This window comes from Paenibacillus piri (genome assembly GCF_004354045.1).
In the GTDB taxonomy this organism is placed as follows: Bacteria; Bacillota; Bacilli; order Paenibacillales; family NBRC-103111; genus Paenibacillus_S; species Paenibacillus_S piri.
On record NZ_SMRT01000004.1, the window covers coordinates 115,343 to 230,685 of the forward strand.

A 115,343-nucleotide genomic window follows, 5' to 3' on the forward strand; every position below is an offset into this window, starting at 1 on the left:
GATCGTGACATAATAGCGGACGATCGGCATCGTTCCCGACGAATCGTCCGTCTGCGGCGACGGATCGCGCAGCGCGTAGTCCGCATACATATCCAGCGGCGCCGCCGAGCGTGCGCGGTGCTCCCATTCTCTCGGCATGGACCCGCTCAATTTGAACGCCTGCACATCGGTAACTTTCAACAACAATCCCTCCCCGTCCGGATGAATGCGGCTTAGACCGCTCCGCGCACGTTAAGTTTAAGGCTGTACAACGACGATGTGGCCGTTATAAACAGCGTGTTGCCCAAAGGCGACTCCGGCGGTGTGCCGAAGCATAAGTTGGCGGCGACTTCCGGCAGCTCAATCCGGCCGAGCCGTTCGCCCGACGGCGCAAAAATCCAAATGCCTCCGGGGCCGGTAACGTAAACGTTGCCTCGCTCGTCGACTTTCATCCCGTCCGCAGCGCCGGGGCCCGCGGCGGTGTCCAACTCCGCAAACGGCCTGCCGTTGCACAGGCTTCCGTCCGGCGCCACTTCGTATACCTTCACGTTCTGCTCATTCGTATCGTCAATGTAAAGCAGCGATTCATCCGGCGAAAAAGCCAGCCCGTTGGGACGGTTGAAATCTTCCACGACGGCAGCCAGCGTATCCGTCTTCGGATCATACCGGTACACGCCGTTAAACGATAAATCTCTGGGGGCTCCCAAGGCTGTGCTGTACGGATCGGAGAAATAGATCGTTCCGTCTTTTTTCACAATTACATCGTTTGTATTATTGATCCGGCTTCCTTGATAGTGCGTAACCAATACGGTTACGGTTCCATCCTGTTCCGTACGCGAAATTCGTCGCGGCTCAGTCTCGCAGGACAGCAGCCGCCCCTCCGCATCCACGGCGAGGCCTACCGCACGGCCGCTCGGCTCGCGGAACAGCCGCAAGCCGTCTTCATGGCTCCAGGTGTAAATCCGGTAATTCATGAAATCGGTCAAATACAGCCGGTTCGTATGCGGGCACCAAGCGGGACCTTCGGCAAAGCCGAAGCCGGACGCCAGCTTCTGCGCCGTTTCGCCGGGTGAAATCAGTTCATCCAAGCGATCCGAATAGCGAATGATGTTCATCGTTCAAAGCCTCCTTCGGTTATATGCGGAGAATAATACGCCTTCGCCCTGATCGTGCCTTTGCTATGCTTGCCCATAATCTTCACCCGCTTCACCTCCCTGGGCAGCAGATCGAAGTAATTATCCTCGAACAGCCAGCCGAACTCATCACCCTCATGATCGCCGGAGAGCTCGATGCTTCTAGCAAAAGTATCGGTGGTCAGCGTCACGATATCCCCATTAATGTCCATATGCAATCTCGCTTCCGGAAAGCGCAGCTTTTTCTCGATATCGACAAAATCATTCGTTCTGGCAATTACGCCGCCTTCGCTGTCGATCAGGCAGGCGAACAAAATATATTCTCTTGAAAACTGCTTGAATGCGTTCAGATCGGTAACAAGCCGGGACTCGCCCGGCGCTGCGCGGACATCAGTTCTGATTTCCTGAACAAATTCATTTTTAACCGGGTTGAACAGCTTGATGAACAAGGTCCCCTCCACCTCGGAGGCGCTGTCGTTGACGATCCACATATAAATAAAGTTTTGCACTTCGAAAGAAAGCAGGACCGGCTCGTAGGCCCGTTTTACAGCGTAGTAAGGAATATACGGTTCAAAATAATAGTCAATCATGCTTCCATAAATAACCGGCCAAGTATCGTTCCAGCGGCAAACGAAATGCCCTTTGCAAATTCGTTCCCCGTCCGGGTCGCTTGCCGGTTTGCCCCGCCTGTTGTTCTCGAGAATTTTCCGCAAATAATAACCGTGGGCGGCGCCAAATTTATAGATGGCGGACTCCAGGCTGTCGGCGTCATAGAACAGCTCGATAGGCGGGATTTTTTTCCAGCCCATGGCAGAAGTTTGCTCAGTCCATGTGTCCGGCCACGGGTACGGGGACCGGCTCGTGATCATTCCCGAGTAGTCTGCCGGCCACGCTCTTGCTTCGCCCATATATTTGACAAAGCTTTTCATCGAAGGCGGCGAGGTCCTGATTTCCTCCGCAATCATGACGGGATAATCGGCTCCCGGCACGTACCACGTATTCGTATAGCTGTGCGTATCCCCTTCCAGCGGGTCATTGCAATATGCTCCGCCATACGGGGAATTGATATGATAATAGCGGTCGGGATCCAACGTTTCGCAGACGCTTTTATAATCCTCCAGAAATATTTCGCCGCCGATATACGGCACCACCGGCAGCTCGAATTCCGCTCCCATAAAGCATTCATTGCCCCCGCACCAAAACAATAGAGACGGATGATGCTTCAGCCGCTTCACCTGGTATTCGGCCTCTCGCCTGCACAATTCGCGGTATTCCTTCGTATCCGGGTACATCCCGTAATCGTGAAAAAATTCCTGCCAAATCAAAATTCCCCGTTTGTCCGCTTCTTCGTAAAACGAGTCGCCGTACCGGTCGGCGCCGCCCCAAATCCGCTGCGCGTTCATGTTGCCGTTTTCCAGCAAATCGAGCAGACGGTTCGATTTCTCATCATCCCAGCAATGCGTGATGCCTTGAATTTGAACCGATTGGGCTCCCCACAGCTTCACCTGTTTTTGGTTAATCCAAAAATCGAACGGCTGCACCATTTGCACATCCCGGAAGCCAATTCGTTTCACTACGCTGTCTTTCGTTTCATCGTTTGCAACCAGGCTTACGGAAATTTCATAAAGCGGCTGCTCCCCATAGCCTCTCGGCCACCACAACTGCGGACGATTGACAGCCAATTCGGCATTGTGGCTCCAGGCTTCCGCGGAATCGCTATGAACAAAGCCGATGTACTGCGCCGCAGTTTGCCTATCGGGACCTGCGACGGTAATGAGTACAGACGCTCCTGCAACAAGTCCTGAGCCGTGCACATTCACTGTCACGCTTCCCTGCCCGTATCCATCGGACAGCCGGGACGCAATATCGGTTTCTGTAATTTCCATTCCATCCACGATTTCGAGGCACACGCGGTCGTAGATACCGATGCGCGTCAAGTAAGGCTTGGCGCCCAAATAATCGGTGAAATCCTGATCATTTTTGCGAATCAGCCGGCTTCGTCTAATTTTACCGGTCCATTCCTCCGGATATTCCGCATGCTTCATAAATTCGTAAGGCGAATGGAAATGGAGCAGCAGCAGGTTCGTTTCCTGCAGCAGCTCTGTTACTTCCACCCTGAGCGGCAAATACATATCGTTATGGTAGGCCAAATGCTGCCCGTTCAAGTAAATATCAACCAGCGTATCCAATCCTCTAAAATGGAGATACGTCCTGTCCCCCTGCTTCCGTCCGGAAAGTCCGGAAAATTCCAGCTTATATAGCCAATCATGCTCCGCCACCCATAAGCATTCCTTGCCTTTTCCGTACAAAGCGGGGTCCTCAATCAGACCTTCCTTCAGCAATATCTCATGCACTTGGGCCGGAACGGCGGTTTTAATCCAGCCGTGCTCCCCGTTAAGTTCGCCCGTTTGCGGATTTAAGCTTTCGGAGGGGACGCATTGTCTGATCTCCCAGCCCTCGTTTAACTCTGTAATGAGCTTCATTGTTTTAAGTCTCCTTGTTTTATTTCAGTTGCCAGAAATCGAGATGACCGTTATCCCTTGATGCTGCCTCCGACAAGTCCTCGGATCAAATGCTTGGAGCCGAAGCCGAACAAAATGAGGATCGGAATCGTCGAAAGCGCGAGCGCCAAGATGCGGGCTGCATAATCGGTGCGGTATTCGCTGCTTAACAATGAAACGGCAAGCGGAATCGTATACAAGCTTTCCTTATTAATGAGCACAAGCGGAGTCAAGTAGTTGTTCCACGACCAGAGAAAAAACAGCAGGGACAATGTAATGAGCGCAGGCCGGATCACCGGCAAAATAATGCGGGCGAAAATTCCGATATCGCTGCACCCGTCCATCCTGCCGCTTTCTATAATTTCATTGGGTACGGCGGATGAAATATATTGGGTCATCCAGAACACGCCGAAAGCGTTCGCGATCCCCCCTATAATTAAAGGGTACAGCGTATTGACCAAGCCTAAATAGCGCATTTCCACGACAAAACCGACAAGGCCCAGCTGCGGAGGAATCATCAGCGTCGCGATGATGAACATATATAATGTTTTTTTGCCTTTAAACTGATATTTGGCGAAAGCGAAGCCCGTGACAGCGCTGACCAGCACGGCCAAAGTCGTGTTAACTACGGCCACAACCAGACTGTTTAAATAAAATTTGAAAAAATTTTGCGCCAGCACCGACTTTAAATTTTCGAGTACGTAAGTGCCTGGCCATATTTTGAGACCCGTATACAGATCCTCGCTTACGTAAGTGCCCATTATGATCATCGTATAAAACGGAATCAACGCGAACAAAGATAAAGCCGTCACGAAGAAATATACCGGCAATTTTCCAATAGCTCTGCTCAAGGTTACGATTCCTCCCCGCGGTTCATCATTTTCATGGAGAAAAAGGAAAAGATGGATATGACAATAAACAAGCTGTAGGCGATCGCCGAGCCGTAGCCGAATTCAAAGTTGTGGAACGCCACATCGTAATATCTCATGACCACCGTCAAAACGGCATGCTCGGGGCCGCCGATCGGCTGCGATGCGGATTGGAACAGGAGCTGGGGCTCGTCAAACAACCGGAACCCGTTAATGATGCTTGTCGTGACGACAAATAGCATAATAGGCCGCAGCATCGGCAGCGTAATGTGAATAAAGCTGTCTATCCATTTAGCCCCGTCGATCTTCGCGGATTCGTACAGCTCCTCGGGAATCGTCGACAAACCGGACAAGAATAGCACCATTTTATAGCCGTAAGCCGTCCAGCTTTGCATAATGATGACGACCAGCCTCGCCGCCCACGGGACGCCAAGCCAATATACGGCATCGATGCCCATTTTACCGAGTACAGCGTTCACCGAGCCGTTCTTCCAGTCGAATAAAATCTGGAATATGATCCCAATAGCGACCGGGGTCGTTATATACGGCAGGAAGTTAATCAGTTGAAGCGCATTTCGCGATTTGCGGAAAAAATCTTTCAAAAATACGGCAAGTAAAAGTCCTAGCGCAATTTCGATAGGAATCGTGATCATAATGATCAGAAAGGTGTTGAACAATGATTCGTAAAACAAACTGTCGTTCGTAAAAATGCGGATATAATTGCTGAAGCCGACAAAAGTCATATCGGTAATGCCGTCCCATTTCGTAAAGCTGATGACAAGCGAGAACAGGATCGGAAACAAACCGAACGCCAAGTACAATAAAAAATACGGTGTCAACAGCAAATAAGGTGTCGCTCTTCTTCCCATCCTTTGCAAACCACTCACCTTCTATCTCCATGTTGGAATGAAGAGGGAGCTTGCGCCTGAAACCAAGCTCCCTTGTTCTTTGTTGATTAGAAGTCCGGTGAATAACTGCCCGCTTCATGATTTTTTCACCGGACTTGTTGGAAATAATGCGCAGCAAATTTCTGTGAATAATTGGGGGGTTTTGTTCGATTACTGCACCTTCAAATCAGGCTGTTTGTTCTTCAAATCATCTTCCATCTTCTTCACCAGCTGTACGGCATCGATATTCCCGTCCTTCGACGCGTTGATCGTTTTCATCGCCACGTTGATGGAGTCGTCGATATCCTGGTCGTATTTGCTTGGCAAGCGCACCGATTTAATTTTCGGGAAGACGTCCTGCGCGATCGCCTTCTGCACGTCCTGGCCGGCGAAATGTTCTTCTTTCTTGGAATAGAAATCCGGCTTGGAATAAATCGGTTTGAACGGCGAGAAGTTGCCTTTATAGTCGCGGGCGACCTCGGAGCCTTTTTCGGACAAGAACAGGAATTTGATCAATTCGGCGGCGCCGACTTTATTTTTCGCTTTTTGTGGAACCGCTTGCACCGTTCCGCCTAGAGGGAAAGGTCCGCCCGGAGGAATCATAAAACCCCAGCGTCCGATGCCGTTTTTATCGTTCGCTTTGATCGTAAATTCGACCGACCAGTTCGCGCACGGATAAAAAATATGAGTCTCATCCGTATAAGAAGCGTTGGCCGCAGGCGAGTTGGTGTCCAGCACATCCACAATGCCCGCTTTTTTCATTTGAATAAGCTTATCCATCAGCGGTGTCGCGCCTTCCTTCAAATTCAGCGTGTTGCCTTGAATAAACGGCGTGCTCGTTTGGCCTTTCAGGAAAGCATACGCGTCGCCCAAGCTTGCGAACATAAACACCTTGCCGTTCGATTTTTCTTTCACTTCGATGCCTTTTTTGATGAATGTATCCCAATCCGTAAATATTTTTTCCAATTCCGCTCGGTCATCCGTACCGAAATATTGTTTCGTCAGCGCCCGTTTATAAGCCATTCCCGCTACGGAAGGAGCTTCGGGACCTACATAGACGCCGCTTTCCGTCGTTTCAAGGGGAATCAAATAATCAAGCACCTGGGATTTATCGAGATTGTAAGGCGCCTTGCTCAGATCTTCCCAAATATTCAGCGACAGCAGTTTGCCTCTATAGGTTTGCTCCAGCCAGGCAATATCAGGCAAATCGGCTCCCGATGCGAGAGCGGTTTGCAATTTTTGCGCCATATCCTTGCTTTCGACTGCCGTCATTACGATGTTGTACTGCGGATACAGTTTGGTGAATTCCTCATACATTTTGGCGCGGGAATCGGTTTTATCCCATAACCAAATGTTGATATCCGTCTTTTTGCCGGTGCTGCTCGCCGTTTCCTGCTTGCCGTCCGCACCCGCGCTTGGGGCTGCGCCTTGCTGCGCGCCTCCGCTGCATCCGGCCAACCCCAACATTGCCGTCAGCAGCATAATTGGCATCGCTTTCAGTAATCTTTTCCGCATAAGCCATCCTCCTCATTGATATATGTGTGTGTCTCTTTTACTTACACGGATAACTATATCAGGCGTCGTTTTCGGTTCATACATGTCAAAATTATTAAAAATTATACAATTTTATGATCTGCGTCATCCGGCAGGCTGTCAGGAATGGAGAATCTTATGCGTGTGCCGTTGTTCTCAACGCTCTCGATATGTAAAATCGCAGCCTCATCAAACATCAGCTTTAACCGGTTATTCACATTCAGCATACCGATATGATCCAAGTCTTCCTGCAAAAACGGCGAGTTCATTAGGGAGCGAAGCTTCTCCAGCTTGCCGGCTGCCATTCCTACACCGTTGTCTTCCACGGATACGGTAAGCAGATTGTCGGCCGACGTGACGCCGATCCGAATCCATCCTGGCCGCTGCGACGGAAGGATGCCGTGATAAATGCTGTTTTCCACCAGCGGATATAAAATCATGCGGGGAATTTTCTTCTCCCGGCAGTCCGCGTCGACATGCCATTCCAGTTCCATCCGCCCGTTGTACCTGTACTGCAAAATTTTCGCATAGTCCTCGATATAGATCATTTCTTCGCTAATAGACGATAGCATTTCCGGCTTATTTTTGATCGTACGCTGCAAAAACGAAATAAACGCCTTGGTCAATGTAGCGATATCCGGCGCATTTGCCTTGCGCGCCAAATAGATGACCGAATTTAACGTGTTGTAAATAAAGTGGGGATTGATCTGATACATGAACATCTGCAGCTCCAGCTCTCGCTTTTTCTTCTCCATGAGCACCGACTCGTCCACCAGATCTTTAATGTCCCTAACCATTTTATTAAACACTTTAGCCACTTCTTCAATTTCGTCGCCGCTTGTTACGATGAGGTTTGTAGTCAACTCCCCCTTGGATACTTGCCTCATTCCCCGGATCAGCTTCATCAGAGGCTTCGTCACGTTGGAAACGACAGGGTAGATGAAGACGGACATCATAAGCAGGCAAATGACCATAATGGACAGCAGTACGTAGTTGGTATATTTCATGTTGGCGTTTATTTTATTTTCCGACAAGATTCCCATGACCTTCCATTCGGACAAAGGGATCGATTCGATGAAATAATATTGTCCGTCCCTCAAAACCGACTTTTCCGGAAACAGCATAGAAACAAGCGCTTCATCGGGACTTACTCTGAACGGCTGGTCGGGGGCGTAAACAATACGTTCGTTTTTATCCATCGTTTGAATACGGATGCCAAGCACCGGGTCGGTGAGCATAGGCTTGACCAGCACATCGTAATTCATATGGATCAACAGCTTGCCCAAGTAAACGTTGGGCGTCTGTTTGTCGTAAATATTCATCACATACGTAATAACCATAATCCGGGATAACGTATTCACATTATTGGTGACGATATGTTTTTTGGAAAAGCCGTTATACATCGGGCTTGCGCGAAAGTCGTCATACCAATCTTCGCTGATCGAGCTGGAATACACATCGTTCATTTCCAATACTTTATTGTTATTGTCCACGATGATCATATCGACAATGATGTTGTCCCTCAGCAGGCTGTATTCCTTCAGCATCGTTTCCAACTGCAAATTGTTGACGTAATAATCATAGCCTTCGATCGTCGACATTTTTTTGAGCAGCAATTGCAATTGATCGTTGACCACGATCCCTCTGGCGTAATTGACGGCATCTTCGATCTGATATGATATCTGCTGCGCGATTTTGGCGACGATCGCTTGGTTGTCCCTCACAATTTGCTTGCTCAAAATCGGATTGACGTATAAATAAATCGAAAATCCGCTTAAACCGACGGACAGCAAAATGGAAATAAACGCTACGGCGGTAATTTTCGTCTTAATCCGCATCGACTTTAATAAAACGGGCATCCAATCAGGTCTCCTCAAGTTGATCCTTCTGCTTTTACAGGTCGCCCGGATTGTGGCCGGTCACCTTTTTAAATGTTTTGCAAAAATATTGCACCGTTTGGTAGCCTACCATCGCGCTAACCTCGTATACTTTGTACCGGCCCGTTTCCAACAGCTCTTTCGCTTTCTCCATCCGGTATTTGGTGAGATAGGTAACGAATGAAACGCCGACCTCTTTTTTAAACAGCTGACTCGTGTAGATCAGACTGAATCCGAGCCGGTCCGCGAGCTCGTTTAATGAAATATCCTTCTGGTAATTGTCGTGAATAAATTGAAGCAGCTCCCTTATTTTTTTACTGTATTTGGAGTTGGTTTCTGCTTCCAAAAGGTTCAGGATGTGCTTGAACCAGCCGGCAATTTGATATACATTGGCCAACTGCTGAATCTCCGTCAAAGCCTCGAACGTCTCAATCATCGGGGTGCCTTGCCTGGCTAGCCCTTTCTGGTTAATCGAACGAATCAGCTCCAATATGCAGCTTCGCAGAACGGCCGTATCCTGCAGCTCAATAAGAAGACGCGTAAACAGCTCATCCAGCTCGCCATGGACCTGCGCATATTGTTCGGAAGCTACATAATTGTGAATTTCCGTTAATTTCAATTCGACGGCGGCCTGCAGCGCCTCCTTGTTGGACGGCTCCTGCGCATGGGTCAGGATACAATTTCCTTTTTTAAAAATACGTTTCGAAAACAGCTCTCTTGTTTTTTTCAGGCTGTTCCGGAGCTCGCGGTAATGTCCGAACACCGGTCCCACGGCTATGGACAGCGGCGTATCCGGAAATGCCCCGGAAACGGCAGCCTGCAGCTGGTTGGCAAATGCAGCGCCGAATTCAAATAAGGACCGTTCACTGCTGCGCTCGGGAATCCGGTAAAAAATAATGTATTCGTTATTGTTCAGATCAACCGCTTCCGCTTCGATGTCTTGAAACGAACGGGTATATAAAAAATCGACGAATTCCTTCTTGTCGATTCCTTTATTGAGAAAGGACTGTGGCTCCTGATCGGACGGCAAAGGCTCAAAACCCAATACAAGAACACCCGTTCTTCCTTGCCAACGGAAAAGATGATCTGTGCCGGCCGGTTCGACATCGCCGCTCTGCGACTCGATCCGCTTTAGAAACATGCGCAGCTGCTCTTTTCTGGCCAAGTCCCCGACGCTTTCTTCCTCCTCCATTTGATGCTTCAGTTTGTTCAGCTCCTGTATCAGCATGGAGCCGTCCAGCTCATGCTTCAACACATAGGAATGGATCCCCAGCTTGATCGCTTCACGGGCAAAATCAAAATCGCCGTAGGCGGTGAGCAAAATAATTTTTTTGCTTTTGCGCACCTGCATGATGCTGCTGATCATTTCCAGACCGCCCATCACCGGCATTTTGATGTCCGTAATAATAATGTCGGGATTGTGGTCATGGAAAAACCGCAAGCCCTCCCCTCCGTTTCTTGCTTCGGCGATGATATTGAAACCGTTCTCTTTCCAATCGATCAAATGCTTGATATCGTCTCTTACAATGTCCTCATCCTCAACGATCATTACCTTCAACATGTACCGTCACCCCCGTACTATTCAATGTTAAACATGGCTGAAGGATAACAATAATTTAAACCGCAATATAATGCAGATATTACCAACTACGATTTGCCGCTACAATAGACAATACTTGTCATCCTATAGGATTTATAGGACAAAAAAATGAAAAACCCGCGCCGAGCGCGGGTTTGCCATTCACGAAAAAGTATGGCTTGATCTGCAAGAAGAAACATAGGGTCGTTAACAGGCGCATATGCATCAATTTTCGTTTAACGTACGACCAGCGTATCTCCAATCGTCAGCGAATGCAGATGCGCATAGCCTTCCTCCATCAGCTCGGTGCGAAGGACATCCGCAGACGGCTTGCGCGCGTGGACAAGCATCGCCTCCTTGGCCGGCAGCGCATCCAGCATCGCGCTGACATCAGGCTTGCCCTGGTGTACCTTGTAGCGGACAAAGCTGACGCGAGGCGCGTCTGTGCCGTGACCCGCCTGCTCCGCGAGCAGGCGCTGCCCGAGGCTGCCCCGGGCCAGATGTCCGGTCAAGATGACGCGGCAGTTTCCACGCTGGCGCAGCTGATCGTAATACCATCGGCAGCGGGCCGACTGCATCATGCCGTCAGGCGTCAAGACGATGGCCGCTGTCGATGTATCGTTCAGCTCCCGTTCCCGCCCGGCATCGTCTTCCACAACGGCCATGTTCGTATACCGCAGCCCGCGGGCGATACGCCCTGCGGCATCCTCCCGCAGCCATTGCTTCCAATCCAGCATGTCGCCCATCGCATCGACGAGATCCTTCTCCACGATGATGCGGGTGCCGGAGAATGTCCCTTGCGCCCACAGCAGCAGCTCCTGCCCTCTTCCGAATACCGGTACAGGCAGCAGCACCGTCTCGCCGCGCTCCAAAGCTTCGCCGACAGCCTGCTTCAGCTGCTCCAGCTTTTGCGCCTGGGAATCGGGATCGGCCGCATAAGCCGCATCGATTATCGCCAAATCGACGACAGTCGCGCCCGGAACGTATGCCGCTTGGACATCCGCCTGCGCACTGCCCTCGCCTGAAGGCAGCTTCAGCCGCTCCTCCGCAGCGGGCAGCGCAGGACGATCGGCGGCGAGCAGCGCCGATTCCGCCGTATAATCGCCGGAGAAGAAAACAATGCGATCCTCGAGCTTCAGCAGCAGCCAGACCGAGCCGGGCAGATGGCCGCTGCGGCCCCAGCATACGCTCAGCCTTGGCGAGATAGCAAGCCACTCTCCGGGAGCAACCGCTTCTTCCAGATAAGCATATTGAATCGCTTCGATATGACACGCTTCATACGGCAGCCGGGCTCCACGGGACTCTACATATTGCTGCCACGCGCGGAAATAGACGGGCAGCTGCCGGGCCGTAGCCCGCGTCGTCCATACGGGACCGCGGTAGCCTAATTTATACAGCAGCGGCAGCGCCATGGAATGATCCTCATGGGCATGAGACAAAAACACCGCGTCCAACGAGGCCACGGTTTGCCCGCATAAGGAAGGATACGCTCCGGAGCCTTCCTTCTTCACCCCGCAATCGAGCAGCACGCGGGTTTGACGATGTTCGATCAGGTAGCTGGAGCGCCCGTGCTCTCCTGCTCCTCCCCACACGGTTGCTTGCATTATTTCACACTCCACTTTTGGTTCGCGCTCAAGATGTTGATGCCGAGCAGCAGCAGCGTGGTCAGCCCGACGGATACGACGGCCATCGCCATACCGAGAGACACCTTGCCCTGCTCGAACTGCGAGAAAATATAGGTCGCCGACGTTTCCATCGACGGCGGTAAAATCATCAGCGATGCGACCAGCTCGCGAACCGAGATGGTGAATGTCATCATCCATCCGGCCAGCATTCCCGGAATGATCAGCGGCACCAAAATGCGCCGGAAAATATAGGCCGGGTTCCCTCCGAATACGCGCCCCGCCTGAAACAGCGATTCGTCCAGCTGAGCGAAATTCGCTTTGACATACTGAACCGTGTACGGCAAAAAGAAGACGATATACGTCAGAACCACCATGCCGTAAGTATTGTACAGCGGAACGGGGTTCCACGGTGCGTTCCACAGCAAAATCAAGCCTACGACGATGACGATCCCCGGCACCGTATTCGGCAGCAGGCTGAACAAGTCCGTTATGCGCTGCGGCCATGATTTGGCGCGCCCGATCATTAGGGCGAAGTAGGTGCCGAGAATGACCGATATCGTCGCCGCCGCCAGCGACAAGCTCAAGCTGTTCATAAGCGCCTGCATGCTTTTCGAGCCCCAGGCAAGCAGCTCCGCGTAATGCTGCAGCGTCAAATTGCCCCATGCAAGGCCTGCGCCGCGCAGCTTCATCATCGATGCGGCGATGATCGAGAAATACGGCACGCCGATGGACAGCAGAAGCAAGCCGATCACATACAGCCAGGCCAGCATGCGCGTCCAGCCGGTCAGCCGGTACAGCTTGCCGCGCGAGCCTTTGCCGCCGACCAGTGAATAAGAGAACCGCTGGCTGACGACCGACTGGATGTACCAGACAAGCAAGCAGGTGCTGAGCAGAATCGAAGCGAGAGCCGTTGCCTTGCCGAAATCGATCGGCCAGCTCGAAATGTACTTGTGTATTTCCGAAGTGAGCACATAGAATCCGATTTTACGCCCGAAGGTAGCCGGAGTGCCGAATTCGGCAATCGTTTTGACGAAGATCAGCAGCGCCCCCATCGCATAGCTGGACAGCAGCAGCGGCAGCACGATGCGGCGGAAGCTGTAGAGAAACCGGCCGCCGTGTACGCTCGCCGCTTCTTCCTTGCTGCCGCCGATCTGCACCATCGCATTGCGGAGAATCAAATACAGAAACGGGAATAAATGAAAGCTCATGATCGCGATCATCCCGAATGAGCTGAAAAATACCGGCGTCACCGCCGCTGCGGCAGGCAGCAGCTGCTCCAGATAGCCGTTCGTCTGCATGAACAAAATCCAGCCCATCGACCCGATATAAGGCGGCGTCATGAACGGGATTAACAGAACGATATCGAGCCAACTATGCTTCTTCAGTTCCGTACGGGACAAAATCCACGCCAGCGGCAAAGCCAGCACGGTCGCCCCGGCAACGACCCACAGCCCGAGCCAGATTGAATTCCAGAATACTTCGCCCAGCTCATTCTCCATAATCGTACGCAGAGGCGCAAGGAAATCCAGCTTGTCTCCCGAATGCACGCTGGTCATTAATATGAAAAAAAGCGGGACGACTACGAGCATCGCCAAGAGCAGCAAGGCTAGCGTCATCCCCAATTGTTTATACGAAACCGTCTTTGTCCAGTACATGTCCGCCTCTACTTAAACAGCTGGGTAAATTTCTTCGTTACTGCGTCGCCGTTAGTGTCCATCCAGGACCAGTCTACTTTCATTTGCGGAATTTGATCGGCGCCCGGACGATCCTTGGCTGCGACGTCTTTGCGGCCTGGCAGCAAATAGGTTTCGGCAACCATTTTTTGCGCTTCGTCCGACAGCAAATAATCGATGTACGCTTTGGCGTTATCCACATTTTTGCTCGATTTGACAATGGCGGCCGGACGGGGGCTGATCACGGTACCGCTGGCGGGATAGATCATATCGATCGGCTCGCCCTTGGACTTGGCTTGGTAAGTCATGTAGTCGACCCCGGCGGCGACGATGCTCTTGGAGCCGGTAATGACCGGATCCAGCGCTTCCTGGTTGGCGCCGGCCATCGCTACGCCGTTTTTCTTGTATTGCTCCAGCAGCTCCCATCCCGAATCGCCCCTGGTGCTGAGATAGCCGGTAACGAAATCGAGCGCGGAGCCGGATAAGGCAGGATCGGGAATATTGACTTTGCCCTTCCACTCGTCTTTCGTCAGATCGGCCCACTCCTTGGGCGGATTTTTCACCAGCTTGGTATTGTAGCCGATCCCGAGCGCGGATGCGCTGTAACCGAAGAAGTTGCCGTCTTTATCGGACCATTCCGGGATCAACTTGTCCGCGTTTTTCGCATCCTTATATTCGAGCGTAAGCCCGCTCTTTTTGAGTCCTTGTGCGGATGGCAGCGAAGCGAGTACGACGACGTCCACCACCGGATTAGCCTTCTCCGCTTCCATACGGGACAAAATTTTCCCGGTCGTGCCTTGGAACATCTCGATTTTCACACCGGTTTTGGCTTCATAGCCTTTTTGGATGCTTTCCGCCAGCTCCTTCGGACCCGCGCTGTAGACGACCAGCTTCCCGCTCAGCTTCTTCTCGTCTTTTTGCTCATCGGGCTTGGCATCCTTGGCAGGCTGTGCGGACACTTGCTCCGCCTTTGGCGCCGCTCCGTTCGTTGTCGATGCTTGCGGCGAAGTTCCGCAGCCTGCGATACCGAAGCCTACCATTGCCGTTAGCATCAGCAGCGCCCCGTTTTTCAATCCTGTAGTCATGTTCATTGTAATAAACCTCCCCTTCAATTATAAAATACGATGAATATGTTGCGCAGCCACATACAAGTCCGCTTGTTCTCCGATCGGCATTCTCATCTGAGAATATGCCGTCCAGCTTCCCAAGCCGCCCATGTCCAGCTGCACCTCGTAGCGGTCGCCCAAATAGCTGACGCTGCGAATTGTGCCCGTATACCGTTCGTCCCCTGCCGCCTGCTGCCAGCTGATGTGCTCCGGCCGCACCATGCTCCGGTCCTTCTCCAGCCAGTTCGACTTGCCGATAAACTGGGCGACAAACGGATGCACCGGTGCGCCGTAAATATGCTCCGGCTGTCCGACCTGCAAAATCCGGCCTTCCTTCATGACGACAATCTCGTCGGACATCGACATCGCTTCGGTCTGATCATGCGTGACATACAATGCGGTCAAGCCGATATCCCGTACCAGACTGATCAGCTCGAGGCGCATTTCGTCCCGCAGCATCGCGTCGAGCGCGCTTAGCGGCTCGTCGAACAGAACCAGCTGCGGCTTTGTCACGACCGCCCGGGCAAAAGCGACCCGCTGCTGCTGTCCCCCTGACAGCTGGTGAGGATACCGGCTCTCCATCCCGCCCAGTCTGACCGTATCAACCGCTTCCTGCACTTGACGCTTCAGGTCCTTGGTCTTTCCTGATGCCCGCAAGCCGAAAGCGATATTCTCGAATACCGTCATATGAGGCCACAGCGCAAAGTCCTGAAAGACCATCCCGAAGCTGCGGCGATGCGCCGGCTTGTCAATGCTGCGGGCGCTTGAAAATATGCGCTCGTCTCCGACGGAGATTTCGCCGCGGTCGGGTGTCTCGAGCCCGGCAATCATCCGCAGCAGCGTCGTCTTACCGCAGCCCGAGGGGCCCAGAAGCGTAGTGAAGCGGCCTTGACGAATGCGCAGATCCGTCGGGTGCAGCGCCTTCACTTGATCGAACGACTTTTGCAAACCTTGAATTACGACATCCATGAACTTCCCTTCCTATCTGCCAATCTACACTCAGTGTACAGTCCCAAATGCAGGGAAATATTATCGCCACGTAAAGATTTTGTTAAACATATCAATGGTATCTATTCAATTCCATAGATTTTTTCTATACTGATTCCGTCAAGGTTGTGCGAGAGAAGGAACAGGAGGTTCTACGCCATGAATTTATTAAAGCTGCAAATCGTTGTGCTGCTGGAAAAATACAAGAAAATTACGGCGGTCGCCGATGAGCTCGGGTTGAAGCAGCCGACAGTGACGTTCCATATGAAAAGCCTGGAGCAGGAGCTGGGCGTTCAATTGTTCGAAACCCGCTCGGGGAAAGTGCATTTGACGGAGGCGGGCAAGTCGCTGTTTCATTATTCGGTGAAAATCAATTCACTCGCCCAGGAAGCCGAAAGAGTGGTGAAGGAGTTCGACCAGCTCGGCAGAGGCTCCCTGAAAATCGGGGCAAGCTATGTACCGGGGACTTACATTTTGCCGCGTATTTTAAGCGGGTTCGCCAAGAGCTACCCTAGAATAAGCTTATCGCTGATGGTCAGGACCGCGCCGGTCGTCAAGGAGCTGCTCCTCAACCATGAGATCGATCTGGGGATCGTATCCTGCGAGCCGTTCCAGCTGCCGCCGCTGCTGGCCGAGACGTTGTGCGAGGACGAGCTGGTGCTTATTATGTCCCCGCAGCACTGGCTGGCCGGACATTCGCAGCTGTACCCCGATCAGCTCGAGCAGGTTCCGTTCCTTCTGCACAGTCCCGAGTCCAGCACGCGCCAGTTGACCTCCAAGTGGGCGCAGAGCAATCGGATCGAGCTCAATGCCCATATGGAGCTCGATTCGCTGGAGGCGATCAAGCAGACGGTAATGCTGGGCGAAGGCGTATCCTTCGTATCCCGTATTGCCGTTCGCAAAGAATTGGAAAACGGAGAACTGCTGATCCGGCAAATTCCGCAAAATGCGTACAATCGCTATGTCTTCTTCGCCTATAATCTGGATCGCCGTCAATCGGCCGTTATGGATGAATTTATCGCCCATTTGCGTCTGGCGGTGTCGGGGTAAACGGCCGCATCCCCGGGCTTCATTTACAATAACAACACGCCGCGTTGACATCAGGATTACAATCGCTCTCTATAGTCTATTTTGTAAGTCCATCCAACTTATGAAGGAGATGTTATGATGAGTAAACGAAGTCCATGGATCGGAGCAGTGGCCTCCACTCTATGCTTGGCGCTGCTGGCGGTCACCTTGAGCGCGCCCGTACCGGCCAAGGCGGCAAGCAATATGGTTCCTGATTACGAGGTGAAGCTGCTGCTTGATTCCGCCGTGGTGCTGGGCTCCGACAACAAGCTGAACGGCACCGTCCGCGATGCGTTCGGCATGCCGGAAACCGTCACCAAAATGAACGTGCAGTTTATGGACACGGACAACAAAGACATCTACGACAACGGCTGGGTCGCCCGTATCCGTAAAACGGAGGGCGAAAAAGATTTTGAGCTGACTTACAAAAAGCGCTATCCTATCACGAACGGGAATATCGACGCCGCACTGACCAAAGCCAACCAGGAAGGCTTCGATTCCAGCGATACCAACTATGAGGCGCAGGTCGAGTGGGGTTACCAAAACCAGACGCTCAGCTTGTCCCGGGTGAAAAGCGACAGCAAAGCCGGCTACAGCGGCATGGATCTCCCGTCCGCAAGCGATTCCCGCAAGCTGCTCGTCAATAACGTTCCGGTCAAAATGGATAAATGGCTGTACAGCGGCTGGGGGACGGATATGCTGAATAATTCGCGTATATACGGTCCGGTCTTAGCAAAACGATATATCGGAACATGGAGCGGTATCAAAACCTACATAGAAATTTGGCCGATACAAAATGCCGCCGGGACCGGCATCGAGTATGTCGTCGAGGCCTCCTTCAAGACGACCAGCCGCACAACCGCGCAGCAAAAGCATGACGAGTTGATCGTTTACCTGCAAAGCAAAGGATGGTTCCTGCCCCAGGATTCACTCAAAACCCAGCTTATTATGGACCGTTATTAATCCTTAAATGCGAAAAAAAGCGCCTTCCCTTGTTTCCGTACAAGCCTCGAAGCTTGTTGCGGGAATACGGGGAACGGCGCTTTTATGCACTGTTGATATTGATGAATGATTTACTGCCCGGAACGTGAGAGTCCCAAAATCATCAGCTGCCATACCATGGCGAAGTCACGGCCGATAGATATGGATGTCCATTCATAGGAATGGGAACTCCTTCCAAGAAAAGGGCCCGATTGAATTTTTAATTTTTGTAACTTACAGCGGTTCCGGCAATAAAGTCATATACGGTTTGTTTATTTTTGCTGATCAAGGCGCATAGCAAGTAAACGAAAACAAGTCCATAGACCGTCGCGAATAAGCTATAGATCATATATTCGGGATACCCGGACGGAATGACCGTATGCCAAATGGTGAAATGGGCCAGCTCCCAAGGGATGAATTTAAGAGCGGAGCGGAAAAGAGAACGCCCCAGCCCGAGCGATTGTCCGTGTATGCCAACCACTACTATCCCCATTTTTCGTTTTCCCCATGTCGCATGCGATTTTGATCCCTCGCATATGGCAAAATAAAGATAAACAGGCAGCGTGATTAGAAAAAAACCGGTGATCTCCGCCGACCATGCATTTGTTGTGAACAATGGAATCAGGAGCGGTTTTGCAAGAAAAGATAGTCCGATCAGCAGGATGATGTAACAGGATATGATAACATAATCCAACAAAAAAGAAATGATTCGGGTACCAAACGATGCGAATTTAAGATTTCCATGACCATGCACCATTCTTCCCTCCTATTTTATTCCACGGAATCCTCTTCTTTTGTGGCATGATTCAGCTCAACTAATAAATCGGTTTCTACACTGGCCAGATGCTCGATCATGCAGGATCGGGCCGAATCCATGTTGTTTTCCTTTAACATTCGGGCAATCATCATATGTTCTTTCAACGATTGCTCCACCCTTCCGGGAATTTTCATGGACTGCATGCGACTTAGCTTGAGCAGATCAATCAGATTCATCATGATTCTCACGACTACTTCATTGCCTGCTGCCTCTGCAATCATAATGTGGAACCTTTGATCGGATTCGGACAAAAATGTCTCCCGTTCTTCCTGCGTCGCAAATTGCGGATTCACGATAACCTTATTGTAACTATCCGAAGTCATTTGATAAATTTCTTCCAGAAACTCGGCAGTTCCGCATATGGCGGCTTTAGCCGCGCTTTCGGCTTCAATCATCTTGCGCACCTCAAACAGCTCATGGATCGAGTCGCTCTGCATGAAGAGAATCGAAGCCAAATTATCAAGCCGCATGCTCTGAGCCGCAACATAAACGCCGCTGCCTTGCTTAATATCGAGCAGCCCGACCGCTGACAATATTTTGAACGCCTCGCGGATCGTCGGACGGCTGACATCCATCTTTTCCGCCAATTCACGTTCGGCCGGAAGCTTATCCCCCGGTTTAAGCTGACCCGAGACAATAAGCTCCTTGATATGCTCCACAACTTTGCGTGAGAACGTCTTTCGCTCTTCGTTGATCGATTTAAACATGCCGGCTCCCTACCTTTTAACGTTTACTCTGCATAAGGATATCCGTCCCTCAAGCTCGTTGGCCACCTCAGCGGAAACCAATTCGGCCGTACGGATTTGAGATTCCTCCGTGAGTCCTGCGATATGCGGGGTAATGATGCAATTTTCTCTTTGCAGCAGCGGATGACCGGCTGGCGGCGGCTCTTGATCCAGCACATCCAGCACGGCTCCTGCAATGATGCCGCTTTTCAGAGCCAGTTCCAAATCGGTTTCGTTCACAACCCCGCCGCGTGCGCTGTTGATGACAATAGACGTTTTTTTCATTTTTCTAAATATGTCGATATTCATTAAATTCCGTGTTTGGGGCGTTAGCGGCACGTGCAGACTTATAAAATCAGACTCCGCAATAACTTGCTCATAGCCGACCAGCTCAATACCGGTTTCCATTACCGGGAAATCGTAAGGAGCGACAAAAGGATCGTATCCGACGACCTTCAAACCCAAGCTTTTTGCCCGCACTGCCACCCGATGGCCGATTTCACCTACACCGATAAGACCTAATGTTTTACCGGATATTTCAGTTCCCGAAAATTTTTTTCGGTTCCAGTCGCCCGATCTTACAGACTCGGTTGCCTCTATCAGCAATCGACTGAATGCAAATATGCCGGAAATCACATATTCGGCGACTGACGTCGCATTCGCATTTTTCCCGAAAATAACCTGGATATTTTTCTCAGCGGCAGCCTGAAGATCGATATTATCCAATCCGACTCCAAGACGGCCGATGACCTTCAAACGATGATTCCAGCCAAGCAATTCAGCGTCAACCATCGTCTGATTTCGAACGATGACGGCATCGGCGGATACTAACTCCTCCCGCAGACGATCCCGATTTTTCCAGAGGTCCGGATCGTATACGACTTCCCAGCCTTTCGATTGCAAAAGCTCGATCCCGTTCGGCCAATTCAATTCCGTCACGACGATTTTCATACTGATGGTTCCCCTTTCGGAAAGACGACTTTCAAGTCTTCGCCCAGTTGTGTCAGTTCATTGACCACTTCCTGTGAAATATGTATTCCGGCAACCGATCTTGCCGCATATTTCGCGTGGCGCCGTTCTCCAGGATAATGAATTTCATCTACCCCGGCTGCTTTCGGAACGTCCTTTACCTCTCGAAGAAACTCTTCCATTATATCAAAATAATGTTCGACTGCCATCCACCTGGATATGTCGAGTAAAATAAAGCTGTGTCCTACATTAGCCGCAGAATCCCCATCCTTGTACAGGTTATTGACATGCGGGCCATATGCTGCGCCGCTCAATACCCCGCACATAATTTCGATCGCCATGGCAAGGGCATATCCTTTCGCTCCTCCAAGCGGAAGAACGGCGCCGCGCAATGCCGCAGCCGGATCCGCAGTCTCTTTGCCGCTCTCGTCCATAGCCCAGCCCAAGGGTATCGCTTCGCCGGTTTTATCCGCCATAATAATTTTCCCCCGCGCCACCACACTGGAAGACATATCGATGATAACGGGAGGCTCATTCCGCAGAGGAAACCCGAATGCGATCGGATTCGTTCCAAAAAAAGCTTTCTTCCCTCCCCAAGGAGGGATACCCGGCGGTGAATTGGTCATGGCGATCACAGCTATGTTATCCATGCAAGCTTGTTGACAAAAGTAGGCGGCAGTGCCGAAATGATTGCTGTTTCGAATGAATACCCCTGCGATGCCGCCTTCTTGCACCATAACAATAGCCCGCTTAATGGCTCGGTAGGATACGATCTGACCTAACCCGTTGTCTCCGTCAACCTTCAAAATAGAGCCGAACGATTCGCAGACAATAGCAGGGTTTGCCGAAATCCGTCCCTCTTGAATCCGTTTCGCATAAATGGAAAGCCTGCTCATGCCATGGCTTTCATTCCCTTCCAAATCCGCTCTGACCAGCGAATCCGCAGCAATGGCCGCGTCATCCGCGGGCAGGCCAAGCTGAATAAACACTTGTTTGCAGAAATCAGTCAATTCGGAAGCCCGATAAAGCAGACGGCAAGTCCCAGACACATCATCACCTCACCCAAAATGTAGAGTTGGATGCCCGTCACAGGCATCCAACCAAGCAAGGATAAACGGCTTCGCCGTCCTTAGGGAACGGGCGCGTTTATCAAGGTTAACAACAAACCCGTTTATGCGCTTCTGAAAAGCTTGGTCATGACGAATTCCTTGTGTCCAAGAGCTTCTGCAGCCGTATAGCGCCCGTTCACGACACGGTACAAGTAATCCATTAATTGATCCCCGGCTTCAGTCAAGTTCATTTCACGGGATAGAAGCCCGCTACAGTCCACATCGATATGCTCGCTCATGGAACTTACAGTCTTCGGATTTGCGGTAATCTTTATCACCGGCTCGATGGGGTTTCCAATGATGTTTCCTTGACCTGTAGGGAAGAAATGGACAACGGCGCCTCCCGCAGCCATCAGAGTAATACATTCTGCCGCAGCGGAAGAGGTATCCATGAAATAAAGCCCCGGACCGCTGGACGGCATCTCGGCCGGTTCAAGAACGCCTATAACCTGCTTCGTGCCTGTCTTCTCAATATTGCCGAGCGCCTTCTCTTCGATCGTCGACAGCCCGCCCGCAATGTTGCCTTGAGTTGGCTGTGAGCCCAGCAAATCTACGCCCGACGCTTTAATTTCTGCAATATAATCATCGTAAATCGCCATGAACTTCTGTCTCAGCTCCGGCGTTGCGCAGCGATCGGCAATCAGATGCTCGCCGCCCGTCAACTCCGACGTTTCCCCGAAGAAAACGGTCGCACCGGCGTCAATGAGACGATCTACTGCTTGCGCAACTGTCGGACAAGAACCGAGCCCTGTAGTGGTGTCCGACTCCCCGCACTTGATACTGACCGTCAAATCCTTCAATTCGATAGGCTCGCGCTGTAATTCTGAAGCCCATTGTACGAATTCCTTCGCTTTCCAGGATGCTTGCCGAACGATATCCAAATCGCCAATCCCTTCAATAGAGAACGCGGCAACCGGCTTGCCGGTTTCGGCTATGCCGTCAGCGATAATCTTGGTCCAGTTCGGTTCTATGCCAATTACGACTACAGCGGCAACATTGGGATTGCTCCCGGTGCCAATCATCGTGCGAAAATGCAGATCAAGGTCTTTGCCATACTGCAGCCGGCCATATGCATGCGGAATTGCCATTGTACCCTGAATATGATTAGCTACCGCTTCGCAGGCAGCATTCGAAATATCGTCTACCGGAAGGATAATTACATGATTGCGAATGCCTACTTTACCATTTTCACGTCTAAATCCGTAAAGTTGTTTCATGTCTACCACCTCAATGTTCGAATATTGTGAGTATGTACATAGTCTCCAAACCTAAACCCTTCAGGCGCATAACCGATCGGCAGCCCGTATTCCAACACATGGCTGTTCCTTGGGATATCAGCTACCGAGATTTTATGCCCTAACGGGATTGCGCCGTTCGCCGTTACCTCGATGGCAGATTCATCGTCCATGTAGACGCCAATCACCTTTTCTCCGGCCTCAATATCTGCTGTTGCTACTCCGACATGATCGCCTCGCTTGTGAATAAGAAATTTGTGCACAACATTAGCCTCCTTTTAATCTTTAAGAGTCTTTCATATAAATCAGTAAATGATAAGTGGTATTACCAATCACCGAAAGTATACGCCAACTTGTTCCCGTTGACAATGCTTGTTTTATGCATTCTTCTCCACATTCCCAAAATAGTTATTGTAAACCACTTAATATTCCGATATAATTACTATGAATTAAAATGATATTCAAAATCGGGTAGGAGTGATTCAAAATGCATGCAAAATGCCCGCACTGTTTAGCCAGTCAATCGTCGAGCCCTTATACTTGTGAAAATTGCGGCATCGAATTGGTCGAAAATGGCGCTCTTGTCGATGCTTTAACTTATTGGAATGCAAATAAAGCTTCCGACAACGCTTCATATCATTTGATTCCGCTTGGTTTGACTGCTATAGCCGGAGCCGCAGCTGCATGGCTGAACACCAGCTTGATTGCAATTGCGGGAGCTGTCGCTGCAGCTGTATTCTTTTTCGCCAGATCCTATAAATAATACTATTCCAAAACCGATTTTTTTATGGCTCCATGCTACAGCTGTCCGGATGCCCACAGAAGGATTACGCTAGTCAGTATGACAGCTATCCAAACGATAAAGCCTAGTACGATTGGGCGAAAGCCCGTTTTGATCATTTTACGAAAATCTGCGCTCAAGCCTATTGCTGTTAATGCCATAACAATCATAAATTTGGCGATCATCCCCGCATAATGAATCGTTCCTTCTCCAAATAATCCTAACGTATTGAACAAGGAAGCAGCGAGAAACCAAACAATGAACCAAGGGAATATCGGTGTTATGCTGTAATGAACATTTTGCTGCCCATGTTCTTCACGTTTAGCCTTCATCCCGACAAGGGCCGATAAAAGAAACGTTACAGGTATAATCATGGTTGTCCGCGCCAGCTTTACTACCGTTGCATAATCCCCTGCAGCTTGGCTGTATATATATCCGGCTGTCACTACAGATGAAGTATCGTTAATCGCCGTTCCCGCCAACAAACCGAACGCCTTGTCGGATAATCCGAGCCAATGTCCCAATAGCGGAAATAAAATGACTGCGGCAACATTGAAAAGGAAGATGGTAGAAACGGAATAGGCTACTTCGACCTCATTGGCCTTGATAACCGGGGATACGGCAGCAATGGCGGAGCCTCCGCAAATACCTGTTCCAACCCCTATCAACACGTTCAACCGATCCGGTATGCTTAATAATTTACCGAAGCCGTACGAGGCTGCTATCGCTGCCAATAAAGTTACCGCCATGATGTAAAACGATTCCACACCCGTATTCCAAACCTGCGAAAGGCTTAAGCTGAAGCCGAGGCCTATAACCGCCCACTGCAATACTTTTTTGGAGCTGAATAAAATGCCCTTATACGTGTATTTGGGTTTCCCTGTTATATTGTTAATTAAAAAACCTGATAAGAGGCCAAATACGGCTCCGCCAATAAGCGGAAATATCGATCCTGCCCAAGCAGCGACAAGAGAGATCATAAGTACGAAGACGATTCCGGGGACCGTATTTCTAATCCATGTCATAAAAATCCTCCAAAGCGGTATCATCGCCTTACTTTCTTTGAAATGGGCCTGCGCGCAGCTCAGGCCTCATTTCTTATCCGTCATTTCGCAAAGCAGGCAGGGTAACCTTGCTTAATACGTTCCAGCGCCTTCTCATAATGGCCGGAAGGCTTGTATTCCAAGCCTATAAAACCGTCGTAGGTCGTATTTCCAATAGCTTCCAGAACGGCGGGAAAATTCACTTCTCCTCCCAGAGGCTCGAACCTTCCGGGAACCTTGGCCAAATGATAGTAACCGATCAAACGCTCGTTATGTTGAATCGTTTCGATGAGGTTGCCTTCCATAATCTGCATATGGTAAACATCATACAAAATTTTAATATGATCGCTGCCTGTTTCTTCAATAATACGGAACGCTTCGGAGGAACTGTCGCAGTATATCCCCTTATGATCCGTTTTACTGTTTAACGGTTCGATGACAACCGTTACCCCCGCTTTTTCCACGATAGGCGCGATATATTTCAACGATTCAACCGCTTCCCGCCTATGTCGTTCGACGCTCCACCCCGGAATCAGGTTGCCCGATACCATTATTAACGTCTTGCAGGAAACCGCCTTCGCATAATCGACCGCCTTTTCCACATCCCTTGCAAGCCGTTCCCTATCCTCCGGCCATATAAGGACAGGACGATCGCCCCCGACTGCGAACCCGGTTGTTCCGCCCAAGCTGCTTACATGCAGCGGAAATTCCGCTTTCAAGTCGACAACCTCGGCCAAATCGTGAAGCCTCCATACAAATTCGCAGCCGTGAAAGCCGAATCGATGCGCTGCCAACCAACGATCCCGGAAGGCGACGTCTTTCTCGTAGTTCATTTCCAAATGAGAAGCGAATCTCAACATGATCGGCACCTCTTCTTTCTGTAATTTAATTATTTGAAGACACCTGCATATTTTTTGTTCAGCTCATCCGTAATTTCCTGCCCGCCGGATTTTTTCCAAAGCTCGACGAACTTGTCAAACCCGGTGTTCAAATCAATTTCTCCGGTTATAAATTTGATATAATGTTCCTGTTCGATTTTGGAAATGTCAGGATATTTTTTAATAGCCGGCGTAGCTAAATTCAACGATTCTCTCGTTTTCACGCCGTTGCCCAGATCTTTGATGAATTTCATCCTGTCTTCAGGAAAATCATATTTATCCATGTTCAGCGACTTGTTGCCGAATAAACCGTAGAAGGTGCCTGCGCCGATTTTATATTTGGCGTTTTCGTTCGCATATTCCGATTTCATGATCGGCTTACCGCCCACCATCTGATAGTGCTCGCCTTCCAGGCCGTATACTGCCGTCAAGTAGGTCTGATCGTCGGTCGCCAAAGCTTCGAGCATTTCGTAGATGCGTTGTTTCTTCTCCGGATCCTTATTCACCTGGGCGCCCATCGCCACAAATGCGTTTTTGGCACCGTAGGAATAGGCGCGTCCCGGTCCGTTAGGCCCGGTTAACGGCTTGCCGATCACAATTTTGTTGTTTTGATTTTTGGCGTAGAAAGGAGCGCCGATGATGCCTACATCAGGCTCGAATTGGTACGACATCCAGTCGCGGACTCCCACTTTTCCGTTGACGAAGTCATTGTGATAATCGTTTGTTTTCTTCGTGACGAATTCCGGATCGATAAGGCCTTCTTTATACCATTTATTCAATACTTTAAACGCTTCTCTTGCGCCGTCCGTCGTCAGGCCGTAAACGATTTTGCCGGTCTTGTCGTCAATCATCCAGTCGGTTCTGACCTGGAACGCACTGAACACCGTATTGAACGAAGTGGCGCCTGTTCCTTGAGCGGAATAGCCGTATGTATCCTTTTTGCCGTTACCGTCGGGATCGTTGTTGCGGAACTTGCGCAGCACGTCTTCAAACTGCTCCAAAGTCTCGGGAGCTTTGTCGTAGCCGATTTTTTTCAGCCAGTCCCCGTTGTAGCCGGTTAAAAAGGGCAGGCTTCCAAGCGGCCAAATAATAGGTATGCCATAGCTTTTGCCGTCGACAAGCGCGTAGGTCCACGATGTCGGATCGGCCTGATCGATCGTTTTGGAGTAATTCGGCATATTTTTTTTAATTTCAGCCTCGGGGAGCTCGGCCAGTACCCCTTGTTTGACCAGTTCGTTCATCCGCTCCGGCGAGCTGTCCAAATAAATCACGTCCGCGATTTCGCCGGTGGAAAACTTAAGGTTCATCTGCTGGTCATATTGCGCGCGTTCAATCCGGATATTTTTAAATTTGACGTTGAATTGCTTCTCCAGCTTTTGCTGTACCGGCGTGCTATCATTTTCAGGCGGATTAAAGCTTAGCCATACAAGCTCCATTGTCTTTTTGCTTTTACCGTCCGTCGTATTGCCGTCAGCCGCGCCTCCATCCGCCCCTTTAGAGCATCCTGCCAACAATCCTGCAACCAAAAGACTTGCCGTCAGCGAACTCGTTACCGTTTTCCACTTGCTTCCCCGCATGTTGATTCCCCCCGTTTTTTCATGGTTTATTGCTTGGGCTTGCACTCAACCTTTTAACGAACCGACAAGAATTCCTTTTACAAAATACTTTTGCAGGAACGGATACAAAATGATGATAGGAAGCGTTGCCACCATCAGAGTCGATGCCTTGACGGTTTCCGGAATAACGTCCATTGCCCCTACAGCCTGATCCATCAAAATTTGCACCTCTTCCGAACGATTCTCCACGATGAGCCGCCGCAAATAAGTTTGCAGCAGCATTTTGGACGTGTCCTGGATATAAAGCAGCCCGTCAAACCAGGCATTCCAGTGATTCACCGCCGACCATAAACCAACTGTCGCCAAAATCGGCTTCGATAAAGGAATAATGATCGTATATAAAATCTTGATGTCGCTTGCGCCGTCGATTTTCGCAGAATCTTCGAGCTCGCTTGGAATGCTCATAAAAAAGTTGCGCATGATCAACATGGAAAAGGTGCTGATCAGATAGGGCGCAGCCAGAACGTACACCCAGCGGGAATCCAACAGCCCGAGTCCTTTAATCAACAAGTAGGTCGGAATCAGCCCCCCTTGAAAAAACATCGTAAACACGATAAACATTGTCCAAAACGTACGGTGCGGCAAATACTTCTTGGATAAGGCATAGGCCGTCATTGCCATAAAGATCAGCGATAAAAACGTACCTGCAACCGTCCGGAAAACCGTATTCCCGAACCCTATCCAGATTTGACCGGAAGAGAACGTCTTGGAATAAGCTTCCGTAGAGAATTCCAATGGAAACAAGTGAAAACCGGGTCTGATCGCCTCCGTCGGAGTGCTGAAGGATACGGACAACAGGTGAATAAAAGGGTAAAGCATGGCTGCACTCATCAAAAATATAAACAAAACAGCAAACACCTGGAAAAGCTTCTCGCCGACTGTCATATGACTCAAGTCCATTCACCTCTCATTTGAGCGCCTGCCGCCTAAAATAACCCTTCTTCTCCGGCCTTTTTGACGCAATAATTAGCCGTCAGGATCATGATGAAGCCGACAACATTTTTAAATAAGCCGACGGCGGTTGTAAAGCTGTACTGCATCTGGTTGATCCCAACCCTGTAAACGTAGGTATCCAGAATATCAGCCACTCCGTAAACGGCCGGATTGTATAGATTTAACACTTGGTCAAACCCCGCATCCATCAAATTACCGATCCGCAATATAAAGAGGATGGCGATAACCGGCATGATAGAGGGGATTGTGATATGCCAGATTTGTTTCCAGCGGCTGGCTCCATCCACCACAGCGGCTTCATAAAGATGGGGATCGATGCCGGCCAAAGCGGCCAAATAGATGATCGTCCCCCACCCGACTTCTTTCCAAATACCGGACATAACGAGAGTAAACCGGAAGTAGCCCGGGTCTCCCAAAAAAAAGACGGGATCGAAGCCCAGCAATTCGATGATGTAGTTAATAACCCCGGTATTCGGCGAAAGGAATGTCGTCAACAATCCGGCTAATACAACCCACGACAAAAAGTGCGGCAAATAAGAAATCGACTGCGTAATTTTTTTGAACAGATTCCATCTTAATTCGTTAAATATCAATGCCAAAATAATAGGTGCGGGAAATCCAAATACGATGTGATAAAAGCTAATGATCAATGTGTTTTTCATGATTTGAAAAAAACTGTCCGAGATTGAAAACATCCGCTCGAAATGCATCAACCCGACCCAAGGGCTGCCCATGATGCCGTTAAAAATTTTATACTCCTTGAACGCAAGCTGAATCCCGTATAACGGACCGTAATGAAAAATGACATACCAGAGAAGTCCGGGCAGCAAAAGCAGAAATAAGCTTCTATGCCGCTTATATTCCTTCCATATGGAGCCCGTTTTCAATGCAGTCCCTGCCTCCATCTGTTTGACTGAGGCCGCTGTTTTCATTCCAAATCACCACCGCATGATTATTTGATAGCGTTTTCAATCTCCATAATATCATATCATCATTATCTTTATAGGCGCATGACTCCGATTGGGTCAATAAGCGGCTCGCGAGCCGCCAAGTGCCGGATACCATGCTATCTCTTTAGTTGAACCCTGTAGAAATACCGATCGGAACGATAAACGGTCGTGGTAAATTCGATGGCATGGCCGAGCGTGGAATAAGTCAATCGTTCCATCCTCAGCATAGGGTCTCTTTCGTGAATGCCGAGCAAAGCCGCATCCTGCTTCGTCGCATTTTTGGCGGTAATAATTTCATCCGCATCCTTTAAGTAAATTTTATTCTTTTCCAAGACCGAATAAAAGGCTATCGTCTCCAAGTCGCTGTCGTTGAAATATTTGGCGATTTCTTTCGGCCAATAGCTGCTTTCGATCGCGATAGGCTCGTTGTTGGCCAGCCGGATCCTTTTAATGTACAAGACCTGGTCTTCTTTCCCACCGAGCAGCCTTTCCGCAACCGCAGGCGGCGGGGCGATCTCTTTTTTCTCCAAAAGCTTCGCCCCGGGCTTAAGCCCTTTCGAAATCATTTCTTCTGCGAAGCCTGTTAACCGGCCAAGCCTTTCTTCCATTTTGGGAGCGCAAACGATAGTTCCTACTCCCTGTTTTTTTTGCAATTTACCCTCGTTGACCAGAGCTGTAATACCTTCGCGGACAGTTGTCCGGCTTACGTCGTATTTTTGGATCAGCTCCGTTTCAGTCGGAATGAGCTGACCTGCCTGCCACTCGCCGCTTTTGATTTTGTCATCGAATATTTGCTTCAGTTGATAGTAAAGCGGGATTGGCAATGTCGGATCAAGTCTTGGTTCGCGGTCAATCATATTTTGCCTCCATGTAGCGTTGAATTTGAGTTTGACTTTGAACATATAATATCATCATTATCTTTGCCCGGTCAACGTTATCCAACCCGTTTTACTTCAAATGCAAGTTATCTATACGAATAATTCCAAATGCTGTTTGGCAAGCAATAATCCTTTCCCGACTTTAGCGTCAGTCCCTGACCAAACCGGATCTTCGTGCTCAATGGATAAGATCCCGTCGTATCCGATATCGTGAAGCGCGGTCACAAATTTGTTCCAGTCGACATCCCCTTGACCCGGTATGCGGTGTCTCCACCATTTGCAGGTCATCATCCCTTCGACACGCTGAACCTGCGGCAGCAGCTCGGTGTCTTTCGCTTGCGAAAGCACGATTTTATCTTTAAAGTCATGCACGGCCTGCACAATATCAATCCCTTGCCATATCAAGTGGGAAGGATCGATATTAAGACCAAGGGCGGGAGACGGCACTCTATCGAAAATTTCCCGCCATAGCGCTGGCGATATGGCGATATTATAAACGGGAGGCCAAAATTCATACATCGGACAATTTTCAAAGGCCAGCTTGACGTTAAGCCGTTCCGCATATTCGGCAATATCCGTAAACACCGGAGCTATCAAAGGAATATTATCCTCCACGGACAGCGCCGGATCTCTTCCCGTAAAAGTCGATACGACTTTAACCCCGATATTGGCCGCAGCCTTCAGCAGCAGCTTCACCGTATCTGCCGCACGTCTGCGTTCCTCCGGATCGGATGACAGATACGGCAGCGCACCGAACATGATCCCGGTTATGGGGATTTCATATTTTTGCTGCAGCTCGATCATCGGACCGCAGCCGGAGCCGTTCGCCAGCTTCGTCCAATCGAGATATTTGTATCTGGGGCCTCCGTGCAGCTCAATACCGTGAAAACCGTTCTCTTTGGCCCATTTGAACGTCTGCGGCAGATCCCAATCCATATAACACGATTGATAAAATCCAATTTTCATCATCGACAAGCTCCGTTTCGTTCATTTTACAAGCAGACGATTTTTCCCGTCTCGATAGATTCAAGCACCGCATGCGACAGCTTTAACATGTCCCGTCCCTGCGTAAAGCCGACCGGTGCAGGTCTGCCTTCCTCCACGGCAGCTGCAAAGCGTTGGAATTGTACCTTGAACAAATCCGGCTGCGGCAGCTCAACCGTTTCCTTGTTTTCTCCATCGTACAATTCGATCTGCAGCGTCTTATTGCCGAAATTATTGAAATGTCCCTCAGCTCCGCCTTTGGGCCCGATAATACGGTCGGCTCGGCCGTGCAGCTTGAATTTTTTCGCCAGCCCCCAGGAAACCGTCATGGTACCGATATCTCCCGATTCGTATTCCACTGTAATTACGGCCGTATCAATGGCTAATTGATCGAAATGCGCGATCTCCGGCCGCTCATGCGCCATTATTCCACCTCTCGCATATACCATTTTCGGCTTGGATTGAAATACCGTTTGCCACATCATAAACGCATGGCAGCATGCATCGACGACGGGTCCCTGATTGCCGTTGCGGTCGTGCATCGCCAATTTCGGCCGCACTTCCTGCAGCAGGTCGCAGTTCATCACCAAAGGACGGCCGAACCGATCCTCCTGCACCCACTGCTTTACCTGTTCAACGCCATTGGAATAGTTTCGCTGAAATCCAACACCGAACTGGACGCCCGCTTTCTCGACTGCCGCTTGCATGTCCATAGCAGCCTGCGCGGATGAGGCCAGCGGTTTTTCGCAAAACACATGCTTTCCCTGCTGTGCCGCATAAATCGTTACCGGAGCATGGAAGACAAGCGGCAGGCAGATGGAAACGATCTCGATCTGCGGATCATTAATCGCTTCCTTGTAGTCTTTAACGAAGTTGGGTACGTTGAATTCATGCGCCAGCGCGATCGATCTTTCTTCATCGACATCGCAAAGCGTTACAACGTGATGACCGGCGGCAATCCAGCTTCGTACATGGTTTCTTCCCATGTCGCCCGCACCGATAACAGCTATTTTAAATCGTTTCATCTTCCTCAGCCTCATTTCGTTATTTGTATATTAGCGCTGCAATATCCCCGGACGGACGTACGTTTTACCGCCAACGTTTATTTCAAACCGCGGGTAAGCAACGACTGGAGTTATAATTTCGTTCCCATTTGTGCCAACAAGCATCGTGTCTTCCGACTTTGCTCCGGAAACCGAAGGATTCCAGGCATAAAGCTGCCCCTCCTCGACAAGCAGCGTCTCGTCGGGAGTCGATAATTTTTCCCTGGTAGTAAAGCCCGTCAAGCCGCCTTGATGATGGCGGGTATACTCATCCGGAAATCCGGCCTCGCTATAGAGCGCTTTCATCGAGGCGAACAGTTCCCCCAACGATTTCCCTTGTGTCGTTAAGTCGATCATATGCGTCTCGATTTCCGCGACGGCCTTGTATCTATGGGCGATCTCATCCGGAATGGTACCAATATGAACCAATCTTGTAGCGGATGCAATCAGGCCGTTGCGTCTGGCGCAAACGACCAGCATCGCATACGATTTCAGCGTTTTGCCTGTCGGCAGCGGATGCCGCCGGCTGAAAACCCGCTCATCGACGGCAATCAGATTGACGATCGGATCCAATCCTCGTTCATAGCATTGACAAGCGAGACGTCCGGCAATGGTATATTCGCTGTCGCCGGGATGAATGTCCAAGGCGGCCCGTTCGATCGCTTCCGCTGTCCATCGTCCGATCTGCTTTAACTCCCCGATCCGGTCGTCATCGATTATACTACGGAGCTTCAACATTCGGGCTTCCAGCTCGACATCCGTTTTGAGCGGAGCGCCTTCAGCCAGATGCAGCCGCAGCAGCCTTTCCCGATCCGCCGGGTTGAACCAGCTCCATACTTCGACAGTATCGATCCCGGCCCATACATCGCTCGGAATTTCTTCTTCTTCCAGCCGTTTGGCTTCAATATTATTGGCGATCAGGACACATTTGCCACCCGCAACCAAAACATTGCAGCAGCCCGGCTCCGATGCGAGATTGATATGGCTTCGGCCGCCAAGCAGCCAGCTTAAATTTTTTTGCTGCGTAAGCAGTATCGCCGCGTTTTCGGTTTCGGCCAGCTTTCGAAGCTGTTCAATCCGACGGTTTGTATCCATACTTTTCATGGTCTCCCTCCTCGTGCCGCTCTCATGTTCATTATGCCTCCAGCTTCGACAAGTAATCTCTGCTTATTCGGGCGCTTGTCAACGGCGGGAGCTCGCTTGTATCCTGCTCAATCGTCCATAGGTCGAGTCCCAGCGTATCCAGCAGCTTAACGGCTTCGCCAATACCGACATCGCCGGTGCCAAGCTCTCTCCAGTTTTCTTTTGTCGTGTCTTTGATATGTAAATATTTGATCTGCCTTTGATACCGTTCGACCGTCTTGTTCAAGTCATACCCGCTCCTGTACAACCATCCGATGTCAAGCGCAATGCCGATATGCTCATGCTCGGCGATAGCGTCGAACAGTTCATAACCGTACCGTTCAAACTCCCAGGCATGGTTGTGGTAGGATAGCTGGATCCCTTGTTCGGCGCACCGCTCACCCATTTGCTCGATAATATGGAGCCATTCCCGCTGCTCCTTCATACTTTCCCGCTTTGCCGGACTGAACAACAGATGCCCGATATCAAACTGTTTCATGTCCTGCAGCAGCTCTCCGAACTCCGCTTTAATCCCTTGATTGTAAAAGGTTTCCGGTGAAGTGTGCAGGGCAAATATCCGAAGCGGCTTCTCATCCAAATATTTGCGCAGCTTTTCCTTTTGCTTCATGACAGTAAAGCGGCTCTCCACGCCGTCGTAACCCGCTTCCATCGCTTGATCGTAAATCGGGACAAAATCCTGATCCAGATTGGCATTGCCCCATAGCTGGGTTTGAACCGCGATCCGTTTCTTTTGGCTCAAAACGAGCACCCCCTTATAAATTAAAGACAATAATTCGTTCCTCTGTCATTTCGTGAATGGCGTATTTCGGCCCTTCTTTCCCCCAGCCGCTTTCCTTTACGCCGCCGTAAGGCATTAAATCGGCTCTGAATTGCGATGCATCATTGACAATCATCCCTCCGACATGGATCGCTTTGGCTGCATGAAACGCGGTAGTTAAGCTGGTTGTAAATATGCCTGCCTGCAGCCCGAATCGGGACAAATTGATCCGCTTGATGCATTCGTCAAGCTCCGCATACTCGGTAATGCCGACGACCGGTGCGAACAACTCTTCGCAAGTTACTTTCATGTCATCTCTCACGCCGCTTAACACTGTCGGTTGGAACATAGCTCCTGTCCGCTGTCCGCCGCATTCCAGCCTTGCTCCGGCCTGCAGCGCCTCCTGCACCCATTGCTCCGTACGCGCCGCCTCCTTCACGCTGATCATCGGTCCGATATCCGTCTCCGGATCAAACGGACTTCCCGTCCTTAAAGCTTGGGTCCGGGCAACGAACCTTGCCTTGAAGTCCTCGTAAATGTCTTTATGTACGTAAATCCGCTGCACGGAGATGCAAACCTGACCTGCATTTGCGAAGCTTTTGTTGACGCACATGTCGACCGCCAGATTCAAATCGGCGTCATGATGCACAACTACCGCGGAGTTGCTGCCCAGCTCCAGCAATACTTTGCGCAAGCCGGTAGCTTGCTTTAACGCTTTGCCGACAGCGGGACTGCCGGTGAACGTGTAAAGATTAATCCGTTCATCCCGGGCAAGCCAGCTCCCTATAGACGAGCCGGAACCGATAACGAGATTCAAATATCCGGATGGCAATCCAGCCGTTTCCAGCAGCTGTGTCAATTTCAAAGCAATCAGCGGAGTCACGCTGGCGGGCTTTAGCACAACGGCGTTACCTGCGGCAATAGCCGGCCCAATTTTGTGTGCAACCAAATTCAAAGGAACGTTAAAAGGAGTAATGGCGCACACGACCCCAACCGGCATCCGTATCGTAAAAGCCAGCCTGTTTTCCGCGCCGGGCGAGCTTTCCACGGGAACGCCCTCGCCGTGAATACGCTTGGCTTCTTCCGCAGAAATTTCAAACGTTTGCGCAGTCCGTTCGACTTCCGTGACCGACTCTTTCATCGTCTTGCCGACTTCCTGCGTAATGATTCGAGCCAGCTCCTGTTTATGCTCCAGCAGCAGCTCGCTTGTTTTTTTCAAAATTTCATATCGCCGGTATGGAGACAGCCGGTTTGTGCTATAGGCCTTCTGTGCGGCCGTTACTGCCCGTTCTGCCAATTGCTTGGAAGCAACCGAAACGGCAGCGACGGTTTCCCCCGAATATTTGTCCTTCACTTCCAGCTTCTCTTCCGTTTGAATCCACTCGCCGTCGATCAGAATCGGATAATGTTCCATGGTTTTCGCACCTCATTTCTAAAAATGGTTCAGGCTTTCCCCTTGCTTCCAAACAGCCGGATCTTGTCAACGACAATTTGCTTCATCCGGTCGGCGCCTATTCTCGCATAGGTAAATACGTCAAGGGATTCCCCGAACTGCTGCAACGCCTCGCGTACTCCTTGCGTATAAGCGCTTCGCAGCTCAGTGTCGACATTGATTTTGGCCACTCCGTTTTCAACAGCTTGGCGGATTTGGTCATCGGGAATACCCGAGCCTCCGTGCAGTACGACAGGTATTTGAGTCAATCCGCTAATCTCTCTCAGTCGGGAAATATCCAGTTTCGGCATCGATTTGTACAATCCGTGCGCCGAACCGATAGCTGCGGCAAGGGAGTCGACCTGCGTTTCTTTATAGAAATAAAAGGCCTGCTCGGGGTCGGTGTAATAAGCATCCTTCTCATCCACCGAAAGATCGTCCTCAACGCCCGGAATTTTTCCAAGCTCTCCCTCCACGGCAATTCCCACTGCATGAGCCGCGCGTACCACATCGCGGGTAATGGAAATATTAGTGCTCAAATCGTAATGCGAACCATCGAACATGACGGAGGTGCAGCCGCTCTGAATCGCTTGAATCGCCTGCTCGTAGCTGCTTCCGTGATCCAGATGAATAATAACGGGGACATCCGATTCAGCGCCGTACCATCGAATGGCGTTGATTAAAGCGCCGAACCCGCTATTTCGGATAGCGCGTTGGCCGATTTGGATCATGACCGGTGAGTGCTCTTCCCGCGCCGCCTCCAATATTCCCTGCACCATTTCAGCATTATGAGCGCTGAATGCGCCGACAGCATATTTACGGGAAATAGCATCGTTCAACAGTTCCTTTGCAGTGACCCGGTTCATGAGGTTTCCTCCATATCTAAAAGAGATAACGTTTTTAACGATTTGTAGGATTTAGCTTCACTCATAAACGGACTCAGCCACTGCCGGTAGCTTGGATCTATGGTTCCGGTAACGTTGGTATACGCACTGTCCAATTCCCGTTCCAGACCAGCCACTTTGTCAAAAGCAATTTTCCTAATATCCCAGCTGTAAGGTTGTTCCGACAATCTTTCAATGCCTACCATGCACCCGCTTTCTCCTTGGAATATGAGCTGCGCCGCCCGCTCCCCCAATACCATGGCCTCTATTCGGTCAAGCTTGGAAACCGCAAAGGAAGCACAGCGCTGTAAAATGCCCAAATTTTCATAACGGCATGCAAGCCCTAATTCATTGCTTACTGCTTCGCGCAAAACGCTCCCTACTCCGCCCAGCGCTTTTTTCCCCGCATTTTGTTTCAACCCGTTAATCCCGTCCATCATGATTGGCTGGCCGCTCTCTCCTTTTAAGCCTTCGCTCACAACGACGACACAATAGCCAAGCCGCGCCTGAATATCGGAAACTGCCGAAATCATTTCGTTGATATCAAACGGTTTCTCCGGAACGTACACCAAATGCGGACCGTCTTCTTCCTGCTTTTTAAAGAACGCTGAAGCTGCTGTCAGCCAGCCGACATTACGGCCCATCGTTTCGATGATGCGCACCTGCTCGAAGTTTTTCATCGCTTTTAGATCAATCGATAAATCTCGAACGGCATGCGCCACAAAATTGGCGGCACTTGGAAACCCGGGCGTGTGATCGATACCCGCAATATCATTGTCCACCGTTTTCGGAATGCCTATCACCTGAAGCCCGTAGCCGATTTCTTGCGCTTTAGAAACAAGCCGGCTGCAAGCCCACATCGTTCCGTTGCCTCCAATTAATACAACAACATGAATGTCGGCCTTTTTCAGCTGCTTGACCCCGATCTCCAGGTCCGTGTCGGACAACGCCATCCGGCCGGAACCTAGTACAGCTCCAGGCTGGTACTTCAGCCAATCGAGCGGCTGGCGCATATCCAGTCTGAAAAAGTCGCCGTTTACAAGTCCGCTCAATCCTTGGTGCACACCTATAACATTCGTCCGGCGGTCCATTCGCACGATTTCCTTTAAAAATCCGTATAAGCTGCTGTTCAATACTGCCGTGGGACCACCTGCTTGGATGACAGCAATCTTTTTGCTGTATCGAGTCCATGAACCTGTTAATTCCATATCATCCTCGCCTTTCATAATACGATCGGTTCTATGTCCAACCATTCGCAAAGCGCTTTCATTTCCTCGTTTATATTTGCATAGACCAAAGAATAATGCGGTTCAAAGCCAAGCTTCATTAACTTTTTAAACAATGGCGCAATAGGCTGATTGAAGCCCACCTCTACGCTGGTTCCCAAAAATTTTTGCGGCTCGTCGAGCGCTTCTCCTTCCATCATCAGCATCCGGTATGTGCCCGGGCGGGACGGATTCGGACCTAAACGGTTTATGGAGACTTGTCCCTGCTTCAAGCCGAATTCCAGCGTAAAGCCGATTTGGCGGTTCGGATGAACACCTGCGACAGCGCCCGTATCCGGTCGAGCCAAGGAGAATGCGCCCGCTCCGCAATGCCAAAACACGCCGGAATCTTTGCTTTCATCAATATGGACCAAGTCACCCAAGTAAGGCGCGCTTGCAGCCAGTTGTTGCTGGATATACATCGTGATGGCTCCGTGAATATCCGCTTCGCAGGAGGCCATAATGCCTGAATCGATAAAAGAAGAAACCGTCGAACAGGCGGCTGCGCCATAATCGTTGAAAAATTCCGGCCAGCAGCGAACAGCGACAATACTAATATTTTGACGTTTGAGGTCTTGGATCAGCGTCGTTTGGAATCGCGCAAACTTTAGCAAGCCTTCCGGGGGAATCGACCCGAGCGAATTCACTTTCCCGTTCAGCGATGCAATCACTTTCTGCGCTTCCGCTTCAGGGATATCGTTTGCGCGACGAAACGCTTCCTGCAAATCGAGCTCGACGAGCTTCGGCCCTATCGATGAAAGCATATCCGGTTTCGCATCGGAGAAGAAAAAACCGTCCGGATGTTTGCCGAGAACACCGATCTTTAATGTGCGCAGCTGTCCGATAAGCTCGGCTGCTCTTAGTTGAACGGTCATTTCCTTGATAAGCGCCTCTTCCGTCGGGTTTCCGAAAAGCAGAGCGAATTTACGTCCGCCCGCAACAAGCGTGTTGCTGAGATTATTCACACCTGTCATGGAGTTCAATGATAGCCGTGTCCCTCCCACCCGCGGTTCGCGAACCCCCCATAACAAAATGGGCAAATCGGAAAGATCCATAATTTCTTTAATGAACCTTGCGTCAACAAATGTAGTCGTCTGCACGACAAGCACATCCGGTTTGCTATCCTCCATCATTTCTTTCACAAACTGCCCGGTATCTTCAGGCGACATGAGAAGCGATTCGGATGATGTACATGTCTCGACAAGCGAATCAAGCAATTTTTTGGATTGCTCAAAATAGAGATTGGCTGATTCGAGATCGAATGTCGACCTCCCTACTGCGATAAAACCAACATGTAATGGCAGCATCGTATAACGTCCTTTTCAAAAAGAGATTTTTTATAAAAGTTTCTTTTGAAAATTAATAATAACATCATGATGTTATGTTCATTGTATGTTATGCTTCCTTCTCCTGTCAATACATATTTTGGAATCATTTCCGGCGCCGCTCCGCCAACCTTTACTCGCAGATATGAAGCCTCCTAATCGTTATGCCGGCTGATGCCCGTTAACGCAGCAAGGCTGCCAATCGATTGGCAGCCTCGCAGCATACATTAAATTTCAATCAGGGTCCTGGACTTACTTCCACTTTTGTGCTTCCGGTCCTCTCAGCTTGATGCCGGATTTCTTTTCGTAACGCTCATTGGCTTCCTTCAACGCATCGTTGCCGCCCTTCGATTTCCACTCCTCGATCACTTTAGGCCAATCGGAAATCGGTTCCTTGCCATACACCATCTTGACCATATGCGTGATCAGCACGGGCGGAGCCGTATCGGATAACGGCGAGATGTCGGGATTTTTTTGCATTGACGTAAGGATCGGATCGAATTCGAGTCCGCCGCGGCCTTCGTTCGGCAGGATGGTTTCGAACGTTTGCAGCAGCTCCTTGCCTTCCGGCGTAGCGCCCAAAATTTGCTTGCGGTACGCATCGTCCTTGACCATATGAAGAAACCCGCTCAAATAACGCTGCTCGGAAACCTCGGCATCGGTTTTCGGTTCGATCGGCAAGGTCAAGTCAAACCACTTGTCGGCCTCTTCCGTCACCTGCCATTCGAAAAACTTGAGAATGCCCGGGATTTTATCCTTCGCGATCTTGGCGTTGATGAAGTAGGCGCGCGCTCCGGAAGAATACAAATATCCGCCGCCCTTCCCGTCAGGCCCGATTGGCGATGGTATGATCTTGATCTTCGCGTCGGGAACCGTCTGTTTCAGCTGCGTTTGCCACTGCAGCAGCTCCTGCGCGTTCATTTCCCACATGCCGGCTTTGCCCGATAAAATAATATTTTTGAAGTTCGTCGGGTTGATGGTTGCGAACTCCTTGTTGATCAGTCCTTCGTCAAACATCGTTTTGTACGTTTGCAGCGCCTTCTGCATGTTTTCGTTGTCGAAAAACTTCGGCTGCACCTTTCCGTCGACCACCTCGAATTGGCTCGTGTATGGATAAACGTCATAGGCGCCGAAAAAAATATCGGCATACTTGAAGTCCTGACGGCCCATGAAAGGATGCTCCACACCGATCTTCTTGAACGCGCGCAGCATGTCAAGATATTCGTCGACGGTTTTCGGGTCCTTCGTAATGCCGGCTTTCTTCATCAAGTCTTCCCGCACCCAGGTCGCTCTGCGCGAAGGCTGGGAGATAAACTCCGGTATCGCATAAATTTTGCCGTTAAGCGTTACCTCGTCCCAGGCCGCTTGCGGAATCGCTTTGAGCAAATTCGGCGCATGCTGCTTCAGCAGATCGTTCAGCTCCAGGAAGATGCCGGCTTGCACGGAGCCCGCGAGCTCTTTGCCGCTTGTGCCCGCACCGGCTTGCACGACATCCGGAATATCGCCGGTGGCGAACATTTGCACCATTTTTTTCTCGAACTCGGCATGCGGAACAAGCTGGATATCGAGGTCGGTGTTCGTTTTTTTCTCCAGCTCCTTCACCCATTTGTCGTCGTTCAGGTTGGACGCTTTTTCTACGTAATCGAAGTTAAGCGTACGCAAAGAAATGCTGAATTTCGTGGGACCTTGCTGTTGGGCCGGAGTCGCGTTGCCCCCCTCCTTCGCCGCTTCCTTGGAGCCGCCGGAGCAGCCCGCCGCACCGACGGTCAATACAGCCGCCAATGTACACGCCATCCACTTTTTCATCTTAATGCTCTCATCCCCTTATCCCTGCTTATGGTACCGCTTTCAATTTAATTCCGATGCATATGTAAACGCTATCAAATTCTATGTTTATACTAAAGCCTTTTCGGCTGACCCTGCTATAGGGTTTCTTTAGGTGCTGTGATGTTTTTTTTAGGTTTCGTTCAAAGCCCGTGAAAAAGGCCGGCTAAAAAATACGATTTCATTACCCGGATTTCGCTGCATTCTCCGCGCATTGATTTTCCCAATTTTCCGGGGGCTCGCGTTTCACCTTTTCCGATCCGCTACATAGGCTAATGAAGTAACAAACCAAGGAGGGTATTTATGCTATATTGGTGTCCTGTGTGCGGCATTTGCCATGGAGAACCTACAATTATCGAAGAATGGAATTCCGTCGTCCCCCCGAACCACCGCATTACTCGTCCTGGATATGGAAAACACGATATGCGCCAATCCTCGCTGCAGAAACTCGATCCCCAAGATCAGCGCTCTCTTGACCCGGGCACGCGAAAGAGACATGCCGGTGGTCTATAGCCTTACACATGCTGGAAACGTTTCCGATATTGCATATCCGTTAAGCCCTGCCACACAAGATCCGGTTGTGAAATCAAATGTAGACAAGTTCTACGAAACCGATCTGGACAAAATACTGCATGACCGCCGCATTCAAACCGTTGTGATTACCGGCTACGCGGCCAATGGAGCTGTTCTTCATACAGCCACGGCTGCTGCATTCCGTGGATATAACGTTGTCATCCCTGTTGAAGGAATGTCCGCTCCAAATCCTTATGCCGAGCAGTATACGGCGTGGCATATGCTGAATAGTCCGGGGACGCGGAACCGGGCAATTTTAACGAAAATGAATCTGATTGCTTTTTGTCATTAGGAAATGAATCCGGAGCTAATCTTTCATGCGGGCCGAAAGAGCCGCTTCTCTTTGCCGGTCTCATGTTGTTGATGATATCAGAGACAAAAAAGCTATCCAGTCGCATCAATGCCACTACCTATTGCAGCCGCTTATCGGAGAAAAAGAACTGAGGATTGTACGGGCTACCGGCAGGTTTTCGGCTCTTGCGGATTGACTTCTAGACATTTTGGTGTTAATCTCATTAACATCAAATATATAATGGAGTTGCGGCAAATGGGAACGGAAAATGACAAGCAGCCCGAGCAGCTCACTCGTCCCTATAAGATGCAGGCCCGGGCGCGATCCGCAGCGGTAACCGGCGAGCGAATTCTTGATGCTGCGGTGGGGATTTTTTACGAGCAGCCGGCCGAGAATCTTTCTCTCGAGGAAGTCGCGCACCGCGCCGGCGTCTCGGTGCAGACGGTGATTCGACGTTTCGGAGGCAAAGACGGTCTTTTCACTGCTGCAGCCGAACGCGAAGCGACTCGAATTGCAGAACAGCGCAATCAGGCTGAGACGGGGGATGTGGCTGGGGCCTTGAGCATCCTGATCAATCATTACGAGGAAGTAGGCGACGGAATATTTCGCATGCTGGCCGAAGAGCTCCGCCGGCCCGCTTTGCGCAAAATCGTCGATCTCGGCCGCGTTTATCACCGCCAGTGGTGCGAGCGGGTCTTCGCCCCTGCGCTGGCCGATCGGCGCGGGACCGAACGGGAGCGGCGCCTCGTCCAGTTGATCGCCATCACTGACGTCTGCACATGGAAGCTATTGCGCCGCGATTACGGCCTAAGCCGCAATGAAACGGAGCTCGCAATGTGCGAGCTCCTTCGACCCCTGATTCCTGAAGGGAGGTAATTAGATGGCTCGTATCCTTGCTTATACATCGCCTGCACGCGGCCACCTGTTTCCGCTGATTCCGATCCTGGACGAGTTGCGTCATCGCGGTCACGATGTCATGCTGCGCACACTCGCTTCGCAGGTGGAACTTGCACGATCGCACGGCTTTGACTCCGCACCGATCGACTGCAGAATCGAGGAAATGGCTCACGACGATTTTAAGGCGCGCACGGCCCGCAGTGCGCTGCAAAGCTCTGTCCGCGTGTTCTGTGCACGTGCACAATTTGACGCCCCCGATCTACGGCAGGCGATCGCCGAAACCCGTCCCGATGCAGTAATCGTCGACGTTAACTGCTGGGGTGCGGTCGCGGCTGCGGAGGCATGGGGCGGTCCCTGGGCGACATTTTGCCCATATCCGATCGCGTTGACCTCACGCGACGCCCCTCCGTTCGGTCCTGGACTTCCACCCGCTCGCGGACCTCTGGGCAGGATGCGTGATCTCGTTCTTCGGCCATTGTTTGTCGGTACTTTTGAGCGCATCATGCTGCCTCCGCTCAACGCGGTGCGTGCAGGTCTTGGGCTTCTGCCGCTGCTCAGCTCGGACGACATGTTCGGCAGTCCGCCGCTCGTACTCTACTTCACCGCTGAGCCGTTTGAGTACAAACGCTCCGACTGGCCGCAAAACATCGTTATGGTCGGCCCCTGTTCTTGGGACCCTCCTGTCCATCTGCCTGAATGGCTCGACGAGATCAAAAGACCGATCGTGCTCGTCACTACATCTTCAGAGTTCCAGGACGACGGTCGTCTTGTCGAGACGGCTCTAAAAGCTCTTGCGGATGAGGACTTCCACGTCATTGCGACGCTCCCCTCTCATAATCCGTCCGCTTTCCGAGCATCAGCCAACGCCAGCCTGCTGCCGTTTCTTCCCCACGGCCCAGTGCTTGGCCGTACCGCTTGTGCGATCACTCATGGCGGTATGGGGGCCACCCAGAAAGCGCTGACTCACGGCGTGCCTGTGTGCGCAGTGCCTTTCGGGCGCGACCAGCTCGAGGTAGCCCGGCGCGTTGAGGTCGCCCGAGCGGGCTCACGGCTGCCTGCCGGCCGACTAAGCGCAGGCCGTCTGCGCGTCAAGGTGCGCGAGGCGATTGCGTGCAGCGAAGGCGCCCGCCGCGTTGCCGCCGGATTCACGTCGGCAGGTGGCCCCCGTGCCGCTGCCAACGCCCTTGAGACGCGTCTCCTGGGATATTCCCACGACCAAGTCTCAGAGCCGACGCGCCCTCGCGATCGCGCCTGACGCTCGGAATCAAGTATCCGATCATAACTTTATGTAACAGTCTATCACTCATCAGCAGTGGATTGTTCGGCTTTTATTAATTGTACCGTTAGCTTCTGAAAAATAAGATCAGCCATCCATGACGCTGATGCGGCATGGATGGCTGATACGTTTTATTCCCGAATGATTGCCGATGCATCTCAATAGCCACTGTAATTTCGGCAAAACTCCAGAACAAATCGGGAAATAATGTGATTAATCATTATAAGGTTAATCGTGCGCTTCTCTCAGCTCGCCATGCTGCGGATTTTCTGTCCTTATCCTGCAACCGGCGGCAGTTTAACCCATGATGATGCCGTTGTAATGTCTGCACTTGAACTCCTGCGGAGTTAAGCCGTAAAATTTTTTAAATACTTTGATAAAGTAGTGGGAGGTTTGGTAGCCGAGCAGATTGGCAATATGGTATACCTTCAGTTTATTGTCCTTGAGCAGTGCCGCCGCTCTCTCCATCCTGCATTTTAATATATAGTCGCTGAACCCTTCTCCCGTCTCCGACTTGAACAGCTTTGACAAATAAACGGGATGCAGACCGACCCGGTCGGCAATGGTTTGCAGCGACAAGTCCTGATCCAGATGTTGATGAATATAATCGGTGACACGATCGATGGCATAACGCCTTGAATCGTGGGTGCAAGGATTCAAATCGTCCCGGATAATTTCCAGAACATATCGCACCCATCGTTCAAGCTGCTGCAGCGTATGAAACGGATTCGTACGATTCGGCTGCATCGCGTCCTTACTGACGATATCGCTAAGCCGTTTCCCGTTCCGGTGGGAAATATAATTAAAAGCGCCCGCAAAGCCGTAAAAAGCCTCGTTCAATATTTCCGGGGAATCGCGCCATTTATCGGACAGCTCCTCAAAAATGAGCTTCACCCGCTGCTCGACGTGCTCCCATTTTCCGGCGTCCATCAGGTGGTGGAGCATCGGAGGCTCATACAAGGTGCGGAGAGCATGAACGGAGGGAGACTCCATATCGTCGTTCGCCGCAACGTAAAATGGTTTGTCTTCGCCGATCCGCCGCCGCATGACGCTGATGCCAAACTGATACGTGGACGGAAGCCCGCCCGGAAACGATACCCATTGGGGGATCAAAAGTATGGAGATGCTTCCTTTCAAGAAGCGGCGGACATCCAGCTTAAGCGTCACTGCGGCGTTTTCCAGCTGCTTCAGCTGCAAATCCCCTCCATCGCTGCAGACCGTCACCAGATCCGGATTCAGCTTGCGTTTTAGAATATACACCAAATAACCGTGCACATCCTTAAAGCTCCACAGGTAAAAGGAGGAACCGAAAATGTCTTCGGTCAGGTTCGTTACCGCATATTCCATTAATGAAAGCTCAGGGCGCATGCTGCCATCTATAAGACCATCCTCCGGGCGAATGAGCATCATGATAACCGCGTCTCCAAATTGAAACGATAGCTCCAGCCGCTCCAGCTTGGACACCATCGCTTCTCTGGAGATGGAGCGACCCTCGACGAGCTCCTGCAGCAAGCTTCCGCGCAATAACGGGTAATTTTCGCGAAGCGTGTAAATGGACTGATGGAATTGATGCTTCCTCTGCCGCTCCGCGTTCAGCTCTTCGATGCTGCTTATCAAAATTTCCCGCAGCTCCCCGGTGTCGACCGGCTTCATCAAATAGCGGGTGATCCTATATTCTATCGCCTGCTTGGCGTATTCAAAATCAGCATATCCGGACAAGATGATGAATTGCGGCAGATGGGTTGCGGTAGACCGCACTTTTTCGATCAGCTGCAGTCCGTTCATTTCAGGCATGCGGATGTCGGTAATGACGATATCGATCGGATGCATGCTTATGAGCTCCAATGCCTCATAACCGGAATAAGCCTTGGAAATTCGGGAGATGCCGATTCCATCCAAGGATGAGACAGTATGAGCGAGGCTGTCCACTTGCGCAGGATGATCGTCAACGATCAACAGATGAAACATAAGCCGTGTTCCCCCTTTCGATTTGATGTTTATCCATCTTGATCGTAACTCGAAGTCCTCCGAGCGGAGAAGAGGAAAACACAAGTCCCGATTTCGCGCCGAAGCGCTGGATCAGTCTCTGATGCACATTCCATACCCCGAAGCCTTTGCGCTCGTTCATCGGCTGGTTCATATCCTCATTCAGCTGTGCGGTCAGCTGCTCGCTGGAACCGGCCCCATTATCGTCTACGATCAGGATAGCGGCTTCGTCTGTCAGCTCGCCCTCGATTCGAATGAGCCCCGCCCCAAGCTTCTGCTCGATACCGTGAACGATCGCATTCTCCACGATTGGCTGCAAAATCAGCTTCGGAATTTCCAGCTCCATCATCGCTTCCGGCACAATCACCTCATAATCGAGCCGCCAAAGCTGCAGCTTATGTATATTTAAATAGTTAACAACAACGTCCAGCTCGTTGCGAAGCGATGTTTGTTCAACCTCCAGACGGGTCGTATACCGGTAATATTTGCTGAGATGCTGCGTCATGGCTATGATCGCTTCCTTATTCTCAAGCTGCGCCATGCTCTGAATAAACGCCAGGCAATTATACAAAAAATGCGGATTGATTTGCGATTGAAGCTGCTTCAACGTCGCGTCGCGAACGCGGATGCTCTCCACGAACACCTTTTCGATCAGCTCTTGAATTTGCGCGGCCATCGAATTGAAATGGCTGAACAGAATCGTAAATTCGCTGTTTGTGCGTTTCGCCAACCGTGCCGAGAAATTTCCGCGCTTCAGCTGATAGACGGCCTTGAGCAGCTCCCGGACCGGTACCTGCACGTTGCGGTACAGCAAGTAAGCGGACAAAATACCCGTAACGAGAAACAGCGTAAAGCATGTATAAAACAAATTGCGGCTTGTCGTAATCGGGTTGAGCACTTCCTCCAACGGCAAAAAATCAATCAGCATCCAATGCAGCGTGTCCGATTCCGCGTAGTTGACCACATACTGCTGATTGCGCAATTCGATGGTCCGGCTGCCGGTCCCGCTCAATTCCTTCATATCCAACCGGCTGATCAGCTGACCGACCAATTCCTTATCCGTACCTGACGTTACGATGGGTTCATAATCGGGGTGATAAAAAAACGGCTCCTCATTGCCGCCGTTCTTAAATTGGTCGAGCATGATCTGAATGTTGCGGGCCGCGAAGGCGACCTCTATGATCATATTGGCATGCGCGATATCGTTAAACAGGATCGAAGGCTCCGCCGAATGCCGGATGAAAAAATATTCGGGACCGAAGTCGGTCACTTTTTTTTGGTAGCCCCACATGGGCGAATAATACTGCTGGAAATAGTTCAAATTGTACTTTGCGGCAGGGTTGCTTGTAATGAATTGTTCCATGCTCGGAGAAAAAATCGTGATTTCGTTAATCCAGCTGTTGGAAAGGCTTTGCAGCTTGATTTTTTCGCTCAATGTCTGCCGCAATTTAATCGAGTCGAACAAATCGTAGGACTGATGAACCGTCTGAAACTTAACGGCTTCCGGCTCCTTCCCTAACGTATAGGAAAGCTTGGAAAATTGATTCACCGCCGAATCGACCTGAGACAGAAAAAAGGATAGCCGGTTCAGGCTCGACTTCTCGATTTCGTCGCGTACGACGCCCATACTGACCTGATTCGAATACGTATACAAGATCAGGATGGGAATCAGGAGCAGCAAAACCATCACGAAAATTTTGGTGAAAATACTGACCTGTCTGGACAATAATAAAAAGCCCCCTTCATGTGGAATGTATCGGAATCGTGTATACGTTCCTATCATCTCGCAATTTTGCGATGGGCGGAAGGGGGACTTTTTGTCTTCTCATGCCATCTGAAGCTGTCGGCTAACGGTTAAAGGCGGCGCGAAACTCGTTCAACGCCTTGCCCTTATCGGGATTTACGCGGAGCAGTGAGTCATAAACGGTCGCATAATCAAACAGATGGGTAAGCGAGCACAGCCGGGACAGCCGGCTCTCTCCCCTGGAGCGCACCACGTGCACGGCGCCCGCGCGGCTCCCAAGCACCTCGGCCGTTGCTTCGATGCGTCTGCTCATTCGTTCGTGATCCTCCGCATCCGAGATGAGCGTCACATGAAAGCGGTCCATGCCCGCCTCGTCCCAGCCGTATGCTTCGTCGTGATGCAATGCGGACATCGCGTTGGCGAATGCCATCCTTCCCCCGTTTTCGGCGAGCTGGTACTTCAACCGGTAAGCCGCGCTGTCGGTAAATGGCAGCGTGCCGTAGACGATCGGAATTTGGCCCTGCCATTCGGCGGCAAGCTGCTTGGCCAGGTTATTCTCGATCGTTGAGGCGGGCCCGTAGGATGACGCAAGCATGGGCATCAAAGCGATCGTCTCCGAAATATCGGATGCCGGGTCCGGAATCAGGCCCATGCGATGTAAAATAACAAGCAGCGGAATGAGCACATGGCTAGTCGAGATCAAGCGCGGAATTTTGCCGGCAGGCAGCGGAAAGAATAACCCTCCGCGCTCTTTAACCAGATCGGCGATTACGCCGCCGGCTGTCATGGCAGCTACATTGGCTCCCGCTTCGATCGCGGAACGGCAGGCGCTCGCCATCTCCTCGGACCCCCCGGAGTAGTTGACGATAAAGACGAGCGAGTTGGCGTCTACATAGGCCGGCATATGGTAAGCTTGATGCAATATGACCGGAACTCGCGCCGTATCCGATAGCATGGATTTCACTTGGCGCAATGCCGCAACCGGCCCGCCCCCCACGCTGCAGAGCACAATTTCGTCGATTGGCCGACCCAAGCTTGAAACAGGCAGCCCTTGCGCTTGATCCAACCCTTGCCGGCACAGGTCTCCGCACTGCCCGAGCTGAGCTAATAGCTGCTGCGTATCCGCTTGTGTCAAAGCCGCTGTGTCGTTAATATCGATTCCCATTTGGCTAACCGCCCTTCATCGGATTCATTTGTTTCCTGACGCTATGATTGGTGTAAAACGATAGCGGCGAATTGCTGCAATACCGGCAGCTTGACGGTCACAGCGTCCTCCCGGGACTCCAATTGCACAGGCTGGCCGCTTGCCAGCTCCTCCGCCCGCCGGCAGGGGCCGATCCCCCGCAAAGTAATTTCCAAATCGTGCATCGGTATCGGCTCGAGATAGGTTACGCCGTTGAAGCCGGATACGTTGACCACATGCAGCATGCAGGTTTGTCCGTCAATCCGGTTGAGCATGATTTCAGCCTGGGGCGACGCTTTGGCCGTCAGCACATAGCCGCCCTCGGTTACATGGTCGATCACATCCAGAAGCACGTTTTTATGATCCTCGTAACCGTATTTGTAATAGTGCTCGCCGGGATTCCAGGGCAGATAGGCGGCCGCTCCCGACGAGCCGCTTCGATGTATGGCTGCGCCAAACGATTCGGATACCTGGTGACCGGAGGCGCGTTCCGGCGGCCCGAACGTCGAAGGAGTAACAAACCGCAGGACGCCCCTGCATGCCGGAGCAAATTCGACATGACCGAAATAATCGTCTAGCATGATCCAGTCCCGCTCCGCAAAACGACTGAAAATACGTTTCTCGGCGGCTGCCAAATAGGCGGAGCGGACAGCCTTGTCTTCTCGGTAAGACATGACCTTGAATATGTCGCGCAGCAGCTCCCGGTTTGCATCATCCGCCGTGAAGGACCGGCCTGTCGCAAGCAGATGAACCCCCGACGCGTGCAGCTGCCGGAATAAAGCGAGTGGTTCCGCTTGAAACCCGGCAATATCGGGAATGAGTATCATCCGGTAACGATGCAGCTTGTTCTCCTGCCGAAGCAAGTCATTCTCATGAATAACGTCGAACTGGATATGCTGCTCCTTCAGCACCTTAAACATGCCTAAATATTCTTTGGATGCCGTTTTGCGGGTCCCTCCGGGCTTAATCAGCGCCAGGTCCGCCAACGATTGGAAGCGTCCGTAATAGCATTCATTGTCGGCATGATAACGGAAAATGCGTTGGACATCGGCAAAATTAGCCCGGTCAGGGTACCCGTCAAACACCCCGATAATGCAAAAATCAAGTCCCGAGCCGCTCGCCAAAGCCTCGTAGAGCCTCAGATTCATTTCATGATGCGACACCGCAGTGAACCGGTAAAATAAATCGATGGCATTGATACAGCAATTGCTGATCAGCTTGTCGTCCCAGGTGTCCTCCAGCGATTTCACGTTCTCCGAAGCGGAATACAGCCAGACCGGATGCGGCCGGGTGATCGCGGTGTTCGATTCCTTGCGGACAATATCCACCTTATGCTCGTTGTAAGTGGAGATGGCGATCTCCCGCGGTTTGCTCTTGACCAGCTCGTGGATACGGTCCAGCATTTGCTTGGTCGTAACATCCTGAAACTCCTTATAAACGCGGAATACAGGATCGCCCGTGTCTTCGCTATCCGGTAAATCCAGTCCGTACATGTCCATAAACCGGAGCTTGCAGTTGTCGCAAAAGCATGTCCCGTAGTAATTACCGCTGTAATCCCAATTCTGATAGCCGAACATATTGAAAAAGATGCCGTCGACATCATAATTGGAAATGACCTCATCGATGATTTTCAATGAATATTCCCGTTGGTAATACCCGTTCAGACATGTGTGGACAATACCATAATAATTCACTTCCTGCCCGTCTTTCGACCGGTAAAACCACTCCGGATGCCGTTGAAAAATCGATTCATGCGCCTTGCTGAAGTCAAACCGGGCAATGAACTTCATGCCGTTCGCATGCGTCTTGTCGATCGCTTCCTTCAGCAAATCCTTGGTTTGTCCGGCCGCACGGTACTGGTGTTCAAGGACGGTCGGATAAAAAGCGACGATGCCGCCGGCGTTCATCATCAAGACATTGGCCGAAAAGCGGTTCAACTCGTTCATAAGCAGGTCAACGTCCAGATTGCAGTCGATTTCACGGAGATTGTTTTGAATCAGACGCAAATTGTTGCGGTCCCACCAGGCCACGGCGTTCTCCCCCTCCAACTTAATAGCCCTTGCCGTAAATGCGGACATTGATCATGTCATCGCGGCTGCCGGACATATATTTCTCGAGATTGTATTTGAACCCTTGGGTAAACCGTCGGTCGAACCCGTCTCCCCCTCCGGCGCAGTGCGGTGTAATAAGCACATTGTCCAGCTCCCAGAACGGGCTTTCCGGAGGCAGCTTGCCCAGCTTGAATTCTTCGACGAATACGTCCAGACCGGCACCGCCGATTTTCCTGTTCCGCAAGCAGTCGAGCAGTACTTCCTCGTCGATTAAGGCGCCCCGCGAAATGTTAATAAGGATCGCATTCGGCTTCATCCGCTTAAATTGCTCTTCACCCAGCATATTGGCTGTCTGGTCGGTTAACGGCAAGGTCAACGCAATATAATCGCTTTGGCCAATTACCTCATTTAATTGATCCAGCGTATACGTCTCGTCAAATTCGGGCAGCTCTCTACCGTCCGTATTGATCCCCAGCACCTTCATCCCGAAAGGTCTGGCCCGAATCGCCGTTTCCGTTCCGACATCCCCCGTTCCGATGACGGCGAGCGTTTTCCCGCTAAGGTTGACGACACCGCGAAGTCCTCCCCAGGACCGCTCCAGCTGTTTTTTGTGCAGCTCCATGCTTTTACGGGACAGCATCAGCATCTTCGTAATGATGTCTTCCGCAATCGGCACGCCTAGCGAGCCTCTGGCATTGATCACGATCACATCGCGGCTTTTCAAGTAATCCATAGGCAGTCGTTCGATACCGATATGGGGCACCTGCACCCATTTTACCGATTGGCATTTTTCCAAAAAGCTTTGCTGCAGCGTCCGGTGGTTGGCAACGATCACCTCCGCATCCGCATACGCCCCGGAGTCGATAAGCTCCTGTTCCGTTTGAAATGGTACGAGCTGTATGCCTTTCTCCTTCATCCAAGCGGCATCGTCAGGTTTAAATGGATACGTTGAAACCAGTTTCATGATTCGTTCCTCCTCAATTGTAAGCTCAAATTATTCCTTTTATTCCTTTACGGAACCAAGCACCATGCCTTTGACAAAATACCGCTGCAAAAACGGGTACACGGCCAGGACGGGCAGCGCGCCGATAAAAATTTGCGAGGCTTTCACCGTACGCGGCGAAATATTTTTAATATCGTCCTCCGTCAAGCCAAGCTTGGTAAAATCCTCGGCGACTATAATGGAACGGAGAAACGTGGACAACGGATAACGGCTCGCATCGGACATGTAGATCATGCCGTCAAACCATGAATTCCAATGGTGCACCAACGTAAACAGCGAGATGGTAGCCATCGCAGGCAATGATATCGGAATGAATATCCGGAACAGCGTCGTAAAATGCCCGGCACCGTCGATCAGGGCCGCCTCCTCGAGCTCTTTGGGCAGCGCGCGAAAGAAGTTAAGCATAAGAATGAGGTTCCAGACGCTCACCGCTCCGGGAATGACCAACGCCCAGATCGTGTTGGTCAGCCCCGTTCCTTTCACGACCAAATAGGTTGGAATGAGTCCGGCATGAAACAGCATCGTAAAAACGAAAAACCACGAATAGACCGTTCGGCCGCGGAAGCGGCCCTCTTCCTTGGCCAACGAATAGGCGGCCAGTACAATGACGGTCATCGAAATCAAGGTTCCGAGCAAGGTTCGCTGCACGCCGATCCAAAGCGAGCGTATGAAATTATCGTTGCCGAGCGTTTCCATGTAAGCCTCGAAGGTCAGATCGACCGGCCAGAACGTGACGATGTTCCCCATCGCGGCCGCACTCGAACTGAGCGATATCGAGAAGACATGAATCAAAGGCAGTACGCAAAGCACCGCAAGCAGCGATAAAAACGTCGTATTGCATATTTCAAAAATACGGTAGGCCTTCGATTTGTAGGGCATATTCGCTCACATCCACTTAAAAGATTCGGTAATTCGCAAATTTATAAGCCAACCGGTATGCGAACACCACAAGGATAAAGCCGATCACGGATTTGAATAAACCGACCGCCGTTGCGAAGCTGAATTGTCCGCCGACGAGCCCTACGCGATAGACGAACGTATCGATAATATCGCCTTTACTGTATACCAGCGGGTTATACAGATTGAAAATTTGGTCGAAGCCGGCGTCCAATACTTTGCCAAGCGCGAGCGTCCCCACCACCGCCATGATCGGTAAAACAGCGGGTACGGTAATATGAACCGTCTGCTGCCAGCGATTCGCGCCGTCCACTTCGGCGGCTTCGTAAAGCGACGGGTTGACACCGGCCAATGCGGCCAAATAGACAATCGTTTGAAAGCCGAAATCTTTCCAAATGTCGCTTACGACTACCGTAAACCGGAACCAGCTGCCATCTCCCAGAAAAAAGATCGGTTGAACGCCGAACAGGCTTAAAAATTGATTGACAATCCCGTTGACCGAAAGCAGATCGATCAAAATGCCCCCCAGGATGACCCATGAAATAAAATGCGGCAAATAGACCAATGTCTGGATTGTTCGTTTGAAGGCGGTTTTTCGCACTTCGTTCAACAGCAAGGCAAATACGAAGGGCACAGCCAGATTGAACGCCATTTTCAAGCTTGAAATGACGATCGTATTCACAATGACCTGTTTGCTGTCGGGATAGGTGAACAAATAAGTGAAGTGATCCCATCCGACCCATTCCGAATTCAGTATGCCGAGCCACGGCTTGTATTCCTTGAATGCGATAATGACGCCGAGCAGCGGGATGTAATTGTAGATCAGTACGATGACGGCCGCCGGAAGGAGCAGCACATGCAAGCTCCATGTTTTGCGGAAATACGAGCCTGCTCCCGTTCTTCGCCTTGCTGCAGCCGCCCCGTTCGCCGCCAGCGTTCGCGTGTTGTCCATACGCCCCTCCTTATTTGCGCAAAGATTGATACCATTCGTTGACTTCCTGCGTGATTTGATCGCCGCCGTTCGATTTCCAGTCGCTGACGAATTTATCGAAGGCATCCAACGGAAGCTTGCCGTAAATGATCTGGCTGAACGTTTCCTTTTCCATTTTCTCCAGGAGTTCCTTTTTGGTGCGCATCGTTTTGGTCGGCGCTCCCTTGAATACATCCTTGATGTCGTATTTGTTTTGTTCGACCCGTACTTTACCCGCAAACTGATGGACCGGAACGCGGTCCTTAATGCTGTCTTCAATCGGATTGGCCGGTGCGGCCTTCGGATCGTTGGCGAATTTCATAATCCCTTCGTCATACGAATACGGGCGGTTCAGGTTGGTTCCCCCGATCAGGGATGCGTACGCTTTTGCTTCGATCGGCGTTTTGCCGTCCGGAAGCGGCCATTTGTCCTTGGGCACGCCGTTTTTCTCGAAATCGTAGTAAACCGGCTTGCCATCCTGCATGACATAATCGTAGCCGTCGTGCGTGCCGGTATAAAACGGCGAATCCTTGTCGAAAAATTGGTAGCCGAACATGGTGTTGTAATAAGCGAACCAGGCGTCCATATGCTTGAAGTCTTTGTTGAACAGCATGCCGCGTTTGACCATCGCGGTCTCATTGCGACCGATCTGGCCATCCGGTCCGGCAGGCAGCGGTATCGGCTGGAAGTTGGCCTTTGGATTATTTTTCTGGGTGTCGAGCAGCGGCACAGGGTACATGAAGTATTCCCCTGCTACCAGCCCCGCCGAACCGTTAACGAAAGCTTCGGCAGCTTTGTTGGCATCCTTCAGCCCCGCTTCCGGATCGATGTAGCCTTTCTGCATCCATTCCCGCAGCTTGCCGAGCGCCTGCTTGACCGAGGGCTGGATGGAGCCGTATACCAATTTGCCGTCCTTATCCTTGCCCCATTGGAACGGGATAAAGCTGCCGTAGGCGCCGAACACCCAATCCGCCGTTGCCCGTGAGCCGTTCACCCTGTCCTTCATGGACAAGGCCAGACCGAACGTGTCCTTTTTACCGTTTCCGTCAGGGTCCTGATTCGTAAATGCATCGAGAATCTTGTCCATATCGCCGATCGTTTTGGGCTGAGGCAAATTCAGCTTCTCGAGCCAATCCTGCCTCACCCACATAATCGTTCCGCCTGTTAAGCTCTCGTAAAAAGGAATCCCATACGTTTTTCCGCTCCGTTTAAACATATTGAAGCCGTCCGGATATTTCGCGTAAAGATCTTTGATCCGCTGAGGGGCATACTTTTCAATCGCATCGTCGACGGCCAGCAATTTGCCGGATTGGATCATCTCATCGATCAGCGTCGTGTTGGATAGCTGGAAAGCGTCGGGCAGCGGATCGTTGCTGGCCAGGAGGAGCCGCATCTTTACATCAAAATCGTTATCGTTGTTGACGACAAACTGATGTTTCACAATGATGCCCATATTGTCTTTCATCCATCGGGTATGGACGTTGTCCTCGATCGTTTCGCCCGGCTTGAATTTGACCGTTGGACTAAGTACTCTGCCGGTTGTAATCGTAACTGGCGGATCAAACTTGCCGTTGCTTGATTTCGGACTTTCCGCCGCCGGCTTTTGCCCGCCGGATGGCGATCCATTGGAGCAGGCGACAATGGAGCCCAGGCCCAGCACCGCGATCAGCGGGATGGCCCACCTTTTTTGTAAACGCTTAACCATTCGATTATTGAACCCCCTTCATGTGAATATATATCCTGATATAAAGTGTAATACAGGTTGAGACGGAAAAACATACAACAGTTTCAAGGTTATACCACAATATTAATCTGTACGGGCTCCCATATCCGTGGGCCTGCTTTTTTTACAAAGCAAGGACAAACGGCTTCGCCGTCCTTAGTGAACGTGAGCGTTTGTCAAGGTTGCTCAAGTTAAAAAGGCTTGGCGCATTCACCAAGCCTTTCATTACATTTCGCCCCAAATGTCCGGGATTGCTTGACTATTTTAATAGTTGAATTCATTTTGCTCCCTTTTCGTTTCGCTTATGAATGTTGATCCCAGCAGCAGGATAGCACCTGCACTTTGAAAAAATGAATTCTCATATTTCCGATTCATTTCGCGAACGGCGAGGCCTCCTTACGAAGCAGCTGCTTTATTTTAAGTCCGAACAAAATACAGCAGGTCGTTGCCGCACAAAAATCTGCGATCGGCTCTGCAATAATGACGCCAACCGCTTGCGAATCCATAAATGCGGGAAGCAGGTACACCAATGGAATGAGCAATATGATTTTGCGTAATATTGCGATAAAAATCGAAACCTTCGTCTGGCCGAGAGCGATAAAAACTTGCTGGAACGCTAATTGAAGACCGTAAATACAAGTACCGAGAAAAAATATCCGCATTAATTTCATCGTCAACGCGACTAGCTCAGGTTGATTGGTGAAGATCATTACCGGGAGCCGAGGAGCAAAAACAACGATACTCCACATCGCTATCCCGAAAATAGCACAGAATAGTGTACAATATTTAATCGTCGCTTGAACCCGGGCATAATCGCCCGATCCGTAATTATAGCCGATAATCGGCTGCGCTCCTTGGGCAAAGCTCTGCAGCAGTAAGGTAAATATTTGCATGAGACTGCTCATTATACCCATTGCGCCTATGTACAGGTCTCCGCCATAACGTGCCAGCGAAGTATTGAATACAATCTGAATCAGGCTTTCGGTCGATTGCATAATGAATGGCGATAATCCCAATGCAAGCACGCTGACAGCTGCCTTGGCATTCATCCGAATATGTTTCAGCCTCAGACGCAGATGAGTATGCTTTGAGGTAAGAAACCATAAGACCCAGCCTGCCGAAATGATTTGTGAAATAATGGTAGCCAGCGCTGCGCCTGCGACGCCCATATCCATCCCGAAAATGAAAATCGGATCGAGAATCGTATTAACCGCCGCTCCCACGCATACGGTCATCATGGCCGTCTTAGCATATCCTTGCGCTGCGATAAACGGATTCAATCCCAGTGAAATTAAGACGCTGAACGTCCCCAACGAATAGATGCCCAAATAAGTGTCGGCAAACGGCAAGGTGTCGGGACTTGCTCCGAATATGGTTAGCAGTTTGGTTTTATAAATCAGCAGAATAGCGGTCAAAACCGCCGAAACCATCAACAGCATAAAAAAACAACTGCCCAACAGTTCCTCCGCCTTCTCCTGACTTCCCTCCCCCATTCTAATGGAAGCAAGCGGAGCGCCGCCATAGCCGAGCAAAACAGCGAACGCTGAAATCGCCATAATAATCGGGAAGGCTACGCCGACACCTGTCAAAGCGAGCGTGCCGGTATCAGGCATTCTGCCGATAAACATACGGTCGACCACATTGTATAATGCATTTATGAGCTGTGCGACGATTGCGGGTGTTGCAAGAGACAGTATTAATTTCGGAACGCTCTCGTTGGCAAATCGGACATTAACGTTTATGAAAATGCAGCCTCCCCTCTGTATCCATATTTTACATCATAACATAAAACAAATTAATTTGAAGTGTTTGTTTCTCTATGAGTTTTATGGCTGTATAACGCACCAAATTTGATTTTAATCGTTTTTCACCCATAACATCGAAGGGAACCTCATGATCAACATATAAATTCGTCATATTCAAAATTAGGAGGTTTGCGGACGTCGATTGCCGAACCGAAAATCGCTCTCTTAAAATTAAAATTTGCAGCGAAAAAATGAACAACCTGCTGAAGCGCTTTTACGCACTTCCGCAGGTTTTTGCAGCTGTTCTTCCAAGGACCGGGTAAGCCCTGGCCATAATCCTTCAATCACGATAAGCCATCCCTATTTCGGACGGGGTCCGGCAGTACGAACAATCGGCAACCTCCTCCACCGTCGGCCGCTTACTTGATGCGAATGCAAATTCCGCAGTATTCGTTCAATCGGCTGATGCCAATGCGAAGCTTAACTTGGCCGTTCTCCTGAACTGCGGCGTCCAGCAATTTCACTTCGCCATCGGCGTGTAAGATCTCCAACGCCTCCGCTTCGCTGCCCTGAAGCCGAACTTCAACCTCCAGATTATGAAGTGCGATAATTTCCTGAACGGGCCGGCTTGGCGCGGAGGTCGTATTGATGGCGTGAAGCAGGTAGCAGCCCGGCTCGCGCTTGATCCGATTCAGCTGAAACTGCACGCTCGCCGGAGCCGTTGACTCGATCAGCTGCCGTTCATCCAGCAAGTATTGAAACGCGTTGCGAAGTACGGTCTTGAAATCGTGATGTCCATGCATCCAGACATGCCGATCCACCCCATAAGGCAAATAAACGGATGTGCCTTTCCCATACCGGTTCACGACGCATGTCGGAAATTCCGTTTCAAAGCTTCTGGGCCAAGCTCTTTCCGGGGATTGCGGATAAATTTTCGGCACGTAGGTGATCGGGCATTCCACGCCCGCATTCGGCTTCACAAGCAGATTGACGCCCCAATTGGCAAGCAGCTGCGTCTGTTCAAAGCCTTTGGTCATAGGGTGGCTTCCGCGAACGTATTGATATCCGTATTGCGAGCAATCCTTTTTAATTCCTGTAAACGAGCAGCCGAATACGTCGGCAAGAGCGAGATTATTCCTTGGCGTGCCGTCCGGATCATAGAGCGATGTCTCGAAAGTGGACAACAGGCGCCCGCCGTTATAGACATACCGTTTGATCCGTTCGATTTCTTCGTCCGACAAGCAGGCGCCGTTCGGAATAACGAGACATTTTACCTTGCTCAACGCTTCATCGGTCGCATTTTGATCCAGCACAAAGTCGTATTGGAGTTTGTTCGCGATCAGCGCTTGCTCCAAACCGATTAAATGAGTGATATAAGCGTCTTTGGTCCGGTCGCCGTTGTTGAATATATTGTTGCTGTTGCGCGAGTAGTAGATACTGACGTCGGCTGCAGGCTGCTGGTCGTTCAACAACTCCTCATACTGCTCCATATAGCTGTAAACGTCTTGGCTGAGCAGCGCATTTCTGCGGTCATAGGTCGCTCCGGGATGCTGTCCGTTAAATATGCAGTTCCATAACGAGCCGCCGGCGCTTACGGCCTGCCACATCCAGATTCGCGTTTCCGCCGCCGAGGAAGACACATACCGCAACTCGTTGTTCGTCCCCAAATGGCCGAACAGCATGACCGGCGTTTTGTCCGGCTCCAGACCGTTCAAAAACTTCATCAGCGTGGACGGCGCATGCAGCGCCTCATGGTTCGCCGTGAACAACGGCGTGACCAGGAAATCGAAATGATCTTTAACCTGGTACAGGTCGGAGCTCGTACCTTTGTAATGATCGTAGAACAGTCCGAAAATTTCCGCGCAATAAATTTTATCGTCGCCATGTCGCTTGACACGCTCACGGTAATCTTCAAGATGCCGGTTCAGATTGCCCGCCTTCCAGGCGCGGTATTCATCATAGCTGCGGTCGCTGAATTCTCCTCCGCGGGGCAGCTCCTTGCCCCTATCGTTTCTATAGCTGTCTCTGCAGCTTTCGCAGTAGCAGACGCCGTTTTGAAACGGCGCATTTTCCCATATGCCGTCAATTCCGTACCGCTCAAATAAAATATCGGAAAATTGGAAGGCATGCTCATTGCGGTAATAGCTTAAATAGCAAGGCGCATACAACGGGTTCGGAATGTTCGAAAGATTCGCCCAGAACATCGGCTCGCCCTTTTCATTCACCGCAAACCAATCGGGATGCAAATCGTAGATCCGCTTATCGACGCCGCGAAAATCGACGCGTACAATAACTTTCATCCCTTTGCGGTGGCAAGCTTCCGTCAAATCCTTCAAAATATCCTCGTTCGTCATAAAGGAATTCGGATTCGCAGTCGCCAGGTCATGACGGAAAAAATCGATAATGCCTCCCCCGTTGATGACGATGCAATTGGCATGAACTTCTTCCATATACCGAACGACGCCTTCTGCGTCATAGTTAACGACGTCGGGCTCGCGCAGCACCGTCTGCACAATGCGCAGCTGCTTTTGATACCATTGTTTTTTGTCGCCCATTACCACAATCTCCCTCCTAATAGGGCAAGGGCGGAGAACGATGGCTCTCTCACCCATGCCATGAATGTATGATTTTACTTTTTGACCGAGGAGTACCATTCATTCACTTCTTTGGTAATGTCATCCCCGCCGGACGATTTCCATTTCTTCACAAAATTATCGAATTCATCGATCGGCAAATCGCCGTATACGATTTTGGTGAACGTTTGCGCTTCGCTCGTGCTTAAGTTCTCCCATCTCGTTTTCATTGTTTTTGTAGGTATGCCGATAAATTTGTCCCTCATCGAATAGCTTTTGCTGTCAATATTGACGCTTACGCCTTGATATCTGAGCGCATCCGAGAACAGGCTGTCTTTTCTCTCGAAATTGTTGCGCGGTTCTCCGCCTTTAGCCAGGTTTCCTAAAGATTCCATGGCCGAGGATGGAATGCGCGCTCCTTCGAATGCAATCGTATACTTTTGCGGGATGACGCGTCCGCCGGGAATATCCTTCGAATCGTAGCTGACTTTACCGTCTTTCAGAGCGTAATCATAGCCTTCGGCAAATTGATATTTAAATTCGTCGCTCTGCATTAAAGCGAAATTTTCAAACAAATAGTTTTGGTACACGAAGAAGGCTTCCGGATTTTTGGCATTCTTGTTAATGAGCACGGCGCCGCTGAAGTTTTGCGTACCGATTCGGCCCGCTTTTCCGTCAGGACCTTTCGGCACCGGATAAGCTTTAAAATTCGCCGTCGGCACATTTTTCTTCACATTAATAAGCGGCGTTCTGTCCATCCAATAAGGTCCGGCGATCATCCCCGCCCGCCCGGAAGTAAATAGCTCCGCAGCTTTCGATTCGTCGAACAACCCGGCCTCCTTAGGAACAAAGCCTTTCTTCACCCAGTCGCTAAGCCGCTGTAACGCTTGCTTGCTTCCCGGATTGATGGAGCCGTAGGACAGCGTGCCGTCTGCTGCGTCGTTCCATTGCTCCGGAATAGTGCCGTAAGCTCCAAATACAAAGCTTGCGGTGCTTTGAGTCGATTTAAACGAATCTTTCAACGCCATCGTAATGCCGTAGGTATCTTTTTTACCGTTGCCGTCCGGATCCTGGTTGACGAAAGCATCCATAATTTTCTCAAGGTCGTCCAACGTTTCAGGGCCTTTCAAGCCGAGCTTATCCAGCCAATCCTGGCGGATCCATAATACCGTGTCATTGTTCCAGGCGTAATCGGGAATCGGAATCGCATAAACGCCATCCTTGCGGGTGAACGGATACCACATGGTCGGGTCCTCGTTAACCGCCTTTTTGTAGGTCGGGGATGCGTATTTATCCCACATGCTTTTTGCATCCAAAAACTGTCCGGAATCGATCAAATCATTCGCCAGCTGGATGTTATCGACGGCAATCACGTCCGGCATCGGTTCGTTGGCGGATAACGCCAGCCGCAGACGCGTTTCAAATGCTTTATTTTGCGTGGAGGCAGTCCACAGGTACTTCAGGTTGATGCCCAAACGATCCTTGGCCCAACGGGTATGCACGTTATCTTCCATCGTTTCGCCATTTTTGAACGTCGTGGATGGTGTAATGCGTCCGACTGTCGTTAACGTAATCGGATTATCATATTTGCCTTTGGCAACCGCGTTGTTTTCTTCTTCCTTTTTGGCACCGGAGGCTGCCCCGGACGGCGCCGCCGAATTGTTGCTGCAAGCGGACGCAAATACGAAGGTGCACGCGAATAACGCCATCATAGTTGTTTTCCATAATTTCTTCGTTTCCATTCTTTTTTCCCCCTATAAAATTATAAATATTCGCATATGGAGCATATATCGCACCCATGTAAACCCTCATCGCTATTCCTTGACCGACCCCATGACGATACCTTTAACAAAATAACGCTGCAAAAACGGATACACGAGCAGGATCGGAAGCGCCCCAATGAAAATTTGCGAAGCTTTTACCGTACGGTTCGACAATATTTCCAGGTCGGCAGGGTCCAGATTCAACTGGTTCATATCCTGCTGGACGATGACCGTCTGCAAAAACGTGGATAGCGGATATTTTTTCATCTCCGTCATATAAATTAATCCGTCGAACCATGAATTCCAATGCCATACCATCGTAAATAACGATATGGTCGCGATGGCCGGCAGCGATATCGGCAAATAGATGCTGAACACCGTACGAAAGTACCCCGCTCCATCGATATGGGCAGCTTCTTCCAACGCTTTGGGCACGCCGACTCTGAAGAAGTTCATCAGCAATATCATATTAAATATATTGATTGCATGAGGCAAGATCAGCGCCCAGATGGAGTTAATCAAACCGAGCTTTTGAATGATGATGTAGGTCGGGACAAGCCCCGCGTTTAAAAGCATCGTAAATACGAAATACCACATGTAAAAGGTACGTCCCCGAAAATCCGACTCTTCCTTGGAAAGCGCATACGCCGCGATGACCATAAGAAACATGGAAACGACGGTTCCGATGACGGTACGAACAACCCCGTTCCAGAGAGCGCGGGAAAAATTATCGTTGCCCAGCGTCTGCGCATAGGCCTCGACATTGAAATCGATAGGCCAAAACGATACGAGATTGGCTGATGCCGGAGCCGCCCCGCTAAACGAAACCGCCAATATATGCACTAAAGGGGCGATACATAATAGAGACAGCAATCCGATGAATAACAAGTTGACGATACTGAAAATGCGGTAAGGCACGGAAACAAACTGCACTGGAGTCTCTCCTTTCAAAAGATGCGGTAATTCGCAAACCGGTAGGCCAATCGGTAGGCAATAATGATCAGGACGAAGCTGATCACGGATTTAAACATCCCCACTGCCGTTCCAAAACCGAAATCCCCGGCAATCAAGCCTACCCGATAAACATACGTATCAATGATGTCACCTTTCTCATATACCATCGGGTTATACAAGTTAAAGATTTGATCAAATCCCGCATTTAAGATGTTTCCAAGCGACAGCGTGCCTACGACAATTGCGATAGGAATCAAACTGGGTATGGTAATATATAAAACCTGCTGGAAACGATTCGCCCCATCGATGGTCGCCGCCTCGTACAAGCTCGGGTCGACACCGGCCAATGCGGCCAAAAATACGATCGTGGCAAAACCGAAGTCTTTCCATATATCGCTCGCAATTACGGTAATACGGAACCAGTTCCCGTCCCCCAGGAAAAAAACAGGCTCGATTCCGAATACGGAGGTCAGCATGTTATTGACCAGGCCGCCATCTGTAGAAAGCATATCCAACAGAATACCGCCGAGGATGACCCAGGATAAAAAGTGAGGCAAATAGACAAACGTTTGCACTACCCGCTTGTACCAGATTACCCGGACCTCGTTGAGCAGCAAAGCGAATACAAAAGGTACGATCAAATGAAACACGATTTTCAGACTGGCAATGATAAAGGTGTTTACAATGACCTGCCTCGTTTCCGGAAACTCGATGAGCTTATTAAACTGCTCCATTCCGACCCAGGGAGAATTCATAAACCCCAGGTAAGGCTTGAAATTTTGAAACGCCATGACCAGCCCCGGAAGCGGAGCGTATTGGAAAATAAATACAAGAATAAAAGCGGGAAGCACCAAAATATGTAACGGCCAATTTTTACGCAAGTTCCATTTTCTCTTTGCTTTTATTCCGGAAATCGGAACATCCGTTTGCTGTAAAGCAGCTTTCATGCAGTCTCAACTCCCCCTATCCATTCTTTATATAGAACCAATTGGTACAACCAAGCTTGTAATTCAATACTATCCGATAGGGTGGCTTTGTCATACAACCTACTTTAAATGTTTCTGTTCTAATTTTAATCAATATGCTGTTCTCTGAACTCGTCGGGGGTCATGGCGAAATATTTTTTGAACACTCTTGAAAAATGCGACGGGTTCTGATAACCGGATTTTCTCGATATTTCATTGATTTTTTCGTTCGTCTCGGCTAACAGATGCGCCGCTTTCTCCATCCGCAGCCGGTATATATATTCGCTGATCCCTTCGCCTGCTTCCAATTTGTATATTTTGCTAACATATACGGGATGCAAGTAGACGTGCTCCGCGATGCTCTGGAGAGAAACATCATGCTCCAGATTCATTTGAACGTATTGATTAATTTTTTGTATGATCGACCGCTGGCTGTTTTTCGCTTCGTTGATCGTCCTGTTTTTCAGCACCTGAATCGTATTCCGCCCCCATTTCTCCAGACCGGTGACGCTTCGCAGCGCTTCATGCTCCACGCCTGTCACCAGGTTGAGCTCGGTCATATGCTGTAAAAGACCGCCTTGCTTATGAATCGTATGCGAGACGGAGAAGCTTACCATCATGGCCACTTCATATATATAGTCGTGGAGATAACCTTTTTTCCCGCGCAATTCCTCGACGATGCGATCGAATTTTCGGTCCGCAGCCTCCCAACGTCCGGCTTCCAATAAATTCCATAGCAAAGGAGGTTCGTGAATGCTGCGCAATGGCTGAACCTCCTCCTTCGAACCGGTTTGAATCGAGTTGATGAAGAAGCCCTGGACATTATCCGGGTGGTTGCGGATTACCGACATCGATTTTTGATAAAAGGAATACAGATCTTCGGGGAATTTCCCCCATTCGCTGATAAGTACGGAAATGCCGCCCTGCAAATAAGCGGTGACGCTCTCCTGAAGCTGCAGCGAGCATTTCTCCAAAATTTTGATGGTCAGCTTATCCTCATCATTCGACATTTCCCCAGCCCGGATTTTATTCGTAATGACAAACACCAGATTATCGTTCACATCTTTACAGGGCCACAGCTCAAACTGCTTGCCGAAAATTTCCTCGCTGATATTGACAATACCGTATTCGAGCAGTGACAGGCTGTAGTCGTCATACCGGTCGAATCCTTGCTCCAGCCGGATAAACATCATGGCAAATAATTGATCCAATCCGATCTGAAGGTTCAGCATGTCCAGTTTTTTGGAGAGCGTCGGCAGCGGGATATATTTTCCTTGCAGCAAATCATTAAGCAGAGCCCCCCTTAACAGAGGAAGGTGCTCGTTCAACGTATACAGCGTGCGCTGCTGCGAGACAATCTCGTTCCACTCCAATTCAATCTTGGCAATGACCGAACGGACCGTACTCAACAATTCATCTTCCTTCACCGGCTTCAATAAATAAGCCTCGGCATGAGAGGTGATCGCCTGCTGTGCATATTTAAAGTCGGAATAACCCGAAAGCAGTACACACTTGGTCTTCGGCGAAATGGATTTAATGCGATCGATCATCTCCAGACCATCCATTTCCGGCATCCGGATATCGCTGATCACGATAGGAATATTATGGATCTCCAGCAACTCAAGCGCTTCGCTGGCCGAAAAAGCAGTATGCACCGTTTCGATCCCCAATTGCTCCCAATCGTAGGTATTCGCTAAATTTTCTACAACAAACGATTCATCATCTACTATTAATAGTTCATACATTATCGTTGTCATCCTTTCTCCAGCATAATGCCGCTTTGACTCCGCCCAGCTCCGAATGGGATAAAGCAAGTCCCGACTCGCTGCCAAATATATGAATCAGCCGCTGGTTGACATTCCACAAGCCGCAGCCCATCTCTTCGGTTAACGGCTGCCGCAATTTCTTGTCCAGCTCCTGCATCTCGGCATCCGTCATTCCTTTACCGTTGTCTTCGACAATAAGACGCGCCGCCTTCTCTTGGAGCTCGCCGCGAATGACAATCCGGCCGACGTTCTTTTTCCGTTCTATGCCGTGGATAATCGCATTTTCGATCAGAGGCTGCAGCAATAGCCGGGAAAACGGAAAGCTCTGCATAAACTCGGGCACCTGAATCTCGTATTCTATCTGCTGCCGCAGCTGTTGAATCGTCAAATAATTACGGACTAACCCGAGTTCGTCCGCCAAGGTCGTCGTTTGATTTTCCGTACGGGTCGTATAGCGGTAATAATCCCCGAGATTCGTCGCCATCGCTTCGACCGCTTTTTGATCGCCGAGCCGCGACATGCTCACAATAAAAAACAGGCAATTATAGAAGAAATGCGGATTTATTTGCGATTGCAGCTGTTTGACGATCGCTTCGCGCGAACGTATTTTTTCCCAATACACATTTTCGATCAGCTCCTGAATTTGCCCGGCCATCTCATTAAACCGGTTAAATAAGAAGAAAAATTCATTTTTGGGCATTTTCAGCAGCCGGGCCGAATAATCTCCCCGTTTCAGCTTCTGCACGTTATTCATCAGCTGCAAAATCGGGATCTGCACATTCCGGTAAATGACGAAAGATACTGCAATTCCCAATATAAGCAATATCGAAATGACGGTATAAAATGCGTTGCGGTTTTTATTGATCGGCGCAATCGCTTTTTCCAACGGCACAAAATCAACCAGGTACCACCCCAAGGTTGCGGATGGGACATAACTGAGCATATAATTTTCACCCGAGATTTTGACCGGTTCATGATTGACCTGCTCCTTCAGATTCATCGAGTTTAAATATTGGGTCAACTCGCGTACCTTTTCAACGCTCCCTTTATGACCTATGATCGGCTCCAATCCGGGAGCATAAAAAAAAGGATTGCCTTGCTTGCTGGTCATATATTGATCGAGCATCATTTTAATATTTTCAACGCTGAAGCTGACCTCGACGATCAAGTTGGCGGAACTCGGATCATTCCTTGCGGCTGGCGGATCGATCGTATACCAGGTAAAGCGGTCATCCGGCTGCGTATCGTCCTTCCCTCCATACGACCAACGCGTAACCTTATCTATCTTGATATCCCGCATTTCATAACGGCTTAAAGGATAGGTCGTAAGAACCGCCCCGGAAAGCGGAGAGTAGACGGACATATTGTTTTGCCAAGGACTTGAGGTACTGTACAGGATAAGCTTTTCCATAATTCGTTTCTTCGCTTCGATTCCGCTGGATATCGTATCCATTTTATCGAGCCTCATCATTTCCCTGATGCTGCTGTCATTCGTTAGCGTAACCGAATGCAGCGCCAGCTGGGCCACATTATTTTCAACCTGGCTCAGAAAAAATCTCAAATTGCCCATACTGGAATTTTCAATTTCGCTTTTGACGACACTGACATTGACTTGATACGAATAGCTGTAAATGACAATAACCGGAAGCAGCAGCATAAACACCAGCACGACGATCTTTCGGAAAAACTTGTTTTTATAAGGCATTCTAATCCCCCATCGCCCATCGGAACAACCCTTTTTTAGTACCCATATTCTATCATGATTTTGGAGCGGGGACGGGGCAAATCCAAATTTGCTTAAGATTAGCATATACATATTTAGATAATCATAGAAACGGCGGCGTCATGAAACGGTCTGCCCGGCGGCTGCCCCGCTGTATGATGCTGCCGCTCCGGCGGCTGCATAAATTTCATCCGGCAAAATGCAGCCTGGCTTCGGTCCTGGACCATTTTTTATTGGGCGTGGCGGATCGCATGGGTGCCGTTCGTAGCAACCTTCATCGCCCGTGTCTCCAAAGGAATAACGGTAAGAGAGTTCGTCATTGCCGTGCTGATCATCCCGTCGGTTGTCTGCGCGCTCTGGTTCGGTGTTTTCGGAGGGACTGGAATTTACATGGAACATGTATTGGGGTTGGACGCTGGAAGATTAAGATCATGTTGTGCTGCGGCGAGAGTTTAAAGGACTGGCGGGAAATACTGTTCGTGCTCCGATCCCCGCCCGTTCGCTTTTCCTTACTTGGCCCGCTCCCTTTCACCCGGCTTGCCGCGGTCGCGGCTTCGGTCTGCCGCTTCGACAGCGCCTGCCGGCACGCCGGCAGCCGGTTGGATCATGCCCAAAGCCTCTTCCATCGGCTGCCAAAAACGAAGCAAGCCAAGTATACCGCTAATGACAACCGCGCATAACGCATAAGTGAGCCATGGAACGAACGATTGCGTCCCCAGGCTCAACAGCCCGCCGCCCGCAAACTTCCCCGCGCTTTCGCCCAGGCCGGATAAAAAGTTCGAAATGCCGAAAAAAACGCCGATCATCGAGGCGGCGCCCAATCGCGATACGGCAACGTCTATAGTGGGCATGATCAGCATTTCGCCGATAATGAAGACAGCCCCGCTCAACATGAACATGTAGAAATTGGCCGCCCAATATATGGAGCCTAACCCGCCGCCCAAAAACAGCAGTCCCAAGGATAAGACGTACATGGGATGCGTTTTTTCGATGAACCATTTGGAAATCGGCCTTTGCAGCACAATGACGATGATGCTGTTCATCGACCAGATCAGGCTGACCATGCCCGGATCCGGCAGCACCGCTTCCGCCCTTAGCGGCAGCCCGAGCGAAAACTGGGTATAGACCGCCCAAATACAGATGATGACCAGCGAGAATATGACGAATGCCTTATTTTGAAAAATGGCCGCATACGATTGCGCGGAAATCGCCCGGCCGCTTCCTTGGGGCAGCCATAGCCGGCTGATCAGACCCGAAGCCGCGTAAATGCCGGACGCCGTATAGAAAATGAAATCCGACGCGCCGCCGAGGATAAAATAGGTCAGCAGCCCGGCAGCCGCCATCCCGATGTTCGCGACGATCCCTCTGATCGAGAAAGCGGTCGTTTTGCCGCTGTCGCCATGCTGCTCCGTCTCGGCCAATGCCGCGATGGCCGCCTTGGTCGACGGCGCGTTCAAGCCTACACCGAAGCCGCTCAAAAGCCCCATCCCGATCAGCGGCCAGAAGCTGCCGAACAAGGCGTAGCCGGCGAGTGCGCACGCATTGATCCATGCTCCCGCGGCGATGACGGTTCTTCGCCCGATCCGGTCCGCCAGCCACCCTCCCAGCAAGCTGCCCGCTTGAAACGCAAACGGCGTTGCCGCCAAAATCAGGCCGATCTCCGTGATGGCCATTCCTTTCCGCGCCGATAAATAAATCGGCAGCAAAGGAATGACCATATACGTGCCAAGATGAGACAGCAGCACGCCCAGCAGCAGCATTCTCATAGGTGTTATGCGTGTTGACGCTTGTTTGGCTGTCATAATTTCAGATCCCGCCTTTCGTTACATAATGGATAGTATCTCCACCATTTCCTGAATCATGAATTTCAAAGGCGTCATCACACATAAAAGCCAGCCGGAACAATCCGGCTGGCTTCCGCCAAGCAGAGTCCCCGCTAACTTCGAGGACTGCATAATGCAAGAACATATGTTTGCTAATCGTTGAAATACGCCTTCAATCCGTTTACAATCGCCTCGGCCGCTTTCTGCTGGTAAGCCGAGGTGCGCGCGATGGCTTCATCCTTCGGATTCGACAAAAATCCGAGCTCGACGAGCGCAGACGGTCTGCCGTTTTCCCGCAGCACGTGATAATCGCCGAACGAAATCCCGTTGCTTTTTAATTCCAACGCCTGATTAAGCTCTGCCTCCAGCTTTCTTGCCAGGCTCTCGTCCTTCGATTTGGAATAATAGAACGTCAGCGTGCCGCTGACCGGCTTCGGGGAAGAATTGTAATGAACGCTCACGAAAGCGTCCGCTTTTTTCGATTCGCTGATTTTTACGCGGGCGGACAGCTCCTCGTTCTCGTCCTTTTCCCGGGTTAAAACGGCCTGGGCGCCGGCTTCCCGCAGCTTGTCCGCCACGTAACGCGCCGTCGATAAATTTAATGATTTTTCATACGTGCCGTATTTCTTGCCGATGACTCCGCTATCGTTGCCGCCATGTCCGGGGTCGATGACGATGACCTTTCCATTGATTCCTTTACCCTTGCCCTTATCCGTCGTCGATAAAGCCTTCACTTGACCTTGACCATTGCTTTGGCTTTGAGGCTCTCCGACATATTTGGCAAGCACCCAGCCGGTGTCGCCGTCGGCGGTTTTCGCCTGCAGCCAGTCATTTTGCCGGTCCAGTATTTGTAAGGCATTGCCCAGCTCCAGGATGCGGACAGCCGGATTGTCCATGCCCGGGCCTTTGCGCATATGTAATAAATCGGCCAACACCTCGGCTCGCGAGGACGGCTTGGACGGGGTCTGTGCGGGAACGGCCTTCCCCTGCTTGTCCGGCGTGTCAACGTCGAGCATTTGCAAATAATAGCCGGCTACCCAGCCTGTCGTACGTCCGTATGCGACCTGGATCCAGCCGAACGATTCCCCGAAGGTGGAAACGATCGCGTTATTTTTCAATGATCCGATTGCCGGCGATTCGCCATCCGGCTGGCTGCGGACCGTCAGCGACGTCGCCAGCACTTTGGCGCTGCCCGTTCCCGCTTCTCCCGCGTATGCGGCGGCGGCGTAAAGACCGGCTATATTGAACGCGATCGTGAAAATAACGGCTATCTTGCACCAAAACAGCTTCAACCGAGCCCCCCCATTCTTTCGGATTATGTCGCCATAAATACCAATATAACAAGAAAATAATACCAAAAACAGAGCACATTCTCTTATTTTTGCGACTTCCGAATCGACGGGGCGTCTAGGACAATACTTCTCTTTCATATATTTTCAAGTAAGGAGGGAATCGATATGCGCTTCACGGTTCAATATATACCCCTCAGCCGGATCAAACCCGGTTTATCATCCATAATGACCGCAAAGCTTCGCAAGCTCCGCAGCCTCGTTTGGGACTGCATGCATGTGCTCGTTGTACGCAAAAACCGCAAAGACGGGACCTACACCGTCTTGCTCGGTCAGGATCGCTACGACTTTTTGACCAAGCATACGAAAAAGCTGACCGCCCCTTGCCTCGTCGACGAGAGCAAGACTTGCGCCCGGCTCGAATCGTGGCTGCACCGGCTGCGGAACGAAAGACGGCGGGCCGCCGTGCCGTTCAAGCGATTGGATCGTCTGACCCCGCCCGCCTGGTCGATCATTCGCACCTTTATGAACACGGAGCTTGCACGGTTTAACCGACTGACCTGCAAGCAGCAAATTCAAGTGCTGATCCTGGCGGTCCGTTACAAAAGAACGGTCGTCGCCTTGATGAAGTCGAAGGTCGATCAGCTGTCGTCACGGCCGGAACCTAATTCCGCGCCAAAAACCTGAGGCCGGCGCCTGGCCGGCGCCTCAGGTTTTTTCCGGTTCAACCGGTTGATCCGAAAATCGGGCCGGCTTGAAAATGCCGGGCTACTGCCCGTTAATGACGATCGGGCTGCCCTCGGGCGAATACCGGTAAGCCTCGAACAGCTTGGCAATTTCCAGCGATTCCTCCAGCGTTCCTTTTTGCGGCGGTTGACCGTTCAGAATGCTTTCGCAAAAATGGAGCACCTCCGGCACGTAGCCTAGGTAGAAAATATTTTTGTTATACAGCTGGCCGAGCGAATGCTCCGGCTCCCAATGCAGCGGCGCCGCCTGATCGTCGACCAGGTAAGAGGCGGACCTGCCATAAGCCGGACGGGCCGCTTTACGATAGTAAGTCACCTTCACGCCGTTTTCCACCACGACGTTGGCCCCGCTCCCGACGACCTCGAGACGTTCGAGCGGACTGCTGCCGGATACGCCGGCAGGCATGTGCAGCGTCCCGACGGCCCCGTTCAAAAACCGCATATTCGTCACCGTACCGCCGTTAAACGGCTCGCGCTCATACGCGATGCTGCCGATTTTGCCCATCAAATAATGGATGATTGAGGCCGGGTGGTACAGATGGTCCAGAAATCCTTTCAGCTTCCTCAAATCCGATCGCTCGGCGAACGCTGGTATGTCCTGCGGGTAACGGACATAGATCGAGGATGGCGTGCCGAACTCCGGCGAGCTAATAATTTGCTTCGCCTTGGCGATTGCCGGGAAAAATACTTTCTTCAACCCGCTCATCGCATACCGGTTGTTATCCCGGCTCGCCTTCATCAGCTGCTGTACCTCCTCCACACTGGCCGCGGTCGGCTTTTCCATCCAGACGTGAACGCCCGCCTTGAGCGCATCGAGCGCAATATCCGTCGCCTGCACCCGGCCTTCCGGTGTGTACGAGGTAACGATGAACACCGCATCCGGCTTTTCCTTCTCCAGCATTTCGCGGTAATCCGTATATACCGCCCTGGCCCCGAACTGGCGTGCATAAGCCGCTGCGCGATCCGCGTCCTTATCGCAGATAGCGGCCAGATCGACCGGCGCATATTGGAATGTCGGATAAATGTTGCGGAACGAATGGCCGCCCGCTCCGATGAAGCAAATATTCAGCTTGCGATCGTATTCGAAATTGTATTTGACGTTTGCTTGTTCCATGGCAAAAACCTCCCGATTATTTGAGTGAACCGCTGGATATACCCCGAACGAACGACTTTTGCAGCAGCACGTAAATGATAATGGACGGAATGAAGGCCAGCACGACGCCGGCAAAGACGACCCCGTAATCCGATGTGTTAATATCGCGGAAACGCATAAGGCCCAGGGGCAGCGTTCTTTTGTCATTGCTGATCAGCACGAGCAGCGAAAGCAAAAACTCGTTCCAGGAGCCGAGAAAGCTGAATACGGATAACGCCAGCATGCCGGGCTTGGACAACGGCAGCATAATGGTCCGGAATACGCCCCATGTCCCCGCTCCGTCAATTTTCGCCGCTTCGATCAGCTCATCCGGCAAGTCGCGGAAAAAGTTGCGCATCAAATAGACCGCGAACGGAACCTCCAGGCCGACTTCGGCAACGATCAGCCCGGTCAAATGATCGATCAGCCCATAGCTTTTCAACTGGTAAAATAAAGGGATGATGACCGATTGCGCCGGCATCGTCATGCCGAACAAAATCACATAGAACAGCGACGGATGCTTTCGCAGTCTCATCTTGGCGAAGGCATAGCCGGCCGGACAGGCAATGACGGCCAACAGCGCCGTCACCGTTACCGCCACCAGCAGACTGTTCCAGAAATAAACGCCGAACTTCCCTTCCGTCCAGGCGGTCGTGAAGTTTTCCCAATGCCATGACTGAGGCAGCAGGGACGCGCTCCCGAATATTTCCGAATTGCTCTTGAATGCGCTGGCCAATACCCATAGAAACGGGGTCAGCGTCGCCACGGTCAAGACGATCAAGACGGCATAAACCGTCGACCGGTAGCCATATGTCGATTGATTAAACACCGGCTAATCTCCTTTCCGGTCGCGCCACTGGTTGAATAGAACCGTCAACACAATGACCGCAACGCCAAGCGTTAAAGCGGCCGCCGAAGCCCTGCCGATTTCCGAGCTTTGGAATGCGTCCCGCCATACATACACGGCAACGAGCTCCGTGGAGTTGCTGGGGCCGCCGCCCGTCATCGCCCAGACGGTGCCGAAGCCTTTGAGCGAAGCGATGAACGCGAGGCTTAATACCATCGTCATCGTATTGCGCAGCGACGGCAGCGTAATATACCGGAACCGCTGCCACGGCTTCGCCCCGTCGACCACCGCGGCTTCATAAAGCTGTGGGTCGATGCTCTGCAGTCCGGCCAAAAACAGCACCATATAAAAGCCGTACGCCTGCCAGGAGCTGGCCACGCTGATCGCGGGCAGCGCGAGCGTCGTATCGCCAAGCCAGGTGCGGGTCAACGCTTCCAGACCGAATTGCTTCAAGGTCAAATTAATGAAGCCGATCTTCGGATGATACAGCTGCGCCCAAATAATCCCTACGACCGAAAGCGACAGCACATGAGGCAGAAAGCTCAACGTGCGGAACAGGCTTTGTCCGCGCCCGATCTGGGCTACGAGCAGCGCCGTGACGAGGCCGCCGCCTACGGCAAGCAGAACATGCAGCACCCACCAGACGAACGTTCGGACGAGCGACATATGGAACCTCGGCTCCGACCACAGCGACGTAAAATTGGCAAATCCGACAAAATCCATCGTCGGCATCATCCCGTCCCAGTCATACATGCTGAGCTGTACCGAGACGAGCAGCGGAATCAAAATAATCGCCACGTAAAAGCAGAGCGCGGGCAGCGAGAACAGGAAGGCCCACCCGTATTCCCGGATATGTTTCGCGGAGCGCGATTTCGGTGCGAGCGACGTATTGTTCCATTCGGAATCGACTGTCGATTGCATTTTAGACTCTAACTCCCTTCTCTGCTTGACCCCGTCATTTCGCCTGCTTGGCCTTGACCATCTCCGCCTCAATCGCCTTAAACGCCTCGGCGGGCGCCGCGGTACCCGTCACAATGCCGTCGGCCGCCGCATACCAGGCATCCTTCGCCTTCGCCGGCAAGTAGACGCTCGGGTTGTAGCCGGCTCCGTTCTTCAGCATTTCGCTCGCCGCTTCAATGGCGGGATCGTTCTTCACCTTGCCGGCTGCCTCGACGACCGGCACGAGACTGCCGCCGCTTTGCGCGGCAATGTTCAAGTATTCCTCGCTGGATACCCATTCGAGCCATTTTTCGGCGGCATCCTTGTTTTTCGTTGCGGCGCTGATTACCCAGCTGTGCGCCAATCCAGCGCTCGGCCGTGCCGGCCGGCCCGCTTCGCGCGACGGCAGCAGGAACGAATCGAACTTGCTGACATCCGTTCCTTTTTTCCGTTCGGACGCAATGAAGCCCTGCGATGATATGGTCATCGCCGCCTGACTGTTAATCAGGGCAGCCTGTGCCTGCGCCTGATCGATCGCGCTGGCTTCCTTGCCGTTCACATAGCCGCCGTCCACGAGCTGCTTCAGCATCTCGCCGCCCATGATGATCTCTTTCTGATCGAATTTCCCGCTGCCGTAGATCACATCCGTCATCCGGTCCTTGCCCGCCGCGGCTTCAACCAGATTGCCGAGCATCCAGCCGCCTCCGATTCCGTTCCGGAAGCCGGCGGCGATCGGCGGAATATTGACGCTTTTCAGCTTGGCGCAGATGGCGATGAATTCCTCCCACGTTGTAGGCGGTTTCAAATTGTTTTTGGCGAACATGTCTTTGTTGTAATAGACGGAGAATACGTCGACGCCTTCGACCAGCTCGTAAACTTTGCCTTTCCCCTGGGTTCTCGTCTGGTCGATAACCCATTTTTGATACCGGCTCTCGATATTATATTTTTTCATCGTATCTTCCAGCGGCAAAATCAGTCCGGCATTGGACAGCAGGCCGATCCGCCCGGGGCCGGAGCCGATGACCATCACGTCGGGCCCGCTGCCGGAACGCAGCAAAGCCTGTGTCGTGCCATCCTCAAAGTTGTTGCCGCCGGCTGTCCATTCGATCTTGATAGCCGGATTTTTTTTCTCGAAAGCTTCAATGACAGCCTTCGTATATTGATACTCAACACCGCCGGCCTTGAGCGTTACCGGCGTATTCGGGGCAGCGGACGGTTGTGCCGGGGCGCTGTCCTGCTTTGGGGCGGCTCCCGCACCGGGGGCGGGCTTGCTTGCGCCGGGCGCGGCGACGCTGCATCCGATCATGGATACCATGACGCAAGACGCTAACAGTGAACACGAAACGCGTTTCACATAGATCACTCCTCCATAGTCATAAACAAGCAGTCTTTGGCAGCTTGAACGTTTCCGGAATGGCGGTTCGTTGACGGGACCACCCGCAGCTGCCGCTCGAACCGGTTCAAATCCATCATTTCGTTATTGTCGTTCTCTTGGGATCCGCTGTCCTCCCTTCCAGTTCCCATCCTGTAAACTGCTTTCAATGCCATCAGCTTGTATTTACTTTATTCCTATTCAATCGCCGAAACCTTTATTCAATATTGTTGACTAACATTCACTGTATTTTCGCTCACATGGTTTACCGGCTCCGCCGGCCATATGGACGAGCGTAATTATCCAGGTTAAACAAAGTGAAGTTACCGACTTGTCGTTTCGGATCAAACGAACAAAGTCCCCGGTTATCCACAGAAATTTGCTGCGCATAATTTCCTAAACATAAAAAAAACCGGGCAGCTTCGGCTGCCCAGCCTGTCAAATATGGCTCGCGCGATTTAATTATCCCCTTGCGGCTCCGACCGGGTTTGCGTAAACACCGCCACATATTTCACCTCGTTCGTCAGCGGAACCAGCGTATGCTTTTCAACGGAATCGAAATACAAGCTGTCCCCGGGGCGCAGCGTATATTCAATGTCGCCTACCCGATAGCGCATTTCCCCCTCCAGCACAAAAATAAATTCTTCCCCGTTATGGCTGAACACATTCCGCTGATCGTTCTCCTCCTTCCTCGAGACGAACAGAAAAGGCTGCATCAGCTTATCCGCCCGTTCGACGGCATAGGCGTAGAATGAATAGCCTTTATCCGTCTTGACAAAGCCGGAAAGGCTCGTTTCCTTGGTAGTATGGATCGTCCCGGTTATTTGCTGATCGTCGAGCAGCAGCGAAATTTTCGTGCCGAGTGCATCGGCGATTTTGATTAACGTCGAAATGGGCGGAATCGTTTTCCCGTTTTCAATTTTGGACAACAGACTGTTGGAAAAACCGCATACCGCGGCGATGTCGGATAGCTTCCGGTTTTGCTCCACCCGCAGCTTTCTTATCTTATTTCCCAAATCCATCATGGTTTCTCTCCTAAACATTGGGATGAAATGAGGTGTATCCGGGATAAACGTATTCAAGACGAGGAAACTGTATTGAATACGAATAAACCTTTGCCGGCATATAGCATTCTATGACACAACCATCCCTACTTATTCCCTCTTAAAACTTACTATTTTTCCACACAAATGGGAAAACGGTTCCAATATCCCAATCGGCCTAAGATGTGCTATACTGATAGCATTGTTTACAAAAAGTTAATATGACAAAATTGTAAATGTGGTGATCGATATGGGGGAGCTTCAGCTCGCGGTTCAAACGCAGAGCTTGCGGGCGGCACGTAAATTTCCGCTGCTGCTGTGGTCGCTTTGGATCGTATTTTTAGTCGAATTATTAAGCAGGGGCGCTTGGGGGGAAACGTTCAAATGGACGTACCATGCGCTGCCGGAACTTGTTCTTAACGCCATTGTTGTTTTGGGCTTTATATTACTGTTTACGGCGCTGACGGGCAGACTCCATCTTTCGTTTTGGCTGGTAGCGTCCATTTGTCTGGCCTTCGGTTTGGTGAGCGGTATCAAGCTGGAAATATTGGGCGTTCCGTTTCTCCCGTGGGATCTGTTGTTGACCAGCGAAACAAAAGATATGGCGCAATATTTAAGCGGCTTGTTGAATTTTACGGTAATATCCGGCTTTATCATCTTTATTGCCGTCAGTTTATTGCTGCTTTACAAGCTGCCGCGGCTTGCGGTCCGCTTCCGTTGGAAACAGCGTCTAGGCATGGGGATCGTCTCCCTCTTTCTGCTGACTTTAATCTATAACGATGGAACCGTATCCTTGAAAAATTTGGCCAACATTCACAATCTGGCGTGGGATCAGACGGAAAACGTCCGTACGAACGGCTTTCTCCTCTCGACCATTATGAACATTCAATATTTGTTTTTGAATCAACCGGATGGCTACGACGAAAAGTCGATACGCGCTGTGGCCGAGTCGGTGCCGCCCGCTGTACCGGCTGTCGGGGACCGCAAGCCGAATATTATTGTGGTGCTGAGCGAATCGTTCTGGGACGCGACCCAAGTCAAAGGGCTGACCTTCAGCCGCGATCCGCTCCCGTTCTACCATGAGCTGACGTCCAAGTATACGAGCGGCACCCTGCTCTCGCCGCAATTCGGCGGAGGCACGGCCAATGTCGAATTCGAGGTGCTGACCGGCAACTCGATGCGCTTCCTGCCGCAGGGCTCGATTCCGTACAATCAATACGTGACGCATGAGGTGGATTCCATAGCCGGCATATTGACGCGGCAGGGCTATACCTCGACGGCGATCAACGCGTTCCACAGCTGGTTTTACAACAGCAAAAAAGTGTATGAGAACTTCGGCTTCTCGAAGTTTATTTCTCAGGAATTTATGGCTCCGGATTACGAGGGACCGTATCTCGCCGACCGTGAGGTGGCAAAGCAAATTATCGATGCGAGCACCGCAAGTTCCGGACCTGACTTTATTTTTGCCAATACGATGCAAAATCATTACCACTATTATCCCGGCAAGTTCAAAGAGAACACGATTGAAGTCACAGGCGTGAGCGGCGAATCCAAAGGATTGTTCGAAACATATGCCCAAGGGCTGCTCGGAGCGGACGATATGCTGAAGCGGCTTGTGACACATTTCGAAAACAGCAAGGAACCGACCATTCTGCTGTTTTTCGGCGATCATCTGCCGAGTCTCGGCGAAAATTACAGCGCCTATAAAGACAGCGGCTATTTGAAGGAAAACGATCCTGATTTTCTGAACAAAATGTACCGGGTGCCTGTGCTCGTCTGGAACAACTATTTGCCGGAGCATAAGGATAAGCTCGATATGAGCCCTTCCTTTGTCAGTCCTTATTTATTAAAACTGGCGCAAAGACCGGGAAGCTATTATACCGATTATTTGGCTCAGCTGTCTGAACGCATACCCGTCATCCCGCCCGAGAACCAGTATGCCGCCATGCGCATCTCCAAAGAAAATTTAAAAGCGTACCAAAATTTGCAATACGATATTATGTTCGGCAAGCAGTACGGGTACGAAGGCTTTCAAGACAAAATTAAAGATAAAAATTACGCGCTGGGTCCGGGTCGCATCGTTATCGATGGCGTTCGGACGGAGCCGTCCGTTGACGGCAAACTGCTGAAGGTAAAAGGCATCGATCTCCCGAAGAGCTGCTTCGTGCAAGTTAACGGAGAGCAGGTTGCTGCGAAATGGGACAGCAGCGGCGAGCTGTCGGCCCCCTTGCAGCCGGATAAGCTGAAGTTTCCGATGAAGGTTGAAATTATCGTGAAGGACTCGAAAAATAAAATATTGGCCAAATCCAACGAGTTTACGTATTCCCAGACGATGGCAAGCGAATATTAACGGACTAAGGCGGTCTGCTTTAAGCTGACGGGTCCCGGTTTCAGTTGCGCTTGAAGTGACTATAAAAATGACATCCAAACTGTTGTTCGGATGTCATTTTTATCTCTGTATGCAAGGAATAAAGTATATTCACTGTTTTTGGGTATTCGGCAACCGGTTGTGAACCTACGAAAGAAATCGCCTTGATACCATCATTTTCCATTCGTTCGTTGATAACAGCACGTCCCCATTAGACAATATTCAGAACATTGCTAAGAAAGCCTCTATCGAGGCCTATCCAAGATGAGCGACCGCGATTAAAATGTAGGTTTTCTTGCAATGATAGAAAGCTTCAGCTCCGCTGAAAACTTATACTTTCTGTCATTATAAGAAAAGCTTCTGACCGAAGCCCTTTCGATGAAGATACATTCGTGTTTTAGATGTGGCTTTTCTTGCAATATCAGAATTGTTCAGCTCCGCTGAAAATATATAAATTCTGATATTATAAAAAAAGGCCGCGATTTACGCGACCCTGGAAACCTGCTTCTATTTAGCCATGCTCTCTTCGGCCGCTTAAATGAAGCAAATAATTATATTTATCCGCATGCTTCAATTCGTCCAAAATAATTCCGAGTACGGTATCTTTATAAATCCCGGCGGGCAGACCGAACCAAATACGGCGATACTTTTCGACAGCGGCAAGTTCACCCATTAACGCCTGTTCAAGCCCTTGGACGTAAGAACGCGGCTTATTGAATGTTTCGTTGCTGACGCCGCTGATCGGCTGCCCCGTCATTTCCAAGTACATATCGCGAAACATCCGGTTATGGTTTCTTTCGTCATTGCGAATGGAAGTAATGATTGCGGCCTGCTCGGAAGTCGGAGCCAGCTTGATTAATTCGTCATAAAATAACTCGTCATTACGCTCGCCCTGAACGGATTGTTTGATAAGCTCCAAAGTTTGTTGAGAATTTGTGGACCATATGGGTACAAATTGCCGGTACCCGTTTCGGTAATACCCGTACATGCTCTCGCACTCCTATCCCAATAATTTGTTACAGGTATTATATGTGAGAATGCCTATCCATGTTCTGGCGGTATGATAGTATCCCGGGAATACGATTCGAGAGTTAAGACGATAAATATTTTCGGCGGTACCACAGATAGCCTGCATAAACGGCCGCGAGAAACAACAAATACAGCAGCGTAATCCATAGTACAGCCGACACGCTTTCCAGCAGCCGGTGACCGATAAAAGCAAATACGAACATGACCGGAATTTTGCCCAGGGCGGTCGCAAGCGCGAAGCTGCCCGCTTTCATCGCGCTAATCGCTGAAGCGGCATTGACCAGCGGCGCCGGAACGAACGGAATGAGCCGCGCCGCCAGCACGGCCATAAATGCGTTGCGCTCCATAAACCGCATAAACCGGTCCAGCTGCCGGAACCGGGCGATATAGCGCCTCCCCTGCTCGCGGAATGCGAACCTGACCGCACAAAACAATACGAGCGCGCCGAACGTCGAGCTGGCCACGTTGATCAATCCTCCCGCAACCGGCCCGAATTTGGCCCCCATTATTCCCGCAACGACCCCGAAAGGAACGACCGGGACGGTAGCCAGCAGCGCAGCGGCCCCTATCATCCAGCCGATATGATCGGAGGCGTCGCTTTCGAGCCAGCGGAGTATAGGGTCTCGGTATACGAGCACTGCAATCGCTATCAAACCATACATTACAATTCCTGTCCAACGTTTTACCATCCTAAGCATTCCTTCCTCCGCCCCGTATCTTTTCAAGTATACACGGATACCGGAACCACGCTCAAGATGGCGGTTCAATTCAATCGTTCGCTTTACCGATCAGACAGCCTGCGATGGGCTGCTCAACTGGCCGGATGGTTGCCGCCGTCGCACTGCAAATAAAGTTGCAGCGGCTTAATGGCAAGATTCATGCCGTCGACTAAACCTTGCAAGTAAATAATTTTTTCTTTATCCGGAGGGTGAATGACCGACAGCTCGGACAGCTTTCTTTTGAAATGTACCTCGGTGCTCTCCAGATTATGAAGCATTTCCTCGATATCCGCTGCCGAACCTTTGCAATCTTTAAAGTCGGCGTCTTTAAAAATACCGTCATTTTTATGTATAAGGTCTTGGATAAAGCTTTGTAAATGGTCAGCCATCGCTAAAGATCATCTCCTTTGGTCATGCCTATTTTTTGATCCTGTACCGCATTTTATGCGTAAGGACACAAATAGACCCGACAAACTTCATAGACGGCTTGTCGGGCTAACTTTTTCCTTATTTATGTAAAATGGAGAAAATGATTGTACGGCTATCCGGTTCTGCATGGACTTCGACCGAATAATCGCCTATTTGCATCGTCGCGTTTTCGACCGCCTCTTTCCTGGCGACTTTTTCGCACACTTTGACAAACTGCGCGTAAAACGTATCCGCCGAAAAACCGAATATATAATCGGTAAATTTGCGAATGCTTTCCATATTCCGGGCCAGCACGCCGTCCTGTACTTTAACTGTCACCCCATATGTGCGGTATTGCGGCTCCAACCACAACGACACCTCGTTGGAAAACCGCGCGGAATCCGTCGCTCCGTTCAAGGCGGCATTTTTCGCCTCGGCATCCTTAAACAGCCGCAGCGTCGTTTCCTCCAAATCGTAGTTCGTGCCCCGTAGCTTGCCTGCATCCTCCATCATATCGTACGTTTGCAGCATTTTTGATTCGGGAAATACAAGCTTTTTATAGCTTCCGTCTTTTGTCGGCACTACGCGGACAAGCTCGTTTTGCTGGCCGGATGTCTTAACACGCAAGCTTTTATCCATCAAACGTTCCAAAATGCGCAGCGCTTCGGCCCGCGTCACATTGCGGCCCATTCCGAAATATCCGTTCGGATAGCCTTCCATAATACCTTTGGCGATGACCTCGCTTACAAACTTTTGCTGTCTGGAGGTTACGCTCTGAAAGTCTCCGAACTGCGAAGCCAAGCCGATGCTGTATTTTTCATCCTCCAAATATTCCGTTTCTTTAATCGTATAGTAGATGATCTCGGCTACGTCTTCCCGCTTCAGGTTCGCTTTATAGTCGGCAAACTGATTTTTACTGATCAGGTTTAACGCGCCGGCCAAATCGATAAACGGTTTCGCCCAATAGCCGACTGTGCCGGGCTTGAACGAGAAGTCGCGATAATCTTGCTTCAGTACGCTTTGATTGGCAGGACTTAATTGCTGAACAAATGACGTTTTCCAATTGCGCTCGCCGTTCGGATACAGCTGGGAATACGATAGCAGCAATATTTTGATGAATTGATCCGCCGTTACCGGATCATCCGGGCGAAAAGTTTTGTCCGGGAATCCGTCCAGCAACCCTTGTTCCACAAGCTGGTAAATTGTTTTTTCGGCCCAATGTGCCTTTACATCCGTAAATTTCGCCGTTTCGGCAGCCTGAACAGCTGCGACTGAAGCCGACATGACACTGCATATTGTAATGATTGCCGCCCATTTTCTAAGTTGCTTCATTTATCATGCTCCGCTTCTCTCTATGAAAATTAGCATTGTCTGTGCCATTTTCTAGAATAACGTTTCGCCCGTCGTTTGAAAACTGACCTTGAGCCTATTCGCAATGAAGCCGGGCCGTTAAGGGAAGCGGGACTTTAGACATGAAACAGATTATATGTAGCTTAACTTGTACGTTTTTGGTGCGAAAATGCTTTAAAACCAAAAGGATCTGATTCGATTCCAAACGGATTGTTTTTTGGGCGATGGATGGCGTTCGGAACGGGGGGTTCGGATGGCCAGCGGAGCTACGGTACAAAAACCGCTGTCCGTCTCGCCGATGGATACAGACGTCTCCGTACCTGCTATAGACTCAGCGGCAGCGGCTGTCTCCGCAAGCGCCGGAATTGCCGTCTCCGTCCTCTGCTCCAATTGATTTATTCTTTGCGCAAGCGCGGCATTTTCCTCCTCTAGCCGGCAAATATGCGCTTGCAGCATTTTTAGCGTAAGTCTCGGTTTCTTCGGCTGTTTCCCGGTCTGCTCCGGCATGGCTTCCAGGGCAGTGACGGCGGGCAGCATCCTCGGCTCTTCTTCGCGGACTATCGTTTGGTTCATGTAGCGGCCTCCTTTAGAACACGGATTCCCTTAATCCGGTGAGATTTCATATGATAGTTTCATAGTAATCCAATTCGGCCAAGGATACTGTCGAAGCCCGCTGTCAAATGAGAAGTAGTTTTAACGATTGAAGGATAATCGGTTTCGCCAACGCGGGGACGAAATAGTCCAGGTTGCGCCAAGCTTTTTGCTCAACTAAAGAAAGGCCATCCAGCAGCGTCCGGATAGCCTCATTGTATGCCCTCGGAAACGAATGTCCCGGCTTGATTCGATTATTTTTTTGCTGCCAGCCAATCCGCCAACGCTGCGATTTCGTCGTCCTTCAGTCTGCCTTTGAATGCCGGCATAGCATTCCGGCCATTGGCAATCGTTGTGGAGATCTGGTCTTTGCTCAGCTTCGACCCGACCTTTTGCAAATTCTTTTTCGAATCGCCCTTCCCGTCGAACGTATCGCCGTGGCAGGCAATACAGTTTTGCTTCGCAATCGTTTCCGCACTGGCCGCAGTTGTAGTTCCTCCGGAAGCTGCGCCGCCCCCTGTCGTTGTTCCTCCGCCCGTTGTTGCTCCGCCGGTCGTCCCTCCGGTTGTACCGCCCGCTTGTCCGGTTGTATTGTTCTTGGTACAAGCTGTGACGGCAAATAGCAAAGCGATTGCGGTAATCATTATCACATAACGCCATTTCATGCGCATAGCTGTTGCAGCCCCCTTGACATGAAGTAGAATTCATTAAGCAAAACCAGCTCCGGTTCGAAGCTTAATTTTATTATTTTTCTTAATGAACAATACTATTCACTGCAACGAAGTGCTTTCGGTTGCTGAACTTGCAGCACTTGCCGTTGCCGGAATGCCTCAGTGTCAGCCGAAAACGAAAAACCCGAGGCTACGCCCGGGCTCCGTTACTTTATATGTCCATTGACCGTTATTCGGCTTCGCCGACCACTGTAAACCGCTTGTTGCGATGCTTCGGTTGCTCGATCTCATCGACCAAAGCAATGGCATAATCCGCGTAGCTGATATAGCTATCACCTTTTGAATTGACCAGAAGCCGGTCTTCCCCCGTCTGGTACGTTCCGGTTCTTGCCCCTGCCGGGTTAAAAAATGCGGAAGGGCTTAGGAACGTCCACTGAATACCGCTCGATTGCAGCAAATCGTCCAAATTTTTTCCCTGATTCGATGCGGTGGCAAAGTACTCCTTAGGAAACTCCGGCGTATTCATGAGCCTAACCGTTTGAGCTTCATCGACAAACAAGCTGCCGGCCCCGCCTACGACAATTAATCTTGTGTCGGGCGCGCCTTTCAGCGCTTCGATTAACACACGCCCCGCTTCAACATGAAGCTGCTCTTGACCCGGCGCTGTGCCAAACGCGTTAACAACAACGTCAAACGGCCGCAAGTCGTCCGCTTTTAGGTCGAAGACCTCTTTCTCGATGGAATGTACATAGTTGATCTTCGACGCATCTCTGACAATCGCGGTCACTTCATGGCCGCGGCTCATCGCTTCCTTTGCGATAAATGTCCCGGCTTTCCCGGATGCTCCGATAACTGCAATTTTCATTTCGCATAAACCTCCATTTTATTAAAATCGATTTCATTCACCTGTAACTAATATAGTTACATTTTAATCGTTTGTCAATGCATTTTTGGGAAATAGCAAAATGCGGATGCTCCTCCAATGGAACCTCCGCATTTTAATCGGGAATCAATCTATTTACTCAAATCATAGACGACATCCTGCAGCTTTACTTGCTTCAACACATTTTCCATCGCTTTTTGAGCGCTGGAGAATAACGGCATAATCGAAGCTTGTATATTGCGTCCCACCGGGCAATCCGGATTCGGGGCATCGTGTACGCTGAACAAGGCATCCTCCTCCACTACATTGACTGCCTGATAAATGTCCAGCAGCGTAATTTCGGAAACGGGCCGCAGCAGCTTCGCGCCGGCGACACCCGGCTTCACTTCAACGAAGCCCGCTCTGCTGAGCATCCCTGTAATTCGCCGAATGACGACCGGATTCGTGTTGACGCTGCCGGCTATAAATTCGGATGTATTCGTCCCGGCTTTATTGACTTCCAGCAAAGAAAGAATATGAATCGCAACGGCGAATCGACTGCTAATATTCATGTTCATTCATCCTTCCTTATTCTAGAGGCACTTATAAGTCCAATGTAGTTATCGTAGTTACAAGTTAACTTATTGTCAATTCATTTTTTAAAAATAGACGCGCTTAAATAAAAATGGACATTCCGCTGCAATCCGAACGGTCGTCCATTTTAAACCGGGAATGAATTTTTATGATAACGATGAGAGAACTTCCTTGGACAGCTTGCATACAACGCTATAGGCGGGGTTGAAGACGTTAGCGATTTCATATTCGACCGCCACTCCCAACAACATGCTCGCCTCCGAAACGGCAAGCCCGTAATCTTCGCGCAGCAGCGTCAGCATCTCCGTCGTCGCATGCTGCAATGCCTGATCAAGCGGCCTGGCGTTGCCAACCGTGAACAAATGCGTCGGCGATTCTCCTCTTGGCCAGCCAATCGTCCTGCCTTTGATCACTCGCACGGAGAACCGGACATCAAGCGATATTTCAATCCCGGTGCCGACGATTTCGCCGCAACCCTGCAGGGCGTGACCGTCGCCCAGATGAAATAATGCGCCTTCGGCAAACACGGGAAAATAAGCGGATACGCCTTCGACAAATCCTTTATAATCCATATTGCCGCCATATTCGCCGCTCGTTGCCGTTGAGATCGACTGTTCTTTCGGAGGCGCTACCCCGAAGCATCCGAGAAATGGGCGCACTTCCAGCTTCAACCGTTCCAGCCCGGATGTCGGCGCTTCCAGAGCGGCGGTTCCTTCGACGGTATCCACCGTCCAGCGCGCAAGCTCCGACGGCGGCAGAGCGGCAGCCGCGTGCGGATTTACGACATGCGGCGCCAGCATATTGGAGGTCCATCCCCACGGCCGGTTAGGCGTCATGGCTTCAAGCCGCACTTCCAGCGTATCCCCCGGCATCGCTCCCTCTACGTAGAACGGGCCCGTCATCGGATTGCCCCGATTCGCCGCGGCTTCCCCGCTCCGGTCCCAGCCTCTAGCGTCAACGGTAGACGTGATTACGGTGTCCCCATCGGCAATATGCAGTACGGGGGGATGCTGTCCAATTGTATTTTTATAAGCGTCGGGTTGAAAATGATGTACGGCCATGCTTATCGCCTCCTTGATCATCCTGTTTATCCAGATACTACCAGTATAAACGAACCTGACCGGCGATGCACGATTTAATTGTACACGTTTCCCGTGCTTGAAATACCCGCCTACTCCTGATCGACCGGATGCCGGATACGATCCTCGTACAGATCGTAGAAAAGCTCGCCATTCGTTCCTTTAACGGCGTAGCATACTTCTTCCGCGCTCACACCGTGTTCCCGCAGCTGGCGGGCAAGCCATCCCGTCGTCAGGCCGGACTGCCGCAAATTGTCGGTCAATATTTTTCCGTCCATCACGAGCTCGACCGGAAATTGCGGAACGGCGCTGCCGGTCAGCCCCAAATCTTTCCGCGTAACCGGACAGTATTCCGGCTTCTTCAAAACGGACAGCTTGCCGTTCAGCTCAAGAATCGCATATTCCACCTCTTGCGGGTCAAAAATGTCCTTTTCCCGCAGCTCCTGATTTAACGCATCCAGCGAAAAATGGATTTTCCGCAAATTTTGCTCCAATATTTTGCCCTTTTCGATGACGACGGTCGGGCGGCCCGCCAGCCATTTGCGCGACCACCGGCTTTTTAAAGAAATAAAGGAGACGAGATAAACAATCCCGCTAAACGTTAAAAAGGACAGGATAAGATGCCACGTCTTTAAATGCGTATTAAACGCGATATTGCCGGTAATCGCCCCCAACGTGATTGAGGCGACAAAATCGTGATAAGTCATTCTGGAAATCGTATGCTTGCCTATGATCCGTGTAATGAGCATGATGAGCGTAAACGCCATCGCCGACCTGATTATAATGTCCAGCCACATTGCCATTCAAATCCCTCCAGCAGGTAGTATTTGAAAATGCCGGAACATTTAAACGTCAACAGGCGCGATAACGGCAAGAAACAAAGTCCCGTACGCGCAGCGGACTTTGTTTCTTTATTGAAGATTGCCGCCGTCGTCGACTAGAGTACGCGGCGAGCCGTATTATAATGGGTTTTCCACCATCCGGAATTCATATCGGAAACGGTTACACCCGGTTTTCCGTACGTATGCAAAACTTTGCCGTTGCCCATATAAATTCCGACGTGATGGATCGGCGAGTAGAAGAAGACGAGGTCGCCCGGCTGCAGCTGATTTTTCGGTACGAAACGGCCTACCTTCGATTGCTGCTGCGAAGATCTAGGCAGGTTGATGCCGTTTTTCTTAAATACATATTGCGTAAAGGACGAGCAGTCGAATACATCCGTTCTTCCCGCCGGGGCGCCAAACTGATAACGGACCCCTTTGAAACGCTGCCCCGTCTGAATAATGCCGGCGGCTTTGGACGATTGGGCTGTAACCGAAGCGGCGTGGGCGGGAGCGGACGAAAGCGCTATCGTCGCCGGTACCATCAAGGACAGACTCAGCGTAATCCCAACCAATGTTTTGGCAAAGCGGTGTTTGTTCGTGTTGTTCATGACTTACTCCTCCAATGCATGTGGTGTGTTAGCTTGATCGCCTAACAAAACTATACCACATTCAAAAATCCCACAATTTACCAAAGGAGGAGGAAAGTCAGGCTCTGCTTAGCCTAAACAGACAAGATGAGAAATTCATGAGAATCTTCTAATCATTGGTTTATTGACAAAATAAAAATAGCGTATACATACCCAGTACAGTGTATATTTGCTAATTGAGCCGCTGCCCCGGGATGAACTCCACAACCTCGGTATGTCGTGCTCATACAGCTTGCGCAGCAGGTCCGCAGCTTCCCGACAAAACGACACCATCTCGATCCGGCTCACCTCCATCTGCCTGTTTTCCGACGAAGTCAAATCCAGGTCCGCCATATGCAATAAGCCCAGGCAAGCGGAGCTTCGGTTACTTCTTCCTGGAGGACAAGTTCGCTTTCGTCAAAAATTTCGCGTATGCAAGCGGCGTTCGGTACGTCTCGTAAAATGCGCTGCGCATTCCGGCCAATTTAAACGAGTACCGCTGATCCCGGCAGTTCATTTCGATAAATTTGACGCGGCCGTTCCGGTCGACGCCCATATCAAGCCCCAGATCGGCCAGATGCGGCAGCTTCCTTCCCAGGAAAGCCGCAATTTTCAGGGATGCCTGACGGACATCTCTTTTCGTCGCAGCCACAGGCAAGCCCGAATGCCGGAATAGCCGCTCGCAGCCTTTTGCCCTGCCGCCCTTCGCCACATTCGTAACATGACTGCCTTTGGCGGCCACTTTGCCGACCATGCCGGTCATTTGCCATTGACCGGTCTGCCCCCGTTGCACGGCAACGCGCAGATCGTACGGCCTTCCTTTATATTTCGCCAGCGGTACGGCCTCCTGGATCAAGTACGATCGGCCGCCGACTTGCCGCATGAGGAAGGCGACCGTCTGCGCCGCCGATGTTTGCGCGGGCTTTCCCCTTTTCCAATACACGTTCCAGCGTCCTCCGCCGCTTCGCTTGATTTTAATAACTCCGCTGCCGACGCTGCCGCTCACAGGCTTGATGAACAGCTCCGAATATTGATTCATGGCTTGGCGTAAATGCGCCTTGGAAAATGTCATCGAATAAGGCAAATATTTGCGAAGCGACCGTCCAGCCTATGGCAATTGTACAACGTCGGCGATCAAAATCGGATTAAAATTTTTCATTTGAGCTTGACTGGCGGTTTTGGCTATTTACAAAAAGCGTGATTTCGCCTAAGATGTAAATGTAACGACTGTTACTTTATAACAACAGTTACAAATTCAATAAATGAAAGGAGTTCTTAACGAATGAATTTTTATGTGATTTCCGCCAGCTTTCTCGGGACGGCCGTCGAATTCGTTGAAGCTCTCACGATCGTTTTGGCCGTCGGGGTTACAAAGGGCTGGAAAAGCTCGCTCTCCGGTATGGCGCTGGCCGTCCTTTTGCTGACGGCGCTTGTCGCTGTATTCGGCGTTCCGCTGATGAGCTTCGTCCATGTGAGCGCATTTCAACTCGTCATCGGCGTGCTCATGATGCTGTTCGGGATGCTTTGGCTGCGCAAAGCGATACTTCGCTATTCGGGACTGAAGGCGCTCCACCTGGAAAATGAAGCGTATGAGGAAGAGCTGCGACGGCAGCGACAGGATCGGTCCGCAGGCAGAGGCCAAATGGATTGGTTCGGCTTCACGACCACCTTCAATATTGTATTGCTGGAAGGAATCGAAGCGATTTTCATCGTGCTGACGCTGGGATTGGCCGCGAACGCGATGGGCTCGGCCGTCCTCGGCAGCGTCATCGGCGTTGTGATCGTCATCATTGCCGGCATTATACTGCGCAAGCCGCTGGCGATGATCCCCGAGAATACGATGAAATTCGTTGTCGGCTTGATGCTGAGCGGGTTCGGCGTGTTCTGGGTGGGCGAAGGAGTCGGTGTAGATTGGTGGAAGGAAGACGCCTCCATCCTGCTGCTGATCGCTGCGCTGCTGATCGTATCATTCGGATGCGTCGGCGTCCTGCGCCATCTTCAAAAGCGGAAGGAGAAAAGCCATGAAAGCCGTATTTCAAACGATCTTGGGACTCATTATTGATGACTGGTGGCTGGCGGCCGGCATCCTGCTATCCATTGTCCTGACGGGCGGTCTTCTCGATATGAATGTCAGCCCGTCGGCCGGAGCGTGGGTATTAACCGTGCTGACGCTGCTGACCTTGATTTTAAGCCTGACGATGGAATACCGGAGAAAGACGCGATAGTCTTCCTTACATACCAAACAGCACTCTTTAGCCTGTCCGGTAAAGGTGCTGCTTTTTTGTATCTATGTTATGATTACTTTAACTTATTGAAGGAGCATTCGTAGATATGAAATGGATTATATTTATATATAAAGTACCGCCCCAGCCTACCAAATACCGCGCTTATCTGTGGCGGGAGCTCAAGAAATTCGGGGCCATTTATTTGCAGGATGGCGTATGCCTGCTGCCCGATTCCGACGACGTTCATTTATTTATCGGCGCTTTAGGCGAAAAAGTGCGCGAATTCGGAGGCCAGGAATCGACCTTCCTGTCCAGCACGTTCGCCGCGGAAAAAGATCAGGAAATGGTAGATCAGTTTAATTTGGCCCGGACTGACGAGTACAACGAATTAATCCCGGCCATCGAACGGCTTCACAGCTATTTCGAAGAAGAAGAATTGTGGGAGTTTGACGACGAGCAGCTCCGCAAAATCCGCGAAGAGTTTCAAAAGCTGCTCAAGCAGTTTCAAGCGATCGAGGCCCGTGATTACTTTGAAGCGGAAACCGGCCGCAAGGTCCGCGTCCGGATCGACCGGCTTCGCAAGCAGCTGCAGAGCCTTTAAAGGCTGCCGCCGCCTCCCGTCTTGCGCTCGCACCAGGCGTACAAGGCGTCGTACATCGGCAGCTGCAGCCTGATTTTCTCATGGTCGCCGATGCCCAAGTAATGAAACCCGAAGGCGATGGCGCGCAGCCCCGCCGATTCGGGCGTAATGTCGATATCGATCGGGATATCGGCTCCATGAATGATCGAGCCCATAAGAACCAGGGCTACGTTGTCGGTCAGCCCGTACTTGATCAGCATCGACTCGAAGCTGCAGCGGCCATAGTGATGCCCGAGCTCGACCCCCTTCATATCGAATGGAATACCGTCCTTAATCGTTGCCGGATTCGTATCGTTCGGCACGAACTCGAATTCCGCTTCCGGATCAATAAACTTCAGAATAAGCCAGGGACAGGCCACGCGCTCTACATTGGCATTTTCTCTCGTTACCCACTTCACTCTTTCAACCCCCTATGATTTACGACCGGACCCAAACCTTTTGTTCCAATTTCTCATACAACGATAAGCTCCGGGACAGCCATTTTTGCGCAACCGCCGAATGCTTGAACAGCTTATGGACGCTCACGGAGGTCAGAATGCCGATCAACGCGCCGGCAACGACGTCAAACGGATAATGCACGCCGTTCCATACGCGGGAAAACGCGATTATTGCGGCCACTGCCAGCCACACGTAGCCTTCTTTTCGGCGAAACAGCCATATCGAGGTTGCAATGACGAAGCCTCCGATCGCATGATCGCTTGGAAATGACGCGTTAGCCGCATGATCGATCATTTGAAACACGTGATGGGACACAAACGGCCGGTCGCGATAAAAGAACATCCCGATCGCCGCACTAATGCTCATCGCCACAACGGCGGAGCATAAAGCTTCGGCAACCATTCTGCGATTCGATAACAAGCGCGTAAACCAATAAGTAATGATGCCCGCATAAAATAAATATTCAATATTCTCCGAAAAAATTTTCATAACCGGATTCAGCGGCGATTCACCGCCTGCCCATCCATTAATGAGCTGAAAAAGCCCGTAATCCCATTGCGCAAAAATCATCGGTCCATTCTCTCCTTTTTCCTCGTCACGGTTGAACAAATTGACATACAGCTTCAACTATAACCGAGAAAGCTGAAAATCAGATGAAAATGGCGGCCGGTGAAAAGGAAAAAAACAAGAGTACATTCACCATGCACTCTTGTTTTGGTACGGTTCCCGCAGGAGTTACAGCTTGTTAAACGCTTCGGTAAGCACAGGAACAATTTGCGACTTGCGCGATACGACGCCTTTCAGCACCGCTTTGTTATCCTTCAGCGCGACGTTGTACGCTTGCTCTACGGCATTCGTTTTATTGCCCAGCGCCAGCGCGACCGAATCGTTGTTTAAAATGTCCGTAACGACGAAAAGAAATAAATCCAGCCCTTTTTCCGCAATAATTCCGGAAAGCGCCGCTTCCAGCTCCGGTTGGCGGGACAAAATGTCGTTAGGATCAACGGCGTTGACCTGCGCGATTTCCACTTTGCTCGAGCCCATTTGGAATTCCTTCGCATCAAGCGAGATCAGCTGCGCGATCGTTTTGTCGCTGAGATCCGCGCCCGCTTTCAGCATGTCCAAACCGTAGCTTTCCAGATTGACGCCGGCGATTTCAGCCAATTCCTTCGCAGCCGCCACATCCTCGTCGGTGCAGGTCGGCGACTTCAGCAGCAGCGTATCCGAAATAATCGCGGAAACCATCAGTCCGGCGATTTCCTTACGGATCGCAACGCCGTTTTCTTTGAACAGCTTATTTAAAATCGTAGCCGTGCAGCCTACAGGCTCGGCGCGGTAGTACAGCGGATAGGCCGTTTCAAAATTCGCGATACGATGGTGGTCGATAACCTCGGATACACGTACTTGATCGATATCCGATGCGCTTTGCTGGCGTTCGTTGTGATCGACCAAAATGACCTGGCTTGCTTCGCCCGCTACCTTTTCCACCAGACGAGGCGCGCTTACTTTAAAATAATCCAAAACAAATTGAGTTTCGCCGCTGACAGCGCCCAGTCGGACCGGCTCCACGTTTTTACCCAATCGGGACTTCAAATCCGCATATGCGATTGCCGAGCAAATCGTGTCGGTATCGGGATTTTTATGCCCGAAAATCAAAGTTTTTTCCATGAAAATTACTCCTTAAGTCATTTTTTTTGGCGAGAAAATTATACCATATTCACATAGGCCTTACTAGATTATATCGCTATATTCACCTTATTCCAATAACTTTACAGAGATTTTTTAAATTCCAATCGTTCCGTCGGCAAAAAAGAGAACCTTCCGTTCCGCAAAGCTGCGGTTTTGAAGGTTCCTCGGCTTCGTATATAGGTGCGGCGGTCAGTTGGACGGAGTCGGGGCGTGCTCGGGCAGCAGTCCCTTGTGCTTGAGCTCCTGCCACAAATCGTTCGGAATCGCCGTTTGCAGCATCTTCACGTTTTCTTCCAGCTCCGCACGCGACCTCGCGCCTGTCAGCAAGGAGGCAACCGCCGGATGGGCCAGCGGAAATTGCAGCGCCGCCGCTTTTAACGGAACGCCGTGACGTTTGCACACCTCGTCCAGCCTTCTTGCCTTGTTCACCCATTCCATTGAAGCGTTCTCATAATTGAATTTGGGATTATTGCTGTATGGGTCCGCCAAAATACCGCTGTTCAACGGTCCGCCGATAAAGATCGAAATATTTTTTTCCACGGCGACAGGCAGCAGGTCTTCCAGGCCGCTTTGATCGAGCAGCGTATACCGGCCGGCCAGCAGGAAGCAATCGAATTCTCCCTCATTCGCAAACCGGGTCAACATGGCGGACTGGTTCATCCCCGAGCCTACCGCGCGAATCACGCCTTGCGACCGCAATTCGTTAACGGCCCGGTACGCCCCGTTCCACGCTTCCTCGTAATGATCATCCGGATCATGAATATGTACGATATCGACGCTGCTCAATCCAAGGCGCTTCAAGCTGTTCTCAAATGAACGCATGACTCCGTCGTAGCTGTAATCCCGCGCCGTATTGGGACAGGGCGTTTCCGGCGGCGATTCGGGCATATCGTATCCGACCTTCGTCGCTACGGTAAATGAGCTGCGGGGCAGCTTTGTCAGGCAGGCGCCCAACCGCTGTTCGGCCAACCCTTGTCCGTACAGCGCCGCCGTATCGAAAAATTGAATGCCGAGGTCGTACGCAAGCTGAACCGTATCCACCGCTTCCTCGGTACTGACCGGCTCATACATAAAGCCCAGCTGTGCAGTGCCAAGTCCCAGAAGGCTTACTTCCAGCGGCGTACTGCCTACTTTGCGTTTTGCTTTAAAATCAAACATCGTCTCACCTCTCGCCCATAATTAAAAAAAGTGCATCGCTTCACCTTGAATGTTACCATATACATCCGAAAATAAGCATTAAAAAATGATGGATCGCGTTTCATGTTTGGAGGAAACGGAGCATCCCCCGAACGGCGGGCGACGGCGCCTGCTTAAATGGATAATCGGGCGCCAAGCGCTCCGCTGTATTCCCCATGCTGCAAATACAGCGCTTCAGCGCCCCGCAGTCTCGTGTAGCCGGTCACAACATCCCTCAGCAGCTCGTTGCCGACAAACGAGGAACCGATATATACGATGCCGGACACTCCGCATTGACCTGCCGCAAGCACGCTTGCGGTAGACACCGTTTCGCCGACGAGTCCCATGACGGCCGCCAGCAGGTCGGCCTTCTCTCTTTCCGCCGAATCCGCCTGGCGCACGTTGCCGAAGTTGCTCGCGGTCAGATCGCCCGGAATCGGAGGCGTAGTTCCTTCATAAATATGGCTGACCTTCAAGTCGACCCGCTCCCGGTTGCCCTTCTGCGCCTCCCGGACAATTGCGCCGTACTCGCCGACGCCCGTCAATAATAGCGATAAGCCCATTAACGTACCGCCTCCGACGCCGCTCCCCCCGATTCGGTAATGCTTGTCCGCATCGACATAATGAATCGACGTACCGGTTCCGCAGTTCGTCAATACAAACGCATCCGGTGCGCCCGCCACATCCCGCAGCAAATACTTCACGCCCGCGTATGTCGCATCAAATTCCACAATCATGCGGCTTTCGCGGTCCGGCAGCATTGACTGCAGCATTGCCGCTTTTCCCCCGGTCATGCATAGCGGGGCAGCGGGATCATACTGCTGAACCCAAGCTGCAGCATCCGTTATCCGCGTGCTCGGAAACGAGTGGAATGCCGGCTTCCCATCCGACATATAAGCTATTTTGATCAATGTACCGCCTGCATCGATGCCGATACTCCTATCGTTGTTCACGAGCTAGCCCGCCTTTTTCCATCATTTGTTGTCAATCAGTTTTCACCATTCGAACGGGTATATTCCACAGTATGGAACTTGTTCCGAGCTATGCCCCAACAGCGTCGCAATCACCATGCCATGGCAGACGACTATCACTTTGGATCGGTGCTTGTATTTTTCCAGCACGCCCATTGTCCGCTTCATGACGCTTGACTTCGTTTCCCATAGCCGTGTTTCGCCATTCGGATGCTCCCCGTTATGGAGCCGGTAATCGTTCCACAGCTCCGTTATTTCCGCTTCGTTCTGCGCCTGCCAGTTATCGGGAGTCCATTCGTGCAAATCAAATTCGACATGCAGCGGCAGCCCCAAAGTCCGGTTCATAACGGCGGCCGTTTGCAATGAACGCGTATACGGGGACGAGAGGATCAGCTCGCAATTTTTCAGCTCCCCGCAGTTCATTGTCCGCTCCGCCTGTTCCACGCCAAGAGGCGTAAGCGGAACGAAATCCCTGCGGCCGGGGCTGAGTCGCCTTTGCTCCTTGAAGCCCCAGTCCGGCTCGCCGTGCCTGATCAAATAAAACAGCGCCATTCGTCCTCACCCCTCCAGGACATAACTAATATACCAAAAGCTGCCGCCGACAAACACTTTCAACTGCTTGGCGAACGGCTTGAACAGATCGATAAGCTCTTCCCGCGCATAATAATTTTTAGCGCATCCCGTCCGATGGACAGCCCCGTTTCCGCTGCCATCCGCTCCAGATCGTACTTCACGATGTCGGGCAAATAAACGGACAACCGTTTGGTTAAATCGTCAGTCATGCAACCACCTCACTGTTCAGAGGTTATGTGCAGTTATTTCCATCGACAAGAATAACAGATAAAAGATGTCGCAACAACATATTTTTGATGTCATTTTTTACGAACAGCATACTTTGCAAAACCGCAATCCGTAAGAAACTGCCACCGGTCCGGTATGGTAAAATAAAGCAGATGAACAGCCTGCCCAAGTTTGTTTTTTCATCGACGTTGAACACACCGGAGTGAACTCGTTCAGCTTTGCTGAACATCGGGGAATCAGATGGGGACTCTACCCCACCTGATTCAAGGCCCACCTTAGAGGTGGGGGTCTTAACCCGATAAAGTCGTAATCGGATAAATAATTCAAGTCTGATTCGAAGATATATTGTGGAGTAAATATAAAAGCTGAAGCTGAAGCAGGAGCCAGGACCGGCCATTCCGGTTGCCGGTAGCGGAGCACTGGTCCGGGCACTAATGCGGTACGATCTGATCGACGAATATCGGCTCATGATCCACACCGTTGCGCTGGGCAGCGGACAGCGCTTTTTTGCAGGCGGAATCGATAAGAAGGTGCTGCGGCTTGTAGCGGCCGAGGCATTCCGCACCGGTAACGTCGTGCTCACTACGTGCCGGAGAAAAAACCATGATCAAGGAGCTGACATATTATTTTCCTGCGCGTAATCCCCTACTTTCTGTTGGACGGCATTGTCGGACAATTGGATGAACCGGAGCTCTCTCCCCAAACCGTCGGAGAAACAACGGAACCTCCTGAAATTCCGATAGAGGAGGAACAGGCCTAGGCGCGTGCTGCAAATGCCGTCCGAACAGCTTGCAAGGGCAGGAGTTTCGGCCCTGTGCATATCGATCCAAGTCCGGAACGCTTTACCTCAGGCCGGAAGCTGTACCTTAACCGGGAGCTTTATCCGGGCTGGTGTTGACCCCGCCCCGTTCCTATATAGCTTCCCGAATGCTTCAAATAACAATAAAACGGCTCCGTTCGCCTTATGGGCGTCAGAGCCGTTTCGTTTTTTTGAGCCAATGCTCAGTCGTTGATCGCCTGGTAAGCGGAGGTCCAGAAATCTTGAAACACGACAGGCGGCTCGGGGGATTCGAGCTCTCGTTGGGTGAGCAATATCCCTACCAAATCTTCTGCAGGATCCGAATATCCGGACGTGCCCAGGCCGCCATCCCAGCCGAATCGTCCGGGAACCGACGCCAGGCCGTCGCGCCGGGTATCGACGGCAACGCCGAACCCCCAGCCGCGGCTGTCGCCGAAAAAGATGCGGGCTCCGGCCTTCTGCTCCGGCGTCAGGTGATCCGCGGTCATCAACTCGACCGACGGCCGTGACAAGATGCGCCTGCTGCCGCAGCGGCCCTTGTCGAGCATCATCCGGCTAAAGGCGAAATAGTCGGCGGCAGTCGAGACGAGACCGCCCCCTCCGGACATGAATGCCGGCGGGCGTCCCCAACGGCTGTCGGCGGGACTGTCTTGAACCATTACGGACCCGTCTTCCGGATTCGTTGCATAGGAATGAGGCAGCCGATCCAGCTTTTCGAACGGGACATAAAATCCTGTATCCTTCATGCCGAGCGGATCGAATAACCGTTCTTGCAAAAATCGTTCCAGCGGCTGGCCGGCGGCACGCGATATAAGCACGCCGAGAACGTCCGAGCCGGTATGGTACATCCAGCCTTCTCCCGGCTGATGAATCAACGGCAGCCTGCCCAAGCGCTGCATCCATTCGTCCGGCGAAAGCTGCGGCGGATTCGGCCCCGGCTCAAGGCCTGCCTCGGCCATCGCATCCTGGATCGGATACGTGCCGGGAGGAGCCATCACAGCGCCGATGCCAAGCCGGAAGGTCAGCAGATCGCGCAGCGTGATCGGCCGTTTTGCAGGTACGGTATCTCCAATCGGACTATCCAGCCGCTTCAGCACCGTACGCTCGGCCAGCTCGGGCAGCAGCCGGTCGACCGGCTCGTCCAGCCGGAGCCTGCATTCCTCGACCAATACCATCGCAGCCGCCGCAACGATCGGCTTCGTCATGGACGCGATGCGAAAGATCGTATCGTGCCGCATAGGAGCGCTGCCATCGAAAGCCATCCTGCCGATCGCGTCGACATGCACCTCGCCATGCCGGCTGACCAAAGTGACAAGGCCGGGCATTCCGCCGCGTTCGACATGGCCGGCCATGACATCATGCATCCGGCCGAGCCGTTCCAGCGAAAACTTGGCGACGCTCATCGCGCGCCACCTCCATCCGGTTGCATCCATTTCGCAGCCCAAAACCTCTCCATTCGCGATCGCTCCTTCTATGGTTTGAAATAAACGAGAACAAACGAACCGTCATCTTTTCCATTTCCAGGGGATGTGAGCCAGCTTCTTATTGTCCGGATCTCCGGAAGCAGCACTTGACGTTTTGTTGTCCGCTGCTTCCAGTTTACCATAACCTGAATGGCCGGATTTCTCATCGATTGCTGACAGGCTGCCAAGCCTTATAGAAGTGCCGAAACTCCGCTGAACTTTACCATTTCGCACGGTAAACCGGCTTGTTCTCCAAGCCGCGAATCATCGGCGTCCAGCTTTCCGAATCCGGCAGTACATCCAGCGCATCCTCGACCATTTGCAGCTTGGCATCCAGCGCGTCAATATGATGGAGCGCCACGGCTTCCGCGGTTTGCGGCTGAACCGGACTGCCCCATTCTCCCAAATTATGATGGGACAGCACCAAATGCTGCAGTGCAAGAACACGCTCCGATTGCAGATCAATTCCGCACTGGATGGCGGCTTCCGTAATCCAGCTCGATGCCATCGCAATATGCCCTAGCAGCTTGCCCTGCACGCTGTAATCGGACACGATGCCCATCTGGGCGACCATCTCCTCGGGCTTGGCGATATCGTGCAAAATAATTCCCGCCTTCAGCAAATCCGCATTCAGAAATGGCCGCTGCTTGCATATAAAATCGCCGATTTCCAGCATCCGCACCATATGGTACGCCAAGCCGGCATAATATGCGTGATGATGGGTTTTGGCCGCCGGATAATGCATCAGCTTTTCCTCCACCTTGGCTACGCAGAACGCTACGAGCTTCTTTATTTCCGCATCCGTTATGCTTTCCATCGCCTGATGAATCGTATAGACGAGATCGACGGGCCGGATCGGCGCAGCGCGTATAAATTCAGTTAACGAGACGCCGTCCTCGGCGGTCGCTTTCCGAATTTTCATTATTTTCACTTGCAGCTTTTCCCTGTATGTATGTACGGTTCCCTGGATTTTGACAAGCCCCATCGGAAAAAACGTTTCCTTATCGGTCGCCGACACATCCCAATATTTGGCCGACAGCTGACCGCTGGAATCGCTTAGTACGATATCGAAATAATCTTTCGGCGGTGTGCCGTTCGTCTGTTTGACCTCCAGCTCCTTCAATAAATAAAACCCGATAAATTCATCCTGGTTGCTTAAACTGCGAATCAAGGTCATTCGACTGCCTCCTGTCTCCCTCAAAAAATACGTTATTTCCATAACTCCAAATAATAGAATAGCGCCGCATGCAGCAGTACAAGCGCAGGAATGCCCGCTACAAAAGAAATATGCTTCGTCTTATGGCGAAATACATACATCGCGAGCCAGGCGCCCGCCGCGCCCCCCAAAGCGGCATACGCAAACAGCTGTTTCTCCGGAATCCGCCTTGCTTTATGCCTCGCTCTCGACTTGTCGATCCCCATCATCATAAATGCGGCAGCATTGATGACAATCACATACAAATAAATCAGCTTCAAACCGTCACTCACCTTCGGATACATAATCAAAAAACTTCCTATTCGATCATAAAACAAACCGCATCGGTTGGGAAGGGTTGAAAAGTCCTAATCCGTATGCCTTGCCCATCCATATTGATTTATGGAACCGCACCGGACTTTAATAATACCGAACGGCAAATTTGGCCGCAGCTGCATGATTTTGCTAACGTCGGACATAATAGCCAAAATGAAAGGAGGGTGAACCGATTTTGTGCGAATCGATCAGTGTTGTGGCCGATGTGTCGGATGTAACGAATCAGTTTCAAATCGACAACGTGTTGTCTTATGTATCCAACCGTTATGAAATCAAGCCTACGCAGTCGGTTTCGGCGGTAGTCGTGCGCAATAATAAACGTCTTCTGGATGAATTCCGCTGGGGGCTAATGCCGTTCTGGGCCAAAGAATCCGTATGGATGGACAGCAGCTCCATATCGGACAAACGGATTTTTCAGCGGATTATAAAAAAACAGCGCTGCATCATCCCGTGCAGCGCCTTCTATGTGACGACAACCGAAAACAAAAGCACCCGTTGGGTTAAAGTGACGATGCGGAGCGGGACGTTCGGAATAGCCGCCCTGTATGACGAGTGGCATTCCGCCTCCACGGACGAGGAGCTGCGCACGTGCACGATGTTCATGACCCGGGCTAATTCCATCGTCTCCCCGTATCACCATCAAATGCCTGCGATTCTGGAAGGCGATGAGATCGACGAATGGCTGAAGCCCGATCTGAAAGATCCTTACCGGATCAAATCGATGCTTCGTCCGATGGAAGAGTTGCGAATGACCTCTTACATACTGGCTTCGCCCAAGGATAAATTTGAGCCGGTTACAGAACCGGAGCTCCAACGCCCGGAGCTGGCGTGAAGTCGTTCAAGAACCGGTTGGAGCGGGCGGTTCGGGATACGAATCATGTGCCGGCCGTTCGCCGCAGCGCAATGTACGATTGATCAAGGATACGGAGTATATCCCCCCCGATTCTGATCGAAGACTTTTATCGTTCAAAGAAGCAGCAAGCGCCGCGGCTAGCGCGCTTGCTGCTTCTTTAGGTTAATCGTATCACTCTGCCGTTACGCGAATAGCTTGTTTCCAGACGATCCGTTCGCCGACCCGCAGCACCGCATCCACTTGATGCGAGCCGGGCGACAACGGCCGGGAGGCAATTAAACGGAACAAGGACGCAGGCTTCGACTCCGTGCCTTCCCGCTGCAGCTGAACCGCCTTGTTGCTGGAAATCAGCCCATCCCCTCCCTGGTCGCCGTTTTCCTCCAACGATAGCAGCAGAGGCAGCCGCGGACCTTGAAGCTCTTCTTTACTGCTCCAATCGTACAGGAAAGCCTGCAGCTCCATCCGGCCGTTATTCGAACGGGTCGGCAATGTACCCAGCTCGATTTTGTAATTTTTTCCAGAGAATTGGAAGCCGCCGAAATAACCGGCCTGCGTCAAGCCGAACAGCGTACGCACATCCTGCTCCAAAACATACCAGCCGTCCTCGGTGCGGCGGGGATGCTCTTGAAGCCGGACGACACGCTGCAGCTCGTTATGCCAATAAATTTTGGCCGTACCGAACCCGTTTTCAAGCTCAAACGCATAATCCCCCAGGCTGAAGGTGACGGCATCGGCATAAGCAACCTTCTCCGTCTTGAAGCGGAACTGTTCGGCCAATCCGTTCATATTCAAGTAACGCTTATCGTTTTCCGTGAACCCGATTTTTTGTTCGTCGTAAAGCTTTAAATCGCCGTTATCCGCGTATGCGACCCCAGCTCCAAAGACAGCGTTCACCGAAATTTGCAGTGCGGTCTCCTTCTCCTCGTCCCACACCCGCTCCGTACTGCCGCCCCAATATGGAATCCAGCCTGACCGGCCGTCGGCGTTCACTTTCAGCCATTTCAATCCGGTCGGATCGTCCCATGCCGCCGTTGCCTCCAAGGTTTGATTGCGCAGCAGCAGGCTGGAATTTGTGAAAAGTACGCCCGGATAACGGTGCAGCTCTTTTTGATCCGTCACTTCAACCTTCCAACGAACAGGCAAAGCCGATTCCGGTTCGCCGTACAGCTTGTTGATCCATCCTGTTCCTTTGGAGCTGCGCACATGATACCATGTGCTGTTATGCCATATCGAGTAAGGACCTCTTCCGCTCCAAAGCGGCTCTTCAATTTTTTCGAAAACGGCAACCGTCTCTCCCTGAAGCAGGCCCAGCTCCTTATACGGATTGCTCCAAATGTCGCTTATGAGCGGCGTTTCTGTTTTCAGCTCCAGCTTTTCCTGCGCTTCGTGAAGCTCTATACCCTTCTGCTGGGTCCAGGTCGTGCCTTGATCGGTCTGGACTTGAAATGCGCGGTCGTAGACGGTCGTAAATTCGCCCACGATGTTGAAATCGCCCTGCAGCGGGGTCGTCTGAACCGGCTGACTGCCATTACTTGTTAATAGTCCCATAGCGCTGCTCAGCCCGATGCCCGGCAGTACAGCGTAATAGTGGGCTTTGCGCTGTACTTGTTGGACTGTGCCGATCCGGTTGACCGGAATATGCGCCCACAGATCACCCATCCAGGTCGTGTGCACCTGAATCCAGGCTTTGGCCATAGGGTCGTTCGTGTAAAACCACCGTTTTTCCGCTCCGCTCACCTGTACCTCCTGCGGGGACAACGAAGCGACGGGACCGCCGCGTTCGCTCTGACTCCGGTACAACGGAGTTTCCTCGAGCAGTGTGATCGTTTCCGGGGGTGCGATGTCGATCTCCCAAGGCTTCGGCCGAATCCAGCGAGGGCCGTACATCGTCTCGATCTGCCACGCGGACGCCCCGATCGACCAGGCTGCCTGCGTGCTGATTACTTTGACGGATTGCGGCGCGAATACGCCCTCCGGGTTATTGTCAGGCTGATCTGCGCTCGAGTAGTATGGCGTATCGGCCAGCAGCTCGATCACCGCCGGGATGCGGATGCCGTCCGGCGCATACGGACCCCCGGTCATCAGCTCGGCGGCCGCACCGGACGCCCAGCAGCCCCAACCGAAACCGGCAGCCAGTGCGGCTGCAGCCAATATTTTATTTTTGATCACGGGATTTCACTTCCTGTATCGGGATTTAAGAAGCTTACCCCTTATATGACGCCGGGTCTGGCAAAAAGTTTCCAATCAATTGGATGCGAATTTGACCGGCTTGAATGTCAGAACGCCTCAACGTTATTTGGTGTAGATGCCGGCATATTTGCTATTAATTTCATCTGTCGTTTCCTGACCGCCGGATTTTTTCCATAAAGCCACAAAATTATCGAAGCCTTTATCCAAATCCACATCGCCTTTAATGAACTTCACAATATATTCGCTCTCCAATTTACCCAGATCCGGGTACTTTGTTTGCGCCGGAACGGATACCTTCAGCTGCTCAATGGTTTTTACTCCCTGTCCGAGCTGTTGTCTGAACTTCTCCACATCGGAAGGATAGTCGAACTTCTCCATGCCGGAAGATTTGTTTCCGAACAATCCGTAAAATGTGCCAGCGCCGATTTTATATTTCAGCGCCTCGCTGGCATACTCCGGCTTCATAATAGGCTTGCCGTCCTGCAATTGATAATGCTGGCCTTCCAATCCGTAAACGGCCGTCAGGTAGGTGCTTTCGTCGCTTGACAAAGCGTCCAGCAGCTTGAGAATGCGCGCTTTTTTCTCCGGTAACTTGGCGACCTGGACGCCCAGCGCTACAAAGCCGTTCTTGGCGCCATAAGAGTAAGCCGTGCCCGGACCGTGCGGGCCTGTGAGCGGTTTTCCGACAACGATCGGCGTATTCGGATTTTTGGCTTTGAACTGAACCCCGATGATGCCCATTTGCGTGTTGAATTGGAACGACATCCAGTCTTCGACGCCAATTTTTTTGTTAATAAAATCGTTATGAACGTCGTTCGGCTTTTTGGTAATAAATTCCGGATCGATCAGCCCTTCTTTATACCATTTGTTCAATACTTTGAGAGCTTCCCGCGCACGGTCCGTAACCAGCCCGTTGATGATTTTATTGTCCTGCACCATCCAGCTTGGATTGACTTGAAACGCACCGAACACGGTATTGAAGGAACGCGACTCCGAGCCGTATGCGGAATATCCGTAAGTATCCTTGACCCCGTTCCCGTCGGGATCGTCATTTCGGAATTTGCGCAGTACATCCTCAAACTGCTCCAGCGTTTTCGGCGGTTCGCTGTAGCCGATCTTTTTCAGCCAGTCGCCATTATAGCCCGGCAGAAACGGCAGACTGCCCAAAGGCCAGTAAACCGGCAGCACATAGTTTTTGCCGTCGACAAGCGAATACTTCCATAGCGAAGAGTCTATCGCATCGATCGATTTCGCGTAACCAGGAAGCGCTTGCCGAATTTCGCTTTCCGGCAATTCGGCAAGCACCCCCTGCTTGGCGAAGCTGGCTACTTGCTCAGGGGTATCCAGCCATATGACATCGGGAATATCTCCCCCGCTCAGCTTGATATTCAACTGCTCCCCGTAGCTTCCCCGCTCCAGGCGAATGTTTTTGAAGGTGACGTTAAATTTTTGCTCCAAAGCTTTTTGCACCGGGGTATCGTCGGTATCCGGCGGATTGAAGCTGACCCATGAAATCGGGATATTCGCCTGTGATGCGTCTCCCTGTTTCGGTACTCCCGAGTCTGTGCCGGCAGATGGACTGCAGCCGCTTAGCGCAGCGCTTGAAAGCACCGATAATGCTGCCGTGGAGATGAATGTTTTTCGCAAAGGTTTCATACTAGATCCTCCCGTTTTATATCAAACTTTTTTACTGCGTATAGCGCCCTACCCTTTTAAAGACCCGACAAGCACTCCCTTGACAAAATACTTCTGGAGGAACGGGTAAGCGAACAGAATCGGGATTGTAGCGACCATCAGCGTTGCCGCTTTGACCGTGTCCGGTATGACATCCTCGACACCGGATTTTTGATCCATCAAAGCCTGTACTTCAACGGTCATATTTTCAACGACCAATCTCCGCAAATAAACCTGAAGAACCATCAGATTCGGATTTTGCACATAGAGCAGGCCGTCGAACCAGGCATTCCAGTGGTGAACCGCCGACCACAGCCCGATCGTGGCAAGAATCGGTTTGGATAACGGCAGCACAATGGAGACCAGGACGCAGATTTCATTGGCCCCGTCGATTTTGGCCGAATCCTCCAATTCTTCGGGAATGGCGGCAAAGAAGTTGCGCATAATGAGCATGGAAAAGGTGCTGATTAAAAATGGCGGCAGCAAAATATACGCCCAGCTGGAATCGATTAAACCGAGGTTTTTGACCAGCAAGTAAGTCGGTATGAGCCCGCCTTGAAAAAACATCGTAAAAACAAACACCATCGTATAAAACCCGCGATGCGGCAAATATTTCTTGGACAGCGGGTATGCTGTCGCCGCCATAAACAACAAGGCCAACGGAGTGCCGACTGCGGTTCTGAACAGCGTATTGGCGAATCCCACCCATACCCTTGGCGAGTCGAATACTTTCCTATATGCATCGGTCGAAATGTCTTTAGGAAACAAGTGGATGCCGGGCCGAATCGCTTCCGTCGGCGAGCTTAGGGATACGGATAAAAGATGGACGAACGGATAAAGCATGGTAATCGACAACATGGCGATAAAAGCTATGGCAAAAGCCTGAAACCATTTCTCGCCTGTTGTCATATGAACCGGCATATCGATTCCTCCTTAAAACAAGCCTTCTTGGCCGGCCTTCTTCACCAAATAGTTCGTCAGCAGAAGCATGGCGAAGCCGACCGCATTTTTAAATAAACCAACCGCCGTCGTGAAGCTGTACTGCATTTTGGTAATGCCCACGCGGAATACGTACGTATCGATAATGTCGCCCACTTCATAGACTCCGGCATTGTAAAGATTGAATACCTGGTCGAAGCCGCCGTCAAGCAGATGGCCGACGCGAAGAATAAACATGACGGCGATGACGGGCAGCAATCCCGGCAGCGTAATATGAAGGAGCTGCTTCCACCGGTTGGCCCCGTCGACATGAGCCGCTTCGTACAGATGAGGATCGATGCTGGCCAGCGCGGCCAAATAAATGATCGTTCCCCAGCCGATTTCTTTCCATATGCCCGTTACGATGAGCGTAAAACGGAAATAAGCCGGGTCCCCGAGGAAGTAAATGGGTTCGAAGCCAAGGAGCTGAAGGATGTAGTTCACGATTCCCGTCGAAGGAGACAGCATCGTCATTACCAGCCCGGACAGCACGACCCATGACAAAAAATGCGGCAGGTACGAAATCGACTGGGTGATTCTTTTGAATGCCTTGGATCTGAGTTCGTTAAACAGCAGGGCAAGCGCAATCGGGGCCGGAAAACCGAAAATGATATGATAAAAGCTGATGATTACCGTGTTCTTCATAATAGTTCCGAAGTCGTTCGTCGCAGAGAACATTCGTTCAAAATGGGTAAACCCGACCCACGGACTGCCGGTAATCCCGTCCATGATGCGAAACTCTTTGAAAGCCAGCTGAATCCCGTAAAGCGGGCCGTAATAAAATACGCCGTACCAAATCAGCGCAGGAATCAGCAGCAAAAATAAATATTTGTGCTTCATATATCGTTTATACACGGAGCCGAATCCGCTTGACCGGTTGGCTGCCGGAACATCCGTTCGTCCCGCCGGCTGGGGATATGGTTCTGCCATAACATGCCTCCTTTCCTAAATTCCGAGCTGCTCTTTTAAATATTTACGGCTCATGGCGGCGCTAAGCAAAGGCTCGCGGTCCGTAAAGTCTTGTTCGACGGTCCACCACGGCAGCTGCAAGGCGGCCAGCCGCTCCAGCAATGGACGGAGTACGATTTCCCCTTCCCCGAGCTCCTTCCACTGCTCGCCGATCGTATCCTTCACGTGAACATAACGTATCCATTCCGCATAACGATCGATAAACGCCGGCACATTTTGTCCCGCACGGTGAACCCACGCCAGGTCGGCTGCCAGCCGTACGTTATAACTGCCGGTTAATCGGTCAAAAAAAGCGGGGCCATCGGTAAACTCAGCGGCATGATTGTGATAACAGAGCGTTACTCCGTAACGATCGCAAAGCTCTGATAGTCTGGCGGCAAGCTCGAACCATGGCTCCGGATGCCGCTCGTATCCCATACTGACCAGCAAATATGAGGTCCCGGTACGATTCATTCGTTCGAGCAGCCCCGGCAGCAGTTCTTCCGCTTCTGCCCCGTCAAACCCCTTCAAGCTTGCATGCAGCGCTACGAGCGAAAATTGCGGCTTGCGCTGCAAGTAGTTCACAATTCCTTGCTCCTGTTCCTGCAGCAGCGTATATCGGACTTCAGCTCCTGTATAGCCGGCCGCCAGTATCTCATCGAACACTTCGGTATAATGAGAGGCTGTTCGTTCCAGTCCCCATAGTCTCGCTTGAACTGCAATACCAGGAGCGGGCGGATTATGCATAGGGCAGTACTCCTTTTTGGCGTAAATTTCTTTATTTTGCCGTTTCGTTAGCTAGATGAAGCGCTCCAGATGTTTTTTTGCATGCAGAAGCCCTTGTTCGACCTTCTCCTCCGTACCCGACCAAATCGGATCCTCATGCTCAATGCTAAGGATCTCGCTGTAGCCGATCTCGTGAAGGGCCGTTATAAATTTGCCCCAATCGACGTCGCCATGCCCCGGTATACGGTGCCTCCACCATCTGCAGGTCAGCATCCCTTCCTCGCGCAACACATGGGGCAGCACTTCAGTATCCTTCGCCTGAGCGATGAAAATACGATCCCCGAAGTCTTTGACTGCCTTCGCATAATCGATGCCTTGCCATACGAGATGGGACGGATCAAAATTAAGCCCGAGTGCGGCGGATGGAACCCTGGCGAACATTTCGCGCCAAATGACCGGGGAGACGGCAATATTATAGACGGGCGGCCAAAACTCGTACATCGGGCAATTTTCGAAGGCGAGCTTGATACCGCAGGCTTCCGCCTGTTCGGCAATGGGAGTGAACGCTTTCTCGTAAAGGTCGATATTTTCCTCCAACGTTTTCAACGGATTGCGGCCGGTAAAGGTGGATACGACGGGCGCTCCGATCTGCTTGGCGGCCCGCAGCAGCACGTCAATTTCCTGTAAAGCCCTCTCTCTCTCAAGAGGGTCGGGGGAGAGAAAGGGAATAGCGCCGAACATAAGTCCCGTAACGGGAACTCCATAATGCTCTTGCGCTGCCAAAATAGCGGAAACGCCATTGCCTTTCGCAATTTCATGCCAGTTCACATGCTTGTACCGGGGTCCTCCATGAAGCTCGATGCCGGCGAAGCCGTTTTGTCCGGCCCAGGAAAAAGTCCGATCTATATCCCAGTCCATCACGCATGTATGGTAAAAACCGATTTTCATCCGCTGCTCTCCCTGCTAAAAGACGGGTAATCGACCGCTTCGCCGGTTTCGATAGACTTGAATATCGCCTGGGTAAGGACCAGTACTTCTTTTCCCGCTTGAAAGCTTGCGGCAGGCTCGCCCTGTCCCTCCAAAGCTTGCACGAACAGGTCGAACTGCTCCTTATGCAGCGACGGATAAACATACAAAGGAAGCTCCTCTATTTCATCCCCGATATATAAGCTCAGCTTGGAAGGATTGCTGTTGAATCCGCCTGCCGCTCCGCCCTTAGGACCCAATATACGGTCTTCGCGGGACCCCAGCTTGAATCGGGGCGGCATCCCCCACGAGACTGTAAATACGCCTACATCGCCGGATTCGTACTCGACCGTTACAACGGCTGAATCGATCGCCAGCTCCTCGATATGAGCGAGCTCGGGGCGATCCTTGGCAAGTATATTGCCCCGCGCATAAACGGATTTGGGCCTGGATTGGAACACCGTTTGCCACATGATGTAATAATGGCAGCCCAGATCCATTAAAGGCCCCATATTGCCGTTAGCGTCGTGCATGATCCGTTTGGGGCGGATTTCCGCAACCGCATCGCATTCGAAAAAGACAGGCCGGCCAAGCTTCCCGGTCTCGACCAACTCCTTGGCTTTAAGCACTCCCTGCGACAGGTTGCGCTGCAGGCCGAGGCCAAAACGAACGCCGGCCTTCCGAACGGACGCCTCCATAGCGGCCGCCTCTTCCAGATTGCGGGCAAGCGGCTTCTCGCAAAAAATATGCTTCCCCGCCTCCGCCGAGTCGATGGTTACAGGGGCGTGCAGCGCCAGCGGCAGGCAGACGGATACAATCTCCACGTCCGGTTGAACAATCGCTTCTTTGTAATCCGCATAAATGGCGGCGACGCCGGTTTCCTGAGCCAGCGACTCCGCGCGCGCCGTGTCGACATCCGTAATCGAAACAACCTCATGCCCGGCCAGCTGCCAGCCTTTCACATGCTGCTTCCCCATATCTCCCGAGCCGATAACGGCGACTTTCCATCTTTTTTTCAATGTCGTTCCTCCTCGTATAGTGGTATTAGAGAATGCGGCAATCCGGTTCCGCCCAAAGTTTTCTCAAATACGACACGCTCGCCTTCAAATCGGCTGCATCCGCTTCCTTGCATTCAAAACCGACAGGGCCATTGTAGCCGATCGATTTTAATGCTTGAACAACGGTTCGAAAATCGATTTCGCCAAGTCCCGGCAGCTTTCTTTCCGTATCGGAGGCATGGACGACCGCTATGGCATCATCCAGCTCTCTGATGAGCGCGGACATATCTTGACCCTCTACGTCCATGTGATAAGTATCCACCATTGTTTTCACGTTGGAGCGGTCGACGGCTTCCGTGATCCTTAAGGCATGCAGCGGGTCGTACAGAAATTGGCTTTCATTGCGGTTAAGCGGCTCCATGACAAGCGTCACGGGTATATCCGCTGCCCACTCGCCAAGCTCTTCCAGCATCGTAACGAGAATCCATTCGGCCGCCTCCGCGCGCAGCGAAGGTATCCCGAAGCGCGGCACGAAGATCAGCTGCCCGGCTCCGACTTCAGCGGCGGCCTCGATCCGCTCTTTGAATAAATCAAGGGCACGGGCCCGCTCCCATGCCGTTTGATCGATGAGGGAAGAGCCCGCTTGCCCAAGCTGACCGTAAACAGCCGATGTTGCCAGTCCTGTGTCCCGCAGCGCTTGTCGGGCCTCTGCCAGCTGTTGTTTCATCGTTCCCCCCATAAAGTCGATGCCGTCGAACCCGGCCTCTTTGATTATGGCGCATGCCTCGCTTACATGAGCTGCACGGATCATATTTTCCTTACAGGTTAGCAGCATCGCTATCTCCTCCTCTTTGCGCCAGCTTCCGGCGAACGAGCGGAAGCAGCAGGTCGCCGGTCGTTTGCGCCTCTTCCAGATGCGGATAACCGGACAGGATAAAGGTGGTGACGCCCAAATCGTAAAATTCCAGGATGCGATCGGACACCTGATCGGGAGTTCCTACGAACGCAACAGCACCGCCGCCGCGAATAGCCGAAAGTCCGGACCAAAGATTCGGGCCGATGATATGATTGCTCGCTTTGGACTGCTGAAAAAGCTCGATTTGCCGCCTCTGGTTCGTCGCATCCGTATTCGCATGCCTCTGCTCGGCTGCCGCCTTGACTTCGGGACTCGCCTTGCTGATTATCTCTTCGGCCTGCTTCCATGCTTCTTCTTCGGTTTCGCGAACGATGACCTGCGCCCGGAGGCCGTACCGCAAGGAACGTTTTACCCCTTTTCGCTCCGCCAGCTCATGCAGATAGCCTTTCATTTCTTCAATTTGCGACTGTATCCATTCCAGGGGTTCAATCCACATCAGGTATACGTCGGCAACCTCAGCCGCAACCCGTTTCCCGGCCGGAGAGCTGCCCCCGAAATACAAAGGCGGGTGCGGGCTTTGCACGACAGGAGGCTGGCAGGACCCGCCTGTTACTTGATAATGTTCGCCTTCATAGTCGAAGCCCTGCTCCTGCCAAACGCCTTTGACCACTTCCAGAAACTCGCGGGTACGGTTGTACCTGTCGTCGTGGCGATCATAGAGAGCGTCTCCCATGGCCTTTAAATCTTCGGCATAATGTCCGGTAACAACGTTGATGAGCGCACGGCCGTCGGACAGCTTATCGAGCGAGGCCGCCATGCGGGCAGCAAGCACGGGGTTCATGAGCCCGGGCCGCATCGCGACAAGCGGTTTAAGCTTTGTCGTATGCGCTGCAATCCATGAGCCGATGACCCATGCGTCCACACAAGCCCCTCCCGTCGGGATAAGCGTGAATTCGTATCCGGCCCGCTCCGCAGCTTGCGCGACTTGTACCATATAAGCCGTCGTAGACTCCCTTTCAGCGGGTACTCCTACATAGCGGCCGTCCCCGGTCGTGGGGATAAACCACCCGAACGAAATTGGAAATGACATGATCTATCGCTCCTTCCTAACTAAAAAAGACATAAGGATGAGTGAAATCAGTTGCCCCATCAATTGACCAAGGCTTCCGTCTTCTTCATTCCGTTATGTCTCCAGTGGACTGGTAACAAATAAACATATTAAAACCATCGGTTTTATTTGTTATAATGATCATACCAATGGGCTGCGGCCCCGTCTATGTCATTTTGTGTGATCCGTTGCTTATCAATTTGTGTGGCAGATGACTAAAAAATAATAAGAAGCGAACAGCCGATTTGCCAATATGTGGGGAAGTTAAAGCCGAGGAGGCGTTGAAAATACAGGAGGATTACAATCAGTTATCGGAACGGTATTTTTTTACACCGACCGGCTTGGAGCGGGCAAGCTCCATGTGGCCGATCCGTTTAGGAAAAAATATAGCCAAGCCGAACTACCATATCGGCCCCCGCGTCACCTCCTATTTCAGCATGCATTTCGTCGTGGAGGGCCAAGGCATGTTTATTCAGGATCAACAGCATTTTTCGCTGCATCCCGGCGATCTCTTTTGCCTGTTTCCTACCAAAACCGTCGAGTACTATACGGATCACGTTCAGCCGTTGAATATGACCTGGCTGGCCTTTGACGGCAAACAGTCGCTGCCGACGCTTGAGCGTATCGGGCTGCAACCAAGCTCCCCCCATCTATCCGCCGGGCTCAAGCCTGACATCGCCGATACGCTCGATTCGTTATTCGAATTGGCAAGAAGCGGCGGAGCGCCGCATGCCGATTTCGGGCGGCTTAGCCTGTTTTTTCGTTTGTTTGAACAGCTTTGCAAGCATGCCGCACTATCGGGTATGAGTCGTCCCGCCGGTAAAACCGTGGATTGGCTGCAAAAGGGGCGCGATTATTTGGAGATGCATTATGCCGAGGGGATATCCGTCGATAAGGTTGCAGCTTATGCAGGTGTGGAACGTTCTCATTTCAGCAAAACGTTTCAAGAAACGTACGGGCTTTCCCCCATCGCCTTCATTCAGCAGCTTAAAATGAATCAGGCGAAGCAAATGATGCGCGACACCGATTATTCGTTAACTGAAATCGCGCTCTCCGTCGGCTATCCCGACTTGTTCAGCTTTTCCAAAGCGTTCAAAAAGCATATAGGGCAATCTCCTACCGGCTACCGCAGCAGGGAATCCGAAGCGGAAAATGTATTGGGTGATTAGCCGGATAATAAACAGGCTCATCTATTTGCGGATACGCTCCGCCCAAGATGAGTCTGGTGCTTTTTAACGCGTTCATCCAGTCCGTCGAACGGCTGCATCCGCTAAACCGTATGCTTCTGGATCAGCTCCATCTTCAACTGCCAGGCGCGTGCACTGATATCGACCAAATAGACCGCCGGGTTCAGCTTGCGCAAATATTCCGGCCAGAACAGCTCCAGCTGCTGCCGGTGATACCGGCGGATTTGATCCAGATCGGGCAGCCGGTACACCTGCTTGCCGTTCTCATAGATCGGGCGAAGCAGCGGAACCGCATCGTACCCTTCCACATATTTGTACAAGTAAGGATGCGTCTTGTCGTACAGCTTCAGCTTTTCGCCGCGCATCGCCTCCGGTTCGCCGGCCAGCGTCACATAATCGGCTTCCGCCCGGCCGGTTTCACGGCTGACGAGCCGGTAAACATCCTTGACGCCTGGAGTGGACACCTTCTCCGGATTGCCGGATATTTTGATGACGGGCTCGAATGCTCCTTCCTTCTCGCGGGCGACCAATTTATAGACTCCGCCTAACGCCGGCTGATCGGCTGCGGTAATCAGCTGCGTACCGACTCCCCAGCTGTCGATCTGCGCTCCCTGGGCTTTCAGGTTGAACATGATGTTCTCGTCAAGATCGTTCGAAGCGACGATTTTGATGTAATTCAGTCCGGCCTCATCCAGCATCGTGCGCGCCGTTTTGGACAAATAGGCCAAATCGCCGCTGTCCAACCGGATGCCGCCCATCCGCTTTCCTTCCCGCTCCATCGATTGGGCGACGCGAATCGCATGCGGCACGCCGCTGCGCAGCGTATCGTACGTGTCCACGAGCAGCGTCACCTGATCCGGAAGCGCCGCGGCGAAGCGGTAAAACGACTCCTCCTCGCTGTCGTGATCTTGAACCCACGAATGGGCATGCGTTCCTTTCGACGGGATGCCGAACAGCATGCCCGCCCGCATGTTGGACGTCGCGTCGAAGCCCGCCAAATACGCGGCCCGCGCTCCCCATATCGCCGCATCCGCCTCCTGCGCCCTCCTGGTGCCGAATTCCATCAATATATCGTTCGGCGCTACCTGACGAATGCGGGATGCTTTGGTGGCGATGAGCGTCTGGAAATTCATAAAGTTCAAAATCGCCGTTTCCAGCAGCTGCGCTTCGAATATTTTACCTTCCACGCGGATCAGCGGCTCGTTGGGGAACACAATTGTCCCTTCTTCAACCGAGCTTAAATTGCCTGTAAACCGGAAGCTTCTCAGTTCTTCGAGAAACCGCGGATCGTAGTTTTCCTCCTGCTCCTGCAAATAGCGGATGCAATCGTCGTCGAAGCCCAAACTGTTTACGTACTCGACGATCCGCTGCAGCCCCGCAAATACCGCATAACCGTTGCCGAACGGAAGCTTGCGGAAAAATACCTCGAACACCGCCTTGCTCTCATGAGTCCCGTGAATCCAGTGAGCGTACATCATATTGATTTGATATTTGTCCGTATGCAACGTTAAATTTTCATAAGTCATCCTGATCCGTCCTTTCAGCTACAATACCGCCGCTCCGAGCACCTGTTCGAAATGCTGCAAAGCCCACTCATGTCCCGCCTGATTAAAGCTCGCTACCGCCTTCCGGTGGACGGTGATCGCAAAGCCCAGATTGTAAGCGTCCACAGCGGTATGCAGTACGCAAATATCGGTGCATACGCCGACAAGATGGATGTCCGTAATCCCCCGCTCCCGCAGCTTCAGCTCCAAATCCGTCCCGCAAAAAGCGCTGTATCTCGTTTTATCCATCCAGTAAATCCGCTCACGGTTCGCTTCAAAAACGTCGTTCAACCGGCCGTACAAGCGTCTTCCCTCGGTTCCCCGGATATTATGAGGCGGAAAAAGCCGATGCTCCGGATGATACGCATCCTGTTCCTCGTGCAGATCGACGGCCATCGCCACAAAATCTCCGTTCGCGGCAAATTGTTCGGTTAACGCGGCGATCTTCCGTTCAATATCGATAGCCGGCTGGCCGCACGGCAGCCTGCCCGTTACAAAATCGACCGTATAATCAATAACTATAAGAGCTTTCATGCTCTGCACCCGCCTTTATCAATTATTAGCCCTAAACGCATTCTGATACTTGTCACGACAAAAACGATCTTATATACATTCATTTTGATATTTTCATTATGATATACTTAAAATAAAAATTCAACAGTTCATTTTTCAAAAAAAGTTCTTTTTTCATTCGTTTTTCCAAGCAGCAGGTCTGCGCATCGCCGCCGCGAACAGCGTCCCGTAATTAAATCGATATTTATTTTTTCCACAAGAAAAAGCGGCCGGGAACGCCATATTCCAACCGCTTTCTGTGTAAGCGAAGCCTTCTATGCTTTGAGAAACGGGGACTTGACGCCGGCCACCAGCTTTTCGACTGATTTTTGTATACGGCCGGTACGGGTTTCCTCCCTTTTCGCATCGGTCACCCAACGCACATACTCCTTGCGGTGCGTATAAGACAAGCCGTCAAAGAACTGCTTCGCCTGCGGATTATCGTCCAATGCCTGCTGCAAATCTTGCGGGATGTCCAGCACACGGTCTTTGGCTGAAGCGCCGGCTGGCCGGTCCGCCCGGTTAGCCATTCGCTCTCGCCTTGTTTCCGTACCGCCAACGAGCTCCATCCTCCGGAACCGCATCGCAGACCACGTATCATCAACGGAAATTAAGGCGACGCCTTCATAACCTGCGTCGGACATAATATTCCAGCCCTCATCGCGGCTCAAATCGGTCTTGATCTTCGAGCTTTTCTTCGGATAACAAATCCAGAACAGCGCATCCTTCTTGAGCGCTTGCAAGCGACCGGCGCCGTCTCCGCCAGCTCCGCAACGCTGCGGACAAACAGCTGTGCCAGATCGTATGGCTGGACAGCCTCATCTCCATCATATACAGGGCGTTCATCCAGCTGTACGCCGTCGGGCAGCGGGGTGAACCGGCTCAAGTAGCCTTCCGGCGCATTCAGCAGCAGAAGCCGTTGTCCGGTTTGAATTCTCAGCTTTTTTTGTAAATCCGCATCCATCGCCATGGCTCCTTTGGTTAATCGACAACGAAAATAAGTTTCATTATGCTTCGGTTTTTTATTTCCAACCGGCGTTTACATTCGCGTTTATACTTTACCGTCGGTCTCCGATCTGAGTACGGCAACGCTTTCGCGCATTTCTAAGTTAATTGCTCAAAATCGATCTCCTGGAAACGAAGCACTTCTTTCTCCCATAGCTGTTTCACATAGTCTACATGAGCGGGATGCTCGTTATAGGCTTGATATGCGGCCCGGTCGGCGAACACCATCGAAAATCCGAAATCATAATCGGTTTTCTCGCTTACCTGACGAAACGCTTCGAATTGCTGAACCTGCGGAATGGCGGACAAAATCGCAGCGCTTTTTTCCAAAAACATCTTCGTCTCAACCATATCGAATTCATACTTTAACGTAAATACAACCATATGCTTAATAGGTACTGACACAATGAAAACCTCCCTGTACGAAATAGAATCGTTGACGCTTATCCTATACTATTATACCCGCGAGTCAAAGCGAAACGAAAGCGTTTATTAAATGTTTTACCGTCGGGCAGTATAACATCGGCCGCTCCTTCCGGATTTCTTCCTCGCTTCCGTATCCGTACCCGACCCCGATGGAGGCTATGCCGTTGCCGCGAGCGCCTATCAGATCATACTTGCGGTCTCCGATCATGACGGTCCGATCCCGGTCGATATCGTTTTCAACGATCACTGCACGCAGCAGCTCGGTTTTATCCGACCGGGCACCGTCCAGCTCGCTGCCGCATACGCCATTAAACCAGCGGTTAAGCTGAACATTTTCGACGATCGCTGCAGCAAAAACGGTCGGCTTGGATGTCGCCACATACAGCTTCCTGCCCTGCCGATGCAAAAGCTGCAGCAATTCCGGTATCCCGCCGTACAGTTGATTCTCATAAATTCCGGTTCGCTGGTAATACTCTCGATACCGCATTACCGCTTCCCACGCTTCCGTTTCGTTCATCCCGCAATGCTCCATAAAGCTGAGATGCAGGGGCGGCCCGATAAACGCTTCAAGCTTCGCCGCGTCCGGAACCTCCATGTCCATTTGCTCCAATGCATATTGAACGGCTCTCGTGATGCCCATCTTCGGATCCGTCAACGTTCCGTCCAGGTCGAACAATACGGTTGTATAGTTCATCATCACTTTTTCATTATCGCCGTTCACTATTGCTGTTACAGCTTTGTTCATCTTCACCGCTGGTCCTCCTGCTGTGCAGCCGATATCAGCTGCTCAACC

Annotated in this window: 107 protein-coding genes and 2 pseudogenes (2 of these 109 running past the window's edge); 15 read left to right on the forward strand and 94 right to left on the reverse strand. The window is 51.3% G+C overall.

Annotation, left to right across the window (positions count from 1 at the left end; all coding sequences use genetic code 11):
- The 12 genes from E1757_RS10990 to E1757_RS11045 form a co-directional block, all read right to left on the reverse strand.
- Positions 1-180: the 5' portion of an enolase C-terminal domain-like protein gene (locus tag E1757_RS10990; protein WP_133227732.1), read on the reverse strand. Its footprint begins 1,008 nt before the window's first position; the window shows 180 of its 1,188 coding nt (coding positions 1-180); its start codon is at positions 178-180; its stop codon lies beyond the left edge, outside the window.
- 32 nt (positions 181-212) lie between these two features.
- Positions 213-1,094, reverse strand: a complete 882-nt coding sequence (locus E1757_RS10995) for an SMP-30/gluconolactonase/LRE family protein (protein WP_133227734.1) — start codon at positions 1,092-1,094, stop codon at positions 213-215.
- The gene (locus E1757_RS11000) at positions 1,091-3,595 is read right to left on the reverse strand and encodes a glycoside hydrolase family 2 protein (protein WP_133227736.1); all 2,505 of its coding nucleotides are present in this window, start codon (positions 3,593-3,595) and stop codon (positions 1,091-1,093) included. Before E1757_RS11000 ends, E1757_RS10995 begins: the two co-directional genes overlap by 4 nt.
- 50 nt (positions 3,596-3,645) lie before the next feature.
- A complete protein-coding gene (locus E1757_RS11005; RefSeq protein WP_246079138.1) occupies positions 3,646-4,464 on the reverse strand; it encodes a carbohydrate ABC transporter permease in 819 nt (272 codons plus the stop codon).
- Between the two features lie 2 nt (positions 4,465-4,466).
- Positions 4,467-5,369: a carbohydrate ABC transporter permease gene (locus E1757_RS11010; protein WP_246079139.1), complete on the reverse strand. Its 903-nt coding sequence runs from the start codon at positions 5,367-5,369 to the stop codon at positions 4,467-4,469.
- A 171-nt stretch (positions 5,370-5,540) separates the two neighbouring features.
- Positions 5,541-6,884, reverse strand: a complete 1,344-nt coding sequence (locus E1757_RS11015; RefSeq protein ID WP_133227738.1) for an ABC transporter substrate-binding protein — start codon at positions 6,882-6,884, stop codon at positions 5,541-5,543.
- A gap of 101 nt (positions 6,885-6,985) precedes the next feature.
- Entirely contained in the window at positions 6,986-8,761 is a 1,776-nt protein-coding gene (locus tag E1757_RS11020) for a sensor histidine kinase (RefSeq protein ID WP_133227740.1), read from the reverse strand.
- 34 nt (positions 8,762-8,795) lie between these two features.
- Complete coding sequence (locus tag E1757_RS11025) at positions 8,796-10,340, reverse strand: response regulator transcription factor (RefSeq protein WP_133227742.1); 1,545 nt, start codon at positions 10,338-10,340, stop codon at positions 8,796-8,798.
- A gap of 254 nt (positions 10,341-10,594) precedes the next feature.
- Positions 10,595-11,962 (reverse strand): MBL fold metallo-hydrolase, encoded by a 1,368-nt coding sequence (locus E1757_RS11030; RefSeq protein WP_133227744.1) that lies wholly within the window; start codon positions 11,960-11,962, stop codon positions 10,595-10,597.
- Positions 11,962-13,638 (reverse strand): ABC transporter permease, encoded by a 1,677-nt coding sequence (locus tag E1757_RS11035; protein ID WP_133227746.1) that lies wholly within the window; start codon positions 13,636-13,638, stop codon positions 11,962-11,964. Before E1757_RS11035 ends, E1757_RS11030 begins: the two co-directional genes overlap by 1 nt.
- A gap of 8 nt (positions 13,639-13,646) precedes the next feature.
- Entirely contained in the window at positions 13,647-14,747 is a 1,101-nt protein-coding gene (locus tag E1757_RS11040) for an ABC transporter substrate-binding protein (protein ID WP_133227748.1), read from the reverse strand.
- A 21-nt stretch (positions 14,748-14,768) separates the two neighbouring features.
- Entirely contained in the window at positions 14,769-15,731 is a 963-nt protein-coding gene (locus E1757_RS11045; protein ID WP_133227750.1) for an ABC transporter ATP-binding protein, read from the reverse strand.
- Positions 15,732-15,908: 177 nt separating this feature from the next.
- Here E1757_RS11045 and E1757_RS11050 point away from each other — a divergent pair, with 177 nt between their 5' ends.
- Positions 15,909-16,799: a LysR substrate-binding domain-containing protein gene (locus E1757_RS11050; RefSeq protein ID WP_133227752.1), complete on the forward strand. Its 891-nt coding sequence runs from the start codon at positions 15,909-15,911 to the stop codon at positions 16,797-16,799.
- A gap of 114 nt (positions 16,800-16,913) precedes the next feature.
- On the forward strand, positions 16,914-17,780 hold the full coding sequence (locus tag E1757_RS11055; RefSeq protein WP_246079140.1) for a hypothetical protein: 867 nt from the start codon (positions 16,914-16,916) through the stop codon (positions 17,778-17,780).
- Between the two features lie 238 nt (positions 17,781-18,018).
- On the opposite strand, the gene E1757_RS11060 is transcribed toward E1757_RS11055, so the two are convergent.
- The 6 genes from E1757_RS11060 to E1757_RS11085 all read right to left on the reverse strand — a co-directional run bounded on the left by E1757_RS11060 (position 18,019) and on the right by E1757_RS11085 (position 22,916).
- On the reverse strand, positions 18,019-18,555 hold the full coding sequence (locus E1757_RS11060) for an RDD family protein (RefSeq protein WP_133227756.1): 537 nt from the start codon (positions 18,553-18,555) through the stop codon (positions 18,019-18,021).
- 14 nt (positions 18,556-18,569) lie between these two features.
- Positions 18,570-19,322: a FadR/GntR family transcriptional regulator gene (locus E1757_RS11065; RefSeq protein WP_133227758.1), complete on the reverse strand. Its 753-nt coding sequence runs from the start codon at positions 19,320-19,322 to the stop codon at positions 18,570-18,572.
- A 9-nt stretch (positions 19,323-19,331) separates the two neighbouring features.
- Positions 19,332-20,291: a hydroxyacid dehydrogenase gene (locus E1757_RS11070; RefSeq protein ID WP_133227760.1), complete on the reverse strand. Its 960-nt coding sequence runs from the start codon at positions 20,289-20,291 to the stop codon at positions 19,332-19,334.
- Entirely contained in the window at positions 20,288-21,358 is a 1,071-nt protein-coding gene (locus E1757_RS11075; protein WP_246079141.1) for an Ldh family oxidoreductase, read from the reverse strand. Before E1757_RS11075 ends, E1757_RS11070 begins: the two co-directional genes overlap by 4 nt.
- A 122-nt stretch (positions 21,359-21,480) precedes the next feature.
- The gene (locus E1757_RS11080) at positions 21,481-22,635 is read right to left on the reverse strand and encodes a UxaA family hydrolase (RefSeq protein WP_133227762.1); all 1,155 of its coding nucleotides are present in this window, start codon (positions 22,633-22,635) and stop codon (positions 21,481-21,483) included.
- Positions 22,636-22,637: 2 nt separating this feature from the next.
- A complete protein-coding gene (locus E1757_RS11085; protein ID WP_133227764.1) occupies positions 22,638-22,916 on the reverse strand; it encodes a UxaA family hydrolase in 279 nt (92 codons plus the stop codon).
- Positions 22,917-23,140: 224 nt separating this feature from the next.
- Here E1757_RS11085 and E1757_RS11090 point away from each other — a divergent pair, with 224 nt between their 5' ends.
- Positions 23,141-23,416, forward strand: coding sequence for a hypothetical protein (locus E1757_RS11090; RefSeq protein ID WP_133227766.1), 276 nt, complete (start codon positions 23,141-23,143; stop codon positions 23,414-23,416).
- A gap of 35 nt (positions 23,417-23,451) precedes the next feature.
- Here the strand turns inward: E1757_RS11090 and E1757_RS11095 are convergent, their stop codons facing one another.
- The 15 genes from E1757_RS11095 to E1757_RS11165 all read right to left on the reverse strand — a co-directional run bounded on the left by E1757_RS11095 (position 23,452) and on the right by E1757_RS11165 (position 40,392).
- Positions 23,452-24,459, reverse strand: coding sequence for a YeiH family protein (locus E1757_RS11095; RefSeq protein WP_133227768.1), 1,008 nt, complete (start codon positions 24,457-24,459; stop codon positions 23,452-23,454).
- Positions 24,460-24,539: 80 nt separating this feature from the next.
- On the reverse strand, positions 24,540-25,337 hold the full coding sequence (locus E1757_RS11100; RefSeq protein WP_133227770.1) for a hydroxypyruvate isomerase family protein: 798 nt from the start codon (positions 25,335-25,337) through the stop codon (positions 24,540-24,542).
- A 29-nt stretch (positions 25,338-25,366) separates the two neighbouring features.
- Positions 25,367-26,932 (reverse strand): extracellular solute-binding protein, encoded by a 1,566-nt coding sequence (locus E1757_RS11105; protein ID WP_133227772.1) that lies wholly within the window; start codon positions 26,930-26,932, stop codon positions 25,367-25,369.
- A 45-nt stretch (positions 26,933-26,977) separates the two neighbouring features.
- Positions 26,978-27,871: a carbohydrate ABC transporter permease gene (locus E1757_RS11110; protein WP_133227774.1), complete on the reverse strand. Its 894-nt coding sequence runs from the start codon at positions 27,869-27,871 to the stop codon at positions 26,978-26,980.
- A 26-nt stretch (positions 27,872-27,897) separates the two neighbouring features.
- The gene (locus E1757_RS11115; RefSeq protein WP_133227776.1) at positions 27,898-28,857 is read right to left on the reverse strand and encodes an ABC transporter permease; all 960 of its coding nucleotides are present in this window, start codon (positions 28,855-28,857) and stop codon (positions 27,898-27,900) included.
- Positions 28,858-28,991: 134 nt separating this feature from the next.
- The gene (locus E1757_RS11120; RefSeq protein ID WP_165972070.1) at positions 28,992-29,732 is read right to left on the reverse strand and encodes a GntR family transcriptional regulator; all 741 of its coding nucleotides are present in this window, start codon (positions 29,730-29,732) and stop codon (positions 28,992-28,994) included.
- Positions 29,733-29,843: 111 nt separating this feature from the next.
- Positions 29,844-30,722, reverse strand: coding sequence for a sugar phosphate isomerase/epimerase family protein (locus E1757_RS11125; RefSeq protein ID WP_133227780.1), 879 nt, complete (start codon positions 30,720-30,722; stop codon positions 29,844-29,846).
- Between the two features lie 23 nt (positions 30,723-30,745).
- Entirely contained in the window at positions 30,746-31,762 is a 1,017-nt protein-coding gene (locus E1757_RS11130) for a Gfo/Idh/MocA family protein (RefSeq protein ID WP_165972071.1), read from the reverse strand.
- Positions 31,763-31,792: 30 nt separating this feature from the next.
- On the reverse strand, positions 31,793-32,884 hold the full coding sequence (locus E1757_RS11135) for a M24 family metallopeptidase (RefSeq protein WP_133227784.1): 1,092 nt from the start codon (positions 32,882-32,884) through the stop codon (positions 31,793-31,795).
- A gap of 31 nt (positions 32,885-32,915) precedes the next feature.
- Positions 32,916-33,662 (reverse strand): sugar phosphate isomerase/epimerase family protein, encoded by a 747-nt coding sequence (locus tag E1757_RS11140; RefSeq protein WP_133227786.1) that lies wholly within the window; start codon positions 33,660-33,662, stop codon positions 32,916-32,918.
- 13 nt (positions 33,663-33,675) lie between these two features.
- Positions 33,676-35,094, reverse strand: coding sequence for an aldehyde dehydrogenase family protein (locus E1757_RS11145; protein WP_133227788.1), 1,419 nt, complete (start codon positions 35,092-35,094; stop codon positions 33,676-33,678).
- Between the two features lie 29 nt (positions 35,095-35,123).
- Positions 35,124-35,978 carry a class II fructose-bisphosphate aldolase gene (locus E1757_RS11150; RefSeq protein ID WP_133227790.1) on the reverse strand — a complete coding sequence of 285 codons (855 nt, stop codon included), beginning with the start codon at positions 35,976-35,978 and terminating at the stop codon, positions 35,124-35,126.
- Positions 35,975-37,249 (reverse strand): diphosphate--fructose-6-phosphate 1-phosphotransferase, encoded by a 1,275-nt coding sequence (locus E1757_RS11155; protein ID WP_133227792.1) that lies wholly within the window; start codon positions 37,247-37,249, stop codon positions 35,975-35,977. Before E1757_RS11155 ends, E1757_RS11150 begins: the two co-directional genes overlap by 4 nt.
- The gene (locus E1757_RS11160) at positions 37,219-38,568 is read right to left on the reverse strand and encodes a hypothetical protein (RefSeq protein WP_133227794.1); all 1,350 of its coding nucleotides are present in this window, start codon (positions 38,566-38,568) and stop codon (positions 37,219-37,221) included. Before E1757_RS11160 ends, E1757_RS11155 begins: the two co-directional genes overlap by 31 nt.
- A 270-nt stretch (positions 38,569-38,838) precedes the next feature.
- Positions 38,839-40,392 carry an extracellular solute-binding protein gene (locus tag E1757_RS11165; RefSeq protein ID WP_133227796.1) on the reverse strand — a complete coding sequence of 518 codons (1,554 nt, stop codon included), beginning with the start codon at positions 40,390-40,392 and terminating at the stop codon, positions 38,839-38,841.
- A gap of 427 nt (positions 40,393-40,819) precedes the next feature.
- Here E1757_RS11165 and E1757_RS11170 point away from each other — a divergent pair, with 427 nt between their 5' ends.
- The 3 genes from E1757_RS11170 to E1757_RS11180 all read left to right on the forward strand — a co-directional run bounded on the left by E1757_RS11170 (position 40,820) and on the right by E1757_RS11180 (position 43,427).
- A complete protein-coding gene (locus tag E1757_RS11170) occupies positions 40,820-41,275 on the forward strand; it encodes a cysteine hydrolase family protein (RefSeq protein ID WP_246079167.1) in 456 nt (151 codons plus the stop codon).
- 255 nt (positions 41,276-41,530) lie between these two features.
- Positions 41,531-42,151, forward strand: a complete 621-nt coding sequence (locus E1757_RS11175) for a TetR/AcrR family transcriptional regulator (protein WP_165972074.1) — start codon at positions 41,531-41,533, stop codon at positions 42,149-42,151.
- Between the two features lie 4 nt (positions 42,152-42,155).
- A complete protein-coding gene (locus E1757_RS11180) occupies positions 42,156-43,427 on the forward strand; it encodes a glycosyltransferase (RefSeq protein ID WP_133227800.1) in 1,272 nt (423 codons plus the stop codon).
- A gap of 318 nt (positions 43,428-43,745) precedes the next feature.
- On the opposite strand, the gene E1757_RS11185 is transcribed toward E1757_RS11180, so the two are convergent.
- The 15 genes from E1757_RS11185 to E1757_RS11255 all read right to left on the reverse strand — a co-directional run bounded on the left by E1757_RS11185 (position 43,746) and on the right by E1757_RS11255 (position 66,476).
- Entirely contained in the window at positions 43,746-45,416 is a 1,671-nt protein-coding gene (locus tag E1757_RS11185) for a response regulator (protein WP_133227802.1), read from the reverse strand.
- The gene (locus E1757_RS11190; RefSeq protein WP_165972075.1) at positions 45,394-47,160 is read right to left on the reverse strand and encodes a sensor histidine kinase; all 1,767 of its coding nucleotides are present in this window, start codon (positions 47,158-47,160) and stop codon (positions 45,394-45,396) included. Before E1757_RS11190 ends, E1757_RS11185 begins: the two co-directional genes overlap by 23 nt.
- Before the next feature lie 121 nt (positions 47,161-47,281).
- Positions 47,282-48,343, reverse strand: coding sequence for an SIS domain-containing protein (locus tag E1757_RS11195; protein WP_133227806.1), 1,062 nt, complete (start codon positions 48,341-48,343; stop codon positions 47,282-47,284).
- 41 nt (positions 48,344-48,384) lie between these two features.
- Complete coding sequence (locus tag E1757_RS11200) at positions 48,385-50,391, reverse strand: alpha-amylase family protein (protein ID WP_133227808.1); 2,007 nt, start codon at positions 50,389-50,391, stop codon at positions 48,385-48,387.
- 19 nt (positions 50,392-50,410) lie between these two features.
- Positions 50,411-51,376 carry a D-2-hydroxyacid dehydrogenase gene (locus E1757_RS11205; protein ID WP_133227810.1) on the reverse strand — a complete coding sequence of 322 codons (966 nt, stop codon included), beginning with the start codon at positions 51,374-51,376 and terminating at the stop codon, positions 50,411-50,413.
- A 39-nt stretch (positions 51,377-51,415) separates the two neighbouring features.
- Positions 51,416-52,294 carry a carbohydrate ABC transporter permease gene (locus E1757_RS11210; protein WP_133227812.1) on the reverse strand — a complete coding sequence of 293 codons (879 nt, stop codon included), beginning with the start codon at positions 52,292-52,294 and terminating at the stop codon, positions 51,416-51,418.
- A gap of 16 nt (positions 52,295-52,310) precedes the next feature.
- Complete coding sequence (locus tag E1757_RS11215) at positions 52,311-53,264, reverse strand: ABC transporter permease (protein ID WP_133227814.1); 954 nt, start codon at positions 53,262-53,264, stop codon at positions 52,311-52,313.
- Positions 53,265-53,274: 10 nt separating this feature from the next.
- Positions 53,275-54,987 carry an extracellular solute-binding protein gene (locus E1757_RS11220; protein ID WP_133227816.1) on the reverse strand — a complete coding sequence of 571 codons (1,713 nt, stop codon included), beginning with the start codon at positions 54,985-54,987 and terminating at the stop codon, positions 53,275-53,277.
- 389 nt (positions 54,988-55,376) lie between these two features.
- Positions 55,377-56,777, reverse strand: coding sequence for an MATE family efflux transporter (locus E1757_RS11225; protein WP_342774565.1), 1,401 nt, complete (start codon positions 56,775-56,777; stop codon positions 55,377-55,379).
- A gap of 392 nt (positions 56,778-57,169) precedes the next feature.
- On the reverse strand, positions 57,170-59,305 hold the full coding sequence (locus E1757_RS11230; protein ID WP_165972076.1) for an alpha-amylase family protein: 2,136 nt from the start codon (positions 59,303-59,305) through the stop codon (positions 57,170-57,172).
- Between the two features lie 74 nt (positions 59,306-59,379).
- Positions 59,380-61,065, reverse strand: coding sequence for an extracellular solute-binding protein (locus tag E1757_RS11235; RefSeq protein ID WP_133227822.1), 1,686 nt, complete (start codon positions 61,063-61,065; stop codon positions 59,380-59,382).
- 72 nt (positions 61,066-61,137) lie between these two features.
- Positions 61,138-62,019: a carbohydrate ABC transporter permease gene (locus E1757_RS11240; RefSeq protein WP_133227824.1), complete on the reverse strand. Its 882-nt coding sequence runs from the start codon at positions 62,017-62,019 to the stop codon at positions 61,138-61,140.
- Between the two features lie 14 nt (positions 62,020-62,033).
- Positions 62,034-62,987 carry an ABC transporter permease gene (locus E1757_RS11245; protein ID WP_133227826.1) on the reverse strand — a complete coding sequence of 318 codons (954 nt, stop codon included), beginning with the start codon at positions 62,985-62,987 and terminating at the stop codon, positions 62,034-62,036.
- A 125-nt stretch (positions 62,988-63,112) separates the two neighbouring features.
- Entirely contained in the window at positions 63,113-64,750 is a 1,638-nt protein-coding gene (locus E1757_RS11250; protein ID WP_165972077.1) for a response regulator transcription factor, read from the reverse strand.
- Positions 64,743-66,476, reverse strand: a complete 1,734-nt coding sequence (locus E1757_RS11255) for a sensor histidine kinase (RefSeq protein ID WP_165972078.1) — start codon at positions 66,474-66,476, stop codon at positions 64,743-64,745. Before E1757_RS11255 ends, E1757_RS11250 begins: the two co-directional genes overlap by 8 nt.
- 213 nt (positions 66,477-66,689) lie before the next feature.
- Between E1757_RS11255 and E1757_RS11260 the strand changes: the two are divergent.
- Positions 66,690-66,890 (forward strand): annotated as a pseudogene (locus E1757_RS11260) (BCCT family transporter); the annotation flags it as partial.
- 113 nt (positions 66,891-67,003) lie between these two features.
- Here E1757_RS11260 and E1757_RS11265 read toward each other — a convergent pair.
- A complete protein-coding gene (locus E1757_RS11265; protein WP_133227832.1) occupies positions 67,004-68,296 on the reverse strand; it encodes an MFS transporter in 1,293 nt (430 codons plus the stop codon).
- A gap of 173 nt (positions 68,297-68,469) precedes the next feature.
- Positions 68,470-69,609 (reverse strand): N-acetylmuramoyl-L-alanine amidase family protein, encoded by a 1,140-nt coding sequence (locus tag E1757_RS11270; RefSeq protein WP_165972079.1) that lies wholly within the window; start codon positions 69,607-69,609, stop codon positions 68,470-68,472.
- Positions 69,610-69,774: 165 nt separating this feature from the next.
- On the opposite strand from E1757_RS11270, the gene E1757_RS11275 reads away from it, so the two are divergent.
- Complete coding sequence (locus tag E1757_RS11275) at positions 69,775-70,293, forward strand: hypothetical protein (protein WP_133227836.1); 519 nt, start codon at positions 69,775-69,777, stop codon at positions 70,291-70,293.
- Between the two features lie 81 nt (positions 70,294-70,374).
- Here the strand turns inward: E1757_RS11275 and E1757_RS11280 are convergent, their stop codons facing one another.
- From E1757_RS11280 to E1757_RS11300, 6 genes are all read right to left on the reverse strand, one after another.
- The gene (locus tag E1757_RS11280) at positions 70,375-71,466 is read right to left on the reverse strand and encodes a Gfo/Idh/MocA family protein (RefSeq protein WP_133227838.1); all 1,092 of its coding nucleotides are present in this window, start codon (positions 71,464-71,466) and stop codon (positions 70,375-70,377) included.
- 16 nt (positions 71,467-71,482) lie between these two features.
- Positions 71,483-72,313 carry a carbohydrate ABC transporter permease gene (locus tag E1757_RS11285; protein ID WP_133227840.1) on the reverse strand — a complete coding sequence of 277 codons (831 nt, stop codon included), beginning with the start codon at positions 72,311-72,313 and terminating at the stop codon, positions 71,483-71,485.
- A 3-nt stretch (positions 72,314-72,316) separates the two neighbouring features.
- Positions 72,317-73,252 (reverse strand): carbohydrate ABC transporter permease, encoded by a 936-nt coding sequence (locus E1757_RS11290; RefSeq protein ID WP_133227842.1) that lies wholly within the window; start codon positions 73,250-73,252, stop codon positions 72,317-72,319.
- A gap of 34 nt (positions 73,253-73,286) precedes the next feature.
- On the reverse strand, positions 73,287-74,624 hold the full coding sequence (locus E1757_RS11295) for an ABC transporter substrate-binding protein (RefSeq protein WP_133227844.1): 1,338 nt from the start codon (positions 74,622-74,624) through the stop codon (positions 73,287-73,289).
- A gap of 5 nt (positions 74,625-74,629) precedes the next feature.
- Positions 74,630-74,794, reverse strand: coding sequence for a hypothetical protein (locus E1757_RS35745; protein WP_165972080.1), 165 nt, complete (start codon positions 74,792-74,794; stop codon positions 74,630-74,632).
- A gap of 306 nt (positions 74,795-75,100) precedes the next feature.
- Positions 75,101-75,667 (reverse strand): helix-turn-helix domain-containing protein, encoded by a 567-nt coding sequence (locus E1757_RS11300; RefSeq protein WP_246079144.1) that lies wholly within the window; start codon positions 75,665-75,667, stop codon positions 75,101-75,103.
- A 268-nt stretch (positions 75,668-75,935) separates the two neighbouring features.
- Here E1757_RS11300 and E1757_RS11305 point away from each other — a divergent pair, with 268 nt between their 5' ends.
- The gene (locus E1757_RS11305) at positions 75,936-78,035 is read left to right on the forward strand and encodes an LTA synthase family protein (protein ID WP_133227846.1); all 2,100 of its coding nucleotides are present in this window, start codon (positions 75,936-75,938) and stop codon (positions 78,033-78,035) included.
- 529 nt (positions 78,036-78,564) lie between these two features.
- Here the strand turns inward: E1757_RS11305 and E1757_RS11310 are convergent.
- The 12 genes and pseudogenes from E1757_RS11310 to E1757_RS11365 all read right to left on the reverse strand — a co-directional run.
- Positions 78,565-79,041 (reverse strand): ferritin family protein, encoded by a 477-nt coding sequence (locus E1757_RS11310; protein WP_133227848.1) that lies wholly within the window; start codon positions 79,039-79,041, stop codon positions 78,565-78,567.
- 103 nt (positions 79,042-79,144) lie between these two features.
- Positions 79,145-79,771: a TVP38/TMEM64 family protein gene (locus E1757_RS11315; RefSeq protein WP_165972081.1), complete on the reverse strand. Its 627-nt coding sequence runs from the start codon at positions 79,769-79,771 to the stop codon at positions 79,145-79,147.
- Between the two features lie 122 nt (positions 79,772-79,893).
- The gene (locus E1757_RS11320; RefSeq protein ID WP_133227852.1) at positions 79,894-80,190 is read right to left on the reverse strand and encodes a hypothetical protein; all 297 of its coding nucleotides are present in this window, start codon (positions 80,188-80,190) and stop codon (positions 79,894-79,896) included.
- 118 nt (positions 80,191-80,308) lie between these two features.
- Positions 80,309-81,541, reverse strand: a complete 1,233-nt coding sequence (locus E1757_RS11325) for an S-layer homology domain-containing protein (RefSeq protein ID WP_133227854.1) — start codon at positions 81,539-81,541, stop codon at positions 80,309-80,311.
- 192 nt (positions 81,542-81,733) lie between these two features.
- Positions 81,734-82,132, reverse strand: a complete 399-nt coding sequence (locus E1757_RS11330; RefSeq protein WP_133227856.1) for a hypothetical protein — start codon at positions 82,130-82,132, stop codon at positions 81,734-81,736.
- 272 nt (positions 82,133-82,404) lie between these two features.
- On the reverse strand, positions 82,405-82,821 hold the full coding sequence (locus E1757_RS11335; RefSeq protein ID WP_246079145.1) for a c-type cytochrome: 417 nt from the start codon (positions 82,819-82,821) through the stop codon (positions 82,405-82,407).
- 229 nt (positions 82,822-83,050) lie between these two features.
- Complete coding sequence (locus tag E1757_RS11340) at positions 83,051-83,686, reverse strand: NAD(P)-dependent oxidoreductase (RefSeq protein ID WP_133227858.1); 636 nt, start codon at positions 83,684-83,686, stop codon at positions 83,051-83,053.
- Between the two features lie 149 nt (positions 83,687-83,835).
- The gene (locus tag E1757_RS11345) at positions 83,836-84,255 is read right to left on the reverse strand and encodes an Rrf2 family transcriptional regulator (protein WP_133227860.1); all 420 of its coding nucleotides are present in this window, start codon (positions 84,253-84,255) and stop codon (positions 83,836-83,838) included.
- 168 nt (positions 84,256-84,423) lie between these two features.
- On the reverse strand, positions 84,424-85,338 hold the full coding sequence (locus E1757_RS11350) for an acetamidase/formamidase family protein (protein ID WP_133227862.1): 915 nt from the start codon (positions 85,336-85,338) through the stop codon (positions 84,424-84,426).
- Between the two features lie 110 nt (positions 85,339-85,448).
- Positions 85,449-86,159: a DUF421 domain-containing protein gene (locus E1757_RS11355; protein WP_133227864.1), complete on the reverse strand. Its 711-nt coding sequence runs from the start codon at positions 86,157-86,159 to the stop codon at positions 85,449-85,451.
- A gap of 134 nt (positions 86,160-86,293) precedes the next feature.
- On the reverse strand, positions 86,294-86,788 hold the full coding sequence (locus tag E1757_RS11360; RefSeq protein WP_133227866.1) for a C40 family peptidase: 495 nt from the start codon (positions 86,786-86,788) through the stop codon (positions 86,294-86,296).
- A 403-nt stretch (positions 86,789-87,191) separates the two neighbouring features.
- A pseudogene (locus tag E1757_RS11365) lies at positions 87,192-87,893 on the reverse strand (YheC/YheD family protein); the annotation flags it as partial.
- A gap of 195 nt (positions 87,894-88,088) precedes the next feature.
- Here E1757_RS11365 and E1757_RS11370 point away from each other — a divergent pair.
- The 3 genes from E1757_RS11370 to E1757_RS11380 all read left to right on the forward strand — a co-directional run bounded on the left by E1757_RS11370 (position 88,089) and on the right by E1757_RS11380 (position 89,632).
- Complete coding sequence (locus E1757_RS11370; RefSeq protein WP_133227870.1) at positions 88,089-88,868, forward strand: COG4280 domain-containing protein; 780 nt, start codon at positions 88,089-88,091, stop codon at positions 88,866-88,868.
- Positions 88,828-89,031 (forward strand): hypothetical protein, encoded by a 204-nt coding sequence (locus E1757_RS11375; protein WP_133227872.1) that lies wholly within the window; start codon positions 88,828-88,830, stop codon positions 89,029-89,031. Before E1757_RS11370 ends, E1757_RS11375 begins: the two co-directional genes overlap by 41 nt.
- Positions 89,032-89,137: 106 nt before the next feature.
- Positions 89,138-89,632 carry a Chromate resistance protein ChrB gene (locus tag E1757_RS11380; RefSeq protein WP_133227874.1) on the forward strand — a complete coding sequence of 165 codons (495 nt, stop codon included), beginning with the start codon at positions 89,138-89,140 and terminating at the stop codon, positions 89,630-89,632.
- On the opposite strand, the gene E1757_RS11385 is transcribed toward E1757_RS11380, so the two are convergent.
- From E1757_RS11385 to E1757_RS35750, 7 genes are all read right to left on the reverse strand, one after another.
- Complete coding sequence (locus E1757_RS11385) at positions 89,629-90,069, reverse strand: chromate resistance protein ChrB domain-containing protein (RefSeq protein WP_133227876.1); 441 nt, start codon at positions 90,067-90,069, stop codon at positions 89,629-89,631. The two genes, E1757_RS11380 and E1757_RS11385, sit on opposite strands and share 4 nt — an antisense overlap.
- A 19-nt stretch (positions 90,070-90,088) precedes the next feature.
- On the reverse strand, positions 90,089-90,679 hold the full coding sequence (locus tag E1757_RS11390) for an undecaprenyl-diphosphatase (protein WP_246079147.1): 591 nt from the start codon (positions 90,677-90,679) through the stop codon (positions 90,089-90,091).
- A gap of 165 nt (positions 90,680-90,844) precedes the next feature.
- Positions 90,845-91,777 carry a manganese-dependent inorganic pyrophosphatase gene (locus E1757_RS11395; RefSeq protein ID WP_133227878.1) on the reverse strand — a complete coding sequence of 311 codons (933 nt, stop codon included), beginning with the start codon at positions 91,775-91,777 and terminating at the stop codon, positions 90,845-90,847.
- Positions 91,778-91,987: 210 nt separating this feature from the next.
- Positions 91,988-92,956, reverse strand: a complete 969-nt coding sequence (locus tag E1757_RS11400; RefSeq protein ID WP_133227880.1) for an aldo/keto reductase — start codon at positions 92,954-92,956, stop codon at positions 91,988-91,990.
- A gap of 152 nt (positions 92,957-93,108) precedes the next feature.
- Positions 93,109-93,927, reverse strand: a complete 819-nt coding sequence (gene coaW, locus E1757_RS11405; RefSeq protein WP_246079148.1) for a type II pantothenate kinase — start codon at positions 93,925-93,927, stop codon at positions 93,109-93,111.
- A 42-nt stretch (positions 93,928-93,969) separates the two neighbouring features.
- Positions 93,970-94,497 (reverse strand): histidine phosphatase family protein, encoded by a 528-nt coding sequence (locus tag E1757_RS11410; protein ID WP_133227882.1) that lies wholly within the window; start codon positions 94,495-94,497, stop codon positions 93,970-93,972.
- Positions 94,498-94,556: 59 nt separating this feature from the next.
- Positions 94,557-94,727 carry a hypothetical protein gene (locus E1757_RS35750; protein ID WP_165972082.1) on the reverse strand — a complete coding sequence of 57 codons (171 nt, stop codon included), beginning with the start codon at positions 94,725-94,727 and terminating at the stop codon, positions 94,557-94,559.
- Positions 94,728-95,117: 390 nt separating this feature from the next.
- Here E1757_RS35750 and E1757_RS11415 point away from each other — a divergent pair, with 390 nt between their 5' ends.
- Positions 95,118-95,387: a dihydrofolate reductase family protein gene (locus tag E1757_RS11415; RefSeq protein WP_281282492.1), complete on the forward strand. Its 270-nt coding sequence runs from the start codon at positions 95,118-95,120 to the stop codon at positions 95,385-95,387.
- Positions 95,388-95,748: 361 nt separating this feature from the next.
- Here E1757_RS11415 and E1757_RS11420 read toward each other — a convergent pair whose 3' ends face one another.
- From E1757_RS11420 to E1757_RS11430, 3 genes are all read right to left on the reverse strand, one after another.
- Positions 95,749-96,948, reverse strand: coding sequence for a serine hydrolase domain-containing protein (locus tag E1757_RS11420; RefSeq protein WP_133227886.1), 1,200 nt, complete (start codon positions 96,946-96,948; stop codon positions 95,749-95,751).
- 280 nt (positions 96,949-97,228) lie between these two features.
- Positions 97,229-98,185, reverse strand: coding sequence for a 3'-5' exoribonuclease YhaM family protein (locus E1757_RS11425; RefSeq protein ID WP_133227888.1), 957 nt, complete (start codon positions 98,183-98,185; stop codon positions 97,229-97,231).
- A gap of 32 nt (positions 98,186-98,217) precedes the next feature.
- On the reverse strand, positions 98,218-98,508 hold the full coding sequence (locus E1757_RS11430; RefSeq protein ID WP_133227890.1) for a DUF1294 domain-containing protein: 291 nt from the start codon (positions 98,506-98,508) through the stop codon (positions 98,218-98,220).
- A gap of 206 nt (positions 98,509-98,714) precedes the next feature.
- Here E1757_RS11430 and E1757_RS11435 point away from each other — a divergent pair, with 206 nt between their 5' ends.
- Positions 98,715-99,371 carry an SOS response-associated peptidase gene (locus tag E1757_RS11435; RefSeq protein ID WP_165972083.1) on the forward strand — a complete coding sequence of 219 codons (657 nt, stop codon included), beginning with the start codon at positions 98,715-98,717 and terminating at the stop codon, positions 99,369-99,371.
- A gap of 192 nt (positions 99,372-99,563) precedes the next feature.
- Here E1757_RS11435 and E1757_RS11440 read toward each other — a convergent pair whose 3' ends face one another.
- The 9 genes from E1757_RS11440 to E1757_RS11480 form a co-directional block, all read right to left on the reverse strand.
- Positions 99,564-101,561: a hypothetical protein gene (locus E1757_RS11440; RefSeq protein ID WP_133227894.1), complete on the reverse strand. Its 1,998-nt coding sequence runs from the start codon at positions 101,559-101,561 to the stop codon at positions 99,564-99,566.
- A gap of 123 nt (positions 101,562-101,684) precedes the next feature.
- Positions 101,685-103,238: a type 2 periplasmic-binding domain-containing protein gene (locus E1757_RS11445; protein ID WP_133227896.1), complete on the reverse strand. Its 1,554-nt coding sequence runs from the start codon at positions 103,236-103,238 to the stop codon at positions 101,685-101,687.
- A 48-nt stretch (positions 103,239-103,286) separates the two neighbouring features.
- Positions 103,287-104,177: a carbohydrate ABC transporter permease gene (locus E1757_RS11450; protein WP_133227897.1), complete on the reverse strand. Its 891-nt coding sequence runs from the start codon at positions 104,175-104,177 to the stop codon at positions 103,287-103,289.
- A gap of 12 nt (positions 104,178-104,189) precedes the next feature.
- Positions 104,190-105,164, reverse strand: coding sequence for an ABC transporter permease (locus E1757_RS11455; RefSeq protein ID WP_133227899.1), 975 nt, complete (start codon positions 105,162-105,164; stop codon positions 104,190-104,192).
- A gap of 15 nt (positions 105,165-105,179) precedes the next feature.
- Positions 105,180-105,929, reverse strand: coding sequence for a sugar phosphate isomerase/epimerase family protein (locus E1757_RS11460; protein WP_133227901.1), 750 nt, complete (start codon positions 105,927-105,929; stop codon positions 105,180-105,182).
- Between the two features lie 51 nt (positions 105,930-105,980).
- Positions 105,981-106,856, reverse strand: coding sequence for a sugar phosphate isomerase/epimerase family protein (locus tag E1757_RS11465; protein WP_133227903.1), 876 nt, complete (start codon positions 106,854-106,856; stop codon positions 105,981-105,983).
- Positions 106,853-107,893: a Gfo/Idh/MocA family protein gene (locus E1757_RS11470; protein WP_133227905.1), complete on the reverse strand. Its 1,041-nt coding sequence runs from the start codon at positions 107,891-107,893 to the stop codon at positions 106,853-106,855. The genes E1757_RS11465 and E1757_RS11470 overlap by 4 nt, the downstream gene beginning before the upstream one ends.
- Positions 107,894-107,918: 25 nt before the next feature.
- Positions 107,919-108,707 (reverse strand): sugar phosphate isomerase/epimerase family protein, encoded by a 789-nt coding sequence (locus tag E1757_RS11475; protein WP_133227907.1) that lies wholly within the window; start codon positions 108,705-108,707, stop codon positions 107,919-107,921.
- Positions 108,691-109,818, reverse strand: coding sequence for an LLM class flavin-dependent oxidoreductase (locus E1757_RS11480; protein ID WP_133227909.1), 1,128 nt, complete (start codon positions 109,816-109,818; stop codon positions 108,691-108,693). Before E1757_RS11480 ends, E1757_RS11475 begins: the two co-directional genes overlap by 17 nt.
- A 299-nt stretch (positions 109,819-110,117) precedes the next feature.
- Between E1757_RS11480 and E1757_RS11485 the strand changes: the two genes are divergently transcribed.
- Positions 110,118-111,005, forward strand: a complete 888-nt coding sequence (locus E1757_RS11485) for a helix-turn-helix transcriptional regulator (RefSeq protein WP_246079149.1) — start codon at positions 110,118-110,120, stop codon at positions 111,003-111,005.
- 101 nt (positions 111,006-111,106) lie between these two features.
- On the opposite strand, the gene E1757_RS11490 is transcribed toward E1757_RS11485, so the two are convergent.
- The 7 genes from E1757_RS11490 to pyrE all read right to left on the reverse strand — a co-directional run.
- Positions 111,107-112,549 carry a nicotinate phosphoribosyltransferase gene (locus E1757_RS11490; protein WP_133227911.1) on the reverse strand — a complete coding sequence of 481 codons (1,443 nt, stop codon included), beginning with the start codon at positions 112,547-112,549 and terminating at the stop codon, positions 111,107-111,109.
- Positions 112,550-112,567: 18 nt separating this feature from the next.
- Positions 112,568-113,101, reverse strand: a complete 534-nt coding sequence (locus E1757_RS11495; protein WP_133227913.1) for a cysteine hydrolase family protein — start codon at positions 113,099-113,101, stop codon at positions 112,568-112,570.
- A gap of 293 nt (positions 113,102-113,394) precedes the next feature.
- The gene (locus E1757_RS11500; RefSeq protein ID WP_133227915.1) at positions 113,395-113,763 is read right to left on the reverse strand and encodes a YdeI/OmpD-associated family protein; all 369 of its coding nucleotides are present in this window, start codon (positions 113,761-113,763) and stop codon (positions 113,395-113,397) included.
- Between the two features lie 23 nt (positions 113,764-113,786).
- Entirely contained in the window at positions 113,787-114,083 is a 297-nt protein-coding gene (locus E1757_RS11505) for a hypothetical protein (protein WP_133227917.1), read from the reverse strand.
- A 140-nt stretch (positions 114,084-114,223) separates the two neighbouring features.
- Positions 114,224-114,529: a Dabb family protein gene (locus E1757_RS11510; protein WP_342774560.1), complete on the reverse strand. Its 306-nt coding sequence runs from the start codon at positions 114,527-114,529 to the stop codon at positions 114,224-114,226.
- A gap of 64 nt (positions 114,530-114,593) precedes the next feature.
- On the reverse strand, positions 114,594-115,295 hold the full coding sequence (locus E1757_RS11515; protein ID WP_246079170.1) for an HAD family hydrolase: 702 nt from the start codon (positions 115,293-115,295) through the stop codon (positions 114,594-114,596).
- A 2-nt stretch (positions 115,296-115,297) separates the two neighbouring features.
- Positions 115,298-115,343, reverse strand: partial view of an orotate phosphoribosyltransferase gene (pyrE, locus tag E1757_RS11520; protein WP_133227921.1) — the final stretch only. 497 nt of this gene lie beyond the right edge of the window; the window shows 46 of its 543 coding nt (coding positions 498-543); its start codon lies beyond the right edge, outside the window; the stop codon is at positions 115,298-115,300.

What these genes read in the sequence shown, in the direction of transcription:
- E1757_RS10995 (WP_133227734.1), bottom strand. Translation starts at nt 1,094, where the DNA reads ATGAACATCATTCGCTATTCGGATCGCTTGGATGAACTGATTTCACCC.
- E1757_RS11000 (WP_133227736.1), bottom strand. Translation starts at nt 3,595, where the DNA reads ATGAAGCTCATTACAGAGTTAAACGAGGGCTGGGAGATCAGACAATGC.
- E1757_RS11015 (WP_133227738.1), bottom strand. Translation starts at nt 6,884, where the DNA reads ATGCGGAAAAGATTACTGAAAGCGATGCCAATTATGCTGCTGACGGCA.
- E1757_RS11020 (WP_133227740.1), bottom strand. Translation starts at nt 8,761, where the DNA reads ATGCCCGTTTTATTAAAGTCGATGCGGATTAAGACGAAAATTACCGCC.
- E1757_RS11025 (WP_133227742.1), bottom strand. Translation starts at nt 10,340, where the DNA reads ATGTTGAAGGTAATGATCGTTGAGGATGAGGACATTGTAAGAGACGAT.
- E1757_RS11030 (WP_133227744.1), bottom strand. Translation starts at nt 11,962, where the DNA reads ATGCAAGCAACCGTGTGGGGAGGAGCAGGAGAGCACGGGCGCTCCAGC.
- E1757_RS11035 (WP_133227746.1), bottom strand. Translation starts at nt 13,638, where the DNA reads ATGTACTGGACAAAGACGGTTTCGTATAAACAATTGGGGATGACGCTA.
- E1757_RS11040 (WP_133227748.1), bottom strand. Translation starts at nt 14,747, where the DNA reads ATGAACATGACTACAGGATTGAAAAACGGGGCGCTGCTGATGCTAACG.
- E1757_RS11045 (WP_133227750.1), bottom strand. Translation starts at nt 15,731, where the DNA reads ATGGATGTCGTAATTCAAGGTTTGCAAAAGTCGTTCGATCAAGTGAAG.
- E1757_RS11050 (WP_133227752.1), top strand. Translation starts at nt 15,909, where the DNA reads ATGAATTTATTAAAGCTGCAAATCGTTGTGCTGCTGGAAAAATACAAG.
- E1757_RS11055 (WP_246079140.1), top strand. Translation starts at nt 16,914, where the DNA reads ATGATGAGTAAACGAAGTCCATGGATCGGAGCAGTGGCCTCCACTCTA.
- E1757_RS11060 (WP_133227756.1), bottom strand. Translation starts at nt 18,555, where the DNA reads ATGGTGCATGGTCATGGAAATCTTAAATTCGCATCGTTTGGTACCCGA.
- E1757_RS11065 (WP_133227758.1), bottom strand. Translation starts at nt 19,322, where the DNA reads ATGTTTAAATCGATCAACGAAGAGCGAAAGACGTTCTCACGCAAAGTT.
- E1757_RS11070 (WP_133227760.1), bottom strand. Translation starts at nt 20,291, where the DNA reads ATGAAAATCGTCGTGACGGAATTGAATTGGCCGAACGGGATCGAGCTT.
- E1757_RS11080 (WP_133227762.1), bottom strand. Translation starts at nt 22,635, where the DNA reads ATGAAACAACTTTACGGATTTAGACGTGAAAATGGTAAAGTAGGCATT.
- E1757_RS11090 (WP_133227766.1), top strand. Translation starts at nt 23,141, where the DNA reads ATGCATGCAAAATGCCCGCACTGTTTAGCCAGTCAATCGTCGAGCCCT.
- E1757_RS11095 (WP_133227768.1), bottom strand. Translation starts at nt 24,459, where the DNA reads ATGACATGGATTAGAAATACGGTCCCCGGAATCGTCTTCGTACTTATG.
- E1757_RS11100 (WP_133227770.1), bottom strand. Translation starts at nt 25,337, where the DNA reads ATGTTGAGATTCGCTTCTCATTTGGAAATGAACTACGAGAAAGACGTC.
- E1757_RS11105 (WP_133227772.1), bottom strand. Translation starts at nt 26,932, where the DNA reads ATGCGGGGAAGCAAGTGGAAAACGGTAACGAGTTCGCTGACGGCAAGT.
- E1757_RS11110 (WP_133227774.1), bottom strand. Translation starts at nt 27,871, where the DNA reads ATGGACTTGAGTCATATGACAGTCGGCGAGAAGCTTTTCCAGGTGTTT.
- E1757_RS11115 (WP_133227776.1), bottom strand. Translation starts at nt 28,857, where the DNA reads ATGAAAACAGCGGCCTCAGTCAAACAGATGGAGGCAGGGACTGCATTG.
- E1757_RS11120 (WP_165972070.1), bottom strand. Translation starts at nt 29,732, where the DNA reads ATGATTGACCGCGAACCAAGACTTGATCCGACATTGCCAATCCCGCTT.
- E1757_RS11125 (WP_133227780.1), bottom strand. Translation starts at nt 30,722, where the DNA reads ATGATGAAAATTGGATTTTATCAATCGTGTTATATGGATTGGGATCTG.
- E1757_RS11130 (WP_165972071.1), bottom strand. Translation starts at nt 31,762, where the DNA reads ATGAAACGATTTAAAATAGCTGTTATCGGTGCGGGCGACATGGGAAGA.
- E1757_RS11135 (WP_133227784.1), bottom strand. Translation starts at nt 32,884, where the DNA reads ATGAAAAGTATGGATACAAACCGTCGGATTGAACAGCTTCGAAAGCTG.
- E1757_RS11145 (WP_133227788.1), bottom strand. Translation starts at nt 35,094, where the DNA reads ATGGAACATTATCCGATTCTGATCGACGGCGAGTGGATTCAAACGGAA.
- E1757_RS11150 (WP_133227790.1), bottom strand. Translation starts at nt 35,978, where the DNA reads ATGAACCGGGTCACTGCAAAGGAACTGTTGAACGATGCTATTTCCCGT.
- E1757_RS11155 (WP_133227792.1), bottom strand. Translation starts at nt 37,249, where the DNA reads ATGGTTGGACATAGAACCGATCGTATTATGAAAGGCGAGGATGATATG.
- E1757_RS11160 (WP_133227794.1), bottom strand. Translation starts at nt 38,568, where the DNA reads ATGCTGCCATTACATGTTGGTTTTATCGCAGTAGGGAGGTCGACATTC.
- E1757_RS11165 (WP_133227796.1), bottom strand. Translation starts at nt 40,392, where the DNA reads ATGAAAAAGTGGATGGCGTGTACATTGGCGGCTGTATTGACCGTCGGT.
- E1757_RS11170 (WP_246079167.1), top strand. Translation starts at nt 40,820, where the DNA reads ATGGAAAACACGATATGCGCCAATCCTCGCTGCAGAAACTCGATCCCC.
- E1757_RS11175 (WP_165972074.1), top strand. Translation starts at nt 41,531, where the DNA reads ATGGGAACGGAAAATGACAAGCAGCCCGAGCAGCTCACTCGTCCCTAT.
- E1757_RS11180 (WP_133227800.1), top strand. Translation starts at nt 42,156, where the DNA reads ATGGCTCGTATCCTTGCTTATACATCGCCTGCACGCGGCCACCTGTTT.
- E1757_RS11185 (WP_133227802.1), bottom strand. Translation starts at nt 45,416, where the DNA reads ATGTTTCATCTGTTGATCGTTGACGATCATCCTGCGCAAGTGGACAGC.
- E1757_RS11195 (WP_133227806.1), bottom strand. Translation starts at nt 48,343, where the DNA reads ATGGGAATCGATATTAACGACACAGCGGCTTTGACACAAGCGGATACG.
- E1757_RS11205 (WP_133227810.1), bottom strand. Translation starts at nt 51,376, where the DNA reads ATGAAACTGGTTTCAACGTATCCATTTAAACCTGACGATGCCGCTTGG.
- E1757_RS11210 (WP_133227812.1), bottom strand. Translation starts at nt 52,294, where the DNA reads ATGCCCTACAAATCGAAGGCCTACCGTATTTTTGAAATATGCAATACG.
- E1757_RS11215 (WP_133227814.1), bottom strand. Translation starts at nt 53,264, where the DNA reads ATGGACAACACGCGAACGCTGGCGGCGAACGGGGCGGCTGCAGCAAGG.
- E1757_RS11220 (WP_133227816.1), bottom strand. Translation starts at nt 54,987, where the DNA reads ATGGTTAAGCGTTTACAAAAAAGGTGGGCCATCCCGCTGATCGCGGTG.
- E1757_RS11230 (WP_165972076.1), bottom strand. Translation starts at nt 59,305, where the DNA reads ATGGGCGACAAAAAACAATGGTATCAAAAGCAGCTGCGCATTGTGCAG.
- E1757_RS11235 (WP_133227822.1), bottom strand. Translation starts at nt 61,065, where the DNA reads ATGGAAACGAAGAAATTATGGAAAACAACTATGATGGCGTTATTCGCG.
- E1757_RS11245 (WP_133227826.1), bottom strand. Translation starts at nt 62,987, where the DNA reads ATGAAAGCTGCTTTACAGCAAACGGATGTTCCGATTTCCGGAATAAAA.
- E1757_RS11250 (WP_165972077.1), bottom strand. Translation starts at nt 64,750, where the DNA reads ATGTATGAACTATTAATAGTAGATGATGAATCGTTTGTTGTAGAAAAT.
- E1757_RS11255 (WP_165972078.1), bottom strand. Translation starts at nt 66,476, where the DNA reads ATGCCTTATAAAAACAAGTTTTTCCGAAAGATCGTCGTGCTGGTGTTT.
- E1757_RS11265 (WP_133227832.1), bottom strand. Translation starts at nt 68,296, where the DNA reads ATGACAGCCAAACAAGCGTCAACACGCATAACACCTATGAGAATGCTG.
- E1757_RS11275 (WP_133227836.1), top strand. Translation starts at nt 69,775, where the DNA reads ATGCGCTTCACGGTTCAATATATACCCCTCAGCCGGATCAAACCCGGT.
- E1757_RS11280 (WP_133227838.1), bottom strand. Translation starts at nt 71,466, where the DNA reads ATGGAACAAGCAAACGTCAAATACAATTTCGAATACGATCGCAAGCTG.
- E1757_RS11290 (WP_133227842.1), bottom strand. Translation starts at nt 73,252, where the DNA reads ATGCAATCGACAGTCGATTCCGAATGGAACAATACGTCGCTCGCACCG.
- E1757_RS35745 (WP_165972080.1), bottom strand. Translation starts at nt 74,794, where the DNA reads ATGGGAACTGGAAGGGAGGACAGCGGATCCCAAGAGAACGACAATAAC.
- E1757_RS11300 (WP_246079144.1), bottom strand. Translation starts at nt 75,667, where the DNA reads ATGATGGATTTGGGAAATAAGATAAGAAAGCTGCGGGTGGAGCAAAAC.
- E1757_RS11305 (WP_133227846.1), top strand. Translation starts at nt 75,936, where the DNA reads ATGGGGGAGCTTCAGCTCGCGGTTCAAACGCAGAGCTTGCGGGCGGCA.
- E1757_RS11310 (WP_133227848.1), bottom strand. Translation starts at nt 79,041, where the DNA reads ATGTACGGGTATTACCGAAACGGGTACCGGCAATTTGTACCCATATGG.
- E1757_RS11315 (WP_165972081.1), bottom strand. Translation starts at nt 79,771, where the DNA reads ATGGTAAAACGTTGGACAGGAATTGTAATGTATGGTTTGATAGCGATT.
- E1757_RS11320 (WP_133227852.1), bottom strand. Translation starts at nt 80,190, where the DNA reads ATGGCTGACCATTTACAAAGCTTTATCCAAGACCTTATACATAAAAAT.
- E1757_RS11325 (WP_133227854.1), bottom strand. Translation starts at nt 81,541, where the DNA reads ATGAAGCAACTTAGAAAATGGGCGGCAATCATTACAATATGCAGTGTC.
- E1757_RS11330 (WP_133227856.1), bottom strand. Translation starts at nt 82,132, where the DNA reads ATGAACCAAACGATAGTCCGCGAAGAAGAGCCGAGGATGCTGCCCGCC.
- E1757_RS11335 (WP_246079145.1), bottom strand. Translation starts at nt 82,821, where the DNA reads ATGCGCATGAAATGGCGTTATGTGATAATGATTACCGCAATCGCTTTG.
- E1757_RS11340 (WP_133227858.1), bottom strand. Translation starts at nt 83,686, where the DNA reads ATGAAAATTGCAGTTATCGGAGCATCCGGGAAAGCCGGGACATTTATC.
- E1757_RS11345 (WP_133227860.1), bottom strand. Translation starts at nt 84,255, where the DNA reads ATGAATATTAGCAGTCGATTCGCCGTTGCGATTCATATTCTTTCTTTG.
- E1757_RS11350 (WP_133227862.1), bottom strand. Translation starts at nt 85,338, where the DNA reads ATGGCCGTACATCATTTTCAACCCGACGCTTATAAAAATACAATTGGA.
- E1757_RS11355 (WP_133227864.1), bottom strand. Translation starts at nt 86,159, where the DNA reads ATGGCAATGTGGCTGGACATTATAATCAGGTCGGCGATGGCGTTTACG.
- E1757_RS11360 (WP_133227866.1), bottom strand. Translation starts at nt 86,788, where the DNA reads ATGAACAACACGAACAAACACCGCTTTGCCAAAACATTGGTTGGGATT.
- E1757_RS11370 (WP_133227870.1), top strand. Translation starts at nt 88,089, where the DNA reads ATGAATTTTTATGTGATTTCCGCCAGCTTTCTCGGGACGGCCGTCGAA.
- E1757_RS11375 (WP_133227872.1), top strand. Translation starts at nt 88,828, where the DNA reads ATGAAAGCCGTATTTCAAACGATCTTGGGACTCATTATTGATGACTGG.
- E1757_RS11380 (WP_133227874.1), top strand. Translation starts at nt 89,138, where the DNA reads ATGAAATGGATTATATTTATATATAAAGTACCGCCCCAGCCTACCAAA.
- E1757_RS11390 (WP_246079147.1), bottom strand. Translation starts at nt 90,679, where the DNA reads ATGATTTTTGCGCAATGGGATTACGGGCTTTTTCAGCTCATTAATGGA.
- E1757_RS11395 (WP_133227878.1), bottom strand. Translation starts at nt 91,777, where the DNA reads ATGGAAAAAACTTTGATTTTCGGGCATAAAAATCCCGATACCGACACG.
- E1757_RS11400 (WP_133227880.1), bottom strand. Translation starts at nt 92,956, where the DNA reads ATGTTTGATTTTAAAGCAAAACGCAAAGTAGGCAGTACGCCGCTGGAA.
- E1757_RS11410 (WP_133227882.1), bottom strand. Translation starts at nt 94,497, where the DNA reads ATGGCGCTGTTTTATTTGATCAGGCACGGCGAGCCGGACTGGGGCTTC.
- E1757_RS35750 (WP_165972082.1), bottom strand. Translation starts at nt 94,727, where the DNA reads ATGACTGACGATTTAACCAAACGGTTGTCCGTTTATTTGCCCGACATC.
- E1757_RS11420 (WP_133227886.1), bottom strand. Translation starts at nt 96,948, where the DNA reads ATGAGCGTCGCCAAGTTTTCGCTGGAACGGCTCGGCCGGATGCATGAT.
- E1757_RS11425 (WP_133227888.1), bottom strand. Translation starts at nt 98,185, where the DNA reads ATGACCTTGATTCGCAGTTTAAGCAACCAGGATGAATTTATCGGGTTT.
- E1757_RS11430 (WP_133227890.1), bottom strand. Translation starts at nt 98,508, where the DNA reads ATGTATCCGAAGGTGAGTGACGGTTTGAAGCTGATTTATTTGTATGTG.
- E1757_RS11445 (WP_133227896.1), bottom strand. Translation starts at nt 103,238, where the DNA reads ATGAAACCTTTGCGAAAAACATTCATCTCCACGGCAGCATTATCGGTG.
- E1757_RS11450 (WP_133227897.1), bottom strand. Translation starts at nt 104,177, where the DNA reads ATGCCGGTTCATATGACAACAGGCGAGAAATGGTTTCAGGCTTTTGCC.
- E1757_RS11455 (WP_133227899.1), bottom strand. Translation starts at nt 105,164, where the DNA reads ATGGCAGAACCATATCCCCAGCCGGCGGGACGAACGGATGTTCCGGCA.
- E1757_RS11460 (WP_133227901.1), bottom strand. Translation starts at nt 105,929, where the DNA reads ATGCATAATCCGCCCGCTCCTGGTATTGCAGTTCAAGCGAGACTATGG.
- E1757_RS11465 (WP_133227903.1), bottom strand. Translation starts at nt 106,856, where the DNA reads ATGAAAATCGGTTTTTACCATACATGCGTGATGGACTGGGATATAGAT.
- E1757_RS11475 (WP_133227907.1), bottom strand. Translation starts at nt 108,707, where the DNA reads ATGCTGCTAACCTGTAAGGAAAATATGATCCGTGCAGCTCATGTAAGC.
- E1757_RS11480 (WP_133227909.1), bottom strand. Translation starts at nt 109,818, where the DNA reads ATGTCATTTCCAATTTCGTTCGGGTGGTTTATCCCCACGACCGGGGAC.
- E1757_RS11490 (WP_133227911.1), bottom strand. Translation starts at nt 112,549, where the DNA reads ATGACTTATGAAAATTTAACGTTGCATACGGACAAATATCAAATCAAT.
- E1757_RS11495 (WP_133227913.1), bottom strand. Translation starts at nt 113,101, where the DNA reads ATGAAAGCTCTTATAGTTATTGATTATACGGTCGATTTTGTAACGGGC.
- E1757_RS11500 (WP_133227915.1), bottom strand. Translation starts at nt 113,763, where the DNA reads ATGTCCGACGCAGGTTATGAAGGCGTCGCCTTAATTTCCGTTGATGAT.
- E1757_RS11505 (WP_133227917.1), bottom strand. Translation starts at nt 114,083, where the DNA reads ATGGATGCGGATTTACAAAAAAAGCTGAGAATTCAAACCGGACAACGG.
- E1757_RS11515 (WP_246079170.1), bottom strand. Translation starts at nt 115,295, where the DNA reads ATGAACAAAGCTGTAACAGCAATAGTGAACGGCGATAATGAAAAAGTG.